This is a genomic window from Dermabacter vaginalis (assembly GCF_001678905.1).
Taxonomy (GTDB): Bacteria; Actinomycetota; Actinomycetes; order Actinomycetales; family Dermabacteraceae; genus Dermabacter; species Dermabacter vaginalis.
In genome coordinates, this window is record NZ_CP012117.1 from 1,901,749 (window position 1) to 2,017,091 (window position 115,343).

The 115,343-nt window shown below is 62.8% G+C and carries 94 protein-coding genes and 7 tRNA genes (2 of these 101 only partly in view); 50 read left to right on the forward strand and 51 right to left on the reverse strand.

What is annotated here, in order from left to right; genetic code table 11:
* From valS to DAD186_RS11320, 5 genes are all read left to right on the forward strand, one after another.
* Positions 1 to 1,380, forward strand: partial view of a valine--tRNA ligase gene (gene valS, locus DAD186_RS08395; protein WP_065248283.1) — the 3' portion only. Its footprint begins 1,293 nt before the window's first position; only the last 1,380 of its 2,673 coding nucleotides appear in the window; its start codon lies beyond the left edge, outside the window; the stop codon is at positions 1,378 to 1,380.
* 164 nt (positions 1,381 to 1,544) lie between these two features.
* On the forward strand, positions 1,545 to 1,868 hold the full coding sequence (locus DAD186_RS08400; protein ID WP_065248284.1) for a hypothetical protein: 324 nt from the start codon (positions 1,545 to 1,547) through the stop codon (positions 1,866 to 1,868).
* The gene (locus DAD186_RS08405; protein ID WP_065248285.1) at positions 1,865 to 2,176 is read left to right on the forward strand and encodes a type II toxin-antitoxin system PemK/MazF family toxin; all 312 of its coding nucleotides are present in this window, start codon (positions 1,865 to 1,867) and stop codon (positions 2,174 to 2,176) included. The genes DAD186_RS08400 and DAD186_RS08405 overlap by 4 nt, the downstream gene beginning before the upstream one ends.
* A gap of 297 nt (positions 2,177 to 2,473) precedes the next feature.
* A complete protein-coding gene (gene galE / locus DAD186_RS08410; protein ID WP_065248286.1) occupies positions 2,474 to 3,487 on the forward strand; it encodes a UDP-glucose 4-epimerase GalE in 1,014 nt (337 codons plus the stop codon).
* Positions 3,488 to 3,502: 15 nt separating this feature from the next.
* A complete protein-coding gene (locus tag DAD186_RS11320; protein ID WP_082991154.1) occupies positions 3,503 to 4,714 on the forward strand; it encodes an MFS transporter in 1,212 nt (403 codons plus the stop codon).
* Positions 4,715 to 4,980: 266 nt separating this feature from the next.
* On the opposite strand, the gene DAD186_RS08420 is transcribed toward DAD186_RS11320, so the two are convergent.
* Complete coding sequence (locus DAD186_RS08420; protein WP_065248288.1) at positions 4,981 to 5,211, reverse strand: hypothetical protein; 231 nt, start codon at positions 5,209 to 5,211, stop codon at positions 4,981 to 4,983.
* A gap of 319 nt (positions 5,212 to 5,530) precedes the next feature.
* Here DAD186_RS08420 and DAD186_RS08425 point away from each other — a divergent pair, with 319 nt between their 5' ends.
* The 7 genes from DAD186_RS08425 (at position 5,531) to DAD186_RS08455 (ending at position 12,924) form a co-directional block, all read left to right on the forward strand.
* Positions 5,531 to 6,136: a Panacea domain-containing protein gene (locus tag DAD186_RS08425; RefSeq protein ID WP_065248289.1), complete on the forward strand. Its 606-nt coding sequence runs from the start codon at positions 5,531 to 5,533 to the stop codon at positions 6,134 to 6,136.
* 6 nt (positions 6,137 to 6,142) lie between these two features.
* Positions 6,143 to 6,727, forward strand: a complete 585-nt coding sequence (locus DAD186_RS08430) for a hypothetical protein (RefSeq protein ID WP_065248290.1) — start codon at positions 6,143 to 6,145, stop codon at positions 6,725 to 6,727.
* Between the two features lie 207 nt (positions 6,728 to 6,934).
* Positions 6,935 to 7,765: a hypothetical protein gene (locus tag DAD186_RS08435; RefSeq protein WP_065248291.1), complete on the forward strand. Its 831-nt coding sequence runs from the start codon at positions 6,935 to 6,937 to the stop codon at positions 7,763 to 7,765.
* 20 nt (positions 7,766 to 7,785) lie between these two features.
* Complete coding sequence (locus tag DAD186_RS08440) at positions 7,786 to 9,003, forward strand: sarcosine oxidase subunit beta family protein (RefSeq protein ID WP_065248292.1); 1,218 nt, start codon at positions 7,786 to 7,788, stop codon at positions 9,001 to 9,003.
* A gap of 24 nt (positions 9,004 to 9,027) precedes the next feature.
* Positions 9,028 to 9,345: a sarcosine oxidase subunit delta gene (locus DAD186_RS08445; protein ID WP_065248293.1), complete on the forward strand. Its 318-nt coding sequence runs from the start codon at positions 9,028 to 9,030 to the stop codon at positions 9,343 to 9,345.
* Positions 9,346 to 9,347: 2 nt separating this feature from the next.
* Positions 9,348 to 12,317, forward strand: a complete 2,970-nt coding sequence (locus tag DAD186_RS08450; RefSeq protein ID WP_065248814.1) for a 2Fe-2S iron-sulfur cluster-binding protein — start codon at positions 9,348 to 9,350, stop codon at positions 12,315 to 12,317.
* Positions 12,310 to 12,924: a sarcosine oxidase subunit gamma gene (locus tag DAD186_RS08455; RefSeq protein ID WP_065248294.1), complete on the forward strand. Its 615-nt coding sequence runs from the start codon at positions 12,310 to 12,312 to the stop codon at positions 12,922 to 12,924. The genes DAD186_RS08450 and DAD186_RS08455 overlap by 8 nt, the downstream gene beginning before the upstream one ends.
* A 32-nt stretch (positions 12,925 to 12,956) precedes the next feature.
* Here DAD186_RS08455 and DAD186_RS08460 read toward each other — a convergent pair whose 3' ends face one another.
* The 7 genes from DAD186_RS08460 to DAD186_RS08490 form a co-directional block, all read right to left on the reverse strand.
* Entirely contained in the window at positions 12,957 to 13,301 is a 345-nt protein-coding gene (locus DAD186_RS08460; RefSeq protein ID WP_065248295.1) for a chorismate mutase, read from the reverse strand.
* A gap of 52 nt (positions 13,302 to 13,353) precedes the next feature.
* The gene (gene clpX / locus DAD186_RS08465) at positions 13,354 to 14,658 is read right to left on the reverse strand and encodes an ATP-dependent Clp protease ATP-binding subunit ClpX (RefSeq protein WP_065248296.1); all 1,305 of its coding nucleotides are present in this window, start codon (positions 14,656 to 14,658) and stop codon (positions 13,354 to 13,356) included.
* A 134-nt stretch (positions 14,659 to 14,792) separates the two neighbouring features.
* Positions 14,793 to 15,449: an ATP-dependent Clp protease proteolytic subunit gene (locus DAD186_RS08470; RefSeq protein WP_065248297.1), complete on the reverse strand. Its 657-nt coding sequence runs from the start codon at positions 15,447 to 15,449 to the stop codon at positions 14,793 to 14,795.
* A 28-nt stretch (positions 15,450 to 15,477) separates the two neighbouring features.
* A complete protein-coding gene (locus tag DAD186_RS08475; RefSeq protein WP_065248815.1) occupies positions 15,478 to 16,062 on the reverse strand; it encodes an ATP-dependent Clp protease proteolytic subunit in 585 nt (194 codons plus the stop codon).
* Between the two features lie 137 nt (positions 16,063 to 16,199).
* Positions 16,200 to 17,447 carry an alpha-amylase family glycosyl hydrolase gene (locus tag DAD186_RS08480; protein WP_065248298.1) on the reverse strand — a complete coding sequence of 416 codons (1,248 nt, stop codon included), beginning with the start codon at positions 17,445 to 17,447 and terminating at the stop codon, positions 16,200 to 16,202.
* Between the two features lie 101 nt (positions 17,448 to 17,548).
* Positions 17,549 to 19,063, reverse strand: a complete 1,515-nt coding sequence (gene tig / locus DAD186_RS08485) for a trigger factor (protein ID WP_065248299.1) — start codon at positions 19,061 to 19,063, stop codon at positions 17,549 to 17,551.
* A 74-nt stretch (positions 19,064 to 19,137) separates the two neighbouring features.
* Positions 19,138 to 19,211 (reverse strand) — tRNA-Pro (locus DAD186_RS08490).
* A gap of 198 nt (positions 19,212 to 19,409) precedes the next feature.
* On the opposite strand from DAD186_RS08490, the gene DAD186_RS08495 reads away from it, so the two are divergent.
* Positions 19,410 to 19,483, forward strand: a tRNA-Gly gene (locus DAD186_RS08495).
* A 186-nt stretch (positions 19,484 to 19,669) separates the two neighbouring features.
* Positions 19,670 to 20,125, forward strand: coding sequence for a hypothetical protein (locus DAD186_RS08500; protein ID WP_065248300.1), 456 nt, complete (start codon positions 19,670 to 19,672; stop codon positions 20,123 to 20,125).
* 159 nt (positions 20,126 to 20,284) lie between these two features.
* Here the strand turns inward: DAD186_RS08500 and DAD186_RS08505 are convergent, their stop codons facing one another.
* The 7 genes from DAD186_RS08505 to DAD186_RS08535 all read right to left on the reverse strand — a co-directional run bounded on the left by DAD186_RS08505 (position 20,285) and on the right by DAD186_RS08535 (position 33,558).
* A complete protein-coding gene (locus DAD186_RS08505) occupies positions 20,285 to 20,902 on the reverse strand; it encodes a sortase (RefSeq protein ID WP_065248301.1) in 618 nt (205 codons plus the stop codon).
* Between the two features lie 4 nt (positions 20,903 to 20,906).
* Complete coding sequence (locus DAD186_RS08510; protein ID WP_065248302.1) at positions 20,907 to 27,359, reverse strand: prealbumin-like fold domain-containing protein; 6,453 nt, start codon at positions 27,357 to 27,359, stop codon at positions 20,907 to 20,909.
* Positions 27,352 to 28,479, reverse strand: coding sequence for a Cna B-type domain-containing protein (locus DAD186_RS08515; protein WP_065248303.1), 1,128 nt, complete (start codon positions 28,477 to 28,479; stop codon positions 27,352 to 27,354). Before DAD186_RS08515 ends, DAD186_RS08510 begins: the two co-directional genes overlap by 8 nt.
* The gene (locus DAD186_RS08520) at positions 28,476 to 29,387 is read right to left on the reverse strand and encodes a class C sortase (protein ID WP_082991157.1); all 912 of its coding nucleotides are present in this window, start codon (positions 29,385 to 29,387) and stop codon (positions 28,476 to 28,478) included. Before DAD186_RS08520 ends, DAD186_RS08515 begins: the two co-directional genes overlap by 4 nt.
* A gap of 14 nt (positions 29,388 to 29,401) precedes the next feature.
* Complete coding sequence (locus tag DAD186_RS08525) at positions 29,402 to 31,111, reverse strand: isopeptide-forming domain-containing fimbrial protein (protein ID WP_065248304.1); 1,710 nt, start codon at positions 31,109 to 31,111, stop codon at positions 29,402 to 29,404.
* 201 nt (positions 31,112 to 31,312) lie between these two features.
* Positions 31,313 to 32,086, reverse strand: coding sequence for a signal peptidase I (gene lepB / locus DAD186_RS08530; RefSeq protein ID WP_082991158.1), 774 nt, complete (start codon positions 32,084 to 32,086; stop codon positions 31,313 to 31,315).
* Between the two features lie 101 nt (positions 32,087 to 32,187).
* Positions 32,188 to 33,558 carry an MFS transporter gene (locus DAD186_RS08535; RefSeq protein ID WP_167550779.1) on the reverse strand — a complete coding sequence of 457 codons (1,371 nt, stop codon included), beginning with the start codon at positions 33,556 to 33,558 and terminating at the stop codon, positions 32,188 to 32,190.
* 98 nt (positions 33,559 to 33,656) lie between these two features.
* Between DAD186_RS08535 and DAD186_RS08540 the strand changes: the two genes are divergently transcribed.
* The 5 genes from DAD186_RS08540 to trmB all read left to right on the forward strand — a co-directional run bounded on the left by DAD186_RS08540 (position 33,657) and on the right by trmB (position 39,038).
* Positions 33,657 to 34,340 carry an NAD(P)H-binding protein gene (locus DAD186_RS08540; protein WP_065248305.1) on the forward strand — a complete coding sequence of 228 codons (684 nt, stop codon included), beginning with the start codon at positions 33,657 to 33,659 and terminating at the stop codon, positions 34,338 to 34,340.
* Between the two features lie 79 nt (positions 34,341 to 34,419).
* Positions 34,420 to 35,178: an HAD family hydrolase gene (locus DAD186_RS08545; RefSeq protein ID WP_082991160.1), complete on the forward strand. Its 759-nt coding sequence runs from the start codon at positions 34,420 to 34,422 to the stop codon at positions 35,176 to 35,178.
* Positions 35,175 to 37,697 (forward strand): glycoside hydrolase family 65 protein, encoded by a 2,523-nt coding sequence (locus tag DAD186_RS08550; RefSeq protein WP_065248306.1) that lies wholly within the window; start codon positions 35,175 to 35,177, stop codon positions 37,695 to 37,697. The genes DAD186_RS08545 and DAD186_RS08550 overlap by 4 nt, the downstream gene beginning before the upstream one ends.
* Before the next feature lie 74 nt (positions 37,698 to 37,771).
* Positions 37,772 to 38,242, forward strand: coding sequence for a QcrA and Rieske domain-containing protein (locus DAD186_RS08555; protein WP_065248307.1), 471 nt, complete (start codon positions 37,772 to 37,774; stop codon positions 38,240 to 38,242).
* Complete coding sequence (trmB, locus tag DAD186_RS08560; protein WP_082991161.1) at positions 38,235 to 39,038, forward strand: tRNA (guanosine(46)-N7)-methyltransferase TrmB; 804 nt, start codon at positions 38,235 to 38,237, stop codon at positions 39,036 to 39,038. Before DAD186_RS08555 ends, trmB begins: the two co-directional genes overlap by 8 nt.
* Positions 39,039 to 39,051: 13 nt before the next feature.
* Here the strand turns inward: trmB and DAD186_RS08565 are convergent, their stop codons facing one another.
* Positions 39,052 to 39,762 (reverse strand): response regulator transcription factor, encoded by a 711-nt coding sequence (locus tag DAD186_RS08565; RefSeq protein WP_065248309.1) that lies wholly within the window; start codon positions 39,760 to 39,762, stop codon positions 39,052 to 39,054.
* 5 nt (positions 39,763 to 39,767) lie between these two features.
* Positions 39,768 to 41,039, reverse strand: coding sequence for a sensor histidine kinase (locus tag DAD186_RS08570; protein ID WP_065248310.1), 1,272 nt, complete (start codon positions 41,037 to 41,039; stop codon positions 39,768 to 39,770).
* A 58-nt stretch (positions 41,040 to 41,097) separates the two neighbouring features.
* Between DAD186_RS08570 and phoU the strand changes: the two genes are divergently transcribed.
* Together phoU and DAD186_RS08580 are read left to right on the forward strand one after the other, a co-directional pair.
* Positions 41,098 to 41,775 (forward strand): phosphate signaling complex protein PhoU, encoded by a 678-nt coding sequence (gene phoU / locus DAD186_RS08575; RefSeq protein WP_065248311.1) that lies wholly within the window; start codon positions 41,098 to 41,100, stop codon positions 41,773 to 41,775.
* Positions 41,776 to 42,177: 402 nt separating this feature from the next.
* Entirely contained in the window at positions 42,178 to 42,555 is a 378-nt protein-coding gene (locus DAD186_RS08580) for a DUF4235 domain-containing protein (protein WP_065248312.1), read from the forward strand.
* Positions 42,556 to 42,637: 82 nt separating this feature from the next.
* Here the strand turns inward: DAD186_RS08580 and DAD186_RS08585 are convergent, their stop codons facing one another.
* The gene (locus DAD186_RS08585) at positions 42,638 to 43,465 is read right to left on the reverse strand and encodes a DUF3800 domain-containing protein (protein ID WP_065248313.1); all 828 of its coding nucleotides are present in this window, start codon (positions 43,463 to 43,465) and stop codon (positions 42,638 to 42,640) included.
* A gap of 407 nt (positions 43,466 to 43,872) precedes the next feature.
* The gene (locus DAD186_RS08590; RefSeq protein ID WP_082991162.1) at positions 43,873 to 44,361 is read right to left on the reverse strand and encodes a hypothetical protein; all 489 of its coding nucleotides are present in this window, start codon (positions 44,359 to 44,361) and stop codon (positions 43,873 to 43,875) included.
* 231 nt (positions 44,362 to 44,592) lie between these two features.
* Here DAD186_RS08590 and DAD186_RS08595 point away from each other — a divergent pair, with 231 nt between their 5' ends.
* Together DAD186_RS08595 and DAD186_RS08600 are read left to right on the forward strand one after the other, a co-directional pair.
* Positions 44,593 to 45,075, forward strand: a complete 483-nt coding sequence (locus DAD186_RS08595; protein WP_055089928.1) for a CarD family transcriptional regulator — start codon at positions 44,593 to 44,595, stop codon at positions 45,073 to 45,075.
* Complete coding sequence (locus tag DAD186_RS08600; protein ID WP_065248314.1) at positions 45,075 to 45,380, forward strand: PTS sugar transporter subunit IIB; 306 nt, start codon at positions 45,075 to 45,077, stop codon at positions 45,378 to 45,380. The genes DAD186_RS08595 and DAD186_RS08600 overlap by 1 nt, the downstream gene beginning before the upstream one ends.
* A gap of 176 nt (positions 45,381 to 45,556) precedes the next feature.
* On the opposite strand, the gene galE (DAD186_RS08605) is transcribed toward DAD186_RS08600, so the two are convergent.
* Positions 45,557 to 46,522 (reverse strand): UDP-glucose 4-epimerase GalE, encoded by a 966-nt coding sequence (galE, locus tag DAD186_RS08605; protein ID WP_065248315.1) that lies wholly within the window; start codon positions 46,520 to 46,522, stop codon positions 45,557 to 45,559.
* A 104-nt stretch (positions 46,523 to 46,626) separates the two neighbouring features.
* On the opposite strand from galE (DAD186_RS08605), the gene DAD186_RS08610 reads away from it, so the two are divergent.
* A complete protein-coding gene (locus DAD186_RS08610) occupies positions 46,627 to 48,591 on the forward strand; it encodes an LCP family protein (RefSeq protein ID WP_065248316.1) in 1,965 nt (654 codons plus the stop codon).
* Positions 48,592 to 48,626: 35 nt separating this feature from the next.
* On the opposite strand, the gene DAD186_RS08615 is transcribed toward DAD186_RS08610, so the two are convergent.
* A complete protein-coding gene (locus tag DAD186_RS08615) occupies positions 48,627 to 50,090 on the reverse strand; it encodes a mycothione reductase (RefSeq protein WP_065248820.1) in 1,464 nt (487 codons plus the stop codon).
* 58 nt (positions 50,091 to 50,148) lie between these two features.
* Here DAD186_RS08615 and DAD186_RS08620 point away from each other — a divergent pair, with 58 nt between their 5' ends.
* Both DAD186_RS08620 and DAD186_RS08625 read left to right on the forward strand, forming a co-directional pair.
* Positions 50,149 to 50,847: an IMPACT family protein gene (locus tag DAD186_RS08620; RefSeq protein WP_236886239.1), complete on the forward strand. Its 699-nt coding sequence runs from the start codon at positions 50,149 to 50,151 to the stop codon at positions 50,845 to 50,847.
* A gap of 98 nt (positions 50,848 to 50,945) precedes the next feature.
* Positions 50,946 to 52,250, forward strand: coding sequence for a dicarboxylate/amino acid:cation symporter (locus tag DAD186_RS08625; RefSeq protein WP_082991163.1), 1,305 nt, complete (start codon positions 50,946 to 50,948; stop codon positions 52,248 to 52,250).
* 73 nt (positions 52,251 to 52,323) lie between these two features.
* Here DAD186_RS08625 and pabB read toward each other — a convergent pair whose 3' ends face one another.
* The 3 genes from pabB to DAD186_RS08640 all read right to left on the reverse strand — a co-directional run bounded on the left by pabB (position 52,324) and on the right by DAD186_RS08640 (position 55,699).
* A complete protein-coding gene (gene pabB / locus DAD186_RS08630; protein WP_065248317.1) occupies positions 52,324 to 54,468 on the reverse strand; it encodes an aminodeoxychorismate synthase component I in 2,145 nt (714 codons plus the stop codon).
* Positions 54,465 to 55,304 (reverse strand): aminotransferase class IV, encoded by an 840-nt coding sequence (locus DAD186_RS08635; protein WP_065248318.1) that lies wholly within the window; start codon positions 55,302 to 55,304, stop codon positions 54,465 to 54,467. The genes pabB and DAD186_RS08635 overlap by 4 nt, the downstream gene beginning before the upstream one ends.
* Before the next feature lie 116 nt (positions 55,305 to 55,420).
* Positions 55,421 to 55,699: a hypothetical protein gene (locus DAD186_RS08640; RefSeq protein WP_065248319.1), complete on the reverse strand. Its 279-nt coding sequence runs from the start codon at positions 55,697 to 55,699 to the stop codon at positions 55,421 to 55,423.
* Between the two features lie 239 nt (positions 55,700 to 55,938).
* On the opposite strand from DAD186_RS08640, the gene DAD186_RS08645 reads away from it, so the two are divergent.
* A complete protein-coding gene (locus DAD186_RS08645; RefSeq protein ID WP_065248320.1) occupies positions 55,939 to 57,069 on the forward strand; it encodes a Fic family protein in 1,131 nt (376 codons plus the stop codon).
* 114 nt (positions 57,070 to 57,183) lie between these two features.
* On the opposite strand, the gene DAD186_RS08650 is transcribed toward DAD186_RS08645, so the two are convergent.
* Positions 57,184 to 57,256: transfer RNA gene (locus DAD186_RS08650), tRNA-Lys, on the reverse strand.
* 348 nt (positions 57,257 to 57,604) lie between these two features.
* On the opposite strand from DAD186_RS08650, the gene DAD186_RS11325 reads away from it, so the two are divergent.
* From DAD186_RS11325 to DAD186_RS08675, 6 genes are all read left to right on the forward strand, one after another.
* Entirely contained in the window at positions 57,605 to 57,730 is a 126-nt protein-coding gene (locus DAD186_RS11325) for a potassium-transporting ATPase subunit F (RefSeq protein ID WP_082628504.1), read from the forward strand.
* 2 nt (positions 57,731 to 57,732) lie between these two features.
* Entirely contained in the window at positions 57,733 to 59,370 is a 1,638-nt protein-coding gene (kdpA, locus tag DAD186_RS08655) for a potassium-transporting ATPase subunit KdpA (RefSeq protein ID WP_065248321.1), read from the forward strand.
* Positions 59,367 to 61,454 (forward strand): potassium-transporting ATPase subunit KdpB, encoded by a 2,088-nt coding sequence (gene kdpB / locus DAD186_RS08660; protein ID WP_065248322.1) that lies wholly within the window; start codon positions 59,367 to 59,369, stop codon positions 61,452 to 61,454. The genes kdpA and kdpB overlap by 4 nt, the downstream gene beginning before the upstream one ends.
* A 92-nt stretch (positions 61,455 to 61,546) precedes the next feature.
* Positions 61,547 to 62,134, forward strand: coding sequence for a potassium-transporting ATPase subunit C (locus DAD186_RS08665; RefSeq protein WP_065248323.1), 588 nt, complete (start codon positions 61,547 to 61,549; stop codon positions 62,132 to 62,134).
* A 1-nt stretch (position 62,135) separates the two neighbouring features.
* Positions 62,136 to 64,697 carry a DUF4118 domain-containing protein gene (locus DAD186_RS08670; RefSeq protein WP_065248324.1) on the forward strand — a complete coding sequence of 854 codons (2,562 nt, stop codon included), beginning with the start codon at positions 62,136 to 62,138 and terminating at the stop codon, positions 64,695 to 64,697.
* On the forward strand, positions 64,694 to 65,374 hold the full coding sequence (locus DAD186_RS08675; RefSeq protein ID WP_065248325.1) for a response regulator transcription factor: 681 nt from the start codon (positions 64,694 to 64,696) through the stop codon (positions 65,372 to 65,374). Before DAD186_RS08670 ends, DAD186_RS08675 begins: the two co-directional genes overlap by 4 nt.
* A 260-nt stretch (positions 65,375 to 65,634) precedes the next feature.
* Here the strand turns inward: DAD186_RS08675 and DAD186_RS08680 are convergent, their stop codons facing one another.
* From DAD186_RS08680 to DAD186_RS11095, 4 genes are all read right to left on the reverse strand, one after another.
* Positions 65,635 to 68,784 (reverse strand): type I restriction endonuclease subunit R, encoded by a 3,150-nt coding sequence (locus DAD186_RS08680; RefSeq protein WP_065248326.1) that lies wholly within the window; start codon positions 68,782 to 68,784, stop codon positions 65,635 to 65,637.
* A gap of 9 nt (positions 68,785 to 68,793) precedes the next feature.
* Entirely contained in the window at positions 68,794 to 69,996 is a 1,203-nt protein-coding gene (locus tag DAD186_RS10885; protein ID WP_157457122.1) for a restriction endonuclease subunit S domain-containing protein, read from the reverse strand.
* Positions 69,993 to 71,774: a type I restriction-modification system subunit M gene (locus DAD186_RS08690; protein WP_065248328.1), complete on the reverse strand. Its 1,782-nt coding sequence runs from the start codon at positions 71,772 to 71,774 to the stop codon at positions 69,993 to 69,995. The genes DAD186_RS10885 and DAD186_RS08690 overlap by 4 nt, the downstream gene beginning before the upstream one ends.
* Positions 71,775 to 71,922: 148 nt before the next feature.
* Positions 71,923 to 72,291, reverse strand: coding sequence for a DEAD/DEAH box helicase family protein (locus DAD186_RS11095; protein WP_065248329.1), 369 nt, complete (start codon positions 72,289 to 72,291; stop codon positions 71,923 to 71,925).
* Positions 72,292 to 72,416: 125 nt separating this feature from the next.
* On the opposite strand from DAD186_RS11095, the gene DAD186_RS08700 reads away from it, so the two are divergent.
* Positions 72,417 to 72,986, forward strand: a complete 570-nt coding sequence (locus tag DAD186_RS08700; RefSeq protein WP_065248330.1) for a hypothetical protein — start codon at positions 72,417 to 72,419, stop codon at positions 72,984 to 72,986.
* 33 nt (positions 72,987 to 73,019) lie between these two features.
* On the opposite strand, the gene DAD186_RS08705 is transcribed toward DAD186_RS08700, so the two are convergent.
* The 7 genes from DAD186_RS08705 to nrdF form a co-directional block, all read right to left on the reverse strand.
* The gene (locus DAD186_RS08705) at positions 73,020 to 73,892 is read right to left on the reverse strand and encodes an Abi family protein (RefSeq protein ID WP_065248331.1); all 873 of its coding nucleotides are present in this window, start codon (positions 73,890 to 73,892) and stop codon (positions 73,020 to 73,022) included.
* 280 nt (positions 73,893 to 74,172) lie between these two features.
* Positions 74,173 to 76,710, reverse strand: coding sequence for a glycoside hydrolase family 31 protein (locus tag DAD186_RS08710; RefSeq protein ID WP_065248332.1), 2,538 nt, complete (start codon positions 76,708 to 76,710; stop codon positions 74,173 to 74,175).
* Positions 76,711 to 76,889: 179 nt separating this feature from the next.
* Complete coding sequence (locus DAD186_RS08715) at positions 76,890 to 77,207, reverse strand: type II toxin-antitoxin system PemK/MazF family toxin (protein ID WP_065248333.1); 318 nt, start codon at positions 77,205 to 77,207, stop codon at positions 76,890 to 76,892.
* A gap of 1 nt (position 77,208) precedes the next feature.
* Positions 77,209 to 77,442 (reverse strand): ribbon-helix-helix domain-containing protein, encoded by a 234-nt coding sequence (locus tag DAD186_RS08720; RefSeq protein WP_065248334.1) that lies wholly within the window; start codon positions 77,440 to 77,442, stop codon positions 77,209 to 77,211.
* A gap of 143 nt (positions 77,443 to 77,585) precedes the next feature.
* Positions 77,586 to 80,024 carry a glycoside hydrolase family 3 protein gene (locus tag DAD186_RS08725; RefSeq protein ID WP_082991166.1) on the reverse strand — a complete coding sequence of 813 codons (2,439 nt, stop codon included), beginning with the start codon at positions 80,022 to 80,024 and terminating at the stop codon, positions 77,586 to 77,588.
* A 402-nt stretch (positions 80,025 to 80,426) separates the two neighbouring features.
* Entirely contained in the window at positions 80,427 to 80,711 is a 285-nt protein-coding gene (locus DAD186_RS08730; protein WP_065248336.1) for a GlsB/YeaQ/YmgE family stress response membrane protein, read from the reverse strand.
* Positions 80,712 to 81,016: 305 nt separating this feature from the next.
* The gene (gene nrdF, locus DAD186_RS08735; RefSeq protein ID WP_236886240.1) at positions 81,017 to 81,988 is read right to left on the reverse strand and encodes a class 1b ribonucleoside-diphosphate reductase subunit beta; all 972 of its coding nucleotides are present in this window, start codon (positions 81,986 to 81,988) and stop codon (positions 81,017 to 81,019) included.
* A gap of 230 nt (positions 81,989 to 82,218) precedes the next feature.
* Between nrdF and DAD186_RS08740 the strand changes: the two genes are divergently transcribed.
* From DAD186_RS08740 to DAD186_RS08775, 8 genes are all read left to right on the forward strand, one after another.
* Complete coding sequence (locus DAD186_RS08740) at positions 82,219 to 82,440, forward strand: DUF6199 family natural product biosynthesis protein (protein ID WP_065248338.1); 222 nt, start codon at positions 82,219 to 82,221, stop codon at positions 82,438 to 82,440.
* Between the two features lie 106 nt (positions 82,441 to 82,546).
* On the forward strand, positions 82,547 to 82,858 hold the full coding sequence (locus tag DAD186_RS08745; protein ID WP_065248339.1) for a DUF6199 family natural product biosynthesis protein: 312 nt from the start codon (positions 82,547 to 82,549) through the stop codon (positions 82,856 to 82,858).
* A 203-nt stretch (positions 82,859 to 83,061) separates the two neighbouring features.
* Positions 83,062 to 84,039, forward strand: coding sequence for a LacI family DNA-binding transcriptional regulator (locus DAD186_RS08750; protein WP_167550780.1), 978 nt, complete (start codon positions 83,062 to 83,064; stop codon positions 84,037 to 84,039).
* Positions 84,040 to 84,074: 35 nt separating this feature from the next.
* On the forward strand, positions 84,075 to 85,379 hold the full coding sequence (locus DAD186_RS08755; protein ID WP_082991167.1) for an ABC transporter substrate-binding protein: 1,305 nt from the start codon (positions 84,075 to 84,077) through the stop codon (positions 85,377 to 85,379).
* Positions 85,380 to 85,412: 33 nt separating this feature from the next.
* Positions 85,413 to 86,303, forward strand: a complete 891-nt coding sequence (locus tag DAD186_RS08760) for a carbohydrate ABC transporter permease (protein WP_065248341.1) — start codon at positions 85,413 to 85,415, stop codon at positions 86,301 to 86,303.
* 1 nt (position 86,304) lies between these two features.
* Positions 86,305 to 87,174, forward strand: a complete 870-nt coding sequence (locus tag DAD186_RS08765) for a carbohydrate ABC transporter permease (RefSeq protein ID WP_065248342.1) — start codon at positions 86,305 to 86,307, stop codon at positions 87,172 to 87,174.
* Between the two features lie 32 nt (positions 87,175 to 87,206).
* Positions 87,207 to 90,389, forward strand: coding sequence for a glycoside hydrolase family 2 TIM barrel-domain containing protein (locus DAD186_RS08770; RefSeq protein ID WP_065248343.1), 3,183 nt, complete (start codon positions 87,207 to 87,209; stop codon positions 90,387 to 90,389).
* A 655-nt stretch (positions 90,390 to 91,044) separates the two neighbouring features.
* Complete coding sequence (locus tag DAD186_RS08775) at positions 91,045 to 91,779, forward strand: DUF8175 domain-containg protein (RefSeq protein WP_157457123.1); 735 nt, start codon at positions 91,045 to 91,047, stop codon at positions 91,777 to 91,779.
* Positions 91,780 to 92,270: 491 nt separating this feature from the next.
* Here DAD186_RS08775 and nrdE read toward each other — a convergent pair whose 3' ends face one another.
* The 4 genes from nrdE to DAD186_RS08795 all read right to left on the reverse strand — a co-directional run bounded on the left by nrdE (position 92,271) and on the right by DAD186_RS08795 (position 96,904).
* A complete protein-coding gene (gene nrdE / locus DAD186_RS08780; protein ID WP_065248345.1) occupies positions 92,271 to 94,406 on the reverse strand; it encodes a class 1b ribonucleoside-diphosphate reductase subunit alpha in 2,136 nt (711 codons plus the stop codon).
* A gap of 5 nt (positions 94,407 to 94,411) precedes the next feature.
* Positions 94,412 to 94,819 carry a class Ib ribonucleoside-diphosphate reductase assembly flavoprotein NrdI gene (nrdI, locus tag DAD186_RS08785; RefSeq protein ID WP_065248346.1) on the reverse strand — a complete coding sequence of 136 codons (408 nt, stop codon included), beginning with the start codon at positions 94,817 to 94,819 and terminating at the stop codon, positions 94,412 to 94,414.
* Positions 94,820 to 94,845: 26 nt separating this feature from the next.
* Positions 94,846 to 95,103 (reverse strand): glutaredoxin-like protein NrdH, encoded by a 258-nt coding sequence (gene nrdH / locus DAD186_RS08790; RefSeq protein ID WP_065248823.1) that lies wholly within the window; start codon positions 95,101 to 95,103, stop codon positions 94,846 to 94,848.
* Between the two features lie 391 nt (positions 95,104 to 95,494).
* Positions 95,495 to 96,904, reverse strand: a complete 1,410-nt coding sequence (locus DAD186_RS08795; RefSeq protein WP_065248347.1) for a Gfo/Idh/MocA family protein — start codon at positions 96,902 to 96,904, stop codon at positions 95,495 to 95,497.
* A 186-nt stretch (positions 96,905 to 97,090) separates the two neighbouring features.
* Between DAD186_RS08795 and DAD186_RS08800 the strand changes: the two genes are divergently transcribed.
* Both DAD186_RS08800 and DAD186_RS08805 read left to right on the forward strand, forming a co-directional pair.
* Complete coding sequence (locus DAD186_RS08800) at positions 97,091 to 97,759, forward strand: lysophospholipid acyltransferase family protein (RefSeq protein WP_065248348.1); 669 nt, start codon at positions 97,091 to 97,093, stop codon at positions 97,757 to 97,759.
* Between the two features lie 12 nt (positions 97,760 to 97,771).
* Positions 97,772 to 98,164: a universal stress protein gene (locus DAD186_RS08805; protein WP_065248349.1), complete on the forward strand. Its 393-nt coding sequence runs from the start codon at positions 97,772 to 97,774 to the stop codon at positions 98,162 to 98,164.
* Here DAD186_RS08805 and DAD186_RS08810 read toward each other — a convergent pair.
* The 3 genes from DAD186_RS08810 to DAD186_RS08820 all read right to left on the reverse strand — a co-directional run bounded on the left by DAD186_RS08810 (position 98,161) and on the right by DAD186_RS08820 (position 100,420).
* A complete protein-coding gene (locus tag DAD186_RS08810) occupies positions 98,161 to 98,514 on the reverse strand; it encodes a metallopeptidase family protein (protein WP_065248350.1) in 354 nt (117 codons plus the stop codon). The two genes, DAD186_RS08805 and DAD186_RS08810, sit on opposite strands and share 4 nt — an antisense overlap.
* A 94-nt stretch (positions 98,515 to 98,608) precedes the next feature.
* The gene (locus DAD186_RS08815; RefSeq protein ID WP_065248351.1) at positions 98,609 to 100,096 is read right to left on the reverse strand and encodes a catalase; all 1,488 of its coding nucleotides are present in this window, start codon (positions 100,094 to 100,096) and stop codon (positions 98,609 to 98,611) included.
* A 251-nt stretch (positions 100,097 to 100,347) separates the two neighbouring features.
* Positions 100,348 to 100,420, reverse strand: a tRNA-Glu gene (locus DAD186_RS08820).
* Positions 100,421 to 100,547: 127 nt separating this feature from the next.
* Here DAD186_RS08820 and DAD186_RS08825 point away from each other — a divergent pair.
* Both DAD186_RS08825 and DAD186_RS08830 read left to right on the forward strand, forming a co-directional pair.
* Positions 100,548 to 102,275, forward strand: a complete 1,728-nt coding sequence (locus tag DAD186_RS08825) for an alpha/beta hydrolase (protein WP_065248352.1) — start codon at positions 100,548 to 100,550, stop codon at positions 102,273 to 102,275.
* Positions 102,276 to 102,414: 139 nt separating this feature from the next.
* Positions 102,415 to 102,490, forward strand: a tRNA-Thr gene (locus tag DAD186_RS08830).
* Positions 102,491 to 102,873: 383 nt separating this feature from the next.
* Here DAD186_RS08830 and DAD186_RS08835 read toward each other — a convergent pair.
* A complete protein-coding gene (locus tag DAD186_RS08835) occupies positions 102,874 to 104,085 on the reverse strand; it encodes a winged helix DNA-binding domain-containing protein (protein WP_065248353.1) in 1,212 nt (403 codons plus the stop codon).
* Between the two features lie 124 nt (positions 104,086 to 104,209).
* On the opposite strand from DAD186_RS08835, the gene DAD186_RS08840 reads away from it, so the two are divergent.
* Positions 104,210 to 104,821 (forward strand): biotin transporter BioY, encoded by a 612-nt coding sequence (locus tag DAD186_RS08840; protein WP_065248354.1) that lies wholly within the window; start codon positions 104,210 to 104,212, stop codon positions 104,819 to 104,821.
* A gap of 8 nt (positions 104,822 to 104,829) precedes the next feature.
* Here the strand turns inward: DAD186_RS08840 and hrpB are convergent, their stop codons facing one another.
* Positions 104,830 to 107,505 (reverse strand): ATP-dependent helicase HrpB, encoded by a 2,676-nt coding sequence (gene hrpB / locus DAD186_RS08845; protein ID WP_236886241.1) that lies wholly within the window; start codon positions 107,503 to 107,505, stop codon positions 104,830 to 104,832.
* A 130-nt stretch (positions 107,506 to 107,635) separates the two neighbouring features.
* On the opposite strand from hrpB, the gene DAD186_RS08850 reads away from it, so the two are divergent.
* The 3 genes from DAD186_RS08850 (at position 107,636) to DAD186_RS08860 (ending at position 109,843) form a co-directional block, all read left to right on the forward strand.
* A tRNA-Asp gene (locus DAD186_RS08850) sits at positions 107,636 to 107,709 on the forward strand.
* A 175-nt stretch (positions 107,710 to 107,884) separates the two neighbouring features.
* Positions 107,885 to 107,957, forward strand: a tRNA-Phe gene (locus tag DAD186_RS08855).
* A 209-nt stretch (positions 107,958 to 108,166) separates the two neighbouring features.
* Entirely contained in the window at positions 108,167 to 109,843 is a 1,677-nt protein-coding gene (locus DAD186_RS08860; RefSeq protein WP_065248356.1) for a formate--tetrahydrofolate ligase, read from the forward strand.
* A gap of 104 nt (positions 109,844 to 109,947) precedes the next feature.
* On the opposite strand, the gene mnhG is transcribed toward DAD186_RS08860, so the two are convergent.
* The 6 genes in view from mnhG to DAD186_RS08890 are tightly spaced (each overlapping or abutting the next) and all read right to left on the reverse strand, a layout consistent with a single transcriptional unit that may run on beyond the window.
* On the reverse strand, positions 109,948 to 110,502 hold the full coding sequence (gene mnhG, locus DAD186_RS08865) for a monovalent cation/H(+) antiporter subunit G (RefSeq protein WP_065248357.1): 555 nt from the start codon (positions 110,500 to 110,502) through the stop codon (positions 109,948 to 109,950).
* Positions 110,499 to 110,786 carry an MrpF/PhaF family protein gene (locus DAD186_RS08870; protein WP_065248358.1) on the reverse strand — a complete coding sequence of 96 codons (288 nt, stop codon included), beginning with the start codon at positions 110,784 to 110,786 and terminating at the stop codon, positions 110,499 to 110,501. The genes mnhG and DAD186_RS08870 overlap by 4 nt, the downstream gene beginning before the upstream one ends.
* The gene (locus DAD186_RS08875; protein WP_065248359.1) at positions 110,779 to 111,348 is read right to left on the reverse strand and encodes a Na+/H+ antiporter subunit E; all 570 of its coding nucleotides are present in this window, start codon (positions 111,346 to 111,348) and stop codon (positions 110,779 to 110,781) included. The genes DAD186_RS08870 and DAD186_RS08875 overlap by 8 nt, the downstream gene beginning before the upstream one ends.
* Positions 111,345 to 112,910, reverse strand: a complete 1,566-nt coding sequence (locus DAD186_RS08880; RefSeq protein WP_065248360.1) for a Na+/H+ antiporter subunit D — start codon at positions 112,908 to 112,910, stop codon at positions 111,345 to 111,347. The genes DAD186_RS08875 and DAD186_RS08880 overlap by 4 nt, the downstream gene beginning before the upstream one ends.
* A complete protein-coding gene (locus tag DAD186_RS08885; RefSeq protein WP_065248361.1) occupies positions 112,907 to 113,491 on the reverse strand; it encodes a Na(+)/H(+) antiporter subunit C in 585 nt (194 codons plus the stop codon). Before DAD186_RS08885 ends, DAD186_RS08880 begins: the two co-directional genes overlap by 4 nt.
* Positions 113,481 to 115,343: the 3' portion of a Na+/H+ antiporter subunit A gene (locus tag DAD186_RS08890; RefSeq protein ID WP_065248362.1), read on the reverse strand. It continues 1,056 nt past the right edge of the window; 1,863 of the gene's 2,919 nt are visible here — the last part of the coding sequence; its start codon lies beyond the right edge, outside the window; its stop codon occupies positions 113,481 to 113,483. Before DAD186_RS08890 ends, DAD186_RS08885 begins: the two co-directional genes overlap by 11 nt.

Genomic DNA, 115,343 nt, shown 5'->3' on the forward strand with positions numbered 1-115,343 from the left:
GCGCTGCTGAAGCGCGGCGACGACCTCACCTGGTATCCGGAATTCATGGCCTCGCGCTACCGCAACTGGGTCGAGAACCTCACGGGCGACTGGCTCGTGAGCCGCCAGCGCTACTTCGGCGTGCCGATCCCCGTGTGGTACGGCCTCGATGAGCGCGGCGAGATCGATTATGACCGCGTGCTCGTGCCCGCGGAGGATCGCCTCCCCGTGGATCCCACCCTCGATGCACCCGAGGGCTTCGAGGATTCTCAGCGCGATCAGCCAAACGGCTTCACGGCTGATCCGGACGTGTTCGACACGTGGGCGACGAGCTCGCTCACGCCGCTCCTCGCGACCGGTTGGCTCAATGACCCCGACCTGTTCGAGAAGGTCTACCCGATGGATCTTCGCCCGCAGGGCCACGACATCATTCGCACGTGGCTGTTCAGCACGGTCGTGCGCTCGCATCTTCTCACCGATTCGCTTCCGTGGACGGGCGCGAGTATCAACGGCTGGATCCTCGACCCGGACCGCAAGAAGATGTCGAAGTCGAAAGGCAATGTCGTGACGCCGATCGACCTTCTCGAGAAATACGGCTCGGACGGCGTGCGCTACTGGGCGGCACGTGCCCGCCAGGGAGCGGACACAGCGTTCGAAGAGGGCCAGATGAAGATCGGCCGCCGCCTCGCGATCAAGATTCTCAACGCCTCGAAGTTTGCGCTCGGCTTTGGCGAAGTGGCGTCGGACCCGGAGGGCACCCTTCCTGCGGACCCAGCCGCCGTCACCGAGCCGCTCGACCGTGCGATGCTCGCCTCCCTCGCGAGCGTCGTGGATCAGGCGAGCGCGGCGATGTCGAAACTCGACTACGCGCGTGCGATCGAGGTCATCGAACCGTTCTTCTGGACGTTCTGTGATGACTACATCGAGCTCGTGAAGAACCGCGCGCACGGCGCCGCTGGCGAGGGCCCTGCGGCTTCGGCTCGCGCGGCGCTCCAGATCGCGCTCGAGACCCTGCTGCGGCTTTTCGCGCCGTACCTCCCCTTCGCGACCGACGAGGTGTGGAGCTGGTGGCGTGAGGGCTCGGTGCACGCGCAAGCGTGGCCCGCGTCGGCGCCGCTCGCGAAGGCCGCTGCCGGCCAGAACGAATCACTCCTGCGTGTCGTAAGCGAGGCCATCATTTCGGTGCGCAAGGTCAAGAGCGACGCGAAGGTCTCGCAGAAGACCCCGATGCTTCATGCGACCCTCGCGCTTCCCGAGGCAGCACTCGCCGAGTTCGAGAGCGTGCGCTTCGACGTGTGTGCGCTTGGCTCGATCGAGGATCTCACGCTCGAGGCTTCGACCGATGGCGCGATCACGCTTTCGAAGGTCGAGCTCGGCGAGCCGCCGGCAAAGAAGCGCTAAATAGCCCTCGGCCGTCACGCCACGGTCACACACTGAAGGCCCCGACGGGCACGGCAGGACCTCGCTCCTCCGTGACTCTCGGGGCCTTTCGCCTATCATCACACTCCTCAACCGTGCAGCATTTACTGCTGCAGATCATGCTGCATGTGCGTTACGCTGTTGACATGAGCACCAGCACTCTCTCCCGAAAAAGCGTTCCGGTTGATGCAGAAATGTCCACTTTCACCCGGGATATACGCACTCCTGGCACCCCCGCTCGCGAAGCAGTTGAAGCGCTCGTAGGCCCCCTACCCGACCACCTTTCTGAGGCTCAGGCACTGAGCACTCTTCTGAACGTTGCACGCGACAAGGTGCAGGAAACTGCAAACGCCTCCGGTTACGCCGCCTACGCGGCGACACTTAACGAAGAGGATCGGGCTGCCGCAGACCACGGGCGTAAGCGCCGTCATGAGCGTGCAAGACGACGAGCCGAAGCAGGCACCGAATGACCCTCACTCGCGGGAATATTTACTGGGTAGACCTGGGATACGGAGAAAAGCCCTTTCTCGTCGTTTCCAACAATGCACGCAACCGAGCCCTGAAGAGTGCGATCGTCGCCCGAATAACGACATCCGAAAAACCCCCGCTCGAGAGCATCGTGAAACTCAGCTCGTACGATCCCCTCGTGGGCCGAGTACTATGCGACGATCTCGAAACGATTGATGAAGACGAGGTACTCCGCCACGGTGGCGCGCTCTCACTCCACACAATGCAGCTCGTTGACCGCGGCTTACGCGCCGCACTGGCCCTAAGGTGACTCGTGCCGCAGCGGGGGCGCTGTGGTCCAACGCCCCCTGGCCCGTACGACCGGCCGCACATATTGCTTACTCCTGAGTTGGTTGCTCCTACATTGGGCCTAGAGGCTGCTGGGCCGTCACGTTTGACGGTTGAGGACTACCGACACACCGATCCTTCACGGATCGCTCGAGATATCAACCAATGGTCAGGAATGGTGCTTGGACACGAGATGGTGGCGCAAGCTATCTGGGAAGTTTCTGACGAAGGTACATAGACTGGATCTGAACCACTATTGTGATTATTAGAGGAGTTGCTCATGAATCACCCGGTCAAAGTGCTCATTTCAGGGGGTGCTGGCTACATTGGAAGCACGGTTGCTTCTAGGCTTCGAGACGAAGGTTTCGAGGTAGTCGTTCTGGACAATCTCATCACCGGTCGACGTGAGTTCGTTGAGGGCTTGACGTTCTATGAGGGTGATATCGACGATCGTGCCCTACTAGACCGGATCTATGAGGAGCATCCTGACATCGCAGTCGTGCTTCATTTTGCAGCACTGATAGTGGTTCCCGATTCGGTTGCGGACCCGCTGGGATACTATGAAGCGAACATCAGCAAGTCTCTGGCGTTCGTGCGCGGATTGATTGCGAACGGCTGTACGCAGCTTGTGTTTAGTAGTTCGGCCTCAATCTACGCTGTGAGTGAGGACTTTTCGGTAGACGAGAGCTCAGAACTGGCCCCTACGAGTCCATACGCTAGAAGCAAAGCGATGTTTGAGGTAATGCTTCAAGACATCGCTGCGGCGACCGACCTCAACGTACTGTCGTTGCGTTACTTCAATCCCATCGGCTCTGACCCTAAGTTCAGAACCGGGCTTCAAATAGCGTCACCCTCGCACGCCCTCGGTAAGTTGATCGAAGCATACCGAGGCGATACTGAATTCCAAATCACGGGCACTGATTATCCCACTCGAGACGGTTCGGGAATTAGGGATTATGTCAATATTTGGGATCTCGCAGAGGCGCATGTTGCTGCAGTAAGGGAGAGTGCAAAAATCGCAGCCGACTCCGCCTATCAAGTTATTAACTTGGGCACAGGTGAAGGAACTACTGTTCGTGAGCTAGTCGCCGCGTTCGAGCGCGTGGTTGGGAGGAGTGTGCGTGTCGTTGAAGCTCCGCGTCGTCCTGGCGACAGCGCTGGGGCGTTTACTCGTTCCAGGAAGGCGGCGGAGCTCTTGAACTGGACTGCATCGTCGTCTCTTGAGGACGGTATTGCGAGTACCCTGGAGTGGTTCGACCGTCGGAAGCTTATACTCCCCGATTTGGCGGACTGAGTAGCTGATTCTGACGTGAAGCCTAAGCGCGGGCACGAGAGATCAGAGTGGAGAGAGCTCGCAGCTAATGGTTCGTTCCAGAGGTATTGGTTCGGCGCGACGATGGGGGCGCTCGGATTCTCGATGCTCGGGCTACCGCTGGAATTGTATGCCTTAGATTCTACGGGTAGCGCGCAGAGTGCCGCGGCTATTGTCTCATGCATTGCGGTTTCACAGCTTGTCTGTGCTCCCCTGGCCGGGTGGCTTGCGGATCTATTTTCGCGCAAGCAAGTCATACTTGCCTGTGAGATTGGCAGGGCATGCGTTTGTTTTCTGGTTGTCGTTATTGTCGCAGGCTCTGGTCCGCTGTGGTCACTCTATTTGTGCTGCGTTGTATTTGGCATTGTGCAATCTGCCGGGGCCCCGGCGAGAGCCGTAATGCTTCGCGACCTTGTAAGCGAGCGGACTCTTTTTAGCGCGCTGCGCCAGGACGAGATCCGCTTGAACATCGCCAGGATTGGCGCCCCGCCGCTCGGTGGCGCGCTTTACGCTCTCGGTGAGGGTTGGGTGTTTGTAGCTTGCCTGGTCGGCTTCATAACGTCTGCTTTGGCAATTTCGTCGATTCGTGTCGCCGAGCCTAGGCGCCTGCCTGGGTGTGAAGCGGCAGGGGATAGCGAGTCAATTTGGGGTATGGTGCGTAACGCTTCCGGTGTTCTGTTAGGGGTTGCCTGCATTGCGGCATCGTCCGCTTCTGCTGGGACACTGGTTGTGGTGACGCTTAGAGCTACCGGCGGAGGTAGCGCTCAAGTCGGTTCTGTGTTGGCATGTGAGGCAGTCGGTGGGATTGTGGGGGCACTGGTTCTCCGAAAAGCTATCGTTTCTCGGCTTGGTGTGTGCGTTGGTGTGTCGCTAACTGCGGTGCTCGTTTGTTGTGTGCTGTTCGGTGTTGTACAGAGCTGGTGGGCGGCGGCCGTCCTTCTCATAGTGTCGGGGCTTGCGAGCGCAATCACTGGTATAGCGCTCGACTCCGCTTTGTTCAGTAAGGTTGGGGGTGCCGTGCGTGGCCGGGCGATTTCTTCGACGTTTGTGCTTATCGGATTAGGCGGTGTGTCCGGTAGGTTGGCAATGGGCACGAGTCTAGATCATTTTGCGACGCCAGTCGCTGTTGCTCTAGTCGCTGGCGGGATCGGGACTATTGGTGTGTTGTCGCTGCTTCTGGGTGTGTTGGTCCGTTCTGAAGTGGCATGATTGTCTGTTCATGAGGTTTGAGGGCTGTTTAGGACGAGAGGATTGAGTGAGCGCAACCTGGACCGGACGTGAGATGACCATTGGTCCGGCTTTTCGAGGTTTGTGGTGAGTGATCCTGCTGGGGCGGGTGTTCACGTTACGGTTCTTGCGGCGCTGGTCAGCAGGATACGCATCCGGTAGTTCTCTGGGTGAGGGACCTGCACGGTGGCCTTGGCGAACGTGCGCCTGCCGCAGGCCGACTCCAAGCAAAACCAACGCTGCCTGGCTCACACCACCTCCACCGCCCCGGCCGCGGGCACGCCCCGGATCCTCTGCATCCGGCGGGAGTGGGCCTCCGTCGCCAGCACCCCGCAGACCGGACAGCCCGGCGGGACGCTCGAGGTGCCCACCACCCGGCGGCCTCCGTAAGGCAAATCGATGGCGTCGATGACGCGATAGTTGGGCAGATTGAAGATCGTGCTCGCAGCATCGCACTGCGAACCATTATTATCGTGCACAGGCTCGCGGTCCTCCGGGATATGGAGGTCTTGACAACACCCATCACAGCATGGCCACGAGCCGTTCTACGTCAGCGACGCGACGCTCCCCTTCACCACGAACCGTAAGGAGCCGTTTTAGCAGCGGCGCAAGCTCCAATTCACGAGCGCCCACCGCGCGAGTATTGTCAAAGAACGCGCAATACCTTCACGAATGTGAGGTGCGCGCAGACAGTCCAAACTTGGACACAACCACCACTTCGCGCATGTACAGTGGAATTGAACATGTCATGTGCACCAAGCGCCGAAGGCTGCGCGAGATCACAGAGAGGGGAGTGCTATGGCGACTGTTTTTGATGTGGCGGCTGAGTTTTTGAAGCGAAGCAAGGGCAACTCCATCTCGCCTCTCAAGCTCCAAAAGCTCTGCTTCTATGCCTTCGGCTGGTATGCCCACCAGACTGATGAGCCATTGTTCGATGAGCGGTTTTGGGCGATGGAGTTCGGCCCCGTCGTAGGGGAGCTACTGAGTGCACATGCCCAGAAGAAGAAGTTCACTCTCGAACAGCTCGAAGCGCAGTTCACGGTACGTGACATGGTGCCTGGCGAGCTCGGAGGCTACGAACGCGCGGTCATTGGTGCCGTGTGGGATAGCTATGGCGACATGACCCCTGGTGAGTTGGTCGAGGAGACCCACAAAGAGCAAGTGTGGATAGACGCTTGGGGTGCGCGACCTTCGGGAAGCAGGCGCGCAGACCTCCCGCACGGCACGCTCGTGGACTATTTCATGAGCATTGATCCGAAGAGGGTTGAGGGGCTTGAGCTGCCTGATCCTCGAGGCACGCTCGAAGATTCCTCGTGGCTCAAGAGCTTCGATACCTCCGAACCGAAACTCTCTCAGAGGTTCATTGACGAGATCACCGATCATTACCTTTCGCACGCGATCTAAGAACCAATGAGCGAACCTGTCGTTTTTGAGCCACTTTCTGCGGATCACTTTCTTCAAGCTTTTGACTGCGGGAGGCAGTCGAGCCTGACTGATTGGCTCGTGGATAAGGCCCTGGCGTACCAGGAGGAGAATCTTGCGCGGGTCTGGGTGATGTGCAAGGAGACTGACCCTGGTGTTCCCATTGGGTATTTCACGCTCGCGAGTCACGCGGTAGTGACGAAGGAGATCCAAAAGAAGCACCGCCGAGAGAATCAGGCGCACGGAAACGTGACTGGCGCTCTTGGCTCCCATCCTGCTCAACTTCTGGGGAAGTTCGCGCTTGACGAGTCGGTACAAGGCGAAGGGTACGGGTCGCTTTTGATGCTTGAGGTTTATCGTCGCTTCATGGCATCGCAAGTGCATGTGGGGGCAAAGTATTTGGTTCTTCACATCCGTGAGCCGAAGCTCCTGCGCTACTATTCTTCCCGCTTCGGTTTCGTAGCTTCGCCCCCAAAGGATGAGGGCGGCGATTTGAGGACGATGTATAAGCGAGCGAGCGACATCGAAGCGGAGATTGCTCAGATCGCCGATAATCTCGCCGCGCACATGTAGCACATCCCCACATCCCCACAAATGTGTGCACCCACAAATGTGGGGATGTAGGGTTTCTTGCTTCATAACGCCAAAAACCCACACACCACCCCCTCGTCCCACCTTTTCTGTGCCTTGACCTGCGTAAACGCTTTCTTGCCTGTTTCTTGCTCACCCCCCACTGCCGCAGCCCGCCATCACTGTCCTTGACGCGGCACACATCAGGGCATGAACACCAAAACCTGGGACGAAAATAACGTCACCCGCTCATCCGATGGAAAGTTCAAAGAGTTCAACTTTCCAGAGCCGACCGCCGTCGACCTCGACGGCGCACTCGCATCACGCACCTACGACGATCGGCGCGCAGCCCTCCAAGGCGAAGGCTACGTCCAAGCCCTCGCCAGCCGCGCCTACCACGACCCCCGCATCGCTGGCGGCGATGGCGCTCGCGAAGACTGGTGGAGCCGCCGAAACTTCCAAGGCGAATACTCCGACACCAACGAGGGCTACGAAAAGATGCCCGACGACTGGACACCCTCTATGGGCAACGGCAAGGCTCTCAGCGGACACCGCCGCACCTACCGAAAGCTTTATGAAGGCGCAGGCCTGAGTGTGCGCATGCCTTCCGCATCTGCCATCAAATCCTTCGACGCAATCCAATCAGGCAAAACCTTCGATGTACCAGTCGAAGGCATCAGCAAAGACGGACACAGCGTCTCCGGCTGGGTTCGCTGCACCCGCACCGATGATGGTGCGTGGCTCACCGAAGGCCTCGGCTTTGAAGGCAAGCAGAACGATATTGCCGAAGCTGTTGGTGCCGTCCTCGAAGCCAGGCAGCCTACCAAGGCACTCGCCGGATACGGGTCGATGGACGAGCGACGACTTGAGCGCGCCCGCCGCTACGGTGCCCGTATGACCAACGAACACTCTCACGAAGACTCTTCCGTGTTGCCACGAAAGCAACCTCGTTGCACTGATCGCTTGACTGCCCTTTGGTCTCTCTCTAGGATCGACACCAATACCTTCCGTGGAAATGACGCCCAGTCGTTTTCTCAATGACGAGAACCTAGGAGGCCCCCGTGGCGGAAGAACTACCCCAACACCCCGATTTCCTGTGGGATAACCCAGACCCGAAGAAAACCTACGACGCGATCGTCGTGGGCGGCGGTGGTCACGGACTCGCGACCGCGTATTACCTCGCAAAAAACCACGGGATGACCAACATCGCCCTCCTTGAAAAGGGGTGGCTCGCGGGCGGCAACATGGCCCGCAACACCACGATCATCCGGTCGAACTACCTGTGGAACGAATCCGCGGCGATCTACGAGCACGCCATGAAGCTGTGGGAGGGCCTCACCGAAGAACTCGAGTACGAAATGTTCTTCTCCCAGCGCGGCGTGCTCAATCTTGCGCACACGCTCGGCGACGTGCGCGAATCGGTGCGCAGGGTCGAAGCGAACAAGCTCAACGGCGTGGACGCCGAGTGGCTCACCCCCGAGCAGGTCAAAGAGGTGTGCCCGATCCTCAACATCAGCGACAACGTGCGCTACCCCGTCATGGGCGCGACCTATCAGCCACGCGCGGGCATCGCCAAACACGACTGGGTCGCGTGGGGCTACGCGCGCAAGTGCAACGAACTTGGCGTAGACATCATCCAAAATTGCGAGGTCACGAAGGTCCTTTCCGACGGCGGCCGCGCCATCGGCGTAGAGACTACTCGCGGGAGAATCCTCGCCCCCAAGATTGCCCTCGCGGCCGCGGGCCACACCACGACCCTCACGGATCAACTCGGGGTGCGCGTGCCTACCCAGTCGCATCCGCTTCAAGCACTCGTCTCGGAACTGTTCGAGCCCGTGCACCCCACGGTCGTGATGAGCAACCACGTGCACATGTACGTGTCGCAGGCTCACAAGGGTGAGCTCGTGATGGGCGCGGGAATCGACCAGTACAACGGCTACGCTCAGCGCGGCTCATTCCACGTGGTCTCCGAGCAGATTGCCGCGGCAATCGAACTCTTCCCCGTGTTCTCCCGTGCGCACCTGCTGCGCACATGGGGCGGGATCGTGGACGTCACGCTCGATGCCTCCCCCATCATGTCGCTGTGCGACGTCGAGGGCGTGTACATCAACTGCGGGTGGGGCACGGGCGGCTTCAAGGCCACCCCCGCGTGCGGCTGGGCTTTCGCTTACACGGTCGCGAACGACCGCCCGCACGAACTCAATGAACCGTTCTCGCTTGAACGGTTCACGACCGGCCATTTGATCGACGAGCACGGCGCCGCTGCCGTCGCTCACTAACCCACGGCGAAAGAGAGACCAACGATGCTTCTTCTCACGTGCCCCCACTGCGGCGACCGCGACGAGATTGAGTTCCACTACGGCGGCGAGGCCCACGTGGCCTACCCCGAGAAAACCGCGGAGTTGAGCGATGCCGAATGGGCCCACTACCTGTTCTACCGTTCGAATCCTAAAGGCGAGTACGCCGAGCGTTGGCTGCACACGGGCGGCTGCCGCAAGTGGTTCAATGCCCTGCGCGACACGGCAACCCACGAGTTCCTCGCGTTTTACCCGGCGGGCGAGAAACGCCCCGAGCTTCACGGCGGCAATGAAGCCGCGCAGACGAGGGGAGAGACCAAGTGAGCATGCGACTATCCCCCGAGCACTCCCCTCGGCACGGCCTCGCGAACAGCGACCCCTTCACTATCACGGTTGATGGTGTGGAGATCGAGGCTTTCGAAGGCGACACGGTTGCCTCGGCCCTGGTCGCCTCCGGGCGACTCCACACGGCCGAATCGATGTACCGCCACCGCCCACGAGGGATCCTCGCGGCGGGAATCGAAGAGCCGAACGGGCTCATCACGGTGCGCTCACGCGACGCGCACGATATCGACGAAACAATGCTCCCCGTCACAACGGTTCCGGCCACGCCCGGCCTCGAGACCCTTTTCGTTTCCGGCCAGGGCGCACTCGATCCGCGTCCCGATCCGGCACTCTACGACCACAAGCACCGCCACGTGGACGTGCTCATCGTGGGTGCGGGCCCCGCGGGCATTGCCGCTGCGCGCTCGGCCCTCGCGGGCCAGTGCAGGGTCGTGCTTATCGACGATCAGCCCGTACCCGGCGGCTCGCTTCTCTCGGCGCGCGATGTCGAGGTCGATGGCGTCAGCGGCCCCGAATGGGCACGCACCGAAATCGAGAAGCTCGAGAAGAACCGCGACTTCACGTACCTTCCGCGCACGAGCGCCTTCGGTTGCTACGACGCGAACTACGTGATCGCGGTCGAAAACCGCACCGATCACCTTCCACGTGCCAAGCGCCCCGGAGTGTCGCGCCAACGCATGTGGCAGTTTCGCGCCGCGGAGGTCATTCTTGCGACCGGCGCTCTCGAGCGGCCGCTCGTGTTCAAGAACAACGACCGCCCGGGTATCATGCTCGCCTCGGCCGTGAGCACCTACCTCAACCGCTACGGCGCCCTCCCCGGACGCCGTGCGGCGCTGTTCACCACCAACGATGCGGGCTATGAGAGCGCGCTCGACCTCGCGGCGGCCGGGGCGAAGGTCACCGCGATCATCGATGCACGGCGCCGCGTGCCCGAGCACTGCGAGAAAATCGCGCGTGAGGTCGGCGCGGCCCTCTACGCGGGCTCCGCCGTAGTCGATACCGACGCGGGCACGGGCGGGCTCCTGAGTGCTATCACCGTGCGCGGACTCGATACCAACGCCGAGCTCACGGGCGAAGCGGACCACATCGAGGTCGATCTCCTCGCCGTCTCAGGCGGATACAGCCCCACCGTTCACCTCCACACCCATCGCCAGGGAAAGACCACGTGGAACACGGATATCGCGGGCTTCGTGCCCGTCTCCCCCGTTGCCCACCAGCACCACGCGGGCGCCCTCACCGGCAAGTATGCGCTCGACGATGCCCTCGAGGCAGGCCACCGCGTGGGGATCGAGGCCCGCGAGGCCGCCGCCGAAGATAAGGGCTTCAACGCCGGGAAACTGAAGCGCGAGGTTGCCAAGGCAAGCGTCGGAACCGCACTGCCCCTTGACCGCTCCCCCGTGCGGCCCCTGTGGCTCGTGCCCGCTGAGGAGGGCGAGCCTGGCGAGTGGAACGAGCACTTCGTGGATCTCCAGCGTGACCAGGCCGTTGCCGAGATCATGCGCGCCTTTGGGGCGGGCATGCACAACATCGAACACATCAAGCGCTACACCTCGATCGGCACCGCCAACGACCAGGGCAAAACCTCGGGCGTGAACGCGATGGCGATTCTCGCGGCAGCGCTCGGTGAAGATGACCTCGAGAAGGTGGGGGTGTCGAACTATCGCGCCCCCTACTCTCCCGTGTCGTTCGCGGTCATTGCGGGCCGCGAGCGCGGCGACCTGTTCGATGCCGCGCGCATTACGTCGATCCACCCGTGGCACCTCGCCCACGGCGCAAAATTCGAGGACGTGGGCCAGTGGAAACGCCCCTGGTACTACCCTCAGGGTGCCGAGTCGATGGATGCGGCGGTGCGCCGCGAATGCGCGGCCGTGCGTGAATCCGTGGGTTTCATGGACGGCACAACGCTCGGCAAAATCGAGATTCGTGGCAAGGACGCGGCGGAATTCCTCGACCGCGTGTACACGAATTCGTTCCGCCTGCTCAAGGTGGGCATGGGGCGCTACGGCGTGATGTGCACGCCCGACGGCATGATCTTCGACGACGGCGTGACGATGAGGCTCGCGGAGGATCGCTTCCTCATGACCACCACCTCGTCCGGTGCTGCGAAGGTCCTCGACCATCTCGAGGAATATTCGCAAACGGAATGGCCCGAGCTCGACGTGACGTTCACGTCGGTCACGGAACAGTACGCGACGATCACGGTCGCCGGCCCGAAGTCGCGCGCCGTCATCGAAAAAGTGGTCCCGAACATCGATGTGTCCGCGAAGGGCTTCCCGTTCATGGCGTTTCGCGACACGACCCTCGAAAATGGGATCCCGGCGCGCGTGTGCCGCATCTCGTTCTCGGGAGAGCTCTGCTTCGAGATCAATGTTGAGGCCTACTACGGGCTCGCCGTGTGGGAGGCCGTTGAGGAGGCCGGGCGCGAATTTGGCATCCCTCCTTACGGCACGGAAACGATGCACGTGTTGCGCGCGGAAAAAGGCTTCATCATCGTGGGTCAGGACACGGACGGCACGGTCACGCCGCAGGATGCGGGCATGAGCTGGGTCGTGTCGAAAAAGAAAGAGGAGTTCCTCGGCAAACGTTCGTTTGCGAGGGCCCACACTGCGGCTGAGGATCGCCGTCATCTCGTGACGGTTCTGCCCGTGGACCGTCGGCTTCGCCTTCGCGAGGGTGCGCAGCTCGTTGAGAAGGGCACGGATCTCACGGTGCGCGATGCTGACGTGACAACCCCGCTCTTGCCCGGCAACGGGCAAATCGAGGACATCGGCTGGGTGACCTCGAGCTACGACTCGGTGGCGCTCGGCCGCACGTTTGGCCTCGCCCTCATTGAGCGCGGCCGCGAGCGCGAGGGCGAGATCATCTCGAGCCCCGTGGATGGCCGCCTCGTCGATGTAGAAATTGGGCCCCTGTGCCTGTTTGATCCGGAAGGAGAGCGCCGCGATGGCTAACGCTCAGTTGAAAGAATTCCGCGTCACGCCCGCCGCGCATCTCGCGGGTGAGATGGAGGCGGCACGCGTATCCGGAATGCGCTCGGTGCAACTCACGGAGCTCGACTCGCCGCTTCAGGTGGGGCTTCGCGCGAAGCCCGGAAGCGAAAGCGCGAGGGCGCTTGAGAGCGTGCTCGGCTTTGCGCTTCCCTCAAGGGTTGGCGAGGTCACGGGAAGGTCCGACGCCAGTCACGTTTTGTGGCTTTCGCCCGACGAATTCCTGTACGTCGATCCCTCCGATACGACTCAGGCAGCCGCGGCTGACCTCGAGGCCTCCCTCGAAGGATTGCCGGGGCACGCCGTGGATCTTTCCGCGAATCGCACCGTGTTTGAGCTTTCGGGCCGCGCCAGCGAGGAGCTTCTCGAGAAGGGCTGCAACGCGGATCTTCACCCGCGTGAGTTCCCCGCGGGTCGTGCGGTCGCGACCCAGCTCGCGCACGTGCCGATCCTTTTGCACCGCGTGGAACAGAATGTGTGGCGCCTCTACCCGCGCGCGAGCTTCGCCGATTTCGTGGCGCGCTGGATCATTGATGCGATGGCGGAGTACCGCCAAAGCGAGGTTTTCTAGCGCCCAGTGTGCACGCGTGCGAAGCGACGATATTAGTGTTCCGCCGCGATCTGCTCGTGGTGGCGGATCACCTCGGTCACGAGAAAATTGAGGAAGCGCTGCGTGAACACCGGGTCGAGCCCGGATTCTTCGGCGAGGCGGGTGAGGCGCTCGACCTGGTGCTTTTCACGATCCGGATCGCCAGCGGGAAGGCCGTGCTCGGCCTTGAGTGCCCCCACGGCCTTCGTGAACTTGAAGCGTTCAGCGAGCAGATGCACGAGAGCCGCATCAATGTTGTCAATCGATTGGCGGTGCTGGCCGAGGAGCTCGCGAGCGCGGGCGATGTGTTCGTCGGTGACGTGGGCGCCGGCGCTCGGCGTCGCGGGGGTATCGTTCATGCGCTAAGCCTTGCAGGCCGGGCGGCACGAGTAAAGCGTGTCGGCGAGAAAACTAGGCACTACGGCGGCGCTTCTTCTCGCCGGCCTCGCTCGAGTCAGCGCGCGTAAGCATGAGCGGCTCGCGGCCTTCGGTCACGACCGCCTCGGTGATCACGATTTTCACGACATCCTCGCGCGAGGGCACCTCGAACATGACCGGCTGGAGGATTTCCTCCATGATTGCGCGCAGCCCGCGCGCACCCGTGCCACGCTCAAGAGCGCGATCCGCAATGGCCTCGAGGGCGAGCGGTTCGAAATCGAGCTCGACCTCGTCGAGGGCAAACATCTTTTGGTATTGCTTCACGAGCGCGTTCTTCGGCTCGATGAGAATGCGCGTGAGGTCCTCGCGGTCGAGGTTCGTCACGGAGGTCAGCACGGGAAGGCGGCCAATGAATTCGGGGATGAGCCCGAACTTCAGGAGGTCCTCGGGAAGGAGCTTCGCGTAGATTTCCTGCTCGTCGAGCGGGGTGTGAAGCTGGCTGCCGAAGCCAATGCCGCGTTTTCCGGTGCGGTTGCTGATGATGTCCTCGATACCCGCGAAGGCGCCCGCGACAATGAACAGCACGTTGGTCGTGTCGATCTGGACGTAGTCCTGCTGCGGATGCTTGCGCCCGCCCTGCGGTGGCACAGCCGAGACGGTGCCCTCGAGGATCTTGAGTAGGCCCTGCTGCACGCCTTCGCCTGAGACGTCGCGCGTGATCGACGGGTTCTCCGCCTTGCGGCCAATCTTGTCGATCTCATCGATGTAGATGATGCCGCGCTCGGCGCGCTTGACGTCCCAGTCGGCGGCCTGGAGGAGTTTGAGAAGAACGTTCTCGACGTCCTCGCCCACGTAACCGGCCTCGGTGAGGGCGGTCGCATCGGCCATCGCGAACGGCACGTCGAGGAGCTTCGCGAGGGTCTGCGCGAGATACGTTTTTCCGCAGCCCGTGGGGCCCACGACGAGCACGTTCGACTTTGCGACCTCGACCTCGTCGATGTCCGTGCCAATACCCGAATCCTTCGTTTCACTCGCGCGCACGCGCTTGTAGTGGTTGTACACGGCAACCGAAAGGGCCCGCTTTGCGGTTTCCTGACCCACGATGTGAGTCTCGAGGAAGTCGAAAATCTCGTTGGGCTTCGGGAGCTCGAGCTCCTTGGCTTGCTCTTCCTTCTTCTCGGCAGCCTCGGTCTCCTCAGCGATGATCTCGTTGCACAGCTCGATGCATTCTTCGCAAATGTACACGTGGGGTCCGGAGATGAGCCGCTCAACCTGCTTTTGCGACTTTCCGCAGAACGAGCACTTGTAGATCTCGCTCGAATCACCAATCTGTGCCATGGAGGAGTCCTTCCCGGGGAAGTTTTCGGGCGCTTGCCACACTAGCCGCCGCGAGGCAACGAAACGGGGAGGCACACCCACGAGCGTGTGTCGCTGTGGCGCACCTCCCCGGCCGTATCGTGCGCGTATCGCGCTTACTGGCCGATCTGGGCCTGCTCGCTTCGGCGGGCGAGAACCTGGTCGATGAGGCCGTACTCGAGCGCGCCCTGTGCGGTGAGGATCTTGTCGCGCTCGATGTCGCGGTGGATCTCGCCGCGGTCGCGGCCCGAGTGGTGGGCGAGAGTATCCTCGAGCCACTCGCGCATGCGGAGAATTTCATTGGCTTGGATCTCGATATCGGAAGCCTGGCCGCCACCCTGGCCGCCCATGGCCGGTTGGTGGATGAGGATACGGGCGTTCGGGAGGGCAAGGCGCTTGCCGGGGGCCCCGGCCGCAAGCAACACCGCGGCAGCGGAAGCCGCCTGGCCGAGGCACACGGTCGTGACATCAGGCTTGATGTACTGCATCGTGTCGTAGATCGCGGTGAGCGCCGTGAACGACCCGCCGGGGCTGTTGATGTAGAGCGTGATGTCGCGGTCGGGATCCTGCGATTCAAGCACGAGCAGCTGCGCCATCACGTCGTCGGCGGAGGCGTCGTCCACCTGGACGCCAAGGAAGATGATGCGATCCTCGAACAGCTTCGCGTACGGGTCCTGGCGCTTGAAGCCGTAGGCTGTGCGCTCTTCGTAGGTGGGCAGCACGTAGCGTGCGCTCGGCATGTGGCCGGCCTTCATGGAGGGTTCGAAAGTCATGGGTGTACTCCTTTGAGGTTTCGCCGCGTCAGTTCTCGTCCATGCCGCCGTCGCCGGTCACGTCGCCGGCTGCGGAGACGATCCGGTCGATGAAGCCGTATTCGAGGGCTTCGGGGGCGGTGAACCAGTGGTCGCGGTCGCCATCGGCAATGATCTGCTCGACGCTCTTACCGGTCTGCTCGGCCGTGATCTCGGCCATCTGCTGCTTCATCGAGAGGATCAGATCAGCCTGGATCTTGATCTCCGAGGCGGTGCCACCAAGGCCACCGAGCGGCTGGTGCATGAGGATGCGCGTGTGGGGCGTCGCGAAACGTTTCCCGGGCGTGCCCGAGCTCAGCAGGAACTGGCCCATCGAGGCCGCCATGCCCATCGCGACCGTGACGACATCCGGCTTGATGTACTGCATCGTGTCGTAGATGGCCATGCCCGCGGTGATCGAACCGCCGGGGCTGTTGATGTAGAGGAAGATGTCCTTCTCCGGATCTTCCGCGGCGAGCAGGAGCAGCTTCGCGCAGATCGCGTTCGCGTTATCGTCGCGAACATCCGAACCGAGCCACACGATGCGCTCGCGCAGGAGCCGCTGGTACACGTTGTCATCGAGGCCAAGCGGCATTTCACCGGCCGCGTTCACGCTGTGCTGAGTCACGGTGCACTCCTTGTATCTTGAGGTTTCGTACCCCTCAACCTTAGCGACCGTGAGGGGGCTTGGCGGCCCTGTTCGCCAGGGGCGCAGTTCCGACGCTTGCCTCGCTACAGCTGCGGCTGGGACCACAGCACGTCGCCGCCGGCCTCACGGATGGTTGCGTGGGGGCTGTTCTCGAGGGTGATCTCCACGTCGAGGAAGCGCTCTCCCCCGTTTTCGTGGGCGCGATACGTCATTTTTTCATTCGCGATGTCGAGAACCTCGGTTCGGGCGGTCACGAGCCACGGGTGCGCGCGGCGCACGCCGATGAGGCCGGCGATCGCGTCGCGCATCGCGGGGCCCTCACCGAAGAAGTCACTCGGGGAATCGGGGAAGGCCTGGCGCACGTCGTCATCTCCCCCAACGCGTTCTTCCTTAATGCCGCGGAAGGCCTGTTCATCGCCGTAGTAGAGGGTTGGGGTGCCACCGAGCGTGTAGAGAATCGCGTGGGCCGTAAGCGCGCCGTCGGCGCCGAGCACGCTCGCGATGCGGCTCGTGTCGTGGTTGCCCACGAACGTGAGCGGTAGGAAATGTTCGAGGAACGTGTTGTGGCGGCCGAGGGTCCACTCAAGTTCGAAGAGGTTCTTCTGCTCGATGCTTGAATAGATCGCTTTCCACAGTTCGTACTCGGTCGCGGAATCCACGCCCGCTTCGCGCACAAATTCGGCGTAGTCGCCGTGGATGATCTCCGCGAAGAAGAATGCTTCGGGGAAGTCCCGGCGAAGGTCGGGGATGATCGCGCTCCAGAAGCTCGTGGGCACGGAGTAGGCGGCATCGAGGCGCCAGCCATCGATTCCCCGCTCGAGCCAGAAACGCATCACGTGGGCGATCCGCTCGTGCGCGGCAGCGCTTTCGTGATGGAAGCGGGCGAGCTCCCCGTGCCCTTCCCACACGCGGGGGGCCGGGCCACCGTCGGCCTCCATATCGATATCAAATTCGCGTTCGTTCGCGTTCGCGGCGGGGTTCTCGAGCTCGCGGCGGAGCGGCGCAAAGTCGGTCGAGACGTGCGAGAACACGCCGTCGAGAAGCACGCGGATCCCGCGCTTTTTGCACTCGGCAAGGAAGCGATCAAAGGCCGCGTCGTCACCGAGCCGCGGGTCGATTTTCAGGTATTCGAGCGTGTCGTAGCCGTGGGTTTTCGACTCAAAAATCGGGCCGAGCGCGATCCCGTTGAGACCGAGCTCTTGCACGTAGTCGAGCCAGCCGGTGAGGTGATCGAAGCCCCGTCCGGTGCGGGAATCGCCCTCGCGGATCGGGGCGTCGGTGAAGCCGAGCGGGTACACGTGCCACCACAGGGCGTGATCGATCCAAGCCATGACTATTCCTCCTTCGCGCGGCGCCGCGCGCTGTTAAAAGGGTAGCGGCCCCTCCTCCGCTTTCGCGAAGAGGGGCCGCGCCCTCAAGGGATGGTGCGAGACTACTTGTCTTCGCTCTTCTCCTCAGTCTTCTCGGCAGCCTTCTTGGTAGCGGCCTTCTTCGCCGGAGCCTTCTTGGCGGGGGCCTTCTTGGCGGCCGGCTTCTTCTCAGCGGTCTTCTTGTCCGCGGACTTCTTTTCGGTCGTCTTCTTCGCGGCGGGCTTCTTGGCAGCAGCCTTCTTGGCGGGCTTCTTCTCGCCCTCAGCCTTGGCATCCTCGTCGGCCGAGGAAGCGTCGGACTCCTCGCCCTTCGCAAGACCCAGGTCCAGAACCTTGCCCTCGGTCGACTTGACCGTCACCTCGGCGAGCACGTCGTCGAGAGCCTTCGAACGCTGCACCTCACCGAAGATTTGCTCGAGCTGACCGCCCTGCGCAACAGCCTGGAGGAACGTGTTCGGGTCCATGCCGTACTGCGCGGCCATCTGGGACATGAAGCTCATGAGGTCTTCCTGGCCCACCTCGACCTCGCGCGTCTCGAGGATCGCGTCGAGGAGGAACTGCGCACGGATTGCCTTGACCGTGTCGTCCTTGATTTCCTCGCCGTGCGGATCGTCGGCGTTCTTGCCCTCGTTCTCGAGGTGCGCCTCGATCTCATCCTTGACGAGCTGCTCGGGAACCTCGATCTCGATGTCCTCGAGGAGCTTCTCGATGAGCGCGTTGCGGGCGAGCGCCACGCGGTTACCCTCGGCGTCCTTCTCGGCCTGGGCCTTGAGGTCAGCCTTGAGCTCGTCGATCGTGTCGAACTCGGAAGCGAGCTCGGCGAACTCGTCGTCGGCCTCCGGAAGCTCGCGCACCTTCACGCTCTGCGCGGTGACGGTGATCTGTGCTTCCTCGCCGGCGCGGTCGCCACCGGCAAGCTTCGACGTGAAGGTCGTGGTCTCGCCAGCCGAAAGGCCAATGAGGGCCTCGTCGAGGCCGTCGAGCATGTTGCCCTCACCGATGTTGTAGGAGACGCCCTCGACGGTGTCGATCTGCTCGTCCTCGATCTTCGCGACCATGTCGATCGACACGAAGTCGCCGTCCTCAGCGGGGCGATCCACGCCCTTGAGGGTGCCGAAACGCTCGCGCAGCGCGGTGAGGCGCACGTCCACGGCGTCGTCGTCAACAGCCGGCTCTTCGATCTCGACTTCAATGTCACCGAAGGTGGGAAGTTCGATCTCGGGGCGCACATCCTGCTCGATCACGAAAACAAGGTTGCCCTCTTCCGAGCCGTCGAGGCCGGGAACTTCCGTGACCTCAACCTCGGGGCGGCCCGCCGGCTTGAGCTCGGTCTCGGCCGCAGCCTGCTGGTAGTAGCCCGGAAGCGCGTCATTCACGGCTTCCTGGATGATCGCGGGCTTACCGAAACGCTGCTCGATGAGCGACGTGGGAACCTTGCCCTTGCGGAAGCCGGGAAGCTGCACATCCTTGGCAATCTTCTTCGCGGCCTGATCGATCGCGGGCTTCAGTTCCTCGAAAGGAACCTCAACGTTGAGCTTCACGCGGGTGGCGCTCAGCTTCTCGACTGCAGTCTTCACGTGCAAGTCTCCTCGTAGTAGTTCTCGTATTTCAAAGTCGGTAACCGGGGCGCCGTGAGGCGGCCCCTGCGACGTCGGGATGACAGGATTTGAACCTGCGACCTTCCGCTCCCAAAGCGGACGCTCTACCAAGCTGAGCTACATCCCGGTGCTGCACCGGTCTTGGCCGTGCGGCCAGCGAAGGCCGATGGGGCAACCCCGCCAAGTTTACCCGCCTCCACCTGAGGGCGCTCGGGCATCACTCACGCGATGTGACGAGATACATGCGCGCCCCGGCCCGCACTCACCTTGGGGCATGGCCCAGTATGTGGCAAGATGGATCCCTGAAGCGCTTCGTGTGCTTCTCGCGGACGTAGCTCAATGGTAGAGCCTCAGTCTTCCAAACTGATTACGCGGGTTCGATTCCCGTCGTCCGCTCCACTCCCTTCTCGGATTGCATAGGGGTTGTGGGGGTTTCGCCCCCGTTCAGTGCGCGCACGACGCCCCCCACAACTCACCTTGCGCTATTTCCCCACAATCTCCGACTCTTTTACCAACATGAAGGGTTGACCGAGTTTTCGCACACCCACTACCGTGATAATGGAACTTATCTTAAGGGGTGCCAAGATGAAAAAACTCAACCCGCAACTCACCGCCGTGCGCGATGCGCGCCTTGGCCTCAAGCTCGCTGAACTCACCTTTAAGCGCGCACTTATCGACGCCGCGAAGGCCGGCGAAGCCCAAAGAGCAATCGGCCATGCCGCCGCTATTTCTCAGCCGGCCGTAGCTCAGCATTTAGCACACTCCGGGCACGTCCGGCCTGTCCCCCAGGGGTTCAGCGGCGCGGATCCTTTGGAAATCTGCCAGCGCTACTACCTTGGCCAGATCACTGAGGATCGGCTCTTTGATGAGCTCACTCGCTGGGAGTACATACCCGACCCCGAGCCCGAGCATCTGCTTGATGACGGCGCGAGTATTTCCGGCACATGGAATGATGTTCTCGTCGCCACGAACATGGACTACATCTCCGAAGAGCAGTACGCGCGACTGTTCGACATGATGGAGGACGATAGGCCGCACTAGCAGGCTTGGCCCGCTCTCGTTTCACTCGGGCCCCAACGAGGACTTCTCGAAAGCCTCCATTGCGCATTGCGCGGGACTTGGCTGCGTGTATTTGCTGGTGGCGTCGGCCCTGTTGCTGCCGCTTGCCCACCGGTTCTTCCGCTGGAAGTAAACCCGCACCTAGTTGTCGTTGAACACGGGGACGGCGGTCCCGCGAAGTACCCTGAATTCTTGCCCGCTGAACGTGTCGGCGAAGAGCGACACGTCCCACGGTTCGACCTTCTCGAGGATCTTCGCCTTCTCATCGCTTTTCACGGTTTCGATCGTGGCAACTTCGAAGGTGAACACTCTGCCGGTCACGTCGGTGATGGTGAACCGGTCACCGTCGGCCGTTTCGGTGAGCCGCCCGAGCTGCCCCGCGGTATTCGGCCCGCCGATGGTGAGTGTGCCGCGCTCAAGTATTCCGGAGTAGGCGCCGGGTCGGGGGCTTTCGGGGCGCCAGCTCGCGGCGATCGGGAGGCGCACGTCCAGGGAGGGGATCTCGAGGATTCCGACGTAGTCTCGGCCGTCAATGTTGATGACGGGGCTCGGCGTGCTTTCGCCTTCGGGAACGACGTTGGCGCTCGTGCGCTCTTCGGGGATCAGCGAATCGAGCTTGGCGAGGTCGCTGCGGGCGCTCTCGAGATCGCGGTTCTGCTGCACGTAGGCCCTTGCGACGAGGGCGATCGCGAGGATCGCGCCTGCGGCGAGGAGTACGCGCAGCAGAACCTTCGCTCTGGTGCGGGGTCTCGAGGTCACCTGTTTAGCGTACCGAACGCCTCCTCCAGTAGAGTCCGCCAAGCGCGCCCGCGATCAGGAGCCCCGCGAGGACGTAGCCGGGGCGGAAGCCGTCGCCGCCGGAATCGGGCAGCTCGTAATTCGGGAAGTTCTTGACCGTGACCACGGGAGCGGCAGCTCCCGCTTCGGGTTTGCTGATCTTCCGGAACTCGTCGCTCTTGGTGTAGCCCGCGGGTGCGGAAAGCTCCATCACCCAGTACGAGTCCTCTTTGAGCCCCGCGAGGTCGGCGTGACCGTTCTTATCGGTCGTCACGACCTTCAAGGGATAGTAGCGCGTCTCGCCGTCCTTGATGATCTGGTTTCTGAACGATTCGGGAAGCGTGGCTTTGACCTTGTCGCTCTCGGCTTTGTTCGGCGTGAGAAGACCGAAGGTCGCGCCTTCGAGCGGGGCGCATTCTGTGTCCGTGGTGCAGTTGCCGCCATCGAGCTTGCGGATTGACGCGGCCCACTGGCCGTTACGGTTCACCGCGGTGAACTCCGGATTTTCGGCTTTGCGGTAGGTGAACGTCGTGTGGTTGCCGGTCACGCGCGGCTCACTCTCGGGCACAGCCTGTTCAATGCGCGCAAGCTCGGAGCCGTCGCTCGCAGCAATCTCGACGAGGGTGTACTGAGCCCCCTCTTCCCACTGCCACGTGGTATCCGTGGGCTTCCAAGCCTTGGCCTTAGCGTCGTACTGATACGTCGAATCTGGGGAGAGAGGCAGCGCCTTGGATGCGGTTTCGCCCTTGGCAACGGTCCGCTCGACGAAGGCCACCTGGCGTTTCTCGTCGGCAAGCGCCTGCGCGAGGCCCTTGCCCTCGAGCTGCGCCGAGGTCAGCGCCTGCCCGGAATAGACGAGGAACTGGTAGGTCGAGTCACCCGCAGCCGCACGCGGCTCTCCTTTCTCATCGACGAGCGCTTTCGCGAGCGTGGGTGCCGGCGGGATGCGCACGCCCACCTTGAGCGGGATGGACGACAGCGTGAGGGTGCTGGATCCCGGGGCGAGGTACCGGTAGCCGAAGGTATTCCACGCAATCTCACCGGGCTTCGCATCGGCATCGTCGGGAATCTTCGAATCGAAGCTCACACGGAGGGTGCCGTTGCCGGGGATCACGCCCGCATCATCAGCAAGGCTGATGCGCATGGAGCGCATCTTGTTCATGGCATCCGGTTGAGCGAGCCACGCACCCGAAGCGGTCTTCCCGGCCCAATCCTCGTCGGTGAAATCCGTCTTCTCAGAAAAATCGATACTGTACTTCGACGGGTCAATCGCACGCAGGACCTTGCCGTCCTTGTCAACGAGCTCCACCTTGAGGTTCAGCTGGTCACCAAAGGCGGTCTTGAATTCACTCAAGCGCTCGGGCGCCGTCGCAAACGTGTAGTCGTCGCCTACCTGCGGAAGGTTGTTGATGAGCACCATCTTGTTGATGGAGTCGCTCTTCTTATTGGTCACGTTCATCTCGTAGCGGAATACCGAGTCCTTCGAGGGAAGCGTGATGTAGTTCGGTGAGCTCACCGATGTCGCATCGTTGTCCGCATCCGCCACTTCGACCACGCGTTCGATCGACGTGGTGAACAGGTCATCCGCGATTGGAATCCGAGCGACCGATTGTACGGAGGGCTGATCCTGGTATGTCTTGGGCGACGATTTCGGGCGGCCGAAGTTGTTGTAGTCAAGGTAGTTTTCGGCGGCCTTGACCGTCTGCTTCGTCACGGAGCCGTGCTCCACGGCCCGCGGATCCCAGCCCTTCGACAGAGGCGTCAGATAGCCGGTGTTGAACGCGACGCGATAATACTGCTTGGCGCTCGCCTTCCGCTTGCCGTTCACGACGAGCACGGCCTTACCACCGGGCTCAAGCGGCATCCCGGAGAACGCATTGCCGCCACCCGGAGGGCGCACGCCTTCGCTGTCAACGGGTGCGCGGACGTCGAGGCGCACGCCACCGCCCTCCGGCACCGAGCTGAGGGAAACATAGATCTGCGGGTGCAGGAAGTTGGCGGGGTACTTCAGGACCTGCGCCGGCCCATCGACGGTCAACGTAGTCGTGACCTCGTTGAAGTACGGAGCCGTATAGGTAATCTTCACCGATTTCTTGCCGTTGCCGTCGGTGCTCCATTTCCCGAAGGTGAAGAGCGTGGTGTCATAGCTGCCAGTGCTCTTCTTACCGTTGGCATCCTCGGTATGGAACTGCACGGAGCCGGTGAATTCGTAGTGCTCGTCAAGCACATCCGACATCACATAGTCGGAGATCGGCACCGGCGAATCGTTATGGCCGGTGACCGTCCACTCCAGGGTGTCTTCGTAGCCCGCGTACTCAGGCCCATCCACACGCTTGCCGAGCGCTGATTTCGCGGTGACCTGCTTGGTCACCCCGGGAACGAAGAGCTTGCGCTGCACGTCGACAGTGGACACGAGCCACTGCTCGCCGTCTTTGCCGTTCATGCCGAGCTTGGCGGCACCTGCACCGTCCACCACGTCGCGAGTACCGTCGTTCAGCGGGTTCTTTTTGAAGGCGTTGCTAGTAATCGTAACGTCCGGGTTGACGCTCATGGGGTTCGCGGTGCCGCCGTCGTGCGGCATACCCACCCAGTTGGTGGCGACTTTCGTGAGCTTGCTCTTGTCGTCCACCAGGGCGAAGTACCGGAACCCGAGGGTTTCGCCAGCGTTGAGGTAGTACTTCTGCTTGGCCTTGTCGTAGGAGAGGTTGGAGCCCTCACCAGAGTTGTCAATCTGGAAGGTCACCTTACGGGGATCATTCGGGTCAGTGCTCGCGTGAACGGTGCCGATCTTCGGTTTCGACGGGGAGCCGGAAACGGAAACCGGCACCTTGGAGGCGTCAGCCACCCAGTTCCAGGAATTCATTCGATCCTGTTCGGTGGGGAACACGAGGTTGTGAGAAGATCCGCTCACATATGACTTCGTTGCGTCAGATCCACCGAAGGTAAAGCCCTCGGGCAGCACGTCTTCGATGTCGTTGAGGTAGATGCGCGAGGAACCATCGTTGTGGAGCACGGCGTAGTACATCACGAACCCGCTCTGGTCCTCGTAGCCCGTGCGGCCTTCCTCGCTTTGGTCTACCTGCAGCACCTTGTCTTTCGGATTGGAGCTGCCGGAACAGGAGGTTCCGCCGCTGGGCGAAACTTTGCAGATCGAGGTAAAGGGTTTCGCAGTGCCGTAGGAACCGGTGGACGAGACGCCTTTTTGCAACGTGGCCTGAAGCCCGCTCTCGAGGTAGTGCGAAACCTGTGACTTCGCGTCCTTCACGTACCAGGTGTTGTACAGCGTCTCGGAGCTGTACGCCCCCACATACTCCTGCCACTGATCGCCTGCAGGGAAGGTAAGCGTCACGTACCAGTACACATTGCCGGTGACGCTGAGCTTCAGGTCCTCGCCCCACACGATGTACTGCTGCGCGTCATCAGCCTTCTGATCGACAGGGTTCGTGTTCGTGATGCTCCAGCTCTTGAGGCTGCCCTGCTCCACCTTCACCGAGTTCTGCGTGGGGAACTCAATCTTCACGTTCGCCTTTGACCAGGGGCTGCCCTTGAGGCTCTTCGGCAGGGCGTCGTAGATGTCCTTGCCGGTAACGGTATACGGCTGCTCGCCGAACTGCGAGAGGCTCACCCGGTAGGTGACTGTCTCGCCGTCGGAGATCTTGCTTTGCTGCACCGTTGCGTCGTCGCTCAGGTTGTTGACGTTCTTCTTGTCCGTCACGATGCGCTTGTCAGAGCCGAGCTTCGAGATATTGAACGTCTTCGAATCGCTGGCCTGGAAGTCGCGGTGCCCCCCACGTCCAACGTTGATCACGTCGTCGCGTTTCGCCCCTGCGTTCTTGTACCCCGCGACTTTCGGATCGGTGACCGCCTTGTAGCGCACGGAAATCACCGACGGGTTCTGGAAGTCCTGCGAGGCGATGTACCAGTAGGTGTTGGTCTGGATTCCCTTGTCGCCAAGGTCCGTGATCTTGACGCGATCGGCCACGAAGATCTTCCCCGTCGTGCGTCCGCCGGCTTTCTCCTCGGCGCGGAGCCGCACGCCTTTATAGGTACCTGTCTTGTTCAGCACGTAGTACTGGGTGCCCTCCACCTCCATGGTGGGCAAGCCCCGACCCGCAAGCGCCTTGTTCAGATCGACCTCTGCCAGCAGCACCTGGGCACCGGTGAGATCGTCGATGAGGGGCACCGAATCGTACGTCGCCTGCCCGCCCTTACGTTCGAGCGTCAAGGAGTAGTCCACGACGGTGCCAGCGGGAATCTCGGTGCCATTACTGGTCACTTCGCTACCGTGCACGAACGCATGCTTGGAGAGCTCGATCGAGTTCTCAATCTTCGCGGCGTCCGGCACATCCTTGCCGAGGTGCACGGTGTTCGTCGCATCCTCAGAGGTGAGATCGCCCGCCATGAAGTGATCCTTGACGGTGGCCTTCACCACGCGCTGGATGTTTTCGCCACCGTTGATCGTGCCGTTCGGCAGGGCCCAGGTGAGGGTGTAGGTGGTTTTCGGCGTGACGATCAATGTCCCGAGCGCCTTCGAGAGCGCCGCTTCCGTCGCTTGTACTGAGGTGGCGGCGGCGCCGTCGCGCTTGACGGCGAGTGTGCCGTCGGCTTTCTTCTTCACCGTAAAGTTATGGTTCTGGGACCCGACGCAGTCTTCCGACGTCTGCGCCGACGGGGTGACGCTACCCCCCGACGTGCCAGTTCTGCCTGCGACGGTGGCCGTGCACACTTCTACATTCTTGATGTCGATGGTGAGGGCGTCGCCACCGTCGGCTTTGAACATCTCGACCATCTGCGCGGGCGTCACGTAAAACGCCTTCGGGAGGGCGTCGACGATTTTGCCCTCGTCTTCGCGACCCTCGTTGACTTTCCAGGGCGCGGTGCCCTGGTTTTCAGCAGTGATGGTGAAGTCGATGGGGTCACCGCGGAAGTACTGCTTCTTGCTGTCGTGCGACTTTGAGACTTTGGGCTCGACGCCCTTTGCGCGGATCGAGGCCGGCGCGTCAGCCTTGGTCGCCCTCTCGGCACTGTGACGGTATTTCGTCGTCACGTCCAGGTGGTTGGCGATCTCTGCCTTGAACGAGCTATCCGGAGCCTGATCGCCACTCTTCACGAGCACGTTGTCCGCGAACTTCACGCGAAATGCGGGGCCGTCGACCCTCGTAGTGGGGGTGGTGGGCGCATGCGGCATCGTGATGGTGATGGTACGGAAATCTTTCGAGAATTCGTACCTGAATTTGCCGTTTTCGTTGTGATCGCCGGGGTTATACACCGTGAGCACGGGCGTACCGCCCGCGACGAGGGTATTGAAGTACGCATACCCATTGCTCTGGCCGGGGTATTCGGTAGTAAACCAATCGAATCCTGTGCCATTGGACTTCTGGCCACCACTGAGTTTGGAACCCAGCTTCTTCACGATGTCGGGGTTGATCTCAAAGCCTTCGGGAACGGTGAAGGTGTCTTTGTACACCATCTCCACGGCAGGATCTTCGCCCACATCGCCCTTCCAGGCGCCCTTCTCGTCAACGTTCCCGGCGAGAGTCGCGTCATCACGCTCGTTGTGGATGAGGTAGCGAAGGTTGTGGATGTAGTATCGGCCGGTCTTCGCGTCGTACGCCAAACTTGGATCGGTAGTGTCACCCCACGTTTCCTTCGTGGTGCCGTTCGCGGCTTGTGTGGAATCGAGCAGCACCTTCTTCGCGTTGTACTCGGTTCGATCCACGCCCCACGTCGCTTGATGCACGCCGCACTCGGGAGTGCTTGCCTTCGTACCGCGCGCCTTGAGCTGCTCGGACGTCAGTTCTTCCACCCACGACTTGAGGGTGCCTCCCGCGGATTTCGCGGGATACACGGCTTGCACATCGAGCGCGAACGTTTCGCCAACCTGGGCAGCGGGCACCTCGATGTAGTACACGAGTCCGTTACCGTTGGCTTTCTTCAGCGTGTACTTATTCTTTTGCGCTTCACGCTGCTGGTAGTAGGTTTCGCCAACCTCGAGCTTGGTCTTGGAGTCGCCCGCAACGAGATATGGGAGCTCAGTTTCGCCCTGCTTCGCATTCGCAAACTCAAAGTAGATGCGGAACGTGCGGTCGTCGTTCGCGGTCGTGTTCGAGATGCCGAAACGCTGCCCGTAGCCCTCGCCGCTCCAACGCTGCGAGACCTTCTTGACGATGGCGTCGGTCTTGATCGTCTCTTCGTTCTCGGCGCCCTCGCGCTGATCGATGACCTCGATGGAAATGTCGCCGTCGGTGAGGTTGTGCATCACGGCGCCGCTTCCGGCGGTGCACTCCCCCATGCCAACGGCGTCAGCGTTTGCTCCGTCCACGGAGAACGACGGCTGCGTGAGCCCGAGCATGGTGAGCATGAGGGTACATGCCGCAAGGAAGGCGGTGATGGAGCGCCATGTGCTGCGCTGCTCTGCTTGGTGTCGCGCGTTAGTCATTGTGCGCTCCCTTCCATGCGGTGCGTGCTCGCTGAGGGCGCGGTGCGCTCAGGGCGAGCATGGTGATGCCGAGAGCGCCAAGAAGTGCGGCGCTCAGCCAGTAGCTGTTGGCGTTGAAGCCGGTGCGGGGCAGCGGCGTCTTCTTCGGCGTGGGGGTGGGGGTTGGTGTCGGTTCCGGCGTCGTGGAGGGCGTCGGTTCCGGGGTGGGGGTGGGCGTTTCACCGGGCGTGAGCGTGTTCGTGATAATGAACGTCGCGCCTTCGCGGGTGTTGGTCACGGTGTAGGCGAGGCCGTCGAGTTGTTCCACGGCGGTCCATTCGGCACCGCTTTCGTCGCTCCACGCGTAGCTCCAGTTGTTCGCGGCATTGAGCGTCACGGTTTCGGCTCGCACACCGTTTTTGAAGAGGTCCACGGTGATGCTCGCGGGGCGCTGCTGTTCGGCGCCTCGGTCGCTCCAGTGCTTGACCACGCGGTAGTCGCGTGGGCGGGGCTTCGTGGTCGCGTTGAACTTGGGCTTCACCACGACGTCGTAGGTGATGTGGCCTTCGGTATTGCGTGCGGGGATCGACACGATCGCGGGGGTGAAGGAGAGGGTTTCGATCCCGCGCGCCGTTTCGCGAACGCGGTCGTTGAGCACCACGAGGTACACGCCGGGCTTGAGGTGTTCAGCGCGGAACGTTCCAGCTTGATCGGTTGCGCCGGCAGCGTCGGCGGACTTGCCGGAGGTGGTCACGTAGTCCGCGAGGGTGCGGGCGAGGGTGGCCCAAGTCCCTTGGGTGAGGTCTCCGGTTCCGACGGTGTCTGCCCAGGCGGTGCGCTCGAGAAGCGCGGCGTAGCCGGGTGCGGCGGGGAGGCCGCGTTTCGCCTCGGCAACGCGATAGGCCGACGCATGCACGCCCTCAATCGCTTCCCCATTCGCGCGGTGCAGCTCGAGGGTGAGGGAGGAGTCGCGGGTTTCATCTACCTGGCCGAGGTCGATGGCGGCGTTGCCACCGTCGGCATGGGCGGGCGCGGTGAGGGGTGCTAGAGCGAGCACGAGCGCAAGGGCGAGGAGCCCAAGGGCGCTGAGGCGCGCGAAGCGTGAGGCGGCGCCGTGTGTGGCGCGCTGGAGGATGGTCATGAGGCGTTCCCCTCGTGTGAGGTCGTGGCGCGGGTGCGCTTGCGGCGTGAGTGCATCACGTAGAGCGCGCCCAGGCAGATGAGGACTGGGACGGACACGAACATGGACACGAGCACGGGGTCCATGCGCACGGCGTCCGCGGGAAGGTATTGGGATTCGACGTAGTCCACTCGGTGGCCGCGCACGAGGAGCCGATGCGTGTTGATCGCGTACGGCGTGCACGTGATGAGGGTGACGTAGTCTTGCCCGTCGATGATTTCGAGGTCGTGAACTTCGTGTGGTTCGACGATGCGGATCTGGTCGACTTGGTAGGCGAGGTTGCGGTCGAGTACGTGGAGCACGAACACGTCGCCCTCGCTCACTTTGTCGAGGTTGGTGAAAAGTGTGGAGGTGGGAAGGCCGCGGTGGCCGGAGAGTGCCACGTGGGTTCCTTCGCCGCCCGCGGGGAGGGAGGAACCGGGGATGTGACCCACGCCGGCTTGGAGAACGGAGTCCTCAACGGTGTGGTAGATCGGCAGGTCAACGCCGATCTTGGGGATTTCGATGTGGCCCATCATGCCCGTGCCTGCGGGGTTGAGCAGCGAGTTGTACTCGGCGAGCTGGTCGTTGCTCAAGTGGAAACCCGCGGTGGATTCACTGAGTTCCTGGTTGTAGGTGTCAACGTCACGCCAGATTTGCGTGAAGTCGTCCGCGCTCATGTGCGCCACGGTGTCGTCGTAGCGCGCGATCGCACGGCCCTGGTTGAGGGAGTTCCAGTAGTCGCTGATGGGTGGGTAGAGCAGAATGCCGAGCCCAAGAAGGAAAACGCCTGCGAGAAGAAGATCAGGCCAGCGCTTTCGCTTCTTGGGTGCGCGGGATTCCCGCCCGGCAGGTGCCGGGCGGGAATCCTGAGCGACATTCTCACTCATGCGCAATGAGACTCTCAGGCCTCAGCGCGCTTGCGGTTGCGTGCAACGATGCCAAAGCCAGCAAGCAGCATCACTGCGAGGCCGCCTGCGGTGAACAACACCGTACCCATGCCACCGGTGGAGGGGAGATCCGAGCCGGAGGAGTTGGTGACATCCTGTTTCATGGTCGCAGTCGAGAGATCACCAGGAGCTCCCTTGCCGTCAACGGTCGCGAGGGAAAGCTTCGTGAGCTCGCCCTTGCCGTTCTCGGCGTTCTCCTGGTGCTCAGCGCTGATGCCGAAGCGCATGTCGTTAGTCGGAAGCTGGTAGCCGGTCGGGGCCTTCGTCTCGCGAAGAGCGTAGTTACCAGCATCGAGACCCTTGAAAGAGAACGGGGCATCAGCCTTGGTCACGACGGTGGTCGCGTCATCCTGGTTCGGGGTCCAGCCGATGACCTTCTCGTTGCTGTCGAGAATGGCGAATTCGCCGTTCTCGCTCGAGTCAAGCGAGCCGTCCCCGTTGTAGGTGAAGCCGCGGGTCAGCACAAACTCAGCACCGGAAAGCTTGTCTCCGGTCCACCGATCAACCTTGGTGTTCTCAACGGTGTAGGTGAACACCCAGGTGTGGTCCTCGGGGGTCTTGCCTTCGTGATCGCCTTCGCCCTCAAGGGCGCTCTTCTGGAAGTAGACGAGCGACTTGTTGCCGTTGCCCTTGTCGTCGATCGCGGCCTTGTCGTTAAGCTTTGCCGTGTACTTGACGTCGATCTTCGAATCAGCGGTGGCGTTCGGGGCAGCCTTCTTGAGGTCAGCAAAGTCCACGGAGAAGGTCTTGCCGCCCGCGTAGTGGCCCTCGGTGTCCGAAGCCGGCTTCACTGCGGAAACCGTGAAGCCCTCGGTGATTTCCTTGTCGTCCACGTAGACCTTGACATTCTGCGGGTCGTCGAATCCCTTGGAGAGGGTGTCGCGGAAGCCGTACTTGTAGCTGTCGAAGTCGGCGTAGTTCGAGGGAAGCGTGCCGTGGAGAACGAAGGGCACGTCGTCGCCGATGTTGTAGTCGGCGGTCTCACCAAGCTTGTTGGTGGAGTTTTCCTCGACCTGCTTGTCGTGGCTGGGGACCGAGGTCTTCACGTCAACGGTCACCGGGCCCACGACCTTGAGGATCGGGGAAGTGGCAGCCGTGACCTTCGCCGGGTTCCGGTCCACCACAACGTAGTAGCCAGCATCCACGGTCTTCGCCGTGTACTCGTAAATGCCCTCTTCGGTCTCCGACGGCGTGAGGGTGAAGTTTACCGGGGTGTACGAGTCGTCGCGCACGATGTGCTTCGCAACGATCTTCGAGAGCTTGGTGGCATCCGCACCGGTGAGGCCGGAGAACTTCGCGGCGAGCTCGGCAGCGTTTTCTTTGCCGGTGATGGCCGCGAACGCCGGATCAGTCGACTCGCCAAGCTCCTTGAGGAGCCCGTCCTTATCGATGCCCTCGCCCCACGAGATCATCGTGAGGCCGGTCGGCTCGGTCGGGTCTGCGCCCTCTTTGGGAAGCGGCGACTGCTGGCCCTTAAAGATCTGGTAGGCGGCGAGGTCCTGGTCGTGCTGCTTGGACTTGATCGTGATGGCCGGATCCTCGTCATTACCGACGGGTGCAGCGTGGGCGAGGGGCGAGACGAGCACAGCGAGCGCCGCGAAGAGTGCGACGAGAACGGTGAGCAGGCCTCCCTTCGCCACGTTGCGGTGAGCATGCGTAAACATGTGGTTCTTTTCCTATCTGTCGTAAGCGCACACGTCTCGTGCGCGCGGGGATATCGAAAGGTCACGCTCACCGGGGCGGGGGCTATTACGCACGGCCACTCGCGGCAGAGCATTTCGAGGTTATACCCAGAGTTACCGCGAGGCTAATTGTTGAGCAAATAGTTATCGAATTGTTATGCAACTGCCCGAATGACAACCGTTTTAGTCGACCCACGTCACATGTGTCAGCGGCCATACGACGGCCTTGACGGTTCCCAGGACTTGATCCTCGGCAACGGTGCCGAGGTGCTCTGAGCGTGAATCGATCGACGTGCTGCGGTGATCACCAAGCACGAAGTAGCGGCCTTCGGGAACCTGGTACGGGAAGGTGATGTCCACGTTGCCACCCTCGCCGGGGTCGAGCACGTAGCTCTCATCGAGCTTCTCGCCGTTGACGATCACGCGGCCATCCTCAGCGAAGTCGATCCAGTCCCCCGGGAAGCCCACCACACGCTTGAGGAGAACCTTGTTGTTGTAGTAAAAGGCCACGATATCGCCGGTTTCAAGGCTCTTTGAATGCGTCGTAACCGCGAGGTCGCCGTCATGGAAAGTCGGCTCCATGGACGTGCCGCGTATCTGCAGCACGGAAAGGAAGAACGTGGAAATGAGGATGCCCACGGCTGCCGTGACCACGGCAACTTCGAGCACGCGGCCGAGGATTTTCCAGCGGGAGCGGGCCTTGCGCGGGGCCTCGCTTGCGTCCTTCGCGCTCTGATTCGCGGGCTCCGAGCTGGTCTCGCTAACGGTCCCGGCAGGGGCCGCGGCACGCTTACCTTCGCGGTTCGGCTTGGGCGACTCGCCCCCGGCAGCCGGCTCCCCTTCATTCACCTTCGAGGCAGGCGCGCGGCGCTTCCCCTTCGGCTTATTCTCAACTGCATTGTTACCGAGATCGGGACGAGGCTCGTTGGCATTCGCTGAGCCGCGATGAGTCGCCATGCGCGCCTCCCCTCTCCAGTGTCTCCGATTGCGTGGTAGCTATAAGAATAACCATGCGAGGCGCGGCAGTGCGCGCGGGCGAGTGCGCCACTTGGCGCGAGTCACGGTAACTTCACGGGCGCGTACTCGGGAAGCACGCGATGCAGCCATGCGGCGCCACCCCACAGGAGCCCCGACGTGAGCAAAGCCGCCCACCCCACGGGCAACGCGAGCGTCACAATCGACACGAGAAGAGGTGCCGAAAGCCGCCCCGCCCCCATGAGCGTGTTCCACCGCGCGAGGTCGCGCGTGCGGGTCGAGGTATTCGAAAGATCGATTCCGAGGGTCATCATGATTCCCGAACCAAGTCCGTTGCCGATCCCCGCGACGATCTGCGCGATAAGCAGCACCGCAAATCCCGTGCCACCCGCCGAAAGGCCCGCCCCGCCGAGTGCAAAAGGCGCCGCGAGCGCAAAACCAAGCCCGAGGATGCTCATGCACGGCACGATCGCCGCGGCTCTCCCCCAGCGATCCATGATCACGCCCGCGGGATAAAACAGCAGAATCTCGATCGCGGCGGCAATGCCGAAAATGAGCGTGACGTCCTTTTCCGTGAGCCCCATCGCCACCGCCATGAGCGGCACGATGATCGGCCGGTTCGTGCGCGCCGCGGCAAGCGGCAGCACCCCGAGCGCCACGCGCAACATGTCTCGAAACGTCAATTGGCGCCCGAGGGCACCGGTCACGGTCTCGGGTTCGCGAGGTTTTTCCACGCCGGCGGGCTTCGCCTCACCGCCTTCAGGTCCGACGGTTGCCGGGCGAGCGTCGGAAACTTTCCCTCCCGGCGATGCATCGCCCTCGAGCATGCGCGCCCACACGCACCACACCGCGACCGCCACGAGAACGGAATAGAGGTAGAACACCCACGGGGCGTGCCCCACCCACAGCACCGCCGAGGAGAGAAGCGGGCCGAGAATCTCACCGATGCGCACCGCGCCGCCGAACGAGGTCATGCCCCGAGCGCGCACGCGCGGCGGAAGGTGGGTGCCAAGATAAGCCTGGCGGCCAAGGTTCCACACGATCATGCACGCGCCCTGCACCACGAGCGCGCCAATCAGCACCCATCTGTGCCACGCAGAGGGCGTTCCCGCGAGCGCATCCCCCACGACCGCCCCGAGACCGAGGTTGAGCACGATGAGCAAAACCCCCGTCGCGAGGATCGCACGGCGCTCCCCCACGCGCGCCATGAGCTTGCCGGCGGGAACGGTGCCCACGACCGAAAGGATGCCCGCGATGAGGCCGAGGGCCGCAGCGCCCGAGATGGAAAAGCCCATGCGGATCGCGATGAGCGGAAGGATCGGCAGGATCGCAGCGTTGCCCGAGAACTGCAGCGCCGTAGGCACATACACGGGAAGAATGAGAGGCCTGAGCGCCGCGCCGGCTTCGGATGTGCCGCGGCCGAGGTGCCGGGTGCGAGGCTCGTTTTTCGCCACACCCGCTCCTTCTTTCATAGACTCACCACGAAGCGGCCCTCGCGCCGCCTTCTCGCGCTTCCCGCCCGCGCGGCACGGCCGCGCAGAAAGATTCTGCCATGAGCACACCCGAGCACCGCGAAGTTCTCACGATCGTCGACGCCGCAAGTGCACTCGGCGACACCCTCGTGAGCGAGTCCTACCTTGCCCTGCGCACAGGCGGCGAGGTCAAGGCCCTGAGCGCCCACCCGGAAAACCTCACACGATTTTCACGCGCGATCAGCTACGAGGCCATCCCCCACGACCTTGGCGAGTACGCTTCGGCACTCGGCGGCACGAGCGCCCTCCTGCTCGTGATCGAAAACAACGAGGAGGCCGAGGCCCTCACCACCCGAACAATCCGCGCGATGCGGCGCGCAGGCGTGAGGCGGCTCATCGCGGCAGCGCCCCTCGATGCCCTCGCCTACACCGTTCATGGCACGCGCGATGCCGAAGCTCCCCGCCGAGAGCGCCCACTCACCGAGAGAGCGAAGAAGGCGTGGGCAAGCGTCGGAAGCCCGAACCCCGGCCTGCTGGGTGCCCGCCGGGCCCTCGAACTCGTGCGGCGCTCGGGCCTCGAGACCACACTCCTGCTCCACCCGCCGATCCTCGTGGCCCCCGGGCCCGCCACCGTCACCCGAACCCCCGCCGCCTACGCCCCGACCGCGAGCGCCGAAATCACCGCCGCGAACGCCGCCCGCGCGATCCTTTCTGCCCGCACCGATTCCTCGATCGGCGCCGAAGACGTGCTGAGCGAAGGCTGAGTCGAGAGAAAAGTCAAAAATCCCGGCCGCCATTGGGAACTGTGCAGCGCCTTCCAGGCCGTGCCCCTATCGTGGTGCCGTGACTGAGAACGCGACAAACGCACCCCAGAATCTTCCGCCCGCCGCCTCCTTCAACGCGGCCGACTTTGACGCCTATCTCTTCGACCTCGACGGGGTCGTGACCCCCACCGCCGACGTGCACATGCGCGCATGGTCCCGCATGTTCAACCAGGTGCTCGTGGACTACGAGGGCCAGGCCAAATACACCGACATGGACTACTTCACGTACGTGGATGGTAAGCCGCGCTACGACGGCGTGAGGAGCTTCCTCACCTCGCGCGGTATCGAGCTTCCCGAGGGCACGCCCGAGGATGCCCCCGCCGCGATGACCGTGTGCGGGCTCGGCAACCGCAAGAACGCCCTCGTGCTCGAGATCCTCGAACAGGAAGGCGTGGAGCCCTACCCCGGCACGCTCGCCTTCCTCGATTCCCTTCCCGAAACCGCGAAAGTCGCGATCGTCTCCAGCTCGAAGAACGCTCGCACCGTGCTCAAGGCCGCGGGGCTCCTCGAACGCTTCGAGGTCATCGTGGACGGCAACGTCGCCGCCGAAAATTCGATTCCCGGCAAGCCCGCACCCGACACCTACCTCTACGGTGCGAAACTCGTGGGTGTGCCCGCCGAAAAGGCCGTGGTGCTCGAAGATGCCACGAGCGGCGTGAAGGCCGGTGCCGCCGGCAATTTCGGCGCCGTCATCGGCGTCAACCGCGGCGTGGGCCAGGAAGCACTTGCCGAAGCCGGTGCCACGATCGTTGTGGACGACCTCAAGGAGCTGGCATGAGCATCCACAAAGTCTCCGCCGATCCCATGGACAGGGTCCACCTTCCCGTCAACGAGTGGCAGCTCGTGGAAGCGCGTCCCGGCGCCGATCTCGGCTTCCTCGAAACGATCTTCGCCACCGCGAACGGCTACCTCGGCATGCGCGGCACCCCCGAAGAAGGCCGCGACGTGGCAAGCCACGGCACGTTCCTCAATGGCTTCCACGAAACCTGGCCCATCAAGCACGCCGAAAACGCCTTCGGATTCGCGAAAACCGGCCAGACGATCGTCAACGCCCCCGATTCGACCGTCATCAAGCTGTACGTGGACGATGAACCGCTCAACGTCTCCACGAGCGACCTGCTCGAATACAAGCGCTGGATCGACTTTCGCGAAGGCGTGCTGCGCCGCGACCTCCTGTGGCGCACCCCGAGCGGCGCCCACGTGCGCGTGCGCTCAAGCCGCATGGTGAGCTTCACCGACCGCCACCTCGCGCTCATGTCCCTCGAGGTCGAGATGGTCAAGGGCAGCGCCCCTATCGCCATCTCCTCACAGATCATCAACCGCCAGGACCTCGACCTCGATGCCGCGCCCGCCACAGCTCCGCTCGCTGGTGACAACAAGCATGATCCGCGGCAAACCACGTCGTTTGACACGCGCGTGCTCGTGCCAGAGGGCAACCACGCCTCCGGCGACCGCGTGCTCATGGGCTACCGCACCGCCCACTCCGGAATCGGCATCGGCGTTGCCGCCGACCACGAAGTGGAAACCGAGATCGACTTCCAGAGCCTCGTCAAAATTGACGACGACATGGGCCGCTTCATCATGCGCGGCGAGCTGCCCGAAGGCGAAAAGTTCCTCGTCAAGAAAGCTGTGGCCTACCACTACGCGGCGGGCGTGCCCGTGCGGGAGCTCCAGGACCGCTGCCGCCGCACGCTCGACCGGGTGCACAAGCACGCCTTCGAGCACTACCACGACGCGCAGCGCGAATTCCTCGGGGGCTTCTGGAAGCGCTCCGACGTGCGCATCGAGGGCCAAAGCGCCGTGCAGCAAGCGAGCCGCTGGTGCATCTACCAGCTCGCCCAGGCCGCCGCTCGAGCCGACCAGGCCGGCGTTCCCGCAAAAGGCATGACCGGCTCCGGTTACGAGGGCCACTACTTCTGGGACACCGACATCTACGTGGTCCCGTTCCTCACGTTCACCTCGCCCGAATGGGCCCGCAACGCCCTGCGGTTCCGCGTGAACCTGCTCGATGCCGCGCGCGAGAGGGCCCGCGAGCTCAACCAGCGCGGCGCTCTCTTCCCGTGGCGCACGATCAACGGCGACGAGGCGAGTGCCTACTACGCGGCAGGAACCGCGCAGTACCACATCGATGCCGACATCGCGTGGGCCTTCGCCACCTACAACGACATCACGGGCGACACGAGCTTCCTCGATCTCCAAGGCGCCGAAGTTCTCGCCGAAACGGCGCGCATGTGGGCCGATCTTGGCTTCTGGCGCACGAACGGCGATCGCACCTTCCACATTCACGGCGTGACCGGCCCCGACGAATACACGACGGTCGTCAACAACAACCTGTTCACGAACGTCATGGCGAAATACAACCTCGAGCGGGCCGCCCGCACGCTGCGTGACCTGCGCGAACGCCTCCCAGAGACCTACCGCGCGCTGGTGCAGAAAATCGACCTCGACGAGCGCGAGATCGACGAATGGCAGGCGTGCGCCGAAGGCATGTACATCGAGTTCGACGACACGATGGGCATCCACCCGCAGGACGACCGCTTCCTCGACCGCGAAGTGTGGGATATCAAAGCCACCCCGCCCGAAAAATTCCCGCTCCTGCTCAACTACCACCCGCTCGTGATCTACCGCTTCCAGGTCATCAAACAGGCCGACGTTGTGCTCGCGACCTACCTGCGCAGCGCCGAGTTCACCACCGAACACAAGAAGGCGAACTTCGAGTACTACGACCCGATCACCACGGGCGACTCGACCCTCTCGGCGGTCGTGCAGTCGATCATGGCCGCCGAAGTGGGCCACCAAGACCTTGCCCTCGACTACTTCCTCACGGGCCTTTACGTGGACCTCGCCGACCTCCACAAAAACACGAAAGACGGCGTGCACATCGCCTCCGCGGGCGGCGTGTGGAACGGCCTCGTGGCGGGATTCGGCGGCATGCGCTTCAACGACGGCGCCATCAGCTTCGACCCGCGCCTTCCCGACGAATGGCCCGCCCTCGAATTCCCCCTCACCGTGCGCGAAAGCCGCTTCACCGTGCGCATCACGAAGGGCGAGATCAGCTTCGTGCTCGAAGAAGGCAACGAGCTTGACGTGAGCGTGCGCGGCAAAACCGTGCGCATCACGAGTGAAGGCGTGAGCGTTCCGCTTCGTGGCCAGGGCCCCCTCCTCGAAGATGGCCACCTCGAAGCGCACTACGTTGGCGACACGCGCGCCGACGGCTCCGTGATTACCTCGACCGTGCCCGACCCCAACGCTCCGTGGGAATACCCCGAGGCGGCGATTGAGGGCCACGAAGGCTAGGTCGCAGGGTTAAGATTGAGGTCCGACGGTTGCCCGGCAAGCGTCGGACCCTGTTTTTTCATCGAAAGAGAGTCATGAAACCGCGCATCGTTCGTGCTGACCTTCCCGCAGAGCCCACCCGCGAGCTGCCGCCGTGCGTGAAGCGGCGCGACCTCGGCGCACTCGGCCTCACGGGCGCCGCCGCCCTCGCCCTCGCCGGCTGCGGGCCCGATCGCGGCGGCCTCAAGGCAAAGGAAGTCCAGGTGGATGAGTCGGGGGCCGTGGCGCTTGAAGATCTGCCCGAGAACCAGACGACAATCGTGAACTTCGGTGGGCAGCGCGCCTTTGTGGCGGTGGTGCGCGGAAGCGGCGAGGACCTTCACGGCTTCGAGGCGTACTGCACGCACCAGGGCTGCGCCCTCAACCCCGAGGGGCCCGTGCTGCACTGCCCGTGCCACGATTCGACATTCGATTCGGAAACTGGCGACGTCAAGGGTGGGCCGGCCGAGGAGCCCCTCGTGAAGGTCTCGCTCAGCGTGGCGGATGGCAAGGTCACCCGTGCCTGAGCGGCCTGAACTGACGAGCGACGGGCGCGTGCGGCGCGAGGTCGTGAGCTTCGTGCGGCGCGGCTCCCGCCTCAACGCGGCCCAGGAGCGGGCATGGCAGACCCATGCGCAGCAGTACGTCGTGGACGTGCCCCGCGGGGCGCGTTCGACCCTCGCTGATCCCTCGGTGCGGCTCTCAGTGCCGGAACTGTTCAGAAATAACAACCCGCTCATTGTGGAGATCGGCTCCGGTCAGGGCGATTGCGTGGCCGCCGCTGCCGCCTCACGCCCAGGCGAGAACTTCCTCGCCCTCGAGGTGTACAAACCGGGAATCGCGCAAACGATGCTCCACCTCGAACGGCTCGGCCTCCCCCAGAACGTCAAAATGCTCGAGGTTGACGCCGAAAACTCCCTCCCCACGCTTCTCGGGCCCGAGTCGATCCGCGAAGTGTGGATCTTCTTCGCCGATCCGTGGCACAAAACGAAGCACCACAAACGCCGCCTCATCTCCCCCGAGTTCTTGCGCGTGCTCACAGGGCTGCTCGAGCCGGGCGGAATCATCCGCACCGCAACCGACTGGGCCGACTACGCCGAGCATCAACACGCCGCCTTCGAGACCGTCGCGGCCGAAGGGCTGCTCGTAAACCTGTACCCCGAAGGGCCTCGGCCCGAGGGCACGGCCTCGGATCCGGTGAGCGAGGCGATGCCGCGCGTGGGGTTCGCCCCTCGATTCGATGGGCGCGTGCGCACCGCCTTCGAGAAGAAAGCGACCGCCGCGGGCCGGCTCGTGTGGGAGTTCGCCTACCAAAAGGCGTAAACGCGCCGGGTGGTTAGGCCTCCGCGGGCGATTCGAACTTGTAGCCGAGGCCGCGCACCGTCACGATGAGTTCCGGGCTCTTCGGATTGACCTCGATCTTCGCGCGCAAGCGCTTGATGTGCACATCGAGGGTCTTCGTGTCGCCCACGTAATTCGAGCCCCACACGCGGTCAATGAGCTGGCCGCGCGTGAGCACGCGATCGGCGTTACGCAGGAGGATCTCAAGCAGCTCAAATTCCTTGAGCGGCAGCGGCGTATCTTCACCGCGCACGCGCACCACGTGGCGGTCAACGTTCATCTCAATGCCGCCGGCCGTCAGAACCGCCTCGTCTTCCTCGCCCTCCTGGTTTGTGGCCTTCTGCTGCTCGCCGCGGCGAAGCACCGCCTTAATGCGGGCGAGAAGCTCACGCGAAGAATACGGTTTCGTCACGTAGTCATCGGCGCCAAGCTCGAGGCCGAGAACCTTATCGAACTCGTCATCCTTCGCGGTGAGCATGATGACGGGAACGCTCGAGGTTTTACGGATCTCGCGGCACACATCGGTGCCGCTCATACCGGGAAGCATGAGATCGAGAAGCACGAGATCAGCGCCGTGCACCTGGAACACCGCGAGTCCACGGTCGCCCGTGTTCGCGACAGCGACCTCGTATCCCTCCTTGCGCAGCGAGTAGCTGAGCGCGTCGGAGAAACTCTCCTCGTCTTCAACAATGAGGATGCGTGCCATGATTCCTATTCTCCTGTGTGAACGGGCAGGTCCCTGGGTGAATCGTCGGCGAGCTCGGGAATGCGAAGCGTGAACGTCGAACCCGAGCCCTCCTTCGACCATACTGTGACGTCGCCACCGTGGTTGCTCGCAATGTGCTTCACGATCGACAAACCGAGACCGGTGCCGCCGGTCGCACGAGAGCGAGCCTTATCCACGCGATAGAAGCGCTCAAAAATGCGCTCCATGTTTTCAGGCGAAATGCCGATGCCCTCATCCTTCACGGAAATCTCGACCATACCGTTATGGCGGCGAGTCGACACACCGATGAGGGTGTTCGGCGGTGAGTACGTAATCGCGTTCATGATGAGGTTCGACAGCGCCGTGGTGAGCATCGTCGAGCTTCCGAACACCTCGAGGTTCGGCGTGCCGCCAGACTGGATCGTCATGCCGTGGCCCGAGGCGAGGTTCTGGTTGAGGGCAACAGCTTCGGCCACCACGGAATCAACATCGACCGAGGAGGCGTCGGCAAACGACTGCGCACCCTGCACGCGCGACAGTTCAATGATTTCCTGCACGAGGAGGGAGAGGCGCCGCGATTCGGTTTGCATGCGGCCCGCGAAGCGGCGCACGGCCTCCGGGTCATCGGCCGCATCCTCCATCGTTTCGGCAAGAAGCGTGAGCGCGCCTACGGGTGTTTTCAGCTCGTGGGAAACGTTCGCCACGAAATCGCGGCGGGTTTCCTCCACGCGGGACTGCTTCGTGAGGTCATCGGCAAGCACAAGAATGCGGCGCGAACTACTGAGGGCGCCCACGCGCACGCTCACAACCGTGGGCGTGTTCTGGTCCGAGCGCGTGTTCTTCGCGTTCGTGAGCACCTGCTCGCGAAAACCGCCCTGGCGCGACACCTGGGTGACGATATCGATAAGGTCGCGATGCGCGAGCCGCGGATAATCCCCGCCGGTCGTGCGCACGAGCCCGTAACTGTAGGCGAGGGGCGAAGCGCGCAGCACATCGCCGCTTGAATCAAGCAGAACGTATGCACTCGAGAGGATCGACAGCACCTCGGAGGTTGGCTCCGTAATGGCCGGCTTCGGCGGTTCGGGCACGGAACGGCTCCCGCGCAACGCCGCATACATCGCCACAGCCCCCGCCACGAGCCCGCAGAGGGCGGCGGCAATGAGGAGGGCAACGGAATTCACCCTATAAGGGTACGCGCTCGCGCATTCCGACGCCTGCTCGGACCCCATCGAATCCACTTTCGTTTCCTGGTTATTCACCTTGAGGTTTGCATACATTCACCTCCCGCCGGGAAGATGGGATCACAGTATTGCCTCTAGAGAAAAGGACGATCCGATGCGTGCCGCATTCCAGAATGAACTTCAGGTCCTGCGCGAAGGCCTGATGGAAATGAACTCCCTTGTGGCCACCGCACTTGAGGATGCCTCGAAGGCGCTGCTCACCGGCGATCTCGCGCTCGCCGAACAGGTCATTGTTCGCGACCAGGAGATCGACGACCTCCAGGCCGAGCTCGACGAGAAGTCGGTCGACATTCTCGCGACCCAGTCGCCCGTTGCCACCGACCTGCGCACAGTCGTCGCCACGCTCCGCATGAGCGCCTCGCTCGAGCGCATGGGCGATCTCGCCGCCCACATCGCTCTCGTGCTGCGCCGCCGCCACCCGAATGAGGTCATCCCCGCAGACCTGAAGTCGGCCATTGAAACCCTCGCCGATCTGAGCCTCAACGCCGTGAAAGATGCAGGCAAGGTCCTCGACACTTACGACGTTGCTCTCGCTGCCGTCGTTGAGGAGCGCGACAACAACCTCGACCGCGCGATGGACGAGGTCTACGCCGCCCTCTCTGCCGATGATGCCCCCTACTCCGTGAAGGAATCGGTGGATCTCGCTCTGCTCGCCCGCTTCTACGAGCGCCTCGGCGACCACGCCGTCTCGGTGGCGCGCCGCGTGGTGTTCCTCGTGACGGGCGACGCGCTCGACTCGCACACCCCCCACACGGACGTCACCGAGTTCTGATCCGCGAGCGCGGCGGCGGCACGGCCAGCAGAAGAGTTTGCGGCCTGCGCCTTCGTTGCTGCGCACACTTCCACGCGGGGTCCCGGCACGAGCCGGGGCCCCGCATTTCGCTGCAGCTTCCGCTCCCTCAGCTCCACCCGCCTCACCCCCCTCTCGACGAAAGTGGTCAAAAACGGCACTGATCCACCAATTTTCAACGCGAGGTGGCGGTTTATCACCACTTTGGATGGCACAGAAAAGGTAAGCAGGTGGATGGCACAGAAAAGGTAAGCAGATGGAGGGCCGACAAAGGTAAGCAGATGGAGGGCCGACGGTGGCCGGGCAACCGTCGGAATCCCAACTGATTCCAGACTCCCCCGGTAGCCTGGTGCGGTACCCGCATCAAAAGCGACAGGAGTTCCCATGCCCTCGAAGCCCAGCAATCCCTTGGTCGGCGCTATCGTGACGGTCGCCGGGATCGGCACGTCGATCCTCGCGAAGAAGGCGCTCGCTGCCGGCTGGCATCGCGCCTTCGATGAGGAAGTTCCCGACTCGAAGTTCGAGAAGCAGGCCAAGAAGGACCTCAAGGAACGTAAGAAGCAGGCCAAGAAGGACGGCGCCTCGAAAGCTGAGCTCAAGGAAATGACGAGCGAATACGAGGACGTCGACGCCTGGAAGGTCGCACTGTTCACGATCCTTTCGGGCGTGGTGATCACCGGTCTGCAGCAGGCTGCGAGGAAGGGCGCACAGTCGGGTGCGGAGCGTCTCGTGGCGCGTCGCCCGCGCGCGAACCGCGGCTAAGCAGCCCCTCAATCTTCGGGCCCGGCCCCCTTGGGGAGCCGGGCCCTCACGCTGCCCGCACGTCGCGCCCCTTCATAGACCATTAAGTGCCAAAGTTTCCCTGTTTCAACCATCGCTCACGACGAAAAAGCATTTCCGGCTTTACCGCTTCCGATTGCTCAGGGAGCCATAACTGTGAATGTTGCACGGTGCGTCTAGCCATGAGCTGTTCGAGGAGTTCAGGCGCCCACTGAAAAGAATCAGAATCAGTGAAGTGATAGTGCGAAGCACGGCTAAGAATCGCACACGCCCAATCAGCGAATTGCATCGCCCCATACCGGTGACTTTCCAGCTCCATGGGGACTTCGATTATGCGCTTCATAGGTTCGGGGCTCGACGCAGAATAAATGAACGCCGCCATGGCTGTAATCGCCTCTTCTCGAGGCATCGGGCCGCCTCGATCGAGGAGCACCAGAAGGTTTTGTTTCTGCTGATCCGCGTAAAAACACAGATTCTGAACAGCGCCGAGTAGAGCTCGCCGCGTCGTTTCGCTCGGCGTGCGGCCCGTTTCCTTTACCGTGCCTATCGGTTTGTGCTCACCGTAAAAATAGAAACGACCACCACGATCACTTAAGTAACGAGCGAGGTCCAACACCTGAGCATTGCGTGCCGGATATCGCTGTTGCGCACCGGTTGTATAGAGCTCTGCGCCTTTCTTTTCCCATCGACGTGGGTGTTTGCCCGAGGCCATAATATCCCGGCGAAACATACGATATTTTCGTTGCTCAAACCGCGCTCCGAACGCCCGCACTTGTGCCTCTGGCAGCACTATTCCCGCGTAACCGAAAAGCGGGTGGTGATGGAACTTCTTATGCTCCGGGGTCACGAAAGGGCCAACGTGCCCAAACTCATCTAGATACGCGACAAGCATAAGCAGCAGCTCCTTGAATTTTAACTGCGCGAGGGACGGCCACTGCGGGTCGTCCCTCGGAGTTAGCGCGTGGTCCGCGAAGGGACTGCTACTCACTTGTGACACTAACAGTGGATGGGTCCGGCTGCAATGGTGGTGTGAACTCCAGGCATCGCCAACCGGCGGTCTAAGCAGGCATTACCATCGTGACACGCCTGAATAATGCCGTCTTCCGATGGAGAACCATTGTGGATAAAGCGGCGTCGGGACTTCTCGCGCGTTCTCAGCCTCACCACGGGCCTGGCATCCGTCGGCCCCCACTCACGCACGCTTCATGGCGACGAAAAGTGCAGGGGCACGCCCCGAAACGGGGCCGTAGTGTCGTTTCCCCCGCCCTCAACGTGGGGTGAGCGGCGGAGTTTATGCGTCTACTGTTGCCCGGTTTGCTCCTCGGGCGCGAGATACTCGAGTGATTCGTCGAGCAGCTGCACGGTCAGGCGCTGCGTCTCTTCGCCTACCGTGACATCAACGAGAACGTTGTCGCCAGGTTTCTTCGAGGTCGTCACCTCGATGGGTTCAGCCCCCTCGCCACCGATCATGACGGTCTCGCCGGCGGGCACGTTGATGCTTGCGCTGCCGCTCGCCCCCTCAACGAACGTGAGCTGCACCGTGTAATCCTGCGACGACTGGTTCACCACTGCGCCCGTGACCTGCACGCCGTTCGCGCCTTCCACCGCGAGGAGGTTGCGCACGCCGATGGGCTGGGCGGCACCCTCGGGGGTGAAGTTCACCAGGGCACCTTCTGCCGGCTGGTAGAAGTGGTGGGTCTGCATGGGGTTGAAGTAGGCGCAGCCACTGAGACTAAAAGCGGCAATGCCCATGAGCGCGGCAGCGCGGGAGAGGGGACGAAGTTTCACTCTGGCTCCTGCGATTTTGAGGTCACGTGATGATCGATGACGTAAGGGTGTGCATCGCGAAGCGGGACTATCCAGCCGGGACTTAGAGCCCACCCGGAAGGAGCGCCGCCGCGCTAGCAGTTCCCTCACAGACTACCCCACAAGGCGCCCTCGCCGCCCAATCCTGCGGCGGCGAAATATAGCACACGAGCGAATGTTAGAATGGCTGCCGGACGAAAGGGACCTCAACTCATGAACTTTAATGTCGGCGAAACGGTCGTCTACCCGCACCACGGTGCGGCACTCATCGAAGAAGTCAACGAGCGCACCATTAAGGGCAAGGTGAAGAAGTACCTCAAGCTCAAGGTCGCGCAGGGTGATCTCACGATCGAGGTCCCGGCGGAAAACGTTGACATGGTGGGGGTTCGCGACGTCGTCGATCAGGAAGGTCTCGAAGAGGTTTTCGAGGTGCTTCGCCAGCCCTACGTTGAGGAACCCACCAACTGGTCGCGCCGCTACAAGGCGAACGTGGAAAAGCTCGCCTCGGGCGACATCAAGAAGGTTGCCGAAGTTGTGCGCGACCTGTGGCGCCGCGATCAGGATCGTGGCCTGAGCGCCGGCGAAAAGCGGATGCTTTCGAAGGCCCGCCAAATCCTCACCTCGGAGCTTGCACTTGCCGAGGATTGCTCGCAAGAGCGCGCTGAAGAAATTCTCGACGAGGTTCTCGCCTCCTGATGAAACACATTGCGGTTGTGTGCGGCGCCGGGGTAGCCACCTCGTCGGTGATCCGCAAACGCATTAAAGCGCACTACGACGTTCGCGGCATCGACGTGAACGTTACTCAGGCAACCGTGATGGATATGCTCTCGCCGCAGTTTTCTGCCGATGCAATCGTCACGACGGTCACCATCCCCTCCTCGATCGGCATCCCGCAGCTAAGCGGCATGCCGCTTCTGCTCGGCACAGATTCAAGCGTGACATTCGAGGCGCTCGACGAGTTGCTCGGCTTCACCTCGCGCCGCGAGGATCCGCAGGCCTAACCCTGTGCCGCGCAGGCTGGTCGCCGCGTAGTTTCGGTGGGTTCAAGGGCGCGCCTTGGTGAAGGCTTCGCGGTCCGACGGCTGCCCGCCCCCATCGTGTCGCGTTCGAAAAACACGGAGGGCGGCGGCCCACACAGTGGCGAGCCGCCGCCCTCAGCAATCAGAAATTCACCAGTTCAGTGGCAGGTCGTCGCCTCGACCGCCGAACGCACGATGTCATCGAGATCTTTCGAGCTCTTCCAGCCAAGCGCCTTCTCGATGCGCTCAGTGGAACACACGAGACGAGCGGGATCGCCCGCGCGGCGCGGCGACATTTCGGGTTCGATCTCCACGCCCTTGGCACGGGCGATCGCGTCGATCACTTCGAGAACGCTCGAGCCCTTTCCAGTGCCCACGTTGAATACGCGGTGCTCGCGCTCGTCGTTTTCGAGGTAGCCGAGGGCCGCGACGTGCGCGTCGGCGAGGTCCTCGACGTGCACGTAGTCGCGGATGCAGGTGCCGTCGGGAGTGTTGTAGTCGTTGCCAAACACCTTCGGGGTTTTGCCACTCTCGAGGGCATCGAGCACGATCGGCACGAGGTTCATCACGAGGGTGTCGGCGAGTTCCGGGGAACCGGCGCCGGCCACGTTGAAGTAGCGCAGGGCGACGGTGCGCATGCCGTGAGCGCGCTCGGCGTCGGCAAGCATCCATTCGCCCACGTACTTGGTCGCGCCGTAGGGGTTGATGGGTCGGCACTCGAGTTCCTCATCCACAAGGTCGACATCGGGCATGCCGTACACGGCGGCGGAGGAACTGAACACGAAGTCGCGCACGCCCGCGCGGGCGGCGGCGTCGAGAACGTTCGCGAGGCCGCCGATGTTGTCGTGCCAGTACATCTCCGGCTTTTCCACGGATTCGCCCACCTGCTTGTGGGCCGCGAAGTGAATCACGGCTTTCACGCCGCGTTCGCGCATCTCGCGCTCGAGAACCTCAACGGCACCGTCGGCGGTGACGTCCTGCTCGATGAGCGGGGCATCGCCGATGCGGTTGCGAAAGCCCGTCGAGAGATCGTCGACAACCGCGACGGACTCGCCGCGCTCGAGAAGAAGCTGTACAACGTGTGCGCCAATGTAACCTGCGCCACCAATAACCAAAGTCGTCATGGCTCTAGTCTAAGCACCCGCCTCGGCCGAACCTCCCCGAAATCTCTACGCAAATCACACGCCGCAACCAAAAACTCGAAAAATCCCGCCGTAAACTGACCAGCATGACCGTGCCAGAATCGCCCGAACCCTCGCTGCCTAAACGCAGCGCGGGGCGACACCGATACGCGAGGCCTACCAAGGCCGATTCGATCGCACAGAAAAACGCCCAGCAGCGCTATGAAGAAGCACAGCGGGAGCATGGATTCGACCTCTCCCGCAGGCAGGCTTCTCAATTCCCGAAGCCCGGTAGCACGAGGGCTGAGGCTGCCGTCGGAACCTCTACCGAAAACGCGAAGCCGGGCTCCGGTGCCCGCCTCGCCGCCGGTGCGGCCGTGACCCCGCTCGGCGATGGCGTCATGCGCACCGAGCCGCTGCCGAACCTGCGCCCGCGTGACCACCAAAATGCTGCGGCACGCGAGAATGACGATTCGATTCCCACCGGCGCTCCCGCGAGCATCGGCATTGGCCGCCGCACGAGCCTCGAGGAAGGCTCGCTCGCGCGCGCGTCGGTGTGGACGGCAAGCGGCAGCATTTTCCCCGGGTTCGGGCTCATCCCCACGAAGTGGCGCGGGATTGGCATCGCGCTCATGGCGATCGTGATCCTCATTGTTGGCGCGATTGCCGCGCTCCTCGCCTTCGGCGACCCCACAACGCTCGTGTTCCGCTACGGCACGCGCCGCCCGATTGTGATCGGTGCGCTCGTCGCTGTTGCCGTGGGCACCTTGGTGTGGGTGGCAACGATCTTCGTCACGAACCAGCTCCACAACGTGCGCGAGAAGCTCCGCGGCCCCGCCCGCAACGCCTCGCGGGCCCTCGCCTACACGCTCGCCCTCATCGTGGCGCTTCCCGGCGTGTACACCGCGCACAGTCTCTATGCGACCCAGGCGCTGCTCGGCAACTCGAAGGTGTTCGCCGGCTCCGAGGCGCACAAGCTGGCGCCAGGCAAGGATCCGTGGGCGAACCGCGAGCGCGTGAACATCATGTTGCTTGGCCAGGATGCCGGTCCCGACCGCACGGGTACTCGCCCCGACACGATCATGGTCGCCTCGATCGATACGAAAACGGGCCGCACGGCGCTCTTCTCGATCCCTCGCAACCTTCAGTACGTGCGTTTCCCGAAGGGTTCGGCTCCTGCGGAAGAGTTCCCGGACGGCTTCACGTATTTCGGTAAGGACCAGAACCTCATCAACGCGGTCTGGTCGTGGGCCGAGGGCGTGCGCCCCGATCTGTTCCCGGGCGACGACAACCCTGGCCTAACCGCGACCACGATGGCCGTCGAGGAAACGCTTGGCCTCAAGGTCGACTACTACGCGATGGTGAACCTCCAGGGCTTCGCCGACCTCGTCGATGCGATCGGCGGCGTCGATATCGAAGTGGAGCGCGACATCCCGATCGGCGGCGGCGCGTCGAAGGTCGAGGGCTACGTCAAGAAGGGCTGGCAGCACCTCGATGGCTTCCACGCCCTGTGGTACGCCCGCTCGCGCCACGGCTCGAACGACTTCGACCGCAACTGCCGCCAGCAGCGCATCGTGCGCACCGTCGCGGAGGAAGCGAACGTGTCCTCGCTCGCGCTCAATATCCCGAAGCTGATCGGTGCGACCGAACGCAATATCGAGACGGACATCCCGCGCAGCCAGGTCGAGGCGTTTGCGGACCTTGCACAGCGCATCCAAAAGGGTGGCTTCAAGTCGTATCCGATCAACCCGACCGTGACGCATTCGGGCAACCCTGACTACCCGTACATCAAGAAGTGGGTGCAGGCGTCGATTGACGATTCGATGGTCGGCTACGGCGAGGTTCCCGTGAGCGGGAAGCCGGGCGGCAAGGCGGGCTCCGGCACGGGCGTGGGTGCGGGTGCTCGCAATTCGGCGCCGCAGCGAATCCGGATCGTGCTTCCGCTTGAGCCGACCACCGATGGCGACTCAAGCGACGATGGCTCGACAGACTCGGGCGAGACCAAGAACCCGACTGTTAACCAGGATCCGCTTGCACCGTGCATGCCGGGCAATGAGGACCCGATGGGCTAACCCCTACCCGCGAATAGCGCCCTGGTGCGGCTCTCTTAGGCGAGCTGCAGCAGGGCGTTTTCAATAACTTCGGGCATGGCGGGGTGAATCCAGTACTGCTTGGTCGCGATGTCGCGCGCGCTCAGGTCGAAGCTCATCGCCTGGATGAGTACCTGGATGAGCGTCGCAGCCTCGGGGCCGATGATGTGGGCACCGAGGATCCGCCCGGTCTCAGCATCGGCGATGATCTTCACGAAGTCGCCCGGTGCTTCGAGCTCCATCGCCCACCCGTAAGCGACGTCGGCAAATTCCTGGCGCGCCACCCGAATCTGCCGCCCGGTCGTTGCCGCCCACTCGCGCGCCTCGCGCTCGCTCATGCCCACGGTCGCGATCTGTGGCGAGGTGAAGACGGCAGCGGGGATCGGCATGTCGTCGCTTCGGCGCAGGTCGTGGGGGTTGAGGATGTTGTGACGCGCAACCTTCAGTTCGTAGTTTGCGACGTGCTTGAGCTGCGCCGGTGAGCTCAGGTCACCAATCGAGTAGATCCCGTCGAGCACCTGGCCGCGTGGGTCGAGAGCTCGCTGGTGGGCATCGACCATGACGCGCCCCGCTTTATCGACGCTCATCCCGCCCGCCTCGGCATTCAGGAGGTCACTGTTGGGGGTGCGACCGGTCGCCACGAGAATGTCGGCGACGGTGAGGGTTCGGGCCGCCTCGTCGGCGGCGGGGTCCGACGGTTCCAGGTCAATCTCGACCCCGCTTGCTGTACGCCGCACCCGGGTGGTCGAGGCATTGAGGTGCACGGTGTAGCGCGCGGAAGCGACCTCCGTGATGCGGCGCGCGATGTCCTCATCGAAGGCCCGAAGGAGGGTCCCAGAACGGGCAATGAGGTGCACGTCCACGCCGAAAGCATCGAGAATGTGCGCGAATTCGAGGGCGATCACGCCCGAGCCGAGGATCGCGATGGACTCGGGAAGCTCCTCGAGGCGCATGATGGTGTCGCTCGTGAGCGGTGTCGCCTCTTTCAGCCCGGGGATGCCGGGAATCGCGGGACGGGAGCCTGCGGCGAGGAGGAACGTCTCGGCCGTGATCTCGCGCGTGCCGTTGTCGGTTTCCACGGCAAGGCGTTTCGGGGCCACAAAGCGGGCGGTGCCACGGAGGAGGGTCACATTCGCGTTATCGGGGTGGGTGGCGCGGTACTCCTCACCCCCGTGGGAGATCGGGTCAATCCGGCTGAAGACCCGCTCGCGCACCGCCGGGAATCCGACGCCACCCAGCTCAGCATCGACCCCGAACTTCTCGGCGTGTTCACGGCGGGCATTCTGGGCGATGTTTGCCGTGTGCACGAACATCTTCGTGGGGATGCAGCCAACATTGAGGCACGTTCCACCGAAAATGTTTTCGGGGCCCACGCCGCGGTCGATGTAGACGATGGACTTCTCGGCGAACTCGGGTCCCGGGAAAGAATTGCCGGAGCCGGAACCGATGAGGGCGATGTCGAAGTGTTCTGGGGCGCTCATGGTCTCAAGGATACGAGCCACCGCCCCGTGCTTCGAGCACCGTGACACAATGGCCAGCATGCACGAGATTCTCGAGACCATGCCCGAAGCGAGCGAACGAATGTTCCTGCTTACGGCCCCCATCGAGAACGAACTCGTCATCACGAAATCCCGCTTCATCGCCTACCTCGCCCCGGTGGAAACGGTGGAGGAAGCCGACGAGATTATTCGCGAGCGCCGCGCCGCGCACCCGAATGCACGCCACCACTGCACGGCCCTCACGCTCGGAACGCCGGTACACCTCCAGCGCTCTAACGACGACGGTGAACCGAGTTCCACGGCCGGGATGCCCATGGCGCAGGCCCTGAGAGGGCGGCACATGACGAACATCCTCGCGGTGGTGACGCGCTACTTCGGCGGCATCAAGCTCGGGGCGGGCGGCCTCGTGCGCGCCTACGGAAGCGCCGTCACCGATGCCCTCGATGCCGCCGCAGCGAAGAAGCTCGTGCGCGAAAGAGTCGTTCGCCAAGTCACCGACCTCGAGGTCGGCTACGAACTCGCAGGCACGTTCGAGGCCTCGATCCGTGCCTGGGCCGACAACGCCAAGGGCGTGAGCATCGAGGGTGCCAACTACACCGCGAGTGGCCTCACCCTCCGCTTCGTGCATCGCGTGGACGCTGCTCCTCACCTGGAGCGTGCCGCCGCTGAACTTTCGAGCGGCGCCGTGGGCGCGGCAACCGTCGGATATACCTACGCCGACGTGCCCGCCAGATTTTAACCCCTGCGAAACACCGCGAGTGTGCGAAAAGTCCCGCAGGGGCCTATAGTGCTTGGAGGCCGCGGAACCGCGCGCCTAACGCTGACAATGGAGTCTTGATGAAAAAGGTCCTGAATTCGCTGTTGATGAAGATTGCCATCGCGATCGTGCTTGGCATCCTCGTGGGGCTCGTGGCGCCCGATTGGTTATCGCGAGGAGCGGCAACGTTCTCGAAGCTTTTCGGCAACTTCCTGAGCTTCATCATTCCGCTCATCATCATCGGCCTGATCACTCCCGCCATTTCCGAATTCGGTAGAGGCGCCGGCAAGTGGCTCGGCGTGACTGCCGCGCTCGCCTACTGCTCCACCCTCGTGGCCGGCACTTACGCGATCGCCGCCGGTTACCTTGCCTTCCCGGCGCTGCTTGGGAGCAGCACGAAGCTCGGCGGGGTTACCGAGCCGAAAACGAGCTTCGAGCCGTATTTCGAGATCGCCATGGATCCCATCTTTGGCGTGATGACGGCGCTCATCACGAGCTTCGTGATCGGTCTGGGCATCGTGGCGGTGCGCGCCACTACCATTCACGAGGGTTTCCTTGAGCTGCGCGAGATCGTGAACACGACGATTTCGAAGATCATCGTGCCACTTCTACCGCTCTACATTTTCACCATTTTCGAAAACATGACCGCGAAGAAAGAAGTGTGGGACATCATCGTGAAGATGCTCCCGATCGTGGTGCTCGCCTTCGTGCTCACGGCGATCATGCTCGTTCTTCAGTTCACCGCTGCAGGTATCGCCAAGGGCAGGAACCCGTTGGTGATGCTCGGCAAGATGCTTCCCGCCTACGCCACCGCGCTTGGCACGAGCTCGAGCGCAGCGACCATTCCTGTCACGACCCGCTGCGCGGAAGACGCCGGGGTGTCGAAGTCCGTCTCGAACTTCGTGATTCCGCTGTGCGCGACGATCCACCTTTCGGGCTCGACCGTGAAGATCACCCTGTTCGCCTTCGCAATTTTGTGGACCACGCACGGCGACTACAGCTTCGCGAGCCTCCTCGGCTTCGTCGCGATGCTCGGTATTTCGATGATCGCCGCGCCCGGCGTACCCGGCGGCGCGATCGTGACGGCTTCGGCGCTTCTCGGTGAGCAGCTCGGCTTCAACGAATCGCAGGTGGGCCTCATGGTGGCCCTCTACGTGGCGCTCGACTCGTTCGGCACCGCCACGAACGTCACGGGTGACGGCGCGATCGCCGCGATCGTGGATCGCCTCTCGGGCGGCAAGGTCAGCGATGATGCCGATACCGATGCCGATACCGATGCCGAGAAGGCGGAAGCTGGGGCTAAAGCGGAAACGGCCACCGACGCGCCTGAGCTCCCCGTGGAGGAATCGACCGAGCGCGTCTCGGGAGGATCCGCTCGGGCTTAGCTCGCTTCCTCGTTTCTTCTTTCATCTCACTGGAGGCGCGGCTTCGGCCGCGCCTCTCTTTGTCGCGAACCGCTCACGCGAGGCTTGCCCGCACCGTGCGGGCCTTCGTGAAGGTCTCCTCGATTTCGGCCGTGGCGTCGCTCAGGCGAGTGATCGCGCCACCCACCCCGAATCGAGCACCGGCCTCATCGAGCACCGCCGTGCGGATCACGATGCTGAGCGATGCCGCCCCGTTTGGCGAGATCCAGCCGATCGCCCCGGAGTAGATGCCGCGCGGCCCGCCCTCGAGCTCGCGAAGAAGCTGCACCGTGCGGAGTTTCGGCGCGCCCGTCATGGAGCCGCCGGGGAACGCTGCCTCGATGGCGTCGAGGGCGGTGCGGCCGGGCGAGAGCCTACCGGTGATGGTGGAGATCATCTGGTGCACCGTGGGGAAGGATTCCACCTGGTAGATGTGCGGCACCTTCACGCTTCCCGCCTCGCACACACGCGAGAGGTCGTGCCGCACGAGGTCGACGATCATGAGATTTTCGGCCCGGTCCTTGCGACTTGAGGCAAGCTCGGCGCACAGCCTCGCATCCTCCTCGGGATCTTCGGAGCGCGGCGCCGTTCCCTTGATCGGGCGCGATTCGCACACTCCCTCGGCGCTCACCTCGAGGAACCTCTCGGGCGACGCGCTTGCCACGCTCCACTTCCCACATTGAAGAAGCGCGCCATACGGCACACGCGCCACGCGACGCAGCCGCGAGTACACCTCGAGCGGGTCGAACTCCCCCGGCACATGCGCCTCGTTCGTGAGGCACAGTTCGTAACTTTCGCCTTCGTGAATGAGTTCCTGGCAGCGCGCGATGAGCGCAGCGTAGTGGGCGGGGGCGTGTCGGTAGGCGGGCGCGGGTGCCGTTCCGACGCCAGCTTCCGCCTCACCGCCCCGACTTCCCTCGTGCGCTTCTCTCGCCCTTGCGAGCACGCTGATCATGTTTCGGGTCGTCTCCACGATCCACGATTGCTGCTCCTCCACGGTTCCGGGGTGACCCGCGAGCTCGTCGAGCTCCGCGAGCGCCACGGCCCTCGCCGTGCCACGATCGTGATCGATCACGAGCGCGCGCGCGAGAAACACCAGGTGAGCATCGTTTTCCATGCCCACGCGAGGCTCGCGCTCGAGGCCAAGGGTTTCGGCACCAAGCCCGTAGCCGAGGTAGCCCACGTACCCCAGGGCGAAACCGCCGAGGTTTTGGGCAGCGCGCTGCCCTCCTTCATCGAGCCGCACCTGGCGCAGTTTGCCTCGAAGTTCATCGAAGAAGCCGCCCTTCGCGGGAACGCCCTCCACGCGGTCCGCCTTGGGCACTCGATACTCGAAAAGGTGCGAGCCTGGGCCGTCGCACGCGCCCATGATCGAGAAGCGCGAGCGGTGATCCTCGCTTGCCGAATCGAGCCACACCGCCCGTTCGAGCGGTGAGAAAAGGTCGCGGTAGAGCGCCTCGGCCTCGGTGAACACATCCTCCACCCTCACCTCGCTGCCAAGCAGCAGGGTGTGGGTCGCGGGCACCGAGCCAGGTTGACTCGCCGCCGGGCCCGGAGTCTGGCCGGTCATCACCGCAGATTCTTCGGGTCCGACGGTAGCCGGGCTATCGTCGGCCCCGCCTCGCACGTTGAGGAAGGCGCGCATGAGGTCGAGGCCGCCCTCGGTGCGAATCGATTCGGGGTGGAACTGCACGCCCCAAACGTTCTTCCCATGCAGGCGCGCGGCTTGGATCGCGCCATCGGGCGTGGAGCCGAGTACCTCCAGGTCAGGCGGGCATTCAGCGATCGCGAGCGAGTGGTAGCGCACGATGCGCAGCTCACGTGGAAGGTTGGCAAACACCGGGTCGCTTGCGGCAGCGGCCGTGAAGCGCAGCGCATCCTCGAGGCCGTGCATGGGGGTGGGCGCATTTCCCACGCGCCCGCCGTGGGCGACGGCCATGAGTTGCAGGCCCAGGCAAATACCGAGCACGGGAATATCGCGCTCGAGTGCTGCGCGGTACACGTCGAGCGAACAGCCGAGGTCGCCCGGATTGTGCGGAGTGCCGGGGCCCGGGCCGATGATCACGTGGCTCACGCCGTCGAGGCTCGGGCGCGATGCGCTCGCGAGTACAACGTTCGGCATGGTGCCCGAGGCTTCGGCAACGAGGTGCGCGATGTTGAACGTGAATGAGTCGTGGTTGTCAACGATGAGAACGCTCATGCGCAAAGCTCCCTTAGCGGTTCGGCGCGCTCCCACAGCGCGTCCTGGAAATCCCGCGCGGCGGGAGCGAAGGTGCCGCGGGGTGGGGCGTAAGTATCGGCAATGTGCGGGGCGGGGAGGTCCGTGAGTCCGACAGTTGCCTCGCGCACACCGTGCAGTGAACTGAGGAGCCACACGGCATCGGCCTCAAGGAGGCGCTTTTTTGTGAGGGGGGCCGCGAGGGTTTCGTGGCCGCGCTCGCGCGCGATCTCCACGATCAGGCGTTCGGTGATGCTTGACAGACGGTCGGTTTCACTGCTGGTGACGAGCACACCGTTCGACCATAGGGCGACGCTCCCGTAGGCGGTTTCGCTGTAGTGGAGTTGAGGGGCGAGGGGGTGCGAGGTGCCGTCGGACTTTCCGGCGCTGCTCACTCCCGCTGAGCGTGCACGCAAGAGTGCGTCGCTCGCCCCACGCTCAAGTGCCCACGCGCGCACCCGCTCCTGCCAGGCGAAATCGGGGCCTTTGAGGCGCGGGCGGGTGCGCTCATCCCTTCCGGGGTAGGCGATCAGGTGCGCGGTAGTTTCGAGTCGAGACTCCGCGATTGGCCGCGCGTTGACATCGGATCGGAGCTCGCCGCCACGTTGCTCGAGGGTGAGTTTGGGGAAGAACAGGCCAGGTGCTCCCCCGAGTGTGTGCGCGGCTTGTTCGTAGAGCGCCGCGACGGCGTCGTCGATCGAGGGTCCTGCTATCTCGGCGCCCCACAGCTCGTGCGCCGACTCGCGCATGCGCTCCCGGTGGGCGCTCGGAGCCACCGCACGGCCGTCCCTCACGAGGAAGGAATCAACGAGTGGCACGGCAGGCTCCTTCATAGTGATCGCGCGGGCGGGTAGGCAAGGGGATGCCAGCGGCATTGTGGCTGGCTGCAGTGATAAAGGTACACCCGCCCGCGCATGGGTCGCGACGGCGCGCGCTACTCCTCCTTCTGGGCCTGTGCTCCCTGTGGGTACTCGGTGCGCAGCCAGGTCATGAACCCCTGGGCGACACTCGCGCCGTACGGGTCGTGGACGATGCCGTGATCGATCTCCTCGGCAACGATCGCCTGCGCAAGGTGGTAGTGCTCGCGAACAACTCCGTAATCCATGTCTTCTCTTTCGGCGATCTCATCCTCCCCGGCGAGGCAGTGCTCCCGGATGGCCGAGAGCACGCGCATAAAGTCGTCGTTGTCACGAAGGTGGTCGTAATTAATCATTGGAGTTCCCTCTCAGTCGTCACCACGTGTGGTCTAGGTAACTATAAAAAAATACTTCGCGGGGCGCAACCCCTTTCACGAATCTGCTGAACCTTGCCGCGCCCACAGAAAGTGGCAACATCGACTGATGTTACGATCACTTTTCAAAGAAACTGATCGTAAGGGTGGTCGTTGTGAGCAGTTTTGTGCCTGTACCTCCGGTTGAGCGCCGTCCCGAAAGATGGGAGGTCCCCCACGGCATGACCTCGCGTCGCGCCCGTGAGCGCGGCACTGGAACATACTTCGTCACGAGTCCAGCGCGCATTTCCACGCTGACACTCAATTTGCCCTCCGGCCTCGCTGCTCATATTGCCGACGCCGAGAACGCACTCGCGAGTTTCGACGAGCACAGCTCCGCAACCTTCGGATCTCTTGGCCAACCGCTAGGTCCGATGTCGAGCATCCTTTTGCGGAGCGAAAGCGCCTCGAGCTCACAGATTGAAAATCTCACGGTTGGCGCACGACAGCTCGCTCTCGCCGTACTGAACGAAAACACGAGTTCTCATGCCTCGCTCGTGCTCGGAAACGTTCGCAGCATGGAGGCAGCGCTCTCACTCGCCGAGAGCCTCGACGTTGATGCTCTCCTCGAGATGAATGCCGCACTCTTGCCCGACGGTGGAGGCCTACGCGAGAGCCTTGTGTGGGTGGGCAGTTCGAGCTTCTCCCCCGTGGGCGCCGCGCACGTCGCCCCTCACGCCAGCGCTGTACCCGAGGCGCTCGATGATCTCATCGCGTTCGCACGGCGCACCGACATGCCCGTTCTCCTCCAGGCCGCCATCGCTCACGCCCAGTTCGAAACAATCCACCCCTTTATCGACGGCAACGGGCGCGTTGGCAGGGCACTCGTGCACGCAATGCTCGCTCACCACGGGCTCGTGACCTCCACGACTGTGCCCATTTCCGGCGGCCTTCTGCGAAATACGAAGCGCTACTTCGATGCGCTGACCGCCTATCGCGAAGGAAATGCCGCCCCCATCATTGAATGTTTTGCCGATGCCGCGCTTGTGTCAGCACGCGACGGCCGCGAACTCGCCGACCGTCTCAGCCACATCGCCCGCGATGCAGAAAACACGCTTCGTAACGCCGGAGTTCGGCGCCACTCATACGCCTACCCACTCGTCCAGGTCCTTGTGGGGCAGCCCGTGGTCAACACAGTTTTCGTGCGCGAAAAGCTCGGCGTCAACACTTCCGTTGCACAGCGAGCGATCACCACTCTCACCGAGCTCGACATTCTCACTGAACGCACGGGGCGCAAGCGAGGGCGCGTGTGGCATTGCACGGCCATCATCGATGCGCTCGAGGAATACGCGGAACGCTCACGCCGGACGTGAACTGTTCCGTGCTCTCCCACGATTCGGCGCTCCCCTCCGGCGGGGCACCCACCGGTGGGCACAGAAAACGGGCGGCCCGGTCGCCATGACCGAGCCGCCCGCTCCTTCGTCGAGTGGGCCCTGCGGGGATCGAACCCGCGACCCGCGGATTAAAAGTCCGATGCTCTACCAACTGAGCTAAAGGCCCCTGTTACTCGAACTACCACAGTTTAGCGGTCACACGCCGTGCCTCCAAGTTCGCGGGGCGCACCTCACGCACGGTCACGGCGAGAAACAGGTCAAAAATGTGAGCCCTGACCAGGCGGTGTCAAGAATGTGTCAGGAAAAATCGGCGCCGCGTCAAGAACGCGTCAGTTTTTATTCGGGCCCGGGCGACCTCGACGTTCGATAGCAGTGCCGCTCAACCGAGCGACTTCGCACACCGGGTACCCCGCGTGCGGATCCGCTACGCCGGAGATTTTCCGGCAGCACCATTCAGGAGCCATACCGTGCTCGACATTGTGTTTGTCGTCTTGACGACCGTGTTCTTCGGAGGATGCCTGGGCCTCGCATCGGCGGTGAGCCTGCTGTGACCATCCTCGATATCGCCTGGCTGCTCATCTGCGCAGCCGCAATCGTGTACGTGACCTATGCACTCATTCGACCGGAAAGGTTCGGGTAGTCATGGCGTTCGTTCAAATCCTCGTTCTCATCGCGGCACTCGTCGCGGTGCATCGACCGCTCGGCGCGTACATGGCGCACACCTTTACCTCTGAGCGCCACCTGTGGCCGGAACGGCTCGTGTACCGCTTCGCGGGGATCCGAACAGACCGCGAGCACTCGTGGCGAATTTACCTTCGCAACATTCTCGCCGTCTCCCTCCTGAGTGTGCTCGGCCTCTACATCCTGCAGCGCGTTCAGCAGTGGCTGCCCATGGCACACGGCCTCGGCCCCGTCGAAGAGACGCAGGCGTGGAACACGGCAACCTCGTTCGTGACCAACACGAACTGGCAGTCGTACGGCGGTGAAACGACGATGTCCCATCTCACGCAGATGCTGGGCATGTCGTTCCAGAACTTCATTTCGGCCGCCGTCGGAATCTGCGTGGCTATCGTGATCATTCGCGGTATCGCCCGCCACGGCACGGATAAGCTCGGCAATTTCTGGGTTGACCTCGTGCGCTGTAACTTCCGCATCCTTCTGCCGATCGCGTTCATCGGCGCGATCCTCCTGATCGCCGGCGGCGCCATCCAGAACTTCAACGCCGCCCAGCACGTGCACACGCTCACCGGTGGAACACAGATCATCCCCGGCGGGCCCGTCGCGAGCCAGGAAGCGATCAAGGAACTCGGCACGAACGGTGGCGGCTTCTTCAACGCGAACTCCGCGCACCCGTTCGAGAACCCGAACGGCCTCACGAACCTCCTCGAGATCTTCCTGATCCTGCTTATCCCGTTCGCCCTCCCCCGCACCTACGGAATCATGGTGGGCGACAAGCGTCAGGGCTGGGCTGTTCTCGGCGCGATGGCTGTTCTCGCGATCGGTTCGCTCGCCGCCACGACCGCCCTCCAGCTTCACTTCGCGGGCGATCATCTCGCCGCGATGGAAGGCAAGGAGGCGCGCTTCGGGATCGTCGGTTCGAGCCTATTTGCGACCGCGACGACACTCACCTCAACGGGCGCCGTGGACTCGATGCACTCTTCCTACGAGCCGATCTCCGGCGGCGTGTTGATCTTCAACATGCTTCTCGGTGAAATCGCGCCGGGCGGCGTCGGTTCCGGCCTGTACGGCATGCTCGTCATCGCGATCATGAGCGTGTTCATCAGCGGGCTCATGGTGGGCCGCACGCCCGTCTACATGGGTAAACGCATCGGCCCAACCGAGGTCAAGCTTTTGAGCCTGTACATCCTTGTCGTGCCCGTGCTCGTGCTCGTGGGATCGGCGGTCGCCATTGCCCTGCCGTCGACGGCGGCGTCGCTCGCCAACGGCGGCCCCCACGGCTTCAGCGAGGTGCTGTACGCGTTCACGTCGGCGTCCAACAACAACGGTTCCGCCTTCGCGGGCCTCAACGCGAACACGCCGTTCTTCAACGTGGCGCTCGGCCTCGCCATGCTGCTTGGCCGCTTCCTGCCGATGCTGTTCGTGGTGGCGCTCGCGGGCAAGCTCGCCGCCAAGGAGGTTGTCGCAACCAACCGCGGCACCCTGCGCACTCACACACCTCTCTTTGCAGGCGTCATGGCCGGCATCGCGCTCATCGTGACCGGCCTGTCCTTCCTTCCGACGCTCGCTCTTGGACCACTTGCTGAAGGACTCATGAAATGACTCAGGTACAGGTGACCGACCGCGTTTCTTCGCAGCCTCACGAGGCGACGACCGCGAATTCCGGATCAGGCTTCACGCCGCGCGCACTTGCCAAGGCGCTCCCGCAGGCGCTGCGCAAGTTGAACCCCGCGCACATGGTGCGCACGCCCGTCATGTTTATCGTCGAGATGGGCGCGCTCATCACGATCATCGTGGGCTTTTTCAAGCCGAGCGTGTTTGTGTTCTCGCTCGCGATCTGGCTGTTCCTCACGGTCGTGTTCGCGAACCTCGCCGAGGCCGTCGCTGAGGGTCGAGGTAAGGCGCAGGCCGATGCGCTCCGTTCCGCGAAAACAGCGGCCGTGGGCCGCGTGCACCGCGAGGATGGAAGCATCGAGGAGGTGCCCGCCGCGGATCTTCGCCCCGGCGACATCGTCGTGGTGTGTGCGGGCGAGACGATCCCGGGCGATGGCGACGTCGTCAAGGGCGCCGCGACGGTCGATGAGTCTGCGATTACGGGCGAATCCGCTCCCGTGATCCGCGAAAGCGGCGGCGACCGCTCCGCGGTGACGGGCGGCACGCGCGTCCTTTCGGACGAGATCGAGGTGCGCATCACCTCGGAGCCGGGCAACACGTTCGTGGACCGCATGATCGACCTCGTCGAGGGCGCGCAGCGGCAGAAGACCCCGAACGAGATCGCCCTTTCGGCGTTCCTTTCGGTACTCACGCTCATCTTCCTGTTCGTCGTCGCGACGCTCGTTCCCATGGCCGATTACGCGGGCGCGAAGCAGCCGATCGAGGTTCTCATCGCCCTGCTCGTGTGCCTTATCCCCACGACGATCGGCGCGCTCCTTTCGGCGATCGGTATCGCCGGCATGGATAGGCTCATGCGCCGCAACATCATGGCGACGTCGGGCCGCGCGGTCGAGGCCGCTGGCGACGTGACGACTCTGCTGTTGGACAAGACCGGCACGATCACGGTGGGTGACCGCCAGGCGAGCGCGTTCATTCCCGCCCAGGGCGTGAGCGAGGACGAGATCGCCTACGGCGCGCTACTGTCCTCTCTCGCGGACGAGACCCCCGAGGGTCGTTCGATCGTGGAGTTCGCGACGACGACCATGGGCGTTGGCCCGATTCCCGAAAGCGAATATCGAAACGCTGAGTTCATTCCGTTCAGTGCGGAAACGCGCATGAGTGGCGTGCAGCGCACTCCCGAGCACTGCATCGTCAAGGGTGCTGCTTCCGAGATCCTCAAGTGGGTCGCCGCGAAGGGCGGGACCGTCACGGAGGATGTCAACGACACTGTGCGGGAGATTTCTTCCGACGGTGGCACGGCCCTCGTCGTGGCCGAAGAGAAGGCCGGGGCTCGCCGCGTGCTCGGCAGCCTGCACCTCAAGGACGTCATCAAGGAAGGCATGACGGAGCGCTTCGCGCACCTTCGCAAGATGGGCATTCGCACCGTCATGATTACGGGCGACAACGAGCTGACGGCGCGTGCGATCGCGAAAGAGGCCGGTGTTGACGACTATCTCGCGGGTGCAAAGCCCGAGGATAAGCTCGCGCTGATCCGCAGTGAGCAGCGCGGGGGCAACATGGTCGCGATGACCGGTGACGGCACGAATGACGCTCCGGCGCTTGCGCAGGCCGACGTCGGCGTGGCCATGAATACGGGCACGCAGGCCGCGAAGGAAGCGAGCAACATGGTCGATCTCGATTCGGATCCGACCAAGCTCATCGAGATTGTCGAGATCGGCAAGCAGCTTCTCATCACGCGCGGCGCTCTCACGACGTTCTCGATCGCGAACGACGTCGCGAAGTATTTCGCGATCGTTCCCGCGATGTTCGTAAGCGTGTTCCCCGGCCTCGATCTGCTCAACGTCATGCGCCTGAGTTCACCCGAGTCGGCGATCCTCTCGGCCGTGATCTTCAACGCGCTCATCATCGTTGCGCTCATTCCTCTCGCCCTCAAGGGCGTGAAGTATCGACCGGGTTCTGCAAACCAGCTCCTCGGCCGCAACCTGCTCATCTATGGCCTTGGCGGATTCATCGTTCCGTTCATCGGGATCAAGCTCATCGACCTTGTCGTGAGCATCATTCCCGGGCTCTAACCATGAGGGCCGAGCCGCGAGGGCACCGCTTCTCGTGACCTCTCCGGCTCGGCCCCACCACCACTGTCGTTTTTCTCTCGATTGGAAAACTCATGAACTCGACACTCTCGGGCCTCGTCTCCGCCGTGTGGCGTTCCACGCGCGTTCTTCTTGCCCTTCTCGTTGTGCTTGGCCTGTTTTATCCGGCGGCCGTGTGGGTCGCGGGCCGGGCGTTCGCTCACAATGCCGACGGTTCCATGATGACCCTCGACGGCCGCACCGTCGGGTCGTCCCTGATCGCTCAGGACACGTCGAAGGACCCCGCCCTGTTCCACCCCCGGATGTCGGCGGGCAACTACGACGGTTTGGCTTCGGGCGGCTCGAACTTGAGCCCCGTCGGTGAGGAGATCACCGCGCAGGTCGCCGAGCAGCGTGCCCTTGTCGCCCGCGAGAACGGCGTGGATGAGGCCGTTGTCCCGGCGGATGCGGTGACCGCAAGCAGTTCCGGGCTCGACCCGCACATCAGCCCGGAGTATGCTCGCATCCAGATCGAACGAGTGGCGAAGAACTCGGGGCTTTCGCGGTCGGCTGTTGCACAGCTCGTCAAGAAGCACACCCAGGGGCGAACCCTCGGCTTTGCAGGTGAAGAGGTCGTCAACGTCAATGACCTGAACCTCGACCTGCGTGCGGCGAAGGACTGACATGAACACGGTGCGCGGTGTACTCAAGGTGTATCTGGGGGCTGCCCCCGGCGTAGGTAAAACCTGCGCGATGCTCGAGGAGGCCCATGACCGCCTGAAGGGCGGGGAGGACGTCGTCGTGGGTGTCGTTGAGACCCACGGGCGTTCGGGGACCGCCGTAAGGCTTGAGGGGCTGCCGGTGATTCCGCCTCGGCGGGTGAGCTATCGCGGCTCGACGTATGACGAGCTTGATGTTGCGGCGATTATCGAGCGCAAGCCCGACGTCGTTCTCGTGGACGAGCTCGCTCATACCGTGCACGGTGAGGATACGACGGCGAAGCGCTGGCAGGATGTTCACCGTTTGCTCGATGCGGGCATCAATGTCATCTCGACCGTGAACATTCAGCACCTTGAGTCCCTCAACGACGTGGTCACGACCATTACGGGCCACGTGCAAAACGAGACGATTCCCGATCCGGTCCTGCGCGAAGCGGAGGAGGTCGAGCTGATCGACCTGAGCCCCGATGCTCTGCGCGTCCGGCTGCGGCAAGGGCAGGTGTACGGGCCCGCGACCGTAGATGCGGCGCTCAGCAAGTTCTTCCGCAAGGGGAACCTCACGGCGCTTCGCGAGCTCGCGCTTTTGTGGCTCGCCGATCAGGTCGACGATGGTCTCGAGAAGTACCGCAGCGAGGAAGGCATTAAGGAGCCGTGGGCGGCGCGCGAGAGGATCCTCGTGGCCGTGGGCGGCGGCCCGAAGACTGCCGCGCTCATTCGCCGTGGCCGCCGCATCGCCGGGCGCATCGCCGGGCGCGAGCTCCTCGTCGTTCACGTCCTCGCGGCGGATGGCCCACCGCGCATGTCGCCCGAGCAGATGAGCGAGGCGCGCTCCCTTACCGAATCTCTCGGCGGCTCGTGGCACGTGCTTTCGGGCGATGACGTCCCGCGCACGCTCCTCGATTTCGCCACGACCGTGAACGCGAGCCAACTCGTTGTGGGCGCTTCGCGTCAGGGCTTTGCGCAGCGGCTGCTCATGCGGTCCACGAGCGCCGCGATTATCGACGGTGCCGGCGACATCGACGTGCACATCGTCGCCGTGGACCCGCCCGCCACGCACTGGTCGGCTCCCGCGCCGCCCACGAGCCTCTCCCCCGCGCGGCTCGCGACGGGCTGGGTACTCGCGACCATCCTCACGATCGTCGTCACCCTCGCGAACCTCGCGCTCGGCGATCCCACGGCGCACCTGTCCACGGCGATTATGAGCTTCGTGCTCGCCTCCGTCGTCGTCGCCCTCGTGGGTGGCCTGTGGCCGGCTCTCGCGACGGCCATCGGCGGCGCGCTCTTGCTCAACTGGTTTTTCACCGCGCCCACGCACACGCTGTCCATCACGGAACCGAAGAACATCTTCCTGCTGATTGTGTTCGTGCTCGTTGCGGTCCTCGTCGCCCAGGTTGTCGATGGCGCTGTGCGCCGCCAGCGCGAGTCCCAGGAGGCGCGTCGGCACGCGCAGCTCATGACGGAGCTTGCCCGCTCCGTGATCCGCGACGGCATCGGGATCCAGGAGATCCTCGAACAGATCGCCACGACGTTCGGCCAGGATGGCGTCGCCCTCGCCACCGTCGAGGGCACGGCACTCGTGCCCGAGTACAAAGTAGGCATCCCGATCGAATCGGTCACGCTCGCCGACGAAGCCTTTTCGCTCGACGACCAGCACGTTCTCGCCCTCGTTGGCCGCCCGCTCACGTCGAGCGAGCAGCAGCTCCTCGAGGCCTATTCGGGCCGGCTCGTGAGCCTCATGACCCAGGCGCAGCTCAACCGGACCCGCACGCAGGCCCGGCAGCTCGAGGCCGCGAACTCCGTGCGCACGGCGCTTTTGACGGCCGTCTCGCACGACCTGCGCACCCCGCTTGCGACGATTAAAACGGCCGTCTCCGGTCTCCTCCTCGACGACGTTGATCTTCCCCGCGACGCGCAGGTGGAGCTTCTGCGCACGATCGAATCGTCCTCGGACAGGCTGGACCGGATCGTCGCGGACCTCCTGGATATGTCCCGCATCCACACGAATAAGCTCGAGGTTAAGGCAGTCACCGTCGGACCCGCCGAACTGGTTGCCCAAACCCTCCACCACATGGACCCCTCCCTCGTGCCGCCTTCGCTCGAGGTGCGCGTTCCGCGCGAGCTACCGGCGATCACGACGGATGCGGCGCTTATGGAGCGCGTGCTCGAGAACCTCATCAGCAACGCCGCCAAACACACCGACGCGGGAGTCACGATCGACGCGACACAGGATGGCGAGCGTATCCTCATTCGCGTGATCGATTACGGGCCCGGCCTCACTGAGGAGAGCAAGGCGCGCCTGTTCACGCCCTTCACGCGGTTCGGTGACACGACGAACAGCCACGGGCTGGGCCTCGGCGCCGCGGTCGCGCGCGGGCTCGCGGAAGGCGTGGGCGGCACGCTCACCGCCGACGACACTCCGGGAGGTGGGCTCACAATGGTGCTGTCACTGCCGCTCACCATCACCCCAGCCACCGCCGACAGTGCGCCCACCCCCGCACACGAAACCACCGTTGGGAGCGCGTCATGATTCTCATCGTCGAGGACGATCCGGCACTGGCGAGGGCGATGACCGTGAACCTCACGGCCCGCAAATACCAGGTGCTCACGGCCACGACCGGGGAGCAGGCGCTCGTCATGGCCGCCGACAACCCGATCGAGGCCGTCCTCCTCGACCTCGGCCTGCCGCACATGAGCGGCCTCGACGTCATCGACGGGATCCGCGGCTGGTCAGACGTCCCGATCATCGTCGTGACCGCCCGCCACGAAACCCACACGAAGATCGAGGCACTCGATCGCGGCGCCGATGACTACGTGACCAAACCCTTCGCGCTCGGAGAGCTCCTTGCGCGTTTGCGCGCCAACCTCAGGCGGCGAACGTCGGGCTCCCCCTCCCCCGTCGTGACCACCGCCGACGGGCACCTCACGATCGACCTCGCCGCGAAAACCGCGACCGTCAACGGCACGCCGGCGCGCCTCACCCCGCACGAGTGGGGCATCGTGAGCTACCTCGTGAGCCACCCCAATCAGCTCGTGCGCAAGGACGAACTGCTCGAGAACGTGTGGGGCCCCGAATACACGAACGAGGCCGGCTACGTGCGCGTCTACATGTCGCAGATCCGCCAGAAACTCGAGGAGGATTCCTCCGCCCCGCGCTACTTCCTCACCGAGCCGGGCCTCGGCCACCGCTTCGTGCTTGGCAGCTAGCGTCAGCGCGGCAGGTAGGCGCTGCGCTGCTTCGTCCAGGTGACGAGGAGGCGTTCGCGGGCTCGGGTTGCCCCGACATACAGCAGGGAGCGTTCCCGCAGCGTTTTTGGTCCAGTTGAAGACTCCGATGCAGGGGCTTTTGGCTGCCACTACCGTATTGAGGTTAGGCTGCTGAACCGCCGAGTGTCCGGCACGTCGCTAACCTGGCTGGCGTCCGTAGAAGAAGGATGATCTAGTCGGAATTTGGCGCGCAGTAATGGTTACTCCTGGTCGTCGTCCTCTCCGTCGTCTTCAGATTGTGTATCCTTCTCAGCCTGGTGTCGGAGTTCCCAGTAAACGAGATCGGAGATCTCTTTAATGATCCGGCCCTTACGATGAGCACTTTCGAAGAACTTCTCCATGATGCTTTGCTGAGAGTCCTGGTGATCGAGCACCGCGTTCGTGACGGCAGTTTCGATCGTCTGCGACTCACGAAACTGCTCCTTGGTGTTTGCGTTGACCTGATCCTTAATCTCTTCATTCTGAACCAGAATCGTGACGACGCCCTGCACCCAGGACTCCACTGAACTAGGATCGAAATCCTCGTCCTCAAACAGGGAATTGATGTTGTTCAGGATTTCTTCCCAGGCCACCAGGTGCGGGTCGCGCGAACGTCCACCACCAACTCCCATCGGTTTGAGCTTCTCACCGTCGCCCCCGAGTGAAATAGCCCCTTCGCTCTTGCGCGTCTGCTTGATATGGGTGAGCTCGATGTTGTTAAAGTCCAGCTCTGCTGGAGCTTTGCGCCCCGTAAGTCGCGGTCGCAGCAGCCGGAGGAACAGGGCAACCTTCTCGAGGTCGGTGTCCTGATAGTCGACAACCTGAGATAGGAAATCGTAGAGGCGAACGAATGAGCCAACGTCCTTGCGGAAGAGGTCAAGCTCGTCAATCTCTGCTTTTGAGTCGTCGGCCAAGGCTGCCACGTAGAGGTCATTGAACCGATCAGCGGCCTGCTTCAGCGGTGCAGTGTGCTTACCGTGCTTCTTCTCGATGACGAATGCCTGCGCGAAAGCATCCACGTCATCCTTCGTATAAATCCCGGCAATTTCAAGCTTCCGCGCAAGGTCATGCACGAGGTCCGGGTCGGTAGTTTCAACGATCTCGGCAGTGCGGTAGTACGGCAGGAATGCGTCGAGGATCGTGTCCGTGTCGTTGACGAAGTCGAGAATGTACGTGGTGTCTTTACCCTTGGACGGCAGGGTACGGTTTAGGCGGGAAAGCGTCTGGACTGCTTCAATCCCGTCGAGGCGTTTGTCTACGTACATCGCGCACAGCAGTGGTTGATCAAAGCCCGTTTGATACTTGTTGGCGACGATCAAAACCTGGAACTGATCGCCCGCAAACGCCTGTGGAACCCCTCGACCACGCAGGTCAGGGTTCATGTTCGTCTCTGTATACGGCTCCTGCACGCCGGGCACGACATCATCAATCTGCTCAGCGGTCAAGCTTCCGGAGAACGCCACCAGGGTTCCCAACGGGTAGGCGTGTTTTTCAACGTAGGCGTCGATTGCCATCTTGTACTTCAGTGCAGCTGCTCGACTCGAGGTCACTACCATCGCCTTAGCGTGCCCGTCGAGGAGCTCAGCAACGTTTTCACGGAAATGCTCGACGATGATCTGAACTTTCTGAGCAATGTTGGTGGGATGCAGACTTACCCACCGCATCAGGCCCTTTTTCGCGGTGCCCTCATCAACGAGATCTTCAGCGCCAACAGCCCCACCGGCTTTTTGGGCGAGCTGAAAAGCCGTTTTATAGGTTGTGTAGTTACGCAGCACATCGAGGATGAAGCCCTCCTCGATGGCCTGCTGCATCGTGTACACATGGAAAGGCTGTGGCAAACCATCCGCACCCGGACGGCCGAACATCTCCAGTGTCTTGCCCTTAGGGGTCGCAGTAAAGGCATAGAAGGAGATGTTCTGGGCTGTCGCCCGCGCTGCCATCTCAGCGGCAAGCACGTCCTCGACACTGACTTCGCCACCGTCCTCGAGGGCTTCGACCTCTGCTTGTGAGAGAACCTGTCGCAGCTTCTGAGCACTTGTACCGGTCTGGGACGAGTGAGCCTCGTCCGCGATCACCGCGAACTTGCGATCGGCAAGCCCACCCTGCTGCGCAAGCGCCTCGAGCACGAACGGGAACGTCTGAAGCGTGACGATGATGATGAGTTTTCCGCTACTTAGTTCCTTGGCTAACAAGTCGGATTTTGAGGTAGCTGACGCTTTACGTACCTCGTCAGCGTTGATCGTTCCGACCACGCCCTTCGTGCCCTCAACTGCCTTGATGGCTTTCTGCAGCTGGTCATCGAGCACGGTACGGTCAGTCACGACGATGACCGAATCAAAGGTCTTCGAGTTATCGGCGTTGTGAAGGTTCGCGAGCCCGTGAGCAAGCCACGCGATCGAGTTCGTTTTTCCTGATCCTGCAGAGTGCTGAATCAGGTACTTACTACCCGGCCCCTCAACGCTCGTGGTCTCGAGCAGGCTAGTGACGGCCTCCCACTGGTGGAAGCGCGGGAAGATGATCTGCTTGCTACGCGAGCGAGCGCCAGTGATTGGGTCGACCTTCTCGGTAATCTGCAGGTTCACAAATCGTTCCAGGATCTGCAGCCAATTATCACGCTGCAGCACCCTCTCCCACAGGTACGAGGTGGCAGCGCTGTTCGAGTTGACCGGATTGCCTGCACCGCCATCATTACCGAGGTTAAACGGCAAGAAGAACGTGTTCTCACCATCTAACTTCGTGGTCATCCGGATTTCATCAGTAGAGACCGCAAAGTGCACCAACGCACGGGAGCCGAACTTCAGCAACGGTTCGCCTTGAGGTAGACGATCTCGACGGTATTGACGCATCGCGTCATCAATCGACTGTGTGTTGTCCGTCTTGAGCTCGGCGGTCGCCACCGGTAAACCGTTGACGAAAAACACCAGATCGATCGAATCCTGCGGGCGCTTCTTGGAGTGGTGCACCTGCCGCACCACCCGCAGCCGGTTTGCCTGGTAGTGCTCCTGAGCCACGGGGTTCATCGACGTCGCAGGCTTAAATGCGCACATGAAGAACTTCGCTGGAGTCTTCCTGAAACCAACACGCAACACTGAAAGCAAACCGCCACCATGCTCAAGCGGCTGGTCAAGCTCCTTCACAAGCCGATCCAGCAGCAATCGCTGTGCAAGAGCAGTCTCCACCGCCGAACCGTTATCCGGCATGACCCGGGCCCACTGCTCAGGCTGCGTCTCCTGAAGCCACGCAAACACATCCTCCGGAATCAGCGCATGCTCCTGGTCATAGCCCGTGAAATCCTCTTCGTACAGCCAGCCATGCGCACCGAGGTACTCGCAGATCTCGGTCTCAAAACTCTTCTCGTGCTGAACACCCACTGTTCCTCCTTAAAACTCGATCTGCCCTGTCACCGCAGCCGTGATCAACGCGGAACGGCGCTCCTGTAGAAGATTGATTAGTCTGGTCGAGGACGCTAATATCGCCCCCTCACGACTCTTTAATTCAGCCAGCTGATCAACCGCTTCTTTCTGTTCTGTCAGCGAGGGAACTGGTACCGAAAGCGCAGTAACTTTCTGCCAATTTCTGAAATCCATCGAGTCACCTCTGACTGTCATAGATTGACTCTTTAGGTACCCAGAATCTCCAAGAAATCTCAAATATAGAACGAGGAAATCGGGCCTAATCGTTTTCGATACACTGCACACGTGACAAGCTGGTGTCATCTTTCCATCAGAATCAGACAGGCCAACAGCGCCTCGATATCCATCCAGTCCGTGAAAGACAAAGTCTCCTTGCTTTACGCCCTGGTAGCTAGAATCGTCGCTAGACATCCAGTAGCCGTCCAAGCGCCGATTGGATCGTAAAGTAACTTCTCCATCGTCGTAAGCAGTTACGATCTCGGAACCTTCTAGCACTGGCCGCCGCATCTTTGACAACAGCCATTTAAGGCGCAACCGTTTAGCGCCGTAAACCGATTTTTCCAAGATCTGATAGGTTGCCGATTTAGAGTGCTCGTCGAGCAATTGGATTAGCGTTCTTTGTTTGGCGATGAGGTGGTCAATCTTAGCCGTCTCCGCATCGAGAAAACTAACGATTCTGTCCTGCTCATCCAGGGTGGGAACCAGAGTAAACATCTGTGAGAAGTCATCCCAAGTCATCGTATGCCTGATATTCTTCGCAAAGTAGGCGTATTTTCTTCCCATGAATATGTATGCGAACCAATAATCAGCGAATTCTGGCCTTATTTGTGCATTACAACTCAAGACAGTGTATGCAGGCGAAATCATGCCATCATGTGGGCTTCTCCCGGCAAACACAGCTGACTGATCTAAATCGAAGAGGCACAGGACAAGCTGGCTCTCCCGTACAAGTTGATAAGTGTCAAAAGTTGACGGGAGCTTTCCTTCAGTACTTCTGATGTCTTTTTTTCTGATTCCTTGGGTAGTGAGTGATAGTAGTTGACTCGTTTTAGATTTGGATCCAACTATCTTTCTCGAGTGATTGAACAAATTCTTGTTTCTGACAATCTGCCACGAAGCTGGAGCTACACCTAGATATGGAATGCCGCTTTGACTCTGAATTCTGCTCACGCCGTCACCTCATTAAGCAACTGCAGGATTTCCGTGGTCACTTGGTGGAGCTCGGCGTCGATTTCTTCGAGTGGCCGTGGTGGCTGGTAGCGGTAGAAGAACCGGGTGAAGGGAATCTCGTAGCCGATCTTCGTCTTCTTCTCGTCAACCCATGCGTCTGGCACGTAGGGCTTCACTTCAGCATCGAAGTATGCCTGGATGGTTTCCTGCCGCCCGCCGTCACCCTGAGTATTGCCACCGTAGGTGAAAGGGACGCGTTCGGTGTCACGCAGCGCTGTGTCTGGTTGCTTCTTGCCCCGAGTATTCGTGATGACCTCGCCGTGTTCGTCGCGTTGGGGGCGCTCCACTGTAACGAGCCAGTAGGCGAACTCCTCGATGGGGACGATTCTGCAGTGTTCAGTGTCAACGTAGTCGTCGTAGAGCTTAACGATCGTGGAGCGATTGGTCTCGCTAATTTCACGTCCCTTGTCGCCGAGTTTCTTGCGCATCTTCTGGTAGAAGTCAGTGCCATCAATCAGTTGCACCTTGCCCTGACGCTCTTCGGGCTTGTTGTTGTCGACGATCCAGATGTAGGTGGCGATGCCGGTGTTGTAAAACATGTCGGTTGGCAAGGCCACAATGGCGTCCACCAGGTCATGTTCGAGCAGCCATTTGCGGATGTTGGACGGCCCTGACTCCGCAGCACCATTGAACAGCGGTGAGCCGTTCATGACGATGCCGCCCCGGCCACCGCCCTTGACCTTGGGGCGCAGTTTGCCCACCACGTGTTGAAGGAAGAGCATCTGCCCGTCGCTGACGGCGGGAACATTCTGTTTGGGTTTATCGCCACCAGCGTAGAAACGAGAGGAACTGCCGAGCTCTTTGAGGTCCTCCATGACGGCCGATTGGCTGGCTTTCCAGTCGTCGCCATACGGCGGGTTCGACATGCAGTAGTCGAAGGTCTGGCCAGCGAATTTGTCGTCGGCAAGCGTGTCGCCGAGCTGAATGTTGCTGGAGTCATAGCCTTTGATCAGCAGGTCGGATTTGCACACCGCATAGGAGTGATCGTTCCATTCCTGCCCGTAAAGCCGAAGCTGGGCTTGTGGATTCAAGCCGGGCCTGTCACTGCTGCCGATCAGATGTTCTTCGGCGATGGAGAGCATTCCCCCTGTGCCGACCGTGGGATCGTAGATCGACCGGATGGTGCCTGGAGTGCTCAGTGCCTCGTCGTCACCAGCAAAGACAAGATCCACGAGCAGCCGGATGGCATCACGCGGAGTGAAGTGCTCACCCGGAGCCTCGTTGGAGGACTCGTTGAACGTGCGGATGAGGTACTCGTAGAGGTCGCCCATCTCAGCGTTCGCGACTGTCTTGGGGTGCAGATCGATTTTGGAGAAGCGCTCTACCACGATGTAAAGGATGTTCTTCTCGGCCATGGTGGCGATCTCGTCAGCGAGCTTGAAGCGTTCGAAAACGTCCATGTTGTCGGAGAAGCCGTTGACGTAGTGCTTCAGGTTCGCTTCGATGCCCTTGGGATCTCCAAGGAGGGTTTTGAGCGTCCAAGGGCTGGTGTTGTAGAACGGCAGGCCGGTGGCGCGCTGCACCTGTGCGGACAGAAGTTCAGGATTGTTGCCGAAGCGCTCGACCAGTGGCTCGATGGTGGTCCGATGCTCTTCAAGGACGCAGTCAAGACGGCGCAGAATTGTCATGGGCAAGATGACATTGCCGTACTGACTTGCCTTGTAGGGGCCTCGCAAAATGTCGGCGGTGCCCCAGATAAAAGATCCCAGTTGGCTCATTCGTTGTGTTCTTTCAATTCATTAGTAGGAATAACCTCGACGATTTCGCCGGTCTGACAGTCCAGGACCGGGCGAATGCGCAGGCGCACGTTGGTGGTGACGTTGTCTCCGCAGTTGAGCCTGGCCATCGTGGTGGATGAAAGCTCAGCTACCTCAGGCAAGTTTTACTTGAGCTGTCCTTCCAGTTCACAGTCGGAGGTACACATAAAGCATCATTCAACTCGTCAATGACGACCGCATCCCACGTATGCGAGCGAAGATCGTGAACGAAACGCTCCTGCTTAAGCGTGTCGATCGAGATGATGACCTTCTCGAAATACGAAAAAGGATTACTCGTCGCCGGAAGCTTTTGCTTCACCGCCTGCACGCCCCGCACCGTGAACAGCGCGCCATCTGACGTCTCCTCCACCGACGTCACGAGCCACGTTTCATCGCTCACCCGCACTAGTGAACCCGGCGGGGTCATCGCGAAAACGCCGCTCCCGTTGGCCGATGCATCAATCGAGGTCGCGCTCAAGGGGATCCTTCCTCGGGGGGACGAAAGGCGGCGAAAGGGGGCGAAACCATTGTGGCACGAGGCGATACATTCGATGGCCTCAGGCATACTGGACCTCGACACGCCTGTTACAAAGGAGCACGCCAATGGCATCACACTGGCCCGTCCCACCCAAGAACGAGCGCGGTGACGTTCTGCTCTCCTCTGGGCCCGGCAGTATGTTCCGGTGGGGCTACGGAGGCGCATGCGCGCTTTTCGCCGTGCTTTTTGCGGTGGCGCTCGCGATTCTCATCCTTTCAGAGGACCAGGCTTCAAGCGGCGAACGTGCCGTGCAAGCGATCGTGTTCGGCGGCTTCATCGTGTTTTTCGTCTTCGGATTTTTGCTCTTCACCAAGCAGGGCGTGTGGGCCACGCGAGAAGGGATTCTCATGCGCTCTTTGCCGGGCACGGGAAAGTTCCTCCCCTGGAGCGAGATCAACTCCTTGGAGCCAGGCCAGCTCATCGGCACACGCCTTCGCACCCTCGTCGCGCACACGGCGCGCGGCGAGAGCGTAAAGGTCCCCGTGTACTACAGATGGGGCACGTCGAGCGTGAGATTCAGCGCGAAGCTCACCCCCGAAGGCTCCCGCCTCGTTGGCCCCGACAACAACCCCGCGGTTGTCCTCCCCCAGTTGCTTGAGCTGCACCGGCAGAACCAACTCGGCGGGCAACTCTGAATTAGTTCAACTACTCGGCGAATACTGGAAGGCCTACCTCGCCCACAGTGCTAGCTCCTCCCACTGTGCAGGGGCGCCAGTACGGCTAAGAGGAACCAAAGCATTCACGGGATAAGTAGCCATCAGAGACGGCAAGTGCTCAGCTCGCGACAAACCAAGCTGACGATGCAGGTATTGAATTAGTGAAAGTTGGCCAAAGACCTTGTTCATCGCGCCTGCGATAGGGGTCAACCGAACATCATCATTCAACTTGGGCTTGAGGTCGTAGACACGATTGAACATTCGCGCGTGGTGCGCGGCGAGGTTGCGAAGTACATTAAGCGACTTGAGCCATGACTCCAGTTGAGGTGCACTTAAGCCACACCGTTCAGCCATCCGGTTCCGGGCAAGGCCCGGAGACATTCCATAGAGGTGGGAAATCATCCCCCAGTCCATGATCTCCACGGCCGCCCAAATTGGCATCTCGCCCTGATACTTTCGCCGATGGTGGCCTACGAAATCCTCTTTTGATCCGCGCAACGCGGAGTCATACTTCTCCCGCCACACTTCATACCTACTCTTACGGTCTCGCTGACGTTGCCGAGCCTGCGGACCTAAGTGTTCGGGGACGAGGTGGATGAGCGGGGCAATTCTGCCGAGCTCATAGCCGAGCATGGCACGAACGGCCATTTCAACCCGATCCAACTCGCGGAAGATCCCGTATCGAAGCCTCTCATCGAATTCGTACAGAGCAGCGACGAGTTCCAATGATGCACCGTCAATAAATTTCTCAGTAGCTACTCCATTTTTCGGATTGAACTTCAGTAGTGGGTACCAGTACCCCGACAAGCGGTAATAGTTGAATCGCTGCAGGAAGCTTTCGGCCCAGGCCCGGTCGTCGATCTGCAGGCCTCGCTTGCGGAGCAAATCGACCTGCTCCGCATAGGCCTAAATTGCTTCGCATGGACCATGCATCCCCCGATCCCCCGTAAACAAAGACCGGCCCTGGACTCCCACCGAGGTGGGCAGCGGAACCGGTCATGTTGCCTCAACGATACCCCGGGGCATGCTGGAGACAAGCAATGCGACTCTAGCTTTAACCCATGTCTCAACCTTGGCACGCGCGTAGGAGCCCTCCCCCGCGCCACCTCGTGGCGGCGCGAAAGGGAGGGCTCGATGTGCTTGCTGAAGGGCAACCGGGTGCGGTTTAGCCCCAGATCTCCGCGACGGCTGCGATGAGCGAGGGGCTCGCCTGCTCGTAGTCAAACGTGCGCGGCAAATGGCCCGACGGCACCTTGCCAAACGCCGAAATCTCACGCATGAGCGAATCGGGGCGCTTCGCGGCCACACCGGCGATCGCCTGCTTGAGCGTGAAGCCAATTTCGGCGTCGTTCACGAGTGCACGAAGGCGCGCGTAACGCGCCTCGCGGCCCTTCTCGGTGTCGTCGAGAACCGTGCCGAATCCAGCGCTCGTGAGCGTTGCTTCCTCCCCAACCTTGAGGCCGGTGACGGTGATCGTCGACGCGTGTGGCGCGGGCCGATCAGCCGGGCTGAGCTTGCGAACGCGGAGCTCATCGGCAAGTTTTTCAACGCCGGGGGCGAAGGTGGCGTCGGAGCTTTGCGCCTCCAGATCCCCAAACCCAGCCGGGTCATGCCCGAGCAGCCGCACGCGCCACTCGCGCCGCTCGAGCGCCTCGCGCGCCACCTCGGGGGTGTCGGCGGGGATCATGATGCTGAGGGAGTTTTCCGACGCCTGCACGGCCACGCGCACGTGACTCCACACGAGGTCGTCCCCCGCCTTCCATTCTTCGTGGAGCGTGAACTCGCCATCGTCACCCGCGGCAACGATCAGCTCGAGCACCTCGGGGTTGTCCTCGATTTTTTCGGGGACCTCACCTGCCGGCGTAAGCGGAAGAATGCCACCGGCGCGCACGAGAACGGGGATCGAGCCGAGCGGACGGAACATTTCCTGCGTGAACGCGCCCGAATCGGGGCTGCCGTAACGCTGCTCGGTGAACAGGTCGAACCACATGCCGCCCGGCAGAATCGGCTCAACACTGCCGCGGCCCACATCCTTCGCGGCGGGGCGCGTAATCGGCGCGACGAGAAGCTCGGATCCGAACAGGTACCCCTGGTCGTTGCGATACGCGGGGTATTGCGGCGCCTCGAAATACACGGGTTCGACGATCGAGCGACCCTCGTGGTGGGCGCGGTAATTCATCGAGTGCAGGTACGGCACGAGGCGGTGACGAAGGCGCAAATGCGCCGCCTGGATCTCGCCGTGCGGGGCCGGGAAGTTCCATGGCTCCTTCACGGCGAACGGAGAATTCGACGAATGCAGGCGGTTGATCGGCGAGAACACACCGAACTGCACCCAGCGGGTCGCGAGCTCGTTATCGCGAAAGCCCTCCATGTGCCCGCCGATGTCGTGGCTCCACCAGCCGTAGCCGATGTTCGCCGCGGCCGCCGTGAAACCCGGCTGGAACGCGAGCGACTCCCACGTCACGATCGCATCGCCCGAGAAGCCCACGGGGTAACGGTGCGAGCCGGGGCCCGCAAACCGCGAGAACGTGAGCGGGCGCTCGATCGACCGCTCGCTGCGCGTGAAATGCTCGTGATTGAGCACCCACAGCGGGTCTACGCCCTCGACGCTCGAATACGGGCCCGACTGCCAGTCGATCCACCAAAAGTCCGTGCCCTCATCTTCGAGGCGCTTGTGCAGCACATCGAAATAGGCGTCCATGAACTCGTCGTTGTTCACGTCGAACGGGATCGCGGTGCCATCGGCGGGCTTGCCGAGCGCCTCGCACATCGCCTCATACGCTTCCTCGAAAGCCCGCACGCCATCGGCCGGGTGAATGTTGAGAGTCACGCGAAGGCCGCGCTTGTGCAGCTCCTCGAGGAACCGCTCCGGATCCGGGAACAGATCACGATTCCACGTGTACCCCGTCCAGCCCGAACCGTACTTCGGGTCCACGTCGGTGAGGTGCCAGTCCATGTCGATCACCGACACCGAGAACGGAATATCCTCCGCGCGGAACGCATCCATGAGCTCGAGGTAGCTCTCCTCGCTATAGCGGTGATAGCGCGACCACCAGTTGCCAAGCGCGAACTTCGGCACGATCGGCTGAGGGCCACTGATCGCGAAATAATCCCTCACCGCGGCCACGTGATCGCGACCCGCCGCGAACACGAAGAGGTCGATGCTGCCTTCCTCGGCAGCGCGGGCGCGCAGGCGACCGTCGGAATCAAACACCATCGAGTTCGAATCATCGATTTCCGCATACCCCACCGCCGAGTTCACGCCCGGCTCAAGCGGAATCTTGCCGTCGGCAACATCAAGCGTGCGGGCCGCGCCACCGAGGTTCCCATCGAGCGCGCGCTGGGTCTCCCCGCTCAGGGCCAGTTGGCGATCCGCGGGAAGCGACAGATCCTGCCCGTACCGCCACACCGAGTGATACGCCGAAACACCGCCCTTGACCTCAACCTTGAGGCCGTTCGCCGTGAACGGGCCGCGATCATACTCGAGGTAAAAGTTCTCCGTCTCGACCGTGAGCCGGCCCTGGTACTCGCCAATCGAGTACTCGGAAGGATCCAGCACCACGTCGCGATTGATCGCGAAGGTCGACGGGCGATCCTCGAACTTGCCACTCGGCGAATACTCGAGGCGCACCACGCGCGGCGTGACCGGCGTGATCCGAAAGTGCTCGCCGACGAGTTCAGCGGGAAGGGCAATATCAGGCATGAAGTCTCCTCATCTCGCGCGAGCCCCGCATGGACTCACCCTGCCAGCCTACGTGCGGGATCTGGGCCGATGCCGTGCGACTTTATGAAAAAACCAGAGCGTGCAGCCCCTTAGAGGGGGCCGCAGCCCTGGATTTTTCATCGAGAGTGACGCACGGAGTGTGCCACCGGCGCCTCTGCTTAGCTCTCGAGGGGCCTCGCGTCCAGGTCGAAAGCCATGATCGCGGCCATCGCTAACGCACGCTCCTGATCGGGCTGAAGGAAGCCAATCGTTCGACCGAGGAGCGACGAAGGGATCGTGACCGTGTTGTCGAGAGAGGCGGCAGAGCGGTGGTCGAGGCCGTTACGCTCCCCTAGCTCAACTTCGCACGAGAGCCCTTTGACCGTCGAGGTGATGGGCGCGACTGTCACCTTCGTCATCGCGCTACGAGCGGCCTCTCGCGTCAGCACAAGAACCGGCCGAGTCTTGTCGAGCTTCGCAAGGCAGATTTCACGCACGTCAGTCCTCGAATGAGGCGTGGTGCGCGGTCCACTCCACGAGGGAGTCGAGATCATCCTGCGGGCCTTCCGCATTCACGATTGCAGCGTCCACAAGAGCCGCTTGCCGCCTCTTCTCTCTTTCCAGAGCGACGCTCACGAGGTCAGCTCGGCTACCGGCGGCTCCTGTGGACACACTCCGGTCAAGGAACTCCACGAGGTCGTCTGGAAGACGCAAGGAAATTTGCACCGTCATGCCTGCACCCTACCACCGCGAATCCCACTTTGGGATGCACCGCTACTTATGCCGCAACAGCAACGATCACGGCGAACCACGCCACAGTAGCCACCTCTTCAGAGCCAGAGATGTAGCCATGCCCAGGGAAGGGAGGCCGCCACCTACATAAGGTTGCGGCGGCCCTTTTCGGCACTCGTCGCATGCCCCTGCGGGTTGGCCTCGAGCACGAACCGAAGCACGTGCAGCGCCGTGCGCTGAAGCTCGCCGAGGGTGAGGCCACCGTCGGAACCAAGCGAATCCTTCACGCCCGTATCGCACGTATCGCCACCGTGCTCCTTGCTGCCGGGCATGAGCACGTCGATGCCACCGCGCACGCGGTAGGCGCTGTCACGCAGGGCCGGGAAGTTCGGATCCTCCACCATGCGCATCCACCAGTCGGTCATCACGAGGCCGTCGAAACCGAACTCTCCGCGCAAGATCGTCGTCACGAGGTCGTAGCTGTAGTGGCCCCACACCCCGTTGATCTTGTTGTACGAGGTCATGATGGTCTGCGGCTGCGATTCCTTCACCATGATCTGGAAACCGCGCAGGTAGATTTCACGCAGTGCACGCTCACTGACGCGCGAATCGGAGAAGATGCGGTTGTGCTCCTGGTTATTGGCCGCGTAGTGCTTCGGGCACGCCGCGACGCCCTTGGACTGCACGCCGTTCACGATCGCGGCGCCCATGAGGCCAGTGAGCAGCGAATCCTCGGAGAAATACTCGAAGTTTCGGCCACACAGCGGATCGCGTTGAATATTCATGCCGGGGCTGAGCAGAATGTCGGAGCCCTTGGCGAGCATCTCCTCCGCGTGAAGCTCGGCAAGCTCGCGCACCCCCTCGGGATTCCACGTCGAAGCGAGCGCGGTGCCGCACGGCAGAAGCGAGGCGAACGCGGAAACACGCAGGCCAGAGGGGCCATCGGTCGTGATCGCGGGCGCCACACCCCGCTCGCGCAGGGACTCGGTCACGCCGCCGAGCGCACCGGCATTGCCGCGCACACCAAGGGGGCTGTCCATGGTCGTGTCACCGTAGGCGAGGGCAACGAGATCCTCAGTTCCGACGGTTGCCACGAACTCCTCGAGGCTCACCTTCCCGGCGCGCACCTCCTCAAATGAGGGCGCGGCAGCACCCTCGGCGGGGGCGGGGAGCTCCTTGGGCAAGTGCTCAAGGATGCGGCGGGCAAGGTCACGCTGCTCCTCGGGGGCGGGTTCGTATCCGAGGGTGGCCTCGCCATCATCGCCCCGCGTGAGGATCATGCGGTCAAACCCGCAGCCCTTCTGGATCGGCGAGGCCTCTTCGAGCTGCTGCACAACGATCAGGTTTTCGATCTCGATCTCGCCGGCAAGCTCGGTGTCCTTCACGTTTTGGCCCACGTGCAGGCGATACGTGCCGGGCTCGAGCACGTAGGCGCTCCTGTGCCCCGTTGCTCCCGAATCGTCGTAGGAGGCGAAGTCGCGAAGATCAACGTCGAGGCTCACCGTGGCGCTTTGGCCAGCGACAACGCTGCCGGTGCGGGTGAAGGCCGCGAGGCGGCGCGCGGGCTGGGAGAGCTTCCCATCAGGGGTTTCAAGGTAGGCCTGCACAACCGTGCTGCCGCTTCGCTCGCCGGTGTTCCTCGCCGTGAGCTCGATGTGGGCGCGGGTGGCGTCGGACCCAAAACTCTCATGGCCGAGCGAGAACGACGTGTAGCCGAGCCCCTCCCCGAAGTGGAACTGCGCGGCGCCCGGGGCGAAGGTCTCGTAGTAGCGGTAGCCCACGAACACGTCCTCGACGTAGTTCGTGACGTCCGGGTCGCCGAAGTTCTGCGCACTCGGGGCGTCCTCGTAGCGGCGAGCGATCGAAGCGGTGAGGCGACCGCCGGGCTCCGTGACGCCGGTCAGGACATCCGCGAGCGCATGCCCCGATTCCATGCCGCCCGCCCACGCAATCACAAGCGCGGAAAGCGGGTAGCGTTCCGCCCACGACAGGTCCATGACGTTGCCGGCATCGATCACCACGACCGTGCGCTCAAACGCGGCACTGACCCGTGCGATCAGGGATTCTTCCTGCTCAGTGAGGAAGTACGAGCCGGGCGCGAGCTCCGCATCGCGGTCCTCTCCCGCCGCTCGGCCGATCACCACAATGGCCACATCGTTGCGCCCCGCGGCGGCGTTGATCTGCTCATCCTCGAGCTCGAGCTCCGGATAGTGCGTGGGCCACTTGCCCCACACCGTGCCCGGATCCGCGGGCTGCTCCTCACTGAAGCGGTCGTAGGCCGCAGCGAGCTCCTCATCGACCTTCACGGCGCCCGATTCGCGAAGCGCATCCGTGAGGTTCGAAATGTACGGCGGGTTCACATCGCCACCCGAGCCATAGCCGACGGCCAGCCAGTCCTTCGCCGTGCGACCAAAGAGAGCGACGCGGCTCTCGGGTGCAAGCGGCAGCACGCCGTCATTGCGAAGAAGCACCGTGCCCTGCGCGGCGAGTTCACGTGCCTTTGCCGCAAGCCGCGGATCGAGGCGGCGATCAGCCGAGGCCTCGGCGGCGGTCGAATGCTGGGACATCGTTTCGTGACTCATGGCGCTCCTCATTGATGCTCTCATCGAGGCGCCGAGTGGCCCCGGCGCCTCGCGGTAGTCCCAGCTTACTGGCCCTCTCCCCTTGTGTTGCAAAGCTCAAACGCCAACGCTCGCCTTGCTCAGCCCCTTCCGGGCTCTGCCGCGCCACATCATGAAGAAAATCCCCCGATAGCGCCGCCCCGGCCCCACCCCAGGCCAATTTCTTCATATTTTGTGACGCAATGGGGAAAGGAAGGTACCGCGGAAAGGAAGGCACCGTAACCCGGGGAAAGGAAGGCAGCGCGCCCAGGGACCGAAGAAGACGCAGCACCGGGACTACCAACCCCGGCACAAAAAATCGCCCGCCCCCGAAACCGGGGCGGGCGATTGCGCTATGCGCTTGTTTTTATTGATGCGTCACGATCAGTTGTCGGACTTCGTGAGCAGTCCGTAAATGAACATGACCACGAGAGCGCCGATCACCGACAGGAGGATCGTCCACAGCGACCACGGGTTGTCGAGGAGCGAGCTCCAGCCGCCGTCGCCGAAGAGACCACCGATGAGGCCACCGACGATCGCACCGATGACACCGAGGATGATGGTCATCCCCAGGCCCATCGACTGCTTGCCCGGCATGACTGCGCGAGCGATGAGGCCGATGAGGCCGCCGATGATGATCCACGAAATGATTCCCCAAATAAAAGGCATAGGAGTGACTACTTTCTTCTCGAGTGAACCAGGCTCACAGGAATCCCGGGCGCTGTTGGCGAACCTGGGTTAGCTCACGTGCCCGGCGGTTGAAAAGTCGTCAACCATCATCAATCCTACCTGGGAGCCCCTTCCACGAAACTGCACGTCATCTGAAATTTCACACCTCTTTACCGAACACGCAGTACACCTTTGCTGGAGCACCACAACTGCGCCTCTCGCCACGGCGGCGCCTCACAAAGAGTGGGCGGCACGTCCACACACGTGCCGCCCACTCTTTTCTCAGTCGCGAAGACCTTTTCGGATCAGAAGTCCCAGTCGTCGTCTTCCGTTTCGACGGCCTTGCCCATGACGTAGCTCGAGCCGGAGCCCGAGAAGAAGTCGTGGTTCTCGTCGGCGTTCGGCGAGAGCGACGCGAGGATCGCGGGGTTCACCTCGGTGGCTTCCTGCGGGAACAGTGCCTCGTAGCCGAGGTTCATGAGCGCTTTATTGGCGTTGTAGCGGAGGAACATCTTGACGTCCTCGGTCCAGCCGACCGGGTCGTAGAGGTCTTCGGTGTATTCCTCTTCGTTGTCGTAGAGGTCCATGAGCAGGCTCATCGTGTAATCCTTGAGCTCCGCCTGGCGCTCGGCCGACTGCTGCTCCACGGCCTTCTGGTACTTGTAGCCGATGTAGTAGCCGTGAACGGCCTCGTCGCGGATGATGAGGCGGATGATGTCGGCGGTGTTCGTGAGTTCGCCGCGGCTCGAGTAGTACATCGGCAGGTAGAAACCCGAGTAGAACAGGAAGCTCTCGAGGAGGGTCGAGGCGACCTTGCGCTTTTCGGGGTCGTCGCCGGTGTAGTACTCGAGAACGATCTTCGCCTTCTTCTGGAGGGCCTCGTTGTGCTCGCTCCAGCGGAAGGCCTCGTCGATCTGCTTGGTGTTGGAGAGCGTCGAGAAGATCTGCGAGTAGCTCTTTGCGTGCACGGATTCCATGAACGCGATGTTGGTGTACACGGCTTCTTCGTGGGGAGTCACGGCGTCGGGAATCAGCGAAATGGCGCCGACGGTTCCCTGCACGGTATCGAGCAGCGTGAGCCCGGTGAAGACGCGCATCACGAGTTCCTGCTCCTGCTCGTTCAGCTTCGACCAGCTCTGGATGTCGTTCGAGAGCGGCACCTTTTCGGGAAGCCAGAAGTTGCCTGTGAGGCGATCCCACACTTCCTGGTCTTTGGGATCTTGGATGCGGTTCCAGTTGATGGCCTGCACGCTGTGCTTGATGTGGTCGGTGTTCACGCTCATCCTTTCGCAACGATGGTTCTCAGCAGGCGTCGGACTCCAGGCCGGCTTGGCCGGCTGCCCCATCCCTGCCAGCGTAAGCTCGGGGGTTCCGACGCTTGCCCACGCGGCATTCTCGCCCATCCTAGCGAGCCGAGCCGACGGCTCGATGAGGTTCGAGCGGCTTGCTCTCAGCGGAGCGTTTTAAGGTGAGCCGTAGATCACACCCGCAGTAGTCAGGATCCCTCATGCCGTTCGTTTCGCTCGTGTTTGTCTTGTTCATCCTCTACGGCGCAGCGATGGCTGTTTTCCCCTTCCAAACGTGGGAGATCACCATGGCGTGGGCCTATAAGGATCGCGAGGCGAACGAGCCCAGCCCGGCAGGCCTGGCAATCATGAGGGTGGGCGGCGCCATCATCGTCATGGGGGCGATCGCCATGTTTGGCTATTACCTTCAGGCCGCGGGGTAGGGGTGGGGCTCGTGGGTGTGGCGGGTATCCCGCTCGCAGTCGTGTGGGCGATGGTCACGAACACGGTCACGAACGGTGAGGGATACAAGCAGATGGGAGCTCAATCATGCCGTTCTTGGCAGTGATCGCACTTGCGCTGTGCCTCGTTTTCGCGCTGTGGTACGCGATTTCGCCGCAGCATCTGTGGCGCACCTTTTACTCGTGGCGCTACCGGGACCGGGAGGCGAACGAGCCGAGCGAGACGACGTACTTTCTTCAGCGCGTCGGCGGCATCGTGGGGTCAATCCTCGCGGTTATTGGCATCATCGTGATCATCGCCCTCGCGCTCGATGGCCAGGCAAAGGAGTACGAGCGGAGGAAGCAACTCGAAGGCCAGCAGCTACAGGTCCAAACGGTGGTCCACTTCCCGGAAGCGTGACCATCACCCCCGCTTACACCGCGAGCGTGTAAAACGCGCTGTCTAGCCCGCTGAGTGGTGCAATTTGACATCCTTCTGGTGGCACACGTTACAGTGACTGGGAGCGCTCCCACCGGGTGTGCGTCACGTAGTTCTTCCGCTGCGAGGCGCGCAAAACTCCGCAACGCATGGGTGCGCGCAACTCAGCGAAGAGGAGGACACACGTGGCCACAATTAACGACGTTGCCCGTGCCGCAGGCGTGTCCCGCAGCACGGTCTCGCGCGTGCTCAACGGTCAGATCTCCTCCCCCGAAGCGCGCGCCAAGGTCGAAAAGGCCATCGCTGAAACCGGGTATCGCGCCAACGCGCACGCGCGCTCCCTCGCCTCGGGCAAAAGCAACGTGTACGCGGCGATCCTCACCGAACCCTACGGCGAGCTGTTCGAGGACCCCACCTTCGGGCGGATGCTCCAGGGCATCAACTCCGCACTCGTGGGCACCGACATTGCCCTCAACCTGCTCTTCGCCACCACCGACGAGGAGCGCGAACGCACAATGCGTCAGCTTGCCCCGAACCGGGTCGACGGCGCGCTCGTGCTCTCGCCCCACATCGACGATCCGCTGCTCGAAGCAATGAACACCGCGATTCCCACGATCGTTCTCGGCCCCCTCGTCGAAGACCGCGAGAATACGTGGACCGTGACGATCGATGACCGCCAGGGCGGCGAGCTCGGCGCGCGCCACTTGCGTGAACGCGGTGCCCGCCGCATCGCAATCATCGCGGGACCAGACTCGGCGCAGGGCGCCCACGATCGCGTCGAGGGCCAGCTCTCGGCACTCGGCACTGCCCCGCTCGAGGTCATCCACGCACCCTACTCCACCGGCGGAGGCGCCCTAGCTACGCGAGAGCTCCTCGCGCGACACCCCGACCTCGACGGCATCATGTGCGGCTCCGACCGTCAGGCGCTCGGCGCCCTCGCCGTCCTCCGCGAGGCAGGCCGAAGCATTCCCCACGACGTCAAGGTCGTGGGCTTCGACGACCACGCGTTCGCCGCCGAAACGACCCCGGCACTCACGACCATCGCGCAGCCCATCTTCGAGGTCGGAGCGAGCGGAGCACGCCTCCTCAACGCCCTCAGCGAACGCCAACCAATCCAGTCGCTCACGCTTCCCACGACCCTCGTGGTGCGCGAAACGACCTAAAGCTTCCACGCACGAAAGATTCAAAGGAGAACCTCATGACAGACAGTTGGATCCACGAGATCCCCGCGTCGGTCCGCGCGGTCCGCGAGGCCACCGCGAGCCGTCGCGCCGTTCTTGGCGCGGGAGCCGGCGTGAGTGCGCTCGCTCTGCTCGCAGGCTGCGGCGCGAACACCGACCCGAACACGGTCACCGTCGGATCCCACCAGAGCGATGCGATCCCGAAAAAGGCCGTTCTGGACATGCTGAGCTCGTGGAAGGGCGGCAAGGTCGAGATCAACACGGTCGATCACGAAACGTTCAAAGAGAGCATCAACAACTATCTCCAGGGCAACCCCGATGACGTGTTTACGTGGTTCGCGGGCTACCGCGCGCGCTTTTTCGCCGAGCGCGGCCTCGTAAGCGACTTGAGCGACGTGTGGGAAAACATCGATGGGATGCCCGAGTCGATGAAGGTCGCCTCCTCCGCCGACGATGGGCGGCTCGTGTTCATCCCGTGGAACTACTACCCGTGGGCCGTGTTCTACAAGCCGAGTGTGTTCGACAAGCACGGCTGGAGCGTTCCCGAAACCTTCGACGAATGGCTCGCCCTCAACGAGGACATCAAGACCGCGGGAATGACTCCGATCGCGTTCAGCGATAAGGACGGCTGGGAAGCCATGGGCACATTCGACATGCTCGACCTGCGCGTCAACGGCTACGACTTCCACGTCTCGCTCATGGCGGGCAAGGAGTCGTGGGAAAGCGAAGAGGTCAAGAACATCTTCGCGGCCTGGCGCGAACTCCTCCCCTACCAGCAGGCTGATCCTCTCGGGCGCACGTGGCAGGAAGCCGCGCAGTCGATGCTCAAGGAAGAAACCGCGATGTACACGATGGGCATGTTCATCGACCAGCAGTGGGCAGAGAGCGACGACCCAGAAGACCTCGACTTCTTCACCTTCCCCGAGTTCGATCCGTCGATCGGCGCGGACGTCGTCGAAGCCCCCATCGACGGCTGGATGATGGCGGCCAAACCCCACAACGAAAAGAAGGCGAAGGAACTCCTCACGTACCTCGCGACGGCCGACGCCATCCAGTACAAGCTCGATGCCGATCCTTCCGTGATCTCACCGCGCACGGACCAGGATCAAAGCAACTACTCGAAGCTCCAAAAGAAGGCCGTGGACCTCATTACCAACGCGAGCGCGATCTCGCAGTTCCTTGACCGCGATACGCGCCCCGACTTCGCCTCGACGGTGATCAGCCCGTCGCTGCAGAACTTCCTGAAGAACCCCGACTCGATCGACTCGATCCTTCGCGACATCGAGAAGCAGAAGAAGTCCATCTTCCCTGCCGAGTCCTAACCCCTATTTCGACCTCTATCCAAGGAGCGAGTCGTGTCCAAAAAGATCGGACCGCTAGCCAAGCTGCACGGTAAAGATAAATTCACCGTGATCGCGATGAGCGTCATCCCGCTCGTGATCGTCGGCGTTTTCGTGTGGATTCCCGCCCTATGCACCGTGATCCTGTCCTTCAGCAACTGGGACGGCATCGGCGGCCTCGGCGACATTCATTTCGTTGGCATCCAGAACTACATCGACATGTTCACGATCTACCCGCCGTTCTGGCCGGCGCTGTGGCACAACGTCGTGTGGCTCCTCGTGCTGTTCTTCATCTTCACTCCGCTCGGGATGTTCCTCGCGGTGCTGCTCGATAAGGAACTGAAGCTCACGAAGTTCTACCAAACCTCGGTGTATCTTCCGGTCGTGCTTTCGGCCGCCCTCATCGGCTTCATCTGGCAGCTCATGTACAGCCGCGACCAGGGCTTCATTAACGCCATCCTCGGCACGCAGATCGACTGGTACGGCGACCCGAACATCAACCTGTATGCCGCGATCATCGCGAACGGTTGGCGTCACGTCGGCTACATCATGCTGCTCTACTTAGCGGGCCTCAAGGGCGTAGACCCAGCCCTCAAGGAAGCAGCCGCCCTCGATGGCGCGAGCCCCACTCGCACGTTCTTCCAGATCATCTTCCCGGTGCTGCGCCCCGTGAACATCCTCTTGCTCGTCATCACGTTCATCGAGGGTCTTCGCGCGTTCGACATCGTGTGGATCATCAACAAGGGCCGCAACGGCCTCGAGCTCATCTCGACCCTCGTGACCTCGAACGTCGTGGGCGAGGCCAGCCGCATCGGCTTCGGTAGTGCGCTCGCCACGATCATGCTCATCATGAGCTCGATCTTTATCGTGATTCAGCTGCGCATCATGTTCAAGGGAGAGAACTGACATGACCCCGAAGAAAAAGAATCTCACCGTCTCGAGGGCGTTTCTCAACGTCTTCCTTATGATCGTCGCACTCGCGTGGCTGTTCCCGCTCCTGTGGGCGCTGTTCAACTCGTTCCGCGACTACGGCTACACGAGCCAGCACGGCTATTTCAGCTTCGGCGGTTTCACGCTCGACAATTTCGTGAACGCGTGGGAGCAGGGCGGCTTCACTCAGTCGTTCCTCAACTCGCTCATCATCACGTTCTTCGCGGTCGTGTTCACCCTCGCGCTGAGCTCGTGCATGGCGTTCGTTCTCGCGCGCTTCTCGTTCAAGTTCAACCTTGCGATGCTCGCGTTCTTCGTGGCCGCGAACCTGCTCCCGCCGCAGTCGCTTCTCGTGCCGGTCTACCGCATGTTCATGTGGATTCCGATCCCCGAGTTCCTCTCAGCCTCGGGCTCGCTCCTCGACACCCACCTCGGCGTCATCATCGTGAACACGGCGTTCCAAACCGGCTTTTGCACGTTCGTTCTCGCGAACTACATGAAGGCCATCCCGGCGGAAATCTACGAAGCGGCCGACGTGGACGGCGCCTCGGTGTGGTCGCAGTTCTGGACGCTCACGATCCCGCTGTGCCGCACCCCGCTCGCCGCCCTCGCGACGCTGCAAACGGCCTGGATCTACAACGAATTCTTCTGGGCTACGGTGTTGCTGCAAAAGGGCGATAAATTCCCCGTCACGAGCTCCCTGAATAACCTCAAGGGCTCGTTCTTCACCGACTACAACCTGCTCTCGGCGGGCTCGATCATCGCGGCCCTGCCCATCTTGATCCTGTTCTTCGTTCTGCAGCGTCAGTTCGTCTCGGGCCTCACGATGGGCTCGACCAAGGGCTAAGATTCTCGACCGCCACAACAAAGGAGTTTTCCATGAGCACCCTTTCCGAGATCACCTCCTACTCCCCCGGCTCGGGCACGCGGATCTCGCCGCGCAGCCACCTCTCCACTACCGCTGAGGCCATGAGCCTCGCGGGCACGTGGAAGTTCGCCTACTCGCGCAGCGCCGAGGGCGCGGGAGAATCAGCTCCGACGGTGGACTTCGACGACTCGAGCTGGGACGACATCACCGTGCCCTCGCACTGGGTTCTCACCGGCGGCGGCGAATACGGCGACTTCGGTAAATATGGCGCCCCGGCCTACCAGAACGTACAGTTCCCGTTCCCCGTCGAAGCCCCGAATGTTCCCGACGACAACCCGACGGGCGACTACCGCACCCGCTTCACGCTGAGCGCTGACACGATCGCGGACATCGAGAAGGGCACGCGCGTATACCTGCGCACCCTCGGCATCGAGTCGCTCGCGATCATCAGCCTCAACGGCGAGCGAGCGGGCGTTGTGCGCGGCTCGCGCCTCACGCAGGAACTCGACGTCACGGACCTCGTCGTCGAAGGCGAGAACGTGCTGCACGTGCGCGTGCACCAGTGGTCCTCGAATACCTACCTCGAGGACCAGGACCAGTGGTGGCTGCCCGGCATTTACCGCGACGTCGAGCTGCTGTTCCGCCCCGCCGCGGGCATCGAAGACGCGTGGCTGCGCGCCGATTTCAACCCGAAGAACGGCCCCGCCGCTCCCGGCCCCGGCACGCTCATTCCGGAGATCCGCGCGGAAGAGGCGGCATTCCCCGTTACGGTCGCGATCGACGAGCTTGGAATTTCGGAAACGTTTGAAAGCTCGGCAGCCGTCGGACCCATCGCCATCCCTGAAGTGGAGCCGTGGAGTGCGGATAGCCCGCGCCTGTACACCGCGACCGTGTCAAACGCCGCCGAGACCCTGACGCTCCGCACGGGCTTCAGGCGCGTCGAGATCGTGGGCCACGAGTGGCGCGTGAACGGGAAGAAGCTGCGCCTTCGCGGCGTCAATCGTCACGAATACGATCCGAAACTCGGCCGCGTGTGGGATCGCGAGAAAGCGCGCGAGGGGCTGCTGCTCATGAAGCGCCATAACGTGAATGCGATTCGCACCTCGCACTACCCGCCGCACCCCGAACTGTTCGACCTCGCCGATGAACTGGGCTTTTGGGTCATGGACGAGTGTGATTACGAAGCGCACGGCTTCCTTGGCGAAAACTGGCGGGATGTTCCCGCGAACGATCCGCGCTGGCGGGATGCACTTCTTGATCGCGTCGAGCGGTTCTTCGAGCGCGACAAGAACCACCCGTCGATCATCTCGTGGTCGCTCGGCAACGAGGGCCACACCGGCGCGAACATGGCGCAGATGGCGAACTGGCTGCGCCGCCGCGACCCGGAGCGCCCCGTGCACTACGAACAGGACTACGACGGGCAGTACACCGATCTCGTCTCACGCATGTATCCGCCGATCGAAGCGATGCACGAAATGGCCCTAGGGCGCGGGAAGTTCGGCGGCACCATTCCGGGCCGCAACGCGGAGCTCGCGAAACGCCCCATGATCCTGTGCGAGTACGTGCACGCGATGGGTAACGGCCCGGGCGGCATCACGGAATACGAAGAAATCTTCGACACCTACCCCCAGTGGCACGGCGGCTTCGTGTGGGAGTGGCGCGATCACGGCATCGCCGCGCGCACCGCTGGCGGAACCGAGTTCTACGGCTACGGCGGCGATTTCGGCGAGCAGGTCCACGACTCGTCGTTCGTGTGCGATGGCCTCGTGCTTTCCTCGGGTGAGGCAACTCCGGGGCTCGTCGAGTTCGGCGCAATCGTGAGCCCGATCAAGCTCGAGTTCGATCTCGCTATGGAGGGCGATACCGAGCGGGCCCTCGATGGCGACTTCGAGGATGTCATCATCACCGCGGCGTACGTCCAGGACCTCCGCCACGCCGGCGATCTCACCGACTTCGTGTTTGAGGTCATCGATGAGGTCGACGGCCGCGAAGTGCTGCGTCGCGAATGCCCCGTCGAAAAGGTTTCCGCAAACGGCTGGAAGAGCTACGCCGGCGAGCTGACCCTTCCACCCTTCGCCGAGGGGTACGAGGGCGAACTTTCGGGCGAGAAGTTCCGCACGATCCGCGCGGTTCTGCGCGAGAGCACCGCGTGGGCCGACGCCGGCCACGAAGTGGCGTTCACGCAGGTCCCGGTCGAGGATACGACCAGGATTGTGGTGCCGTCGCATCCGGCTGCGCTTCGCACAACGGCGAGCGGCGAGACAGGCGCGCAGGTCGAGCAGGTGCAGGATTCCGACGCTTCCTTCGCCCTCGGCGATGCCCACTTCGATCCGCGCACGGGCGACCTCGTGAAGCTCGGAAGCCTCGATCTCGCTGGCCCTCAGCTCCGCCTGTTCCGCGCCCCCACCGAGAACGATTCGCTCGGTGACTTCGGCTCATACATCCTCGCCGACCCGGCCGAGACGACCGGCTCGGGAACCCAGGCCCCGCCCACCGCGGCGCTGTGGCGAGAGATCGGCATCGATAAGCTCGAGCGCCGTGTCATTGGCGTGTGGCTTGACGAGCATGAGGTCCGCGCCGTGCACCGCTACAGCACGCCTGCCGGCCGCGCTTACGTCGATCTCGACCTCACGTGGCGCCTCGAGGACGCTTCAAGCAACGCTAAGGGCAACGCCTCGCGCGTTCTTCGGTTGTATGCCGACGCCGCACCTTCGGCGAACTGGGAGTACGTGTGGGGGCGCCTCGGCCTCGAGTTCACGGCGCCGCTCGGCGCTGGGGAAGCCTCGTGGTTCGGCTCGGGCCCGCTCGAGAACTACGTCGATTCGTGCCGCGCGGCGCGCATTGGCCGTTTCTCGATGCCCGTCTCGGATCTGAATGTCGAGTACGCGGTTCCGCAGGAGTCGGGCTACCGCCCAGGGTTGCGCGAGCTTCAGCTTTCGGGTCTTGGGCTCACCGTCCGCACGGATGCCGTCGGACCCCACCGCGAACGGCCTGGCTTCCAGGTGCGTGAGCACTCGATCGAGCAGATCACGAAGGCTCGCCACCCGCACGAGCTCGGCACACCGGAGAAGACGCACCTCATTTTCGATGTGGCGCAGCACGGCCTCGGTTCGCGCTCGTGCGGCCCGGACGTGAGGCCCGAGTACCAGCTGCGCCCGCGTTCGGGTTCCTGGTCGCTCGCGTTCGAGGTGTAACCGCCCACTAGCTGAGGGCCCCTGCCGCGGCAGGGGCCCTCTTTTGAGGTTGGGGCCCTGGCTCACACCACGGCCAATTTTCCCCTGGCCTGATCCCCCTTGCCCTCTTTGCCAGCTCCCCTGGCCTGATCCCTCTTACCTCTTTGCTGGCTCCTCAGGTCGGACCCCGTCCCTCTCCCCTCTCCTCCCTTACCTCTTTGCTAGCTCCCCTGGTCGGTCCCCCGCCCTTTCCCCTCTCCTCCCCGCCCCTTTTCTTTTTCTCCCGCAGCAAAGTGGTGAAAAACGGCCGCCTCGCGTCGAGAATCGACCCCCTGACGCGGGTTTTCACCACTTTCGGGAAAGGAGAACCTGCAGATCCAGCAACTACTGGTCCAACAAAGCCAGAAAAGGCTGGTGCAGCTGGTATCCGGTGGCACCCAAGCCTCAGCAACGGCCGCCCAAGGATTTCATCCCGCCTGAGGCGGTTGGTTGTCGCCGTAGATCGCTCGCTCGCGAACGTTTCGCACCTCAAAAATTAGATGAGTTCTTGAAACGACTGACATAACTGGACTGACACGGCAAGATGGATCGCAGAGCAAGCGGTTAGGGGATCCGCTCGCTGACTCATTCTCCGCGCGAAGGGACGCAGACGATGAAGCAACGCAAGAGACTGAAAGTGGCAGCAAGCGTAAGCGCCCTTGGCCTCGTGATGGCGCTCGGCGCCTGCTCTGGGGAGAAAAAGCCTGAAACGCCAACCGTTCAGCCGGCTCCCACGGGACAGGGACAGGGGCAGACACAGCCTTCTGACGGCGAGGGGAACAAGGACACAACTTCCGCACCGTCTGAGGACACAGCCTCGTCGGGCAGCGACGGCATCAACACTGGCTGCTCTCTGCCCGACGGGGACCAAAAAATCCCCAACTCCGCACCACCCGTAGACGAATGGGTCGACGTGAACGGCACCGGGGTCCCCACTTCCAAGACTTACGGGCCTGAAAAGCGCGAAGGTGATCTCTTCGGCTGCTACGCCCACTCACCAACCGGCGCACTCTTTGCGATGGTCTACTTTGGAGCAGCATCAGGGAAACCCGAAGGGTTCCTCGATGCTTGGGTAACTCCTGAGGATCTCGCGACTATCCCAGAAAACCGTCGAGGTTCGAGCGGTGACAGTGGCGTGACATTAACGCTTCGTGGATTCCGTTTCAGCTCGGCAACCCAAGACAAGGTCACCGCGGACCTAGCCTGGCACGTCACGACAGATGAGGGGCAAAACGCCACTATGGTTTCTCGCATCATTATGAAGTGGAGTGGCGACCACTGGACAATGGACCCCGAAATGGGTGACACGCCAGTTACGAGGGCACCAGCAAACCTCGATGGGTTCACCTTGTGGAGTGCCGGTAACAGCTAGCAGCGGCGTCGCAAACTGTTTTCTACTTCCCTGAACACCCCTCTGCATCCTCGCTCTATGCCCTCCTTGGTTCCTCTCTCCCTCTCTCACCGCAGCAAAGTGGTGAAAAACGGCCGCCTCGCGTCGAGAATCGACCCCCTAACGCGGGTTTTCACCACTTTCGTGAGATGCGAGGAGCAGGAAGAGGCGGCAGGAGGAGGGGGGAGGAAAGGGCCGGTGCAGCTTGGATTCCGACGGTTGCTTAGGCACTGCTGAGGCCAAGGAAGGAAGCTGCATACCGCGGTGCGGCAGGATTCCGACGGCACTCGGCCCCCAACTGCGCCCCCGCTCGCACTTAGCAAAGCGCTCCGCCCACCTCAGTGGTGGACGGGGCGCCGTGCTTAGGTGTAGAAAACCGACCGGGCAAGCCCGCGACGGAGTCACAACGTCGTTTTTCTACACCCTGGAATGAGTGGGGCAGGCTGCGAAGAGCTCCGCACGCAGCTCCTCGGTTAGAGCATGCAGCTCACGCAGCCCTCAACTTCCGTGCCCTGGAGCGCCATCTGACGCAAACGGATGTAGTAGAGGGTCTTGATGCCCTTACGCCACGCGTAGATCTGTGCCTTGTTCACATCGCGAGTCGTCGCCGTATCCGGGAAGAACAACGTGAGCGAGAGGCCCTGATCCACGTGCTGCGTCGCCTCGGCGTACGTGTCGATGATCTTCTCGTAGCCGATCTCGTACGCATCCTCGTAGAACTCGAGGTTGTCGTTCGTCATGTACGGCGCCGGGTAGTAAACGCGGCCGATCTTGCCTTCCTTGCGGATCTCGATCTTGGACACGATCGGGTGGATCGAGCTCGTCGAGTGGTTGATGTAGGAGATCGAACCGGTGGGCGGAACGGCCTGCAGGTACGCGTTGTACATGCCGTGTTCCTTCACCTCGGCAGCGAGGGCCTTCCAGTCCTCCTGCGTGGGCAGGTGAATGCTCGAGTTCTCGAAGATCTCGCGGACGCGCTGAGTCTTCGGTTCCCACACGCCGTTGATGTACTTCTCGAAGTATTCGCCGCTCGCGTACTTCGAATCCTCGAAGCCCAGGAAGGTTTCGCCGCGCTCCTGCGCGATCTTGGTCGACGCCTTAATGCACTGGTACACAACCGCGTAGAAGTACATGTTCGTGAAGTCGAGACCCTCCTCGCTTCCGTAGTGAATCGACTCGCGCGCGAGGAATCCGTGAAGGTTCATCTGGCCAAGGCCGATCGCGTGGGAGGCCTTGTTGCCGTTCGCGATGGTCGGCACCGAGGAGATGTCGGAGGAATCCGAGACTGCCGTAAGTGCACGGATCGCCGTCTCGATCGTCTTTTCGAAGTCGGGCGAGTCCACGGCCTTCGCAATGTTGAGCGAGCCGAGGTTGCACGAAATGTCGCGACCGAGCGTCTCATAGGAGAGGTCGGCGTTCATGGTCGACGGGGTCGAGATCTGGAGAATTTCCGAGCACAGGTTCGAGTGGGTCACCTTCGCGCCGCCGATCGGGTTCGCGCGGTTCACGGTGTCCTCGAACATGATGTATGGGTAGCCCGATTCAAACTGGATCTCCGCGAGCACCTGGAAGAAGTCGCGTGCGCGGATCTTCTTCTTCGCGATGCGGTGGTCGTCCACCATTTCGCGGTACTTCTCGCTCACGTTGATGTCGGCAAACGGCTTGCCGTACACGCGCTCGACGTCGTACGGCGAGAACAGGTACATGGGCTCGTTGTTCTTCGCGAGCTCGAACGTGATGTCGGGGATGACGACGCCGAGGGAGAGGGTCTTGATGCGGATCTTCTCATCGGCATTCTCGCGCTTCGTGTCAAGGAAGCGGAGGATATCGGGGTGGTGCGCGTGGAGGTACACGGCACCGGCACCCTGGCGTGCACCGAGCTGGTTCGCGTAGCTGAACGAATCCTCGAGGAGCTTCATCACGGGGATGACGCCCGACGACTGGTTCTCGATCTGCTTGATGGGTGCGCCGTGCTCGCGGAGGTTCGAGAGCAAGAGGGCCACGCCGCCACCGCGCTTGGAAAGCTGAAGCGCGGAGTTGATCGAGCGGCCGATTGACTCCATGTTGTCTTCGATGCGCAGAAGGAAGCACGACACGAGCTCGCCACGCTGCGCCTTGCCCGCGTTGAGGAAGGTCGGGGTCGCGGGCTGGAAGCGACCATCGAGAACCTCGTCGACGATGCGCTCGGCGAGGGCCTGATCGCCAGCGGCGAGGGTCAGGGCCACCATGCACACGCGATCCTCGAAACGTTCGAGGTAGCGCTTGCCGTCAAAGGTCTTGAGTGTGTACGACGTGTAGTACTTGAACGCGCCGAGGAAGGTGGGGAAGCGGAACTTCTTCGCGTACGCGCGCTTATAGAGCGACTTGATGAAGTCGAAGCTGTACTGGTCGAGAACGTGCTTCTCGTAGTACTCCTTCTCCACGAGATAGTCGAGCTTCTCCTGCAGCGTGTGGAAGAAGACCGTGTTCTGGTTGACGTGCTGGAGGAAGTATTCGCGGGCCGCCTCGCGGTCCTTGTCGAACTGGATCTTGCCGTCCGCGTCGTACAGGTTCAACATGGCGTTGAGCGCGTGATAATCCATCGCCTTGTTGTGCTCGTAGCCCGGCATCTCGGTTAGCTCTGCCAAAACCGTTCCAACCCTTCTTTGACTGTGGTGACATCCCTCGATGTCCCAAGGAGCTCAAACTTGTAGAGGTGCGGCACGTTGCATTTGCGGGCGATGATGTCGCCGGCGATGCAGTATGCCTCGCCAAAGTTCGTGTTCCCTCCCGAGATCACGCCTTTGATGTGTGCGCGGTTGCGCTTGTCGTTGAGGAAGTGAATGACCTGCTTGGGGACCGCTCCCCCGGTATTGCCGCCACCATAGGTGGGCACCATGAGCACGAAGTCTTCGTCCATGACGAGCGGATCTTCGGTGCGACGCAACGGGATTCGCGCGACGCTTGACTCGGGAAGCTCAAGCTTCTCGATGAAACGCTTGGTGTTCTCCGAAACGGACGAAAAATAAACAAGCTTGCTCATGGTGCACGGTCACGACGCTTAACTGCTTAGAGGCTTGCCGCCTGGCGAAGTTCGCTCGCCTGCGCGGTGAGAGCCTTGATCTTGTCGGGGCGGAAGCCCGACCAGGAGTCGTTCGAGGTGGTCACCACAGGTGCCTGCATGAAGCCGAGTGACTTGAGGTGCGAGAGAGCCGCGGCGTCCTCGGTGATGTCCACGAGCGTGTACTCGAGACCAGCCTTGTTGAGGGCGCGCTTGGTGGCGTCGCACTGGACGCACATGGGCTTGGTGTAGACGGTGATCTCCATGAGAGGCCTTTCAAACTTCGCGGTGTTCTTCGTGTTCGCGGGGGACGCAAAACCTCGATGCAAGGCTGCGCGAACCAACGGACTCAACACTACACCTAGTGGCAGATCGATGGGAACACCACAAGATGTACTGAATTACACGAATGTGATGTGGATGGCGTGTGGACACGCTGTGACCTCATGTGAACGCACAGTGAACAGCGATGGCGTTATCCACGAACCATGCACGTCGCAGGCACGAGGCGCGGTGGATGGAGTTGTGGAAAAGTTGTGTTCGACGGTGAATTTCTGGTGTTTTCCACGACGACTTGGGGACGGAAGCTCGCGCCACCGTCCCCAAAAAATCCTTGTGTGATTCACACCCTTCGGCGTGTCGCACCGTGACCGAAGGCTACGCCTCGCTGGGCTCGTTCCCGCTTGCGTTCTTCGCCTCGCTGCGCTCCGCCTGCACGGGCGCGCTCTGCTCGGAGATCTCGACCTCGCCCTCCTCGGCACCTTTCGAGCTCACGGCCGCGAACTCGCCCTCGGCCGGCTCGGGCGCACTCACGATCGGGGTCTCCGTGAGCGGGTTCTCGGCAACGACGGTGCTCCCCTCGCGCGCCTCAGCCCCGTGGCCGCGGCTCTCCTGCTCGGCTCCCGCACCCTCGCTCTCGGGCTCGGGCTCGGGCTCGGCGTTAATGTCGCGCCCCTCCACAAGGGCGAGCTCGCCAAGAACAGCTCTCGCCACCTCGAGATCCTCGAGCGCCTCGGTGAGCCCGTACGAAGGCTCCTTCCCCTTCGCCGCAAACGCATAGAACGCTTCGTGGAGGCCGTAGGCGGGCGAAAATTCCGAAAGGCGCTCGCTCGTGACAATCGCGCCGTCAGACTTCTGCGTGAACGTGAAGGATCCTCGCGTATCGAGATCGGCGGTGTGAGGAAGCTCCACGCGCCCCTGCCGGCGATTCGTGACGAAACGAATCGCGTCGTGGAACTCCGGCGCGAACGGCAGGTAGTGCCACACGAGACGCACATGCACGCCCTTCTCGAGCGCACCGAGCACCTCGATCGAGCCGGGGATCACCTGCTCGGGCCAGTGCCGCACGCCGTGCAGTTCCACGAGCGGACCGTAGGTCGAGCGCAAGAGCGCGAGTTGGGCGAGCAGGCCCGTAAGCAGGCCCTTGACGTAGATATCGCGGTCGCGCTGATTCGCGCCGGGTCCCGCGCCTTTCTCCACTGCCTCTTTGAGGCTTTCGCGGCGCGCAATGCGCTGCTCCGAGGGCAAGTCGTAGGCCGCGGAGGTCACGTGGTGTTTACCGTGCATCACGGAGCTCGCCGGCATGAGCGTCTCAAACTCGAGGCTGCGCAGGTCGCGTGCCTGGTTCTCGTCCACAAGGAGCCGCACCGACGAGTCATAAAGCGCACCGTAGGCAAGCATCACGAGCGGGCGGCCAGCCATCCGCTCGAACTCAGCAATCGCCTGGAGCTCTTCCGTTCCATACGCGACGGGTGGCTCAACGAGAACGGGAATGCCACGCTTGATGATCTGGAGGATGTCCTCACCCTTCACGCCATCGGCACTAAAGACAACCGCATCAAGCTCAACGTCCTTGCTGCGCACGGCTGCCATGAGATCCTTGACGCTCCCATAGCGCCGCTTTTCGTCCATGCCCCATTTTTCGGCCGCCTCGCGCAGCCTGCGCGGCGAAACATCCACGACGGCGCTGAGGTGGAAGCGATCGTGGCGGCGCTGCAGCATCGGCAGGTGCACCGCTTGCGCGCACGTCCCGAGCCCCACAACGGCAACGTTAATTTTCGAGGGCATGAGCGAAATCCTTCCGGTCGTGGCGGGGTGCACCGTGCGAAAAGGGTTCCGACGCCTGCCGGGCAACCGTCGGACCCCCATCCATTAAACACGCGGGCCCGCATTAGGAACTGCACCAGCAAGCGATTACGCTGAGAAATATGTGCGATGCGCACGTGCGAGAGAGCTAGCCGAAGGAGCAGGCCGGTGTTTTACAAAACCGCCCACAGACTCGTCGCGCCGATCATCAAAGCGTGGTGGCGGCCGAAGGTCACGGGACTTGAGAACGTTCCCGAAACCGGCCCCGTGATTATTGCGGCGAACCACCACGCGAATGTTGATTCCTTTCTCGTGCCCGTCGTGTTCAATCGCAAGGTGCGCTACATCATCAAGGCCGACTTTTGGCACAAGACCGGCCTCACCGCCCGCATCAAGCAGCGCTTCTTTGAGGCGGTGGGCTCGATTCCCGTGGAGCGCGGCACCCTGAAGTCCGCGCACGGTTCCCTCGAGAAGGCTCGCCAGGTGCTCGAGGAGGGCGGAGTGTTCGCGATCTACCCCGAGGGCACTCGCTCGAAAACCGGCAAGCTCGGCCGCGGCCGCACCGGTATCGCGTGGCTGGAAGAAAAAACGAGCGCGCCCGTCATCCCCGTGGGGCTCGTGGGTACCGAAAAACTTTTCGTACCTGGCAAGACCCTCCCCCGCCCGCGGCGCGCAAAGCTCGAGGTGCGCATCGGCACGCCCATCGACTTCAGCGACATCGATCGCTCGCTGCCCGAAAACCGCAGGCGCCGCGCCATCACGGATCGGGTGATGGAGGAAATCCAGAAACTCAGCGGGCAAGAACGCGAAACGCCCCAGCCGAAAACCGAACACTGAAGGAGATCAACGGTGAGCATCCTCGTGGCCTACATTCCCACTCCGAAAGGCGAAGCGGCGCTCGAAGCCGCGATCGAGCGCGCCATGCAGTTCGGCACCGCGCTGCGCCTCGTCAATGTCGTGCGCGACTCGGTCGAATCGGATCCGCGCCACGCGAGCGCCGAGCAGCTCTCCTTCGCGGAGCAGACGGCCCGCCGCGCGGGCGTGCGCGACGTTAATTCTCGCACCAGGCACATCGACGAAGGCGACGAGGTTGCCCACGCGATCATGAGCGAGATCGAGGAAACGGGCGCGGACACCCTCGTGCTCGGGGCCCGCTTCGGCGGCACGGACGACCCTCGCTACCTCGGCAACACCATTCAAACGGTGATCGCGGACTCCCCCGCGGATGTATTGATCGTCTAGCCCCAGCCGAGTTCGTGAAGGCGATCCTCTTCGATGCCGAAGAGGTGGCCGATCTCGTGGAGCACCGTCACGCGGATCTGCGCCTCGAGGTCTTCGCGGCTCGACGCCATACGCGTGAGTGGCCCGCGAAAAATCACGATGCGGCCCGGCTCGAGGAAGCCGTCGTAGTGGCCGCGTTCCGTGAGGGGCACGCCATCGAATACCCCCAGTATCTCCTCGCCGCCCTCCGGTTCCTCCTCTACGAGGATTACCGTGTTTGAGTCGGCGACCTGCGCCGCGACTTCAAGAGGGAGGGAGTCGAGCGCGTCGTCGACCGAAGCTTCGAAGTCTTCGCGGCTCATGGGGTCCATGCCCCAAGAATTCCAAAGCGCCTTCGTGGAGGCAAGCGTCGGCCCCGCCCCCACCGAGCGTGGCAGGAACGGGGCCGAGCGTTTCAGCTATGCGTTACTGGAGGCTGCCGGGAACCTCGTCCGCGCCCGCATTCGCCTTGACGGCCTTCTCGATGCGCTCGCCGATCTCCTGGTCAACGTTCTTCCAGTACTCGAATGCGCGCGAGAGCACGGGCTCGATCACGCCGTCGAGGGCACCTGCGACGGTGTTCACGAACTCCTCGCGCTCCTCGTCGCTAAACACCTCGCGCACGAGAGTGCCGGCCTGACCAAAGTCGTCGTCCTCCGCGTGGAGGGTGTACGCGGCGCGCACCATGTCGCCGTCGCTCTCCCAGCCGTTGTCGACCGGGCCCTGCTCATCCTGGTACGCACGACCGAACGAGTTCGGGGCGTACACGGGAGCATCGCCCGAGTGGAAGAACTCCATCGCCCCTTCCTTCGAGTAGGTGTTCTGGTCGTTCACCGGGCGGTTCACGGGCAGCTGGTTGTAGTTCGTGCCGAGGCGGTTGCGCTGCGCATCCGGGTAGGAGAACACGCGGCCAAGCAGCATCTTGTCGGGCGAGAAGCCGATGCCCGGAACGAGGTTCGACGGGCTGAACGCCGTCTGTTCGATCTGCGCGAAGTGGTTCACGGGGTTCTGGTTGAGCTCGAACTCGCCCACCTTGATGAGCGGGTAGTCCTTCTTCGACCAGGTCTTCGTGAGGTCGAACGGGTTGAAGCGGTAGGTCTTCGCATCCTCGTAGGGCATGATCTGCACGGAGACATCCCACTTCGGGAACTCACCGTTCTTGATCGCGTCGAAGAGGTCCTTGCGGTGAGCATCGGCATCCTCGCCCGCAATGCGGGTCGCCTCCTCATTCGAGAGGTACTCCACGCCCTGCTGGGTGTGGAAGTGGTACTTGACCCACGACTTCTCGCCAGCCTCGTTCACCCACATGTAGGTGTGCGAGCTGTAGCCGTTCATGTGGCGCCAGGTCTTCGGAAGACCACGCGGACCCATGAGGTACGCGACCTGGTGGGCGCTCTCCGGCGAGAGGGTCCAGAAATCCCACTGCATCGTCGCATCGCGCAGGCCCGAATCGGGAAGGCGCTTCTGCGAGTGAATGAAGTCGGGGAACTTCATGGGGTCACGGAGGAAGAAGATCGGCGTGTTGTTGCCAACGATGTCGTAGTTGCCCTCCTCCGTGTAGAACTTGAGCGCGAACCCGCGCACGTCGCGCCACGTGTCGGGCGAGCCGAGCTCACCGGCCACGGTCGAGAAGCGGGCGAGCATCGGAGTCTTCTGACCCTTCTGGAAAAGCTTCGCCTTCGTGCACTTCGAGACATCCTCGGTCACGCGGAGCTCACCGAACGCGCCCGAACCCTTCGCGTGAGGGCTGCGCTCGGGAATGCGCTCGCGGTCAAAACGCGCGAGCTTCTCTACGAGGTTCACATCATGGAGAAGGATGGGGCCGTTCGCACCAACGCTCAGCGAGTGAGCATCGGATTCACGCACGGCACCGGCTTCATTCGTGCTCGGAAGGTTCGGATCAAAAGTGCTCATTCTTCTTCCTGTCCTTATCTCGTGGGGGGAGGAATCAAGGGGCGATCTCCCCCGCTTCGTTGTGGAGGGATCACACTTGTCAACACTACCTGCGCTCCTTGAGCACACTCGCAAAGTCCGCGCGAGGGAGGTGGGCAGGCGTCGGACCCTTCGAGCGCGCCCTCGCGGTTGCGCCAACCCCGCGCGTATGCCCTCACAGCACCACCGCAAAAAAGAAAACCGCCCGCCATAATGGCGGGCGGTTTTTGCTGTACCCCGTACGGGATTCGAACCCGTGTTGCCGGCGTGAAAGGCAGGTGTCCTAGGCCGCTAGACGAACGGGGCGGGCAGAAATACTCTACCCACCTCGGCGGCCAAACGCCAACTGGGAGAGTCTGACGGTGATGCACGGCACCGCGTGGTTGAATGAGGGGAGCCATTTTGCCCTCTCAACAATCCGCGAGGTCCCTTCGTGACACCTATCCGCCACTCCCGCTTCAGTGTGCGTGCGCGTGCTGCCGCCGCCGTTAGTGCCCTCACCCTTGCCGCGCTCTCCCTCAGTGGGTGCGGGGCCCTCATACAAGCGGGCCAACAAGCGTCATCTGGCTCAAACGGCACCGCCGCCACGGCCAGCAGCACCTTCGAAAAGGACGCCGAAGCAGCGCTCAAGGACCTCGAGGGGACCACGAGCAAAGCCTTCGGAACCGACGGCATGGAACCCCTTGGGACGATCGCCCCCGTCGTTGAATCCGCGGCCTATGATCTCGGTGCCGATCCGGCAGAGGACGAGCGCTGGGCGAAGTTCTACGACCAACGCGCCGAGTGGGGCGAATGTGAACGCGCCGAGTACAAGGCTGCCGAGTGCGCCACGATCGATGTTCCCCTCAAATGGAATGATCCCGAAGGCGCGACCCTCTCGCTCCTGCTCACGCGCCTGCCCGCCAAGGCCGACAAGCCTCGGGGCTCACTTCTCGTCAACCCCGGCGGCCCGGGCGGCTCGGGTGCCGAACACGTCGCCGCTTACGGCTCCATGCAGATCAGCCCCGGCGTTCTCGAACAGTACAACGTGATCGGTTTCGATCCGCGCGGCGTGAAGGATTCCGACGGTATCCAGTGCCTCGATGATGCTGAAACCGACAAGATGCTCTCGACCGACCTTCCCGACACCGAAGAAGGCGTACAAAAGGCAAAAGAATGGTCTGACAAGCTCGCCAAGGCCTGCGGCGAGAAGTCCGGTGACCGGCTCCAGTACGTCGATACGTACTCCGCGGCGCGCGACATGGACGTGATCCGTTCAGCCGTCGACTCCGAAAAGCTCGACTACCTCGGCTTCTCCTACGGCACGTACCTCGGCGCGACCTACGCCGAGATGTACCCCAAGCGCACGGGACACCTCATCCTCGACGGCGCTCTCGATCCGTCGCTCACCATGAACGAAATTGTGGCGGGTCAAGCCGAGGGCTTCGAAAACGCCGTGAAGGACTTCGTGACATGGTGCCAGACCGAGCGCGACAGCTGCCCCCTCACGGGCAGTGTTGATGAGGGCGTCCAGCAGCTTCGCGACTTCATGAAAGACGCCGGGAAGAACCCCATTCCCACGGCAAGCGGCCGCAAGCTCAACGAGACCCTCGCCTCAACGGCGATCCTCACCGCTCTCTACAGCAACGAGACCTGGGAATACGTCGCCCTCGGGATCGAAAGCGCCAAGGCCAACAACTCCGCCGACGTTCTCCTCATGCTCGCCGACCTCGCCAACGAGCGCGAAGAAGACGGCTCATTCAAGTCCAACAGCACGTTTGCGAACCCCGCCGTGAACTGCCTCGACCACGTGGGCGTGACCGACAAGGAGTGGCTCAAGAAGGAAGGCGATCGCCTCGCCAAGAAGTACCCCACATTCGGCCCCTCCCTCGGCAGCGAAGAGGACGGCTGCGCAAACTGGCCCGCGAAGGCCGTGCGCTACCCCGCAAAGATCAACGCCAAGGGCTCGAGCACGATCGTGGTGATCGGCACCACGGGCGACCCCGCAACCCCGTACGCGTGGGCTGAATCCCTCAACAAGCAGCTTGACAACTCCGTGCTCCTCACCTGGAAAGGCTTCGGGCACACCGCCTACGGCCGCTCGGGTGGCTGCATCGAGGAAATGGTCGACGCCTACCTCCTCGAGGACAAGGTCCCGGACGACGGCGCGAAATGTGAGTAGAAACTGAGCCCGGGTCAGCGGGGCGGCATGCACGTCGCCCCGCACGAGATGTGACCGGTCCATCACCGGCACAGTTTGGCACCCGGGCCGTTTCTCCCGTAAAGTTGTGGTTCGTGCGCGACGCGTGAGCGACGCACACGCCTCCTTAGCTCAGTCGGTAGAGCGATTCACTCGTAATGAATAGGTCGCCGGTTCGATTCCGGCAGGAGGCTCCACAAAAAACAGCCCCTGATCTGGCAAAACGCCAGGTCGGGGGTTGTTTATTTAACGTCGCGGGGGCGGGTTGTTGCCCTTCTTGTAACCCTTCTTGAAACAAACCCGCCACCAACCTATTCATTCCCCGGCCCCCGCCACTACAAACAACTCCCCCACCGCATCGCCGGGCACACATCGAAAGTGGTGAAAAATCGCCACCAGAACCGGAATTCCGGCGCGCAACGGCCATTTTTCACCACTTTCATGAAGGGGAAGGAGTAGTGGGGTGTGGGGAAAAGACCCGACTACCTGCGCCCACTCCCTTTTTCACGGGACCTTGGTACACCTTCCGCACACTCCACGCGGTGAGCTCCGACACCCCTACGCCGAGCGCGGGCGCCACCTACTGGTCGTGATGCGGAAATGCCGCGAAGGCTTTTTCAATGTCGCGCGAGGCCGCAGCGGAGAGTTCACCAAAGGCATCGACCGCGAGCGCCCGACCCCTCTTGCGCTTGACGGTGCGCCACAGGGCAACCATGCGCCCACCGCGCACGATTCCCCGCCGGAACACCCCGTTGTTTCCGGGCACGAGCAGCGCGTGCTCTTGTTCGGTCATGAGGGCGAGGCGGTCGGGGTATCCGAGCACGAGCTCGTCGAAACCGGGCAGCAGGAAGGTACCCCGAACGCGTGCGGCGGCAGAGCTGACCTCATCGGCAAGCCCCGCGCGACAGAACAGCGTCTCGCCTGCGGCGCCACTGCCCCATTCCTCGATTCCGTCGCCGATCTGGAGGGCAGCCGCGCGGATCTGGCGAAGCGGGAGTTTCGTCCACCACGCGAAATCGCGCAGCGTTGCGGGCCCATGACTTGCGAGGTAGCGCTCGAGCAGTGCCGCGGTTGCCGCCACTTTGTCTCCCCCGAAACACTCCTCGAGTCCAGCCCCCTTGGGGAGCCACGTCGCGGCGTCGGCGATTCGCTGTTCCGCGCCGTCGATCGGCCCGTAGATCAGGTGGCCGGATGCCATGAAGTAGGTGATGAGGTGGTAGCCGCGACCGCCGTCCGTCTCGATGCCGCCACTTTTCCACGCCTCGAGGAGGTCCGCCCGCGTCACACCTCGCACTTTCCCCGCGAGGAATTCGAGGGCGAGATTCAGCGCGTGCTCAACCTGGGCGTCGGAAAGATTGCGCGAGCGGCGGCGCCTTGCTTCCCATTCTCCCTTTTTCGCACACAGCTCGGTCATCCACCGCGCATCGCGGGCGGCCATGGCGAAAACGGTCCCTCGCATCGGGTAGCCGCGCACGATCTCGCCTGCGTCAAACGCGCGCAGTACTTCTCGCATGCGCGCGTCGCTCGGGAAAGCTTCGGGGGCCGACGCTTGCGGGGCCACCGTCGGAACCTGATCCTGGTCTGGTGCTTCACCGACCTTTTCCGCATCGAGCCGAAGGGCGATCGAGGAGAGCAGGCCGGGCAGATCCTGCCCCTGCATCGCGCCCATCGCGTGCACGAGATTCCCGGCGTTGCGGTGCCTCGGCAGGGCGAGTCCTTGTGCACTCAGGCGCGCATATATGAGGCGGGCGCGCTCGGTGCGAGTACTGGGGGCGAAGGATCGTGGCGGCATGATCTCACCCTATAGAGCGCCACATTCGCCCAGATTCAGGTGTAGGCGACCGCGCTCTTCTCCACCCTGATCGGCGGCGGGGCCTAGTATTGGGGCGGCCCTATTCGTGAGATGAAGGAGATTCATGACCACCGCTTCCGTTGCCGGCACTCGCCCCGTGCTTGCCGATTCGCTCGTCAAACACCGCACGCTGCTCACCGATCTCTCGCTCATCGTCGCGGGCGTTGTGGTCGTTGGTCTGCTCGCGCAGGTCACGATTCCGCTTCCGTATGTGCCGATCACGGGCCAGACCCTCGGCGTGATTCTCGTGGGCGCGGCACTCGGCTCGAAGCGCGGCGCGGCTTCACTCGCCACCTACCTCGTGGCGGGTCTTGCGGGCGCCCCGATTTTCGCGGACTTTGGCGGCGGCCCGGGCATGGTTCTCGAGCCGAGCTTCGGCTTCATCATCGGCTTTATCCCCTCGGCCTTTGTGGCGGGCTGGATGGCGGAGCGCGCGTGGGATCGCAAGTTCGCTCTCGCGCTTCTCGGTTTTATTGCCGCGAGCGCGTTGCCGTTCGTCGTGGGCGTGCCGTACATGGCGTGGGTGCTCAACTCGGTCATGGGCCTCGGCCTCGACTTCGCGGGCGTCATGAACGCGGGTCTCATCCCGTTCATTCCGGGTGGGATCGTGAAGGCCGCGATCGCCGCTGGGCTGATTCCTCTTGCCTGGAAGGGCGTGCGGGCACTCGAGAAGTAGCCCTGCCCCTAGTGCGGGCCGCGCCTGAGTGCGCGGTTCGTTTTCGCGGTCGCTTCGAACGCCATCGGGTCCTCGGGCCAGGGGTGTTTCGGGTAGCGGCCGCGCATTTCTTTGCGCACCTCGGCGTACGGCCCCGCCCAAAATGAGCGCAAGTCCTTCGTGATCGCGAGGGGTTTCCCACCGGGCGAGAGCAGCTCGATGAGCACGCTCACCCTGCCCTCGACGATGCGCGGTGTCTCTTCGAGCCCGAACATTTCCTGGAGCTTGACCTTGAGCCTCACGGGCGCCTCATCCGCGCCGCTCTCATCGGCGTGCGCAATCTGCTCGGCGCTCGGGTAGTCAAGGCGAATTTTGGAGTCCGACGGCACCTGGATTCTCTCGGGCGCGAGTTCTTCGAGTCGCGCGGCTTCGGGCCATGGGAGGGCGCGCTCGAGGATGGGGCGCATATCGATTGCGGAGGGGGCGATGGGGTGCTTTCGACCGATTCCCGCGAGCGCGTCGAGCTCGGGGCCCGCGAGTTCCTCGAGGCGGGCAAGGAGAGCGTTGTCGCTCACGTCGGGCCACGGTTCGCCGAGTTCGCGGTGAAGGAGCGCGAGGCGGGAGCGCAGGTTTGCGGCGCTCGCGCTCCACGTGAACATGCCGAGTCCGGCGCGTCGAATGCCCGCGAGAACAGCCTCTCGCGCACCTGCCCCCTCGGCTTTCGTGGGGGTTGAGGAAAAAACGATGCTGCCGAGCACTTTCACGCGGCGTGCTTTCGCACCGTGTTCGCCAAAGTGGATCTCGGTTCTCTCGCGCACGAGCGGTCCCGCGCACGCGAGGGCCTCCTCTTCGGTGAGGGGAGCCGCAGAGCGGATGATCGCGCCCGTGCCACGGGCAGCCTTCGCGTTCGAGCGTTGCAGCTCGGCAATCGCGATCCATTCGCCGAGGCCCTCATCGCTCGTGCCGGCGCGGGTCCCGCCCGCGGTTTCGTAGATTCCCGGTTCAATGCGCCGTGCGAGGCGCTCCGGGTAGGCGAGGCCCACGACGATTCCGGCGGCGTGCGCCGGATCGTTCGGGGCTTCGAGCGCCTCCAGTTCGCCACTCGCTTCGAGGCGCGAATCGCGTGCGTGGCGGCGAACAATGCGCGCGAAGCGATCGGCTTCTCGCGCAAGACGCTCACGCTGAATGCGCGGGCCCTCAACAAACTCACCACCGAGCGGGAGGGGCGCCTCAAGGGAGAGAGCCGCGACAGTGCGCGAGGCGGCGTCGGAACCCACGACCCGTGTGGAGGTGAGCAGCGCTCGGGCAAGGCGCGGGTCGGCGGGGATCGAGGCGAGCGTGCGGCCAAGTGGGGTAAGAGCGCCCTCGGCGTCGAGGGCGCCAAGCGCGACGAGGCTCGCATGCGCATCTGCGAGGGCGTCGGCCGGTGGCGCATCGGGAAGGCGAAGACCCGAGCCGCCGGGCGTTCCCCACGCGGCCATGAGAAGTGCCGTGTCCGTGAGGTCGGCGCTCGCGATCTCGGGGATGGTGAAGTCGCGCGCTCCCGCGTAGGCGAGGTCATCGAAAAGGCGGATGGCGAGGCCTGGCCCGAGGCGACCGGCACGACCGGCGCGCTGGGTCATGCTCGCACGCGAGGCCGTCACAGTCACGAGACCGCTCATCTTTCGCGCGGCATCGCGGCGCACCTCGCGGCTCAGCCCCGAATCCACGACGATGCGCACACCTGGCACGGTGAGCGACGACTCGGCGAGGTTCGTGGAGAAGATGATCCTGCGCGGCTCGCCGGCTCCGCGGCCCCGCACGATCCGATCCTGTTCACGCGCATCGATGCGGCCGTGAAGCTCGCAGACGTTGACCCGCGCGCCACGACGCGCGAGCAGATCCCGCGCCGCCGATGCCGCGTTTTCAACCTCCCACGCCCCCGGCAGGAACACGAGAACGTCGCTATCCGCGAGCTCGCCCGGCTCCTCAAGTGCCTCAACCGCCACCCGCGCGGTGTGCTCGAGGAACTCCCTTGAGACCCCGCGCTCGTTCATGCGCGAGGCGAAGGGCTCTCGGCGCGTCGCGACGGGAAATAGCGCCGTTGGTGAGTCGATCACCGGCACCGGTCCTGGCACCCCCTCCCCCATGAGACCCGCGAAGCGCTCGGCATCGAGGGTCGCCGAAAGCGCGAGAATCCTCAGATCTCCGCGCAGGTCGCGCACGTCGAGCGCGAAGGCAAGCGCGAGATCTGACTCAAGGGAGCGCTCATGCACCTCGTCGAGCACAATCGCCGACACATCCGCCAGCTCGGGATCCGAGAGAAGACGGCGCACAAGAACACCGGGCGTCACAAACTCCACGAGGGAGTCGCGCGTGAGCGTAGAGTCACCGCGCACCGAATAGGCGACGCGGTCGGCGAGCGCCGGGGTGGTCTGTGAGGCGAGGGCGCGAAGCCTGGATGCGCCGGCACGCGCGGCGACGCGCCGCGGCTGCGTGACGATCACGCGACCTGCGTCTTGCTCACCCGCGAGAGCGTTCGCAACGATGGGCGGCACGAGCGTCGTCTTGCCCGATCCCGGAGGCGCCTGGACGACCGCGCTCGCACCGGGCGACGCGATCGCCTCGGCGAGGTCGGCAGCGACACTCGCGAAGGCGAGATTCGCGCCGATTGCCTCAAGATCGAAGGCGGCTGATGAACCGTCGGACTGTGCTCTGCTCCTCACCCCATCCATTGTGCCAAGCACGCGAAGACCAGCGGAATCACGAATGTGACGAGCCTCTCCGCTCTCAGGTGGCATTTGGTGCACAGGGTGTGTAAAGTAATTCGAGTCGAAGCGAGAGCACGACAAAAAAGGCCCTGTAGCTCAGTTGGTTAGAGTGCCGCCCTGTCACGGCGGAGGTCGCCGGTTCAAGCCCGGTCAGGGTCGCAAAAGCGACAAGCCCCCTCGAGGAATCGAGGGGGTTTTTCCGTGTCTCGCACTGCCCTCACGCCACTCTTACAACTCGGTCACGCAAACGTGTCATACCTCTCCCCCGCTCGCACCGATTTCGCACACGCTCGCGGGCACTGGTAGGCTGTTCGCTGTTCCTTCTGGAACATTCGGCTCTGTAGCTCAGTTGGTAGAGCGTTCGACTGAAAATCGAGAGGTCACGGGATCGACGCCCGTCGGAGCCACAGCAATCCCCCGCCGGGTCGTCCCGGGCGGGGGATTTTTGTATGCCCCTTGAACGCACCATATTTCCGAAATTTCGGTCACGGGAGCGCCCCCGCGGGCCGCACGAGCCGCGAAATCACTGGCACGCTCAGGGAATTTCCCGTTTGCTAGGTCACAGTGAGGGACGAACGCCCCGCAGAAACCGAGAAGAATCAAAGGAGATTTGCCCATGGCATCCGAAAACCCTGATCTCAAGATCGCCCAGGCCCACACCCTCAAGCCGATCACCGAGATCGCCGAGGCCGCCGGTATCCCGAACGACGCCCTCATCCCCTACGGCTGGACCAAGGCAAAGGTCGACATGAAGAAGATCGACCAGAGCAGCGACAAGCCGAAGGCGAAGCTCGTGCTCGTTTCGGCGCTCTCGCCGACCCCCGCGGGCGAAGGTAAGTCGACGACGACCGTCGGCCTTTCCGACGCCTTCTCCCTCAAGGGCAAGAAGACCGTCGTCGCACTCCGCGAACCCTCGCTCGGCCCGGTCATGGGCGTCAAGGGCGGCGCAACCGGTGGTGGCTACGCCCAGGTCGTCCCCATGGAAGACATCAACCTCCACTTCACGGGCGACTTCCACGCGATCCAGATTGCGAACAACACCCTCGCCGCCCTCATCGACAACTCGATCCAGCAGGGCAACCCCCTCAACATTGACCCGCGCCGTATTCAGTGGAAGCGCGTCCTCGACGTCAACGACCGCGAGCTCCGCTCGATCGTCGTCGGCCTCGGCGGCCCCGCCCAGGGCATGCCCCGCGAAGACGGCTTCGACATCGTCGTGGCCTCCGAGATCATGGCGATCCTCTGCCTCGCGACGGACCTCAAGGATCTGCAGGAGCGCATCTCGCGCATCGTCGTGGGCTACACGTTCGATCGCAAACCCGTGACCGTCGCCGACCTCAAGGTCGAAGGCGCCATCACGATGCTTCTCAAGGATGCCCTCAACCCGAACCTCGTGCAGACCCTCGGCGGCACCCCCGCCCTCGTGCACGGCGGCCCGTTCGCCAACATCGCGCACGGCTGCAACTCGATCATCGCGACCAACCTCGCCCGCGAGCTCGGTGAAATCGCCGTGACCGAGGCCGGCTTCGGCTCGGACCTCGGCGGCGAAAAGTTCCTCGACATCAAGTCGCGTTTCGGCGGCTTCTCGCCCGACGCGGTCGTGCTTGTCGCGACCGTGCGCGCCCTCAAGATGCACGGCGGCGTGAAGAAGGACGAGCTCGAAACGGAGAACGTCGACGCGGCCCTCGAAGGCACCGCGAACCTCCGCAAGCACCTCGAGAACATTCGCAAGTTCGGTCTCGAGCCCGTCATCGCCCTTAACCGCTTCCCGTCGGACACCGAGACCGAGCTCAAGGCCGTTCTCGACTGGGCGAAGGAGAACGGCTACAAGGCTGCACTCTCCGAGGTGTGGGCAAAGGGCGGCGAGGGTGCACTCGACCTCGCCGACCAGGTGCTCGCCGCCATCGAGGAAGCCGGCGACTTCCACCACCTCTACGAGCCTGAGGACGGCGTTGAGAACGCCATCGAGACCATCGCCAAGGAGGTCTACGGCGCATCGGAGGTCCAGTACGTCGACGGTGCTCCCGCAGCCCTTCGCCGCCTCAAGAAGAACGGCTGGGACAAGCTCCCCGTGTGCATGGCGAAGACCCAGTACTCGTTCAGTGACGACCCCTCGAAGCTCGGCGCACCCGAGGGCCACGTGCTCCACGTTCGCGACCTCATCCCCCGCCTCGGCGCCGGGTTCGTGGTCGCGCTCACCGGTTCGGTCATGACCATGCCGGGTCTGCCGAAGGAGCCCGCGGCACTGCGCATGGGCGTCGATGAGGACGGCAACGCGATCGGCCTCTTCTAAGGCACCACTTCGCCTTCCACTTCAGGGGGCGGGGGCGGCCATCGAGCCGCCCCCGCCCCCTTTGATAAGTCGCAAGCGTCGGACCCCTTCGCGGGCCCCACCCCCTAGTGCCCGCCGGACTCCCGCTCGCGCGCGAACGTGTCCTTGGTGCCCTCCGCACTCTCGTCGAGGTCGCCCTCGTCGAAGTGTTCTTTGAGTTCCGCAAGCTCGAGACCCATCGTGTGCGTGAGAACGTTTGTGGGGAGCGCATCCTCGGTTTCCCTATCGGGGTGAGCGTCTGCTTCCGGATCGATAAAGCCATCGTCGTCGTCATCTCCCTCACCACCGATGGAGAGTCGCGGCGTGAGCTCGTCGAACGCGTAATCGCTCCCCAGGAGGAAGCCGCGGCGGAACGCGGCACGCCCGAGCATTGCGCTCGAGGCGGTCATCGTGAGGAATTGTGCGACGAGAACGAGCGCAAGCATGCCCGCGAGCGCAAGCGACTTAGAGGCGATCGCCGCTCCCGCAAGCACGAGAACGAGGCCGAGCGTTTGCGGCTTCGACGCGGCGTGCATGCGCGAAAGAACGTCGTTGAACCGCACGAGACCCACCATGGCGATCGCCGCAATGAGCACGCCGATCACGATGAGGATCGAGCCGAGAATTTCAGCGATGCTCACTCAACGCCCTCCTTTCGTTCGGGAACGTCGGCGCGAGCGACGAATCTCGCGAGCGAAAGGGTGCCGATGAACGCGGTCGCTGTGAGGGCGAGGGCGGGGATGACCGCGAAGCTTGTGCCGGTCCAGGCCGAATAGAGCGCGAGCCCCATGACCACTTGGACAACGAGCATGTCGAGCGCCACGGCACGGTCAATAATGGTGGGGCCTACGATCATGCGGTACACGATCGGGATCGAGATGAGACCGAGCGCGATCGCGGCGCCCAGAAGGATGGTGTCAAACATCAGCCTCGCCCCCTCTCACGCTGTATCCGGCACTGTTGAGAATCTCGCGTGAGGCAAACGCGCGCAAAAGGCGCTCCTCCTGGCGCAGGATGCTGTCATGCTGCGCCTTAATCTGTTCCTTTGTGGTCACGCCGATCGCGTGGAAGAACAGGGTCCCCGTGGCACGCTGCGCCTCCACCACGACCGAGCCGGGAATCAGAGTGGCAAGGATGCCCGTGAACGAGAGAAACAGATCGCTTCGCGAGCGCAATTGCACGGCGAGCACGCTCGAGCCGGGGCTTCCGGAAGGCCTCAGGGCAAAGCGTGCGACCTGAATACTGCCCGCCACCAGATCCTTCGCGAAGTGCGCGAAAAAGACGAGCGCGCTCACGGGTCGTAGCGTGACTTCGCGGCTCAGCGGGGGCGCGGGGAACATCACGTAGATCGACGCGCCAAGGAGGAGCCCGCCGAGAATACTGAGAACGCTAAATTCTCCCCACAGGAGGCACCATGCGAGGGCGCCCCCCACGATGCCAAGGGCATGCGTGGGCAGTACGCGGACGCGGTTGAGGAGGCGTGTCATTCGGGCGCCACCTGCCCTCCACCGGCATCGTCGATGTTGAATACGAGACGATCGGCGGCACCGTCGCCAAGTACGGCATTCACGTAAGGGACGCGTTCGAGCAGCGAGTGCGCCGCCCTATCGCTATAACCAATCAGGGGCCCGGCAAACACCGTGAGAGCGAGGGAGAAAGCCACAAGAGTGGCTGTCGAACCACTCATGAGCAGGGGCGTCACAGGCTTATCTTTCGCGATTTGCTCGGGGGTTTCTTGCCAAAAGGCGCGGTTCCACACCTTCGCGATGGCGTACATGGTGAGAAGCGAGGTAATAGCGCTCAACGCCACAAGGATCCACGCGAGCACGCTCCCACGCTCGATACCGCCGATAACGAGGCCCACCTTTCCAATAAAACCACTCATTGGGGGCACACCCGCGAGGTTCATCGCTGGCACGAAGAAGAGGATCGCGAGCCACGGCGCGGCCTTTGCGAGCCCGCCGAGCTTCGCGAGGTTCGTAGTGCCACCCACGTGTTCGATGAGACCCGCCGCGAGGAACAGCGTGGACTGCACCGTAATGTGGTGGGCCACGTAGAACACGGTTGCCGTCATGGAGATCTGCGAGGAGATGCCAATACCGAACATCATGTAGCCCATGTGGCTCACGAGGGTAAAGGACAGCACGCGTTTGAGGTCCGTTTGCGCAATCGCCCCAAAAATGCCGATCACGAGGCTGAATCCGGCCGCAACAAGCAACACGGTCGAGATTTCCGATTCGGGGAACATAAGGGTTTCGAGGCGGATGATCGCGTAAATCCCCACCTTCGTGAGGAGGCCGGCAAACACCGCGGTCACGGGCGCGGGTGCGGTTGGGTAGGAGTCGGGCAGCCACGCGGAAAGCGGGAAGATCGCCGCCTTGAGCCCGAACGCGAGGAGCAACACGAACTCGATGAGGAGGCGCACATGGTGGTCCACGTGGTCCATGCGTGCGGCAATTTCGGCAAGGTTGACGGTTCCGACGGCTGCGTAGCAACTCGCGATTCCCACGAGGAAAAGCAGTGAACTCACCATCGATACGATCACGTATGTCGTCGCGGCTCGCACCCTACTGGCGGACCCACCGAGCGTGAGCAGCACGAACGAGGCGGCGAGAAGAATCTCGAACCCCACGTACATGTTGAACAGATCGCCCGCGAGGAACGCGTTCGAGACTCCCGCGACGAGCAGAAGGTACGAAGGGTGGAAGATCGCGATCGGCGTCGACTCGATGTGTTCGGAGATGGTCTGGGCACTCGCATAGATAAGCACGGCGAGCGTCACAAATGAGGAAACGAACAGCATGAGGCCCGTGAGCCTATCGGCGACAAGCACGATGCCGAGCGTGGGCGTCCACTTGCCGATCTGGAGCACGAGGATGTTGTTCTCGTTGATCCAGTACATGAGCAGCGCCGCAATCACGAGATTCACGCTGAGCGTGCCGATCGATACGGCGAGCTGGAGTCGAGTGCGGTGGCGCGTGAGCAGTGCGAAGGCGGCGCCGAGAAGCGGAAGCATCACGGGTGCGGCGAGGAGAATCTCGGGGCTCATGAGCTCTCCTCCTCGTCGTCCGTGTCACTTTCAGTCAGGCTGTATTCCACATCCTCGTCGGAAGTGAAGTCGTCGGAGATATCGTCGCTCCGGTCATCCTGGGACCTCGCGCAAGCCTTTTCGGCCTCTTCTTGCATGCGTTCCCGCTCACGTTCCTCGCGCTGCTCGTCGGCTTCAAAGCCCACACGCTCGATGTGCTCGTGACGGTGGCGTTCCACGAGCCTGCGCGAGCGGTCGGCAATGCGAAGATCCTCAACGTCATCGGGGACTTCGTCGTGGCCGAAAAGCTGCCACGAGCGGTAGGAGAGCGCCATGCCGAAGCCCGTGAGAGCCAAGGAGATCACGATCGCGGTGAGCACCATCGCCATAGGGAGCGGGTCACTCATGCCCTCGACCGCCCCCGAACCTTCGAACGGGGGAGTTCCGGGGGTGCCGATCGCGAGAAGGAACAAAAGGTTGATGCCATTACCTGCGAGGACCGCGCCCATGATGATGCGCGAAAGGGTGCGTTCGAGCAGCATGTAGATCCCGCTCGCGATGAGCACTGCGGCGAGGAGAAGAACGAGGAGGCTAACGTGCATCGAGCTCCGCCTCCTGGTGCCTATCGATTTGTTCGCCGAGCGTGCGCAAGATGTCGAGGGCGAGCCCCACGACGATGAGGTACACGCCAATATCGAACATGAGTGCGCTCGCGAGTTCGATTTCACCGAGCACGGGCAGATGCCCGATCCACACGTAGCTCTGGAACACGGTGCCGCCTAGCAAAAGAGGCGTGATGCCGGTAAGTAATGCGAGCACCATGCCTACGCCGAGGAGGGCCCCTGCCTGCACGGGTGCAGCCTCGTTGAGCTCGTATCGGCCTCCGGCGAGGTAGCGCAGCGTAATCGCGAGACCTGCGACCAGGCCGCCAGCGAAGCCGCCTCCGGGGAAATTGTGGCCCGCGAACAGCAAGTAAATGCTGAGCACCATGAGCATCGGGAAGGCGAGGCGTGTGATCACTTCAAGCACAACCATGCGCCGCTCGGGTGCGAGGGTGCGGCTCGCGAGGAGCCACGTGGCGCCGCGGTTGCCTTCGAGGTCTTCGCTTTCATTGTGGAATCGAAGCGTGTTCTCGGGGATGGAAGGATCGGAACTCCGCCGCCAAATCGACAGGTCTTCTTCGAGGTCCCCCACGCGCACGATCTGCTGCTCGCGTTTTCGCACGAAAATGAGGGAGGCGATGCCGGAGGCGACGACGAGGACCACCGCGATCTCGCCCATCGTGTCCCACACACGCGCATCCACGAGAGCAACGTTAACCGCATTGTGGCCCTTGCCGATTTCATATCCCGCCTCGATGAGTTCGGGACCGATCGGCGCGGCGATCCGTGCACCAGCCGCGTACGCGAAAACGGTCACGATCACGGCGGCCGTGAGGATCGCGATCGACCAGCGCGTGAATTGGTCGAAACGGCGAGGGCGGATCGAGAAGTGGGCGGGGAGGCGGCGCAGCACAAGAATGAGCACCACGGTCATCATCGACTCAACGAAAAGCTGGGTCGCGGCGACGTCGGGTGCGCCGTACATCATGAACAAAAGCGCAACGCCAAAGCCCGTGCCCGAAATAAGGAGGGCCGCCCTGAGCCGGCGCCGTGCGCGCGCGGCGCCGAGCGCGGCGAGGCCGGCGAAGCCCACCACGGCGATTTCGGCGGGGTGAGCAAATAACACGAGGTTGTCGGGGGCCTTCCCCGTGAAGGCGATGGCTCCCGCGAGCACCACGACGAACACGAGGAAGATCGTGCCGAGGTGAACGGGAAGCGAGCCTCGCTGGAAGAAGGCGGTTGTGCGCACCGCGAGCGAATCGACTTCACGCATGGATGCGCGAAAAAGTCTTTCTGCGTCGCACCAGCGCCCAAGGGCCGTGTTCTGCGGGCTTACCGCCTTTTGCACACGTTCGAACGGTGCGTGGGCGATCGCGAGCACGGTACCGAGCGTGAGCGCTGCGAGTGAGCAGAGGAGCGGGAGCGATACGTGGTCGGGGATCACGGCGAGGTGGCCGAGCTCCCCCACCTTCGCGCTCGTGCCACCCGCGATGAGGGTCGCGAGAACCTCGAGTTGCGGCGCGAGCACGATCGCGGCGAGGCTCGCAGCCGCAACGATCGCGGGGATGAGCTGGAAACGAAGCGTGGGCTGCTTGTGCTTCACGCCGCGTGCGCCGGGGAACACGTGGAAGAAGAAGCGGCACGAATACGCGACCGTGAGCACGGATCCCGCGACGGTCGCGGCGAGAATCGCGAGGCCCCACGGCTCCCCCTCGGCGAAGGTGTAGAACACCGCTTCCTTCGCCACGAACCCGAACAGCGGCGGGAAAGCGGCCATCGATGCCGCACTCACGAACGCGACAATGCCCACGATCGGGAGGTCCTTGAAAACGCCGTGGAGTTCACGCAGATC

Bases quoted from the DNA above. Each gene is read 5' to 3' on its own strand.
- DAD186_RS08525 (WP_065248304.1), bottom strand. From the start codon at position 31,111: ATGTTTACGCATGCTCACCGCAACGTGGCGAAGGGAGGCCTGCTCACC.
- DAD186_RS08550 (WP_065248306.1), top strand. From the start codon at position 35,175: ATGAGCATCCACAAAGTCTCCGCCGATCCCATGGACAGGGTCCACCTT.
- DAD186_RS08880 (WP_065248360.1), bottom strand. From the start codon at position 112,910: ATGAGCCCCGAGATTCTCCTCGCCGCACCCGTGATGCTTCCGCTTCTC.
- DAD186_RS08835 (WP_065248353.1), bottom strand. From the start codon at position 104,085: ATGCCGCCACGATCCTTCGCCCCCAGTACTCGCACCGAGCGCGCCCGC.
- DAD186_RS08500 (WP_065248300.1), top strand. From the start codon at position 19,670: ATGAAAAAACTCAACCCGCAACTCACCGCCGTGCGCGATGCGCGCCTT.
- DAD186_RS08885 (WP_065248361.1), bottom strand. From the start codon at position 113,491: ATGCACGTTAGCCTCCTCGTTCTTCTCCTCGCCGCAGTGCTCATCGCG.
- DAD186_RS08615 (WP_065248820.1), bottom strand. From the start codon at position 50,090: ATGAGCGCCCCAGAACACTTCGACATCGCCCTCATCGGTTCCGGCTCC.
- DAD186_RS08745 (WP_065248339.1), top strand. From the start codon at position 82,547: ATGCCGTTCTTGGCAGTGATCGCACTTGCGCTGTGCCTCGTTTTCGCG.
- DAD186_RS08555 (WP_065248307.1), top strand. From the start codon at position 37,772: ATGAAACCGCGCATCGTTCGTGCTGACCTTCCCGCAGAGCCCACCCGC.
- DAD186_RS08875 (WP_065248359.1), bottom strand. From the start codon at position 111,348: ATGACACGCCTCCTCAACCGCGTCCGCGTACTGCCCACGCATGCCCTT.
- DAD186_RS08455 (WP_065248294.1), top strand. From the start codon at position 12,310: ATGGCTAACGCTCAGTTGAAAGAATTCCGCGTCACGCCCGCCGCGCAT.
- nrdE (WP_065248345.1), bottom strand. From the start codon at position 94,406: ATGCCGGGCTACGAGCACAACAAGGCGATGGATTATCACGCGCTCAAC.
- DAD186_RS08515 (WP_065248303.1), bottom strand. From the start codon at position 28,479: ATGACCATCCTCCAGCGCGCCACACACGGCGCCGCCTCACGCTTCGCG.
- DAD186_RS08765 (WP_065248342.1), top strand. From the start codon at position 86,305: ATGACCCCGAAGAAAAAGAATCTCACCGTCTCGAGGGCGTTTCTCAAC.
- DAD186_RS08520 (WP_082991157.1), bottom strand. From the start codon at position 29,387: ATGAGTGAGAATGTCGCTCAGGATTCCCGCCCGGCACCTGCCGGGCGG.
- DAD186_RS08645 (WP_065248320.1), top strand. From the start codon at position 55,939: ATGACCTCGCGTCGCGCCCGTGAGCGCGGCACTGGAACATACTTCGTC.
- DAD186_RS08740 (WP_065248338.1), top strand. From the start codon at position 82,219: ATGCCGTTCGTTTCGCTCGTGTTTGTCTTGTTCATCCTCTACGGCGCA.
- DAD186_RS08540 (WP_065248305.1), top strand. From the start codon at position 33,657: ATGAGCACACCCGAGCACCGCGAAGTTCTCACGATCGTCGACGCCGCA.
- DAD186_RS08430 (WP_065248290.1), top strand. From the start codon at position 6,143: ATGAGCGAACCTGTCGTTTTTGAGCCACTTTCTGCGGATCACTTTCTT.
- DAD186_RS08475 (WP_065248815.1), bottom strand. From the start codon at position 16,062: ATGCCGCTTGGCCTCGATGACAACGTGTACCAGCGGCTCCTGCGCGAG.
- DAD186_RS08795 (WP_065248347.1), bottom strand. From the start codon at position 96,904: ATGCCCTCGAAAATTAACGTTGCCGTTGTGGGGCTCGGGACGTGCGCG.
- DAD186_RS08470 (WP_065248297.1), bottom strand. From the start codon at position 15,449: ATGACTTTCGAACCCTCCATGAAGGCCGGCCACATGCCGAGCGCACGC.
- DAD186_RS08725 (WP_082991166.1), bottom strand. From the start codon at position 80,024: ATGAGTCACGAAACGATGTCCCAGCATTCGACCGCCGCCGAGGCCTCG.
- DAD186_RS08840 (WP_065248354.1), top strand. From the start codon at position 104,210: ATGACCACCGCTTCCGTTGCCGGCACTCGCCCCGTGCTTGCCGATTCG.
- phoU (WP_065248311.1), top strand. From the start codon at position 41,098: ATGCGTGCCGCATTCCAGAATGAACTTCAGGTCCTGCGCGAAGGCCTG.
- nrdH (WP_065248823.1), bottom strand. From the start codon at position 95,103: ATGGAGATCACCGTCTACACCAAGCCCATGTGCGTCCAGTGCGACGCC.
- DAD186_RS08400 (WP_065248284.1), top strand. From the start codon at position 1,545: ATGAGCACCAGCACTCTCTCCCGAAAAAGCGTTCCGGTTGATGCAGAA.
- lepB (WP_082991158.1), bottom strand. From the start codon at position 32,086: ATGGCGACTCATCGCGGCTCAGCGAATGCCAACGAGCCTCGTCCCGAT.
- DAD186_RS08755 (WP_082991167.1), top strand. From the start codon at position 84,075: ATGACAGACAGTTGGATCCACGAGATCCCCGCGTCGGTCCGCGCGGTC.
- DAD186_RS08720 (WP_065248334.1), bottom strand. From the start codon at position 77,442: ATGACGGTGCAAATTTCCTTGCGTCTTCCAGACGACCTCGTGGAGTTC.
- DAD186_RS08710 (WP_065248332.1), bottom strand. From the start codon at position 76,710: ATGCCTGATATTGCCCTTCCCGCTGAACTCGTCGGCGAGCACTTTCGG.
- DAD186_RS08770 (WP_065248343.1), top strand. From the start codon at position 87,207: ATGAGCACCCTTTCCGAGATCACCTCCTACTCCCCCGGCTCGGGCACG.
- DAD186_RS08640 (WP_065248319.1), bottom strand. From the start codon at position 55,699: ATGATTAATTACGACCACCTTCGTGACAACGACGACTTTATGCGCGTG.
- DAD186_RS08580 (WP_065248312.1), top strand. From the start codon at position 42,178: ATGCCCTCGAAGCCCAGCAATCCCTTGGTCGGCGCTATCGTGACGGTC.
- DAD186_RS08445 (WP_065248293.1), top strand. From the start codon at position 9,028: ATGCTTCTTCTCACGTGCCCCCACTGCGGCGACCGCGACGAGATTGAG.
- DAD186_RS08815 (WP_065248351.1), bottom strand. From the start codon at position 100,096: ATGAGCACTTTTGATCCGAACCTTCCGAGCACGAATGAAGCCGGTGCC.
- DAD186_RS08425 (WP_065248289.1), top strand. From the start codon at position 5,531: ATGGCGACTGTTTTTGATGTGGCGGCTGAGTTTTTGAAGCGAAGCAAG.
- DAD186_RS08610 (WP_065248316.1), top strand. From the start codon at position 46,627: ATGACCGTGCCAGAATCGCCCGAACCCTCGCTGCCTAAACGCAGCGCG.
- DAD186_RS08450 (WP_065248814.1), top strand. From the start codon at position 9,348: ATGCGACTATCCCCCGAGCACTCCCCTCGGCACGGCCTCGCGAACAGC.
- nrdI (WP_065248346.1), bottom strand. From the start codon at position 94,819: ATGAGCAAGCTTGTTTATTTTTCGTCCGTTTCGGAGAACACCAAGCGT.
- DAD186_RS08675 (WP_065248325.1), top strand. From the start codon at position 64,694: ATGATTCTCATCGTCGAGGACGATCCGGCACTGGCGAGGGCGATGACC.
- DAD186_RS08670 (WP_065248324.1), top strand. From the start codon at position 62,136: ATGAACACGGTGCGCGGTGTACTCAAGGTGTATCTGGGGGCTGCCCCC.
- DAD186_RS08480 (WP_065248298.1), bottom strand. From the start codon at position 17,447: ATGGCTTGGATCGATCACGCCCTGTGGTGGCACGTGTACCCGCTCGGC.
- DAD186_RS08730 (WP_065248336.1), bottom strand. From the start codon at position 80,711: ATGCCTTTTATTTGGGGAATCATTTCGTGGATCATCATCGGCGGCCTC.
- DAD186_RS08585 (WP_065248313.1), bottom strand. From the start codon at position 43,465: ATGCTTGTCGCGTATCTAGATGAGTTTGGGCACGTTGGCCCTTTCGTG.
- DAD186_RS08595 (WP_055089928.1), top strand. From the start codon at position 44,593: ATGAACTTTAATGTCGGCGAAACGGTCGTCTACCCGCACCACGGTGCG.
- DAD186_RS08565 (WP_065248309.1), bottom strand. From the start codon at position 39,762: ATGGCACGCATCCTCATTGTTGAAGACGAGGAGAGTTTCTCCGACGCG.
- DAD186_RS08690 (WP_065248328.1), bottom strand. From the start codon at position 71,774: ATGAGCCAACTGGGATCTTTTATCTGGGGCACCGCCGACATTTTGCGA.
- kdpB (WP_065248322.1), top strand. From the start codon at position 59,367: ATGACTCAGGTACAGGTGACCGACCGCGTTTCTTCGCAGCCTCACGAG.
- galE (WP_065248286.1), top strand. From the start codon at position 2,474: ATGAATCACCCGGTCAAAGTGCTCATTTCAGGGGGTGCTGGCTACATT.
- DAD186_RS08625 (WP_082991163.1), top strand. From the start codon at position 50,946: ATGAAAAAGGTCCTGAATTCGCTGTTGATGAAGATTGCCATCGCGATC.
- DAD186_RS08810 (WP_065248350.1), bottom strand. From the start codon at position 98,514: ATGGACCCCATGAGCCGCGAAGACTTCGAAGCTTCGGTCGACGACGCG.
- DAD186_RS08665 (WP_065248323.1), top strand. From the start codon at position 61,547: ATGAACTCGACACTCTCGGGCCTCGTCTCCGCCGTGTGGCGTTCCACG.
- DAD186_RS08860 (WP_065248356.1), top strand. From the start codon at position 108,167: ATGGCATCCGAAAACCCTGATCTCAAGATCGCCCAGGCCCACACCCTC.
- clpX (WP_065248296.1), bottom strand. From the start codon at position 14,658: ATGGCACAGATTGGTGATTCGAGCGAGATCTACAAGTGCTCGTTCTGC.
- DAD186_RS11325 (WP_082628504.1), top strand. From the start codon at position 57,605: ATGCCTGGGCCTCGCATCGGCGGTGAGCCTGCTGTGACCATCCTCGAT.
- galE (WP_065248315.1), bottom strand. From the start codon at position 46,522: ATGACGACTTTGGTTATTGGTGGCGCAGGTTACATTGGCGCACACGTT.
- DAD186_RS08700 (WP_065248330.1), top strand. From the start codon at position 72,417: ATGGCATCACACTGGCCCGTCCCACCCAAGAACGAGCGCGGTGACGTT.
- DAD186_RS08510 (WP_065248302.1), bottom strand. From the start codon at position 27,359: ATGACTAACGCGCGACACCAAGCAGAGCAGCGCAGCACATGGCGCTCC.
- DAD186_RS08600 (WP_065248314.1), top strand. From the start codon at position 45,075: ATGAAACACATTGCGGTTGTGTGCGGCGCCGGGGTAGCCACCTCGTCG.
- DAD186_RS08570 (WP_065248310.1), bottom strand. From the start codon at position 41,039: ATGTATGCAAACCTCAAGGTGAATAACCAGGAAACGAAAGTGGATTCG.
- kdpA (WP_065248321.1), top strand. From the start codon at position 57,733: ATGGCGTTCGTTCAAATCCTCGTTCTCATCGCGGCACTCGTCGCGGTG.
- DAD186_RS08435 (WP_065248291.1), top strand. From the start codon at position 6,935: ATGAACACCAAAACCTGGGACGAAAATAACGTCACCCGCTCATCCGAT.
- DAD186_RS08405 (WP_065248285.1), top strand. From the start codon at position 1,865: ATGACCCTCACTCGCGGGAATATTTACTGGGTAGACCTGGGATACGGA.
- pabB (WP_065248317.1), bottom strand. From the start codon at position 54,468: ATGAGCGTTCTCATCGTTGACAACCACGACTCATTCACGTTCAACATC.
- DAD186_RS08870 (WP_065248358.1), bottom strand. From the start codon at position 110,786: ATGTTTGACACCATCCTTCTGGGCGCCGCGATCGCGCTCGGTCTCATC.
- DAD186_RS08620 (WP_236886239.1), top strand. From the start codon at position 50,149: ATGCACGAGATTCTCGAGACCATGCCCGAAGCGAGCGAACGAATGTTC.
- DAD186_RS08460 (WP_065248295.1), bottom strand. From the start codon at position 13,301: ATGAACGATACCCCCGCGACGCCGAGCGCCGGCGCCCACGTCACCGAC.